At 43.5% G+C, this 115,343-nt stretch carries 95 protein-coding genes, 3 tRNA genes and 1 riboswitch (2 of these 99 only partly in view); of the genes, 30 read left to right on the top strand and 68 right to left on the bottom strand.

The window, feature by feature from the left end:
• From IDJ76_RS09350 to IDJ76_RS09280, 15 genes are all read right to left on the bottom strand, one after another.
• Window positions 1–805, bottom strand: the 5' portion of a protein-coding gene (locus tag IDJ76_RS09350; protein ID WP_191163034.1) for a glycosyltransferase. 320 nt of this gene lie to the left of the window's left edge; the window shows 805 of its 1,125 coding nt (coding positions 1–805); the start codon lies at window positions 803–805; its stop codon lies beyond the left edge, outside the window.
• A gap of 1 nt (window position 806) precedes the next feature.
• On the bottom strand, window positions 807–1,874 hold the full coding sequence (locus IDJ76_RS09345; protein ID WP_191163033.1) for an NAD-dependent epimerase/dehydratase family protein: 1,068 nt from the start codon (window positions 1,872–1,874) through the stop codon (window positions 807–809).
• Window positions 1,875–1,966: 92 nt separating this feature from the next.
• Window positions 1,967–3,079, bottom strand: coding sequence for a glycosyltransferase family protein (locus tag IDJ76_RS09340; protein ID WP_191163032.1), 1,113 nt, complete (start codon window positions 3,077–3,079; stop codon window positions 1,967–1,969).
• Window positions 3,080–3,090: 11 nt separating this feature from the next.
• Window positions 3,091–4,260, bottom strand: a complete 1,170-nt coding sequence (locus IDJ76_RS09335) for a glycosyltransferase family protein (protein WP_191163031.1) — start codon at window positions 4,258–4,260, stop codon at window positions 3,091–3,093.
• Window positions 4,261–4,269: 9 nt separating this feature from the next.
• Window positions 4,270–5,112 carry a DUF5672 family protein gene (locus IDJ76_RS09330; RefSeq protein WP_191163030.1) on the bottom strand — a complete coding sequence of 281 codons (843 nt, stop codon included), beginning with the start codon at window positions 5,110–5,112 and terminating at the stop codon, window positions 4,270–4,272.
• The gene (locus IDJ76_RS09325) at window positions 5,109–6,044 is read right to left on the bottom strand and encodes a glycosyltransferase family 2 protein (RefSeq protein WP_191163029.1); all 936 of its coding nucleotides are present in this window, start codon (window positions 6,042–6,044) and stop codon (window positions 5,109–5,111) included. The genes IDJ76_RS09330 and IDJ76_RS09325 overlap by 4 nt, the downstream gene beginning before the upstream one ends.
• Window positions 6,044–6,847 (bottom strand): glycosyltransferase family 2 protein, encoded by an 804-nt coding sequence (locus IDJ76_RS09320; RefSeq protein ID WP_191163028.1) that lies wholly within the window; start codon window positions 6,845–6,847, stop codon window positions 6,044–6,046. Before IDJ76_RS09320 ends, IDJ76_RS09325 begins: the two co-directional genes overlap by 1 nt.
• Before the next feature lie 6 nt (window positions 6,848–6,853).
• Window positions 6,854–7,744: an alpha-1,2-fucosyltransferase gene (locus IDJ76_RS09315; RefSeq protein WP_191163027.1), complete on the bottom strand. Its 891-nt coding sequence runs from the start codon at window positions 7,742–7,744 to the stop codon at window positions 6,854–6,856.
• Window positions 7,744–8,769 carry a glycosyltransferase family 2 protein gene (locus tag IDJ76_RS09310; RefSeq protein ID WP_191163026.1) on the bottom strand — a complete coding sequence of 342 codons (1,026 nt, stop codon included), beginning with the start codon at window positions 8,767–8,769 and terminating at the stop codon, window positions 7,744–7,746. The genes IDJ76_RS09315 and IDJ76_RS09310 overlap by 1 nt, the downstream gene beginning before the upstream one ends.
• Window positions 8,766–9,599 (bottom strand): class I SAM-dependent methyltransferase, encoded by an 834-nt coding sequence (locus IDJ76_RS09305; protein ID WP_191163025.1) that lies wholly within the window; start codon window positions 9,597–9,599, stop codon window positions 8,766–8,768. The genes IDJ76_RS09310 and IDJ76_RS09305 overlap by 4 nt, the downstream gene beginning before the upstream one ends.
• Before the next feature lies 1 nt (window position 9,600).
• Entirely contained in the window at window positions 9,601–10,851 is a 1,251-nt protein-coding gene (locus IDJ76_RS09300) for an ABC transporter ATP-binding protein (protein WP_191163024.1), read from the bottom strand.
• Between the two features lie 21 nt (window positions 10,852–10,872).
• Entirely contained in the window at window positions 10,873–11,748 is an 876-nt protein-coding gene (locus IDJ76_RS09295; RefSeq protein WP_191163023.1) for an ABC transporter permease, read from the bottom strand.
• Window positions 11,749–11,786: 38 nt separating this feature from the next.
• Complete coding sequence (locus IDJ76_RS09290) at window positions 11,787–14,216, bottom strand: GumC family protein (RefSeq protein WP_224746265.1); 2,430 nt, start codon at window positions 14,214–14,216, stop codon at window positions 11,787–11,789.
• Between the two features lie 14 nt (window positions 14,217–14,230).
• A complete protein-coding gene (locus tag IDJ76_RS09285) occupies window positions 14,231–15,013 on the bottom strand; it encodes a polysaccharide biosynthesis/export family protein (RefSeq protein ID WP_191163021.1) in 783 nt (260 codons plus the stop codon).
• A gap of 157 nt (window positions 15,014–15,170) precedes the next feature.
• Window positions 15,171–16,070: a hypothetical protein gene (locus IDJ76_RS09280; protein WP_191163020.1), complete on the bottom strand. Its 900-nt coding sequence runs from the start codon at window positions 16,068–16,070 to the stop codon at window positions 15,171–15,173.
• A gap of 307 nt (window positions 16,071–16,377) precedes the next feature.
• On the opposite strand from IDJ76_RS09280, the gene IDJ76_RS09275 reads away from it, so the two are divergent.
• Window positions 16,378–16,611: a hypothetical protein gene (locus IDJ76_RS09275; protein ID WP_191163019.1), complete on the top strand. Its 234-nt coding sequence runs from the start codon at window positions 16,378–16,380 to the stop codon at window positions 16,609–16,611.
• Between the two features lie 72 nt (window positions 16,612–16,683).
• On the opposite strand, the gene IDJ76_RS09270 is transcribed toward IDJ76_RS09275, so the two are convergent.
• A complete protein-coding gene (locus tag IDJ76_RS09270; protein ID WP_191163018.1) occupies window positions 16,684–18,171 on the bottom strand; it encodes a RagB/SusD family nutrient uptake outer membrane protein in 1,488 nt (495 codons plus the stop codon).
• A 19-nt stretch (window positions 18,172–18,190) separates the two neighbouring features.
• Window positions 18,191–21,340 (bottom strand): SusC/RagA family TonB-linked outer membrane protein, encoded by a 3,150-nt coding sequence (locus IDJ76_RS09265; RefSeq protein WP_191163017.1) that lies wholly within the window; start codon window positions 21,338–21,340, stop codon window positions 18,191–18,193.
• 440 nt (window positions 21,341–21,780) lie between these two features.
• Here IDJ76_RS09265 and IDJ76_RS09260 point away from each other — a divergent pair, with 440 nt between their 5' ends.
• Window positions 21,781–22,245: a GNAT family N-acetyltransferase gene (locus tag IDJ76_RS09260; protein WP_191163016.1), complete on the top strand. Its 465-nt coding sequence runs from the start codon at window positions 21,781–21,783 to the stop codon at window positions 22,243–22,245.
• 10 nt (window positions 22,246–22,255) lie between these two features.
• Here the strand turns inward: IDJ76_RS09260 and IDJ76_RS09255 are convergent, their stop codons facing one another.
• From IDJ76_RS09255 to IDJ76_RS09180, 16 genes are all read right to left on the bottom strand, one after another.
• Entirely contained in the window at window positions 22,256–22,435 is a 180-nt protein-coding gene (locus IDJ76_RS09255; RefSeq protein WP_191163015.1) for a hypothetical protein, read from the bottom strand.
• 66 nt (window positions 22,436–22,501) lie between these two features.
• Entirely contained in the window at window positions 22,502–23,254 is a 753-nt protein-coding gene (locus IDJ76_RS09250; protein ID WP_191163014.1) for a hypothetical protein, read from the bottom strand.
• Window positions 23,255–23,485: 231 nt separating this feature from the next.
• Window positions 23,486–24,688 (bottom strand): PQQ-dependent sugar dehydrogenase, encoded by a 1,203-nt coding sequence (locus tag IDJ76_RS09245; protein ID WP_191163013.1) that lies wholly within the window; start codon window positions 24,686–24,688, stop codon window positions 23,486–23,488.
• Window positions 24,689–24,840: 152 nt separating this feature from the next.
• The gene (locus IDJ76_RS09240; RefSeq protein ID WP_191163012.1) at window positions 24,841–26,463 is read right to left on the bottom strand and encodes a DUF5597 domain-containing protein; all 1,623 of its coding nucleotides are present in this window, start codon (window positions 26,461–26,463) and stop codon (window positions 24,841–24,843) included.
• Window positions 26,464–26,498: 35 nt separating this feature from the next.
• Window positions 26,499–26,660: a hypothetical protein gene (locus tag IDJ76_RS09235; protein WP_191163176.1), complete on the bottom strand. Its 162-nt coding sequence runs from the start codon at window positions 26,658–26,660 to the stop codon at window positions 26,499–26,501.
• 34 nt (window positions 26,661–26,694) lie between these two features.
• Window positions 26,695–27,462, bottom strand: coding sequence for a 3-keto-disaccharide hydrolase (locus IDJ76_RS09230; protein ID WP_191163011.1), 768 nt, complete (start codon window positions 27,460–27,462; stop codon window positions 26,695–26,697).
• A gap of 11 nt (window positions 27,463–27,473) precedes the next feature.
• Window positions 27,474–29,411 carry a c-type cytochrome gene (locus tag IDJ76_RS09225; protein ID WP_191163010.1) on the bottom strand — a complete coding sequence of 646 codons (1,938 nt, stop codon included), beginning with the start codon at window positions 29,409–29,411 and terminating at the stop codon, window positions 27,474–27,476.
• An 8-nt stretch (window positions 29,412–29,419) separates the two neighbouring features.
• Window positions 29,420–31,249 (bottom strand): family 16 glycoside hydrolase, encoded by a 1,830-nt coding sequence (locus IDJ76_RS09220; protein ID WP_191163009.1) that lies wholly within the window; start codon window positions 31,247–31,249, stop codon window positions 29,420–29,422.
• Window positions 31,250–31,290: 41 nt separating this feature from the next.
• A complete protein-coding gene (locus IDJ76_RS09215; protein WP_191163008.1) occupies window positions 31,291–34,878 on the bottom strand; it encodes a VCBS repeat-containing protein in 3,588 nt (1,195 codons plus the stop codon).
• A 126-nt stretch (window positions 34,879–35,004) separates the two neighbouring features.
• Complete coding sequence (locus IDJ76_RS09210; RefSeq protein WP_191163007.1) at window positions 35,005–36,732, bottom strand: RagB/SusD family nutrient uptake outer membrane protein; 1,728 nt, start codon at window positions 36,730–36,732, stop codon at window positions 35,005–35,007.
• Between the two features lie 18 nt (window positions 36,733–36,750).
• Window positions 36,751–39,927 (bottom strand): SusC/RagA family TonB-linked outer membrane protein, encoded by a 3,177-nt coding sequence (locus tag IDJ76_RS09205; RefSeq protein ID WP_191163006.1) that lies wholly within the window; start codon window positions 39,925–39,927, stop codon window positions 36,751–36,753.
• A gap of 311 nt (window positions 39,928–40,238) precedes the next feature.
• Entirely contained in the window at window positions 40,239–44,414 is a 4,176-nt protein-coding gene (locus IDJ76_RS09200) for a hybrid sensor histidine kinase/response regulator transcription factor (RefSeq protein WP_191163005.1), read from the bottom strand.
• Window positions 44,415–44,559: 145 nt separating this feature from the next.
• The gene (locus IDJ76_RS09195) at window positions 44,560–45,552 is read right to left on the bottom strand and encodes a glycosyl hydrolase (RefSeq protein ID WP_191163004.1); all 993 of its coding nucleotides are present in this window, start codon (window positions 45,550–45,552) and stop codon (window positions 44,560–44,562) included.
• A gap of 17 nt (window positions 45,553–45,569) precedes the next feature.
• Window positions 45,570–48,074 (bottom strand): glycoside hydrolase family 9 protein, encoded by a 2,505-nt coding sequence (locus tag IDJ76_RS09190; protein ID WP_224746264.1) that lies wholly within the window; start codon window positions 48,072–48,074, stop codon window positions 45,570–45,572.
• A 23-nt stretch (window positions 48,075–48,097) separates the two neighbouring features.
• Entirely contained in the window at window positions 48,098–49,699 is a 1,602-nt protein-coding gene (locus IDJ76_RS09185) for an AGE family epimerase/isomerase (protein WP_191163003.1), read from the bottom strand.
• 260 nt (window positions 49,700–49,959) lie between these two features.
• Window positions 49,960–52,419, bottom strand: coding sequence for a glycoside hydrolase family 95 protein (locus tag IDJ76_RS09180; RefSeq protein WP_191163002.1), 2,460 nt, complete (start codon window positions 52,417–52,419; stop codon window positions 49,960–49,962).
• 139 nt (window positions 52,420–52,558) lie between these two features.
• Here IDJ76_RS09180 and IDJ76_RS09175 point away from each other — a divergent pair, with 139 nt between their 5' ends.
• Window positions 52,559–53,317: an SGNH/GDSL hydrolase family protein gene (locus tag IDJ76_RS09175; protein ID WP_224746263.1), complete on the top strand. Its 759-nt coding sequence runs from the start codon at window positions 52,559–52,561 to the stop codon at window positions 53,315–53,317.
• A 43-nt stretch (window positions 53,318–53,360) separates the two neighbouring features.
• Here IDJ76_RS09175 and IDJ76_RS09170 read toward each other — a convergent pair whose 3' ends face one another.
• Entirely contained in the window at window positions 53,361–54,581 is a 1,221-nt protein-coding gene (locus IDJ76_RS09170) for a CehA/McbA family metallohydrolase (protein WP_224746262.1), read from the bottom strand.
• A 300-nt stretch (window positions 54,582–54,881) separates the two neighbouring features.
• Between IDJ76_RS09170 and IDJ76_RS09165 the strand changes: the two genes are divergently transcribed.
• Genes IDJ76_RS09165 through IDJ76_RS09150 form a run of 4 tightly spaced genes read left to right on the top strand, consistent with a single transcriptional unit; the run spans window position 54,882 to window position 61,680 of the window.
• Window positions 54,882–57,899, top strand: a complete 3,018-nt coding sequence (locus tag IDJ76_RS09165; protein ID WP_191163001.1) for a SusC/RagA family TonB-linked outer membrane protein — start codon at window positions 54,882–54,884, stop codon at window positions 57,897–57,899.
• 21 nt (window positions 57,900–57,920) lie between these two features.
• A complete protein-coding gene (locus IDJ76_RS09160) occupies window positions 57,921–59,513 on the top strand; it encodes a RagB/SusD family nutrient uptake outer membrane protein (protein WP_191163000.1) in 1,593 nt (530 codons plus the stop codon).
• 56 nt (window positions 59,514–59,569) lie between these two features.
• Window positions 59,570–60,646, top strand: a complete 1,077-nt coding sequence (locus IDJ76_RS09155; RefSeq protein ID WP_191162999.1) for a phosphatidylinositol-specific phospholipase C1-like protein — start codon at window positions 59,570–59,572, stop codon at window positions 60,644–60,646.
• Window positions 60,647–60,705: 59 nt separating this feature from the next.
• Window positions 60,706–61,680, top strand: coding sequence for a metallophosphoesterase (locus IDJ76_RS09150; RefSeq protein WP_191162998.1), 975 nt, complete (start codon window positions 60,706–60,708; stop codon window positions 61,678–61,680).
• 117 nt (window positions 61,681–61,797) lie between these two features.
• Here the strand turns inward: IDJ76_RS09150 and IDJ76_RS09145 are convergent, their stop codons facing one another.
• From IDJ76_RS09145 to IDJ76_RS09135, 3 genes are all read right to left on the bottom strand, one after another.
• Window positions 61,798–63,129, bottom strand: a complete 1,332-nt coding sequence (locus IDJ76_RS09145) for an OmpA family protein (RefSeq protein ID WP_191162997.1) — start codon at window positions 63,127–63,129, stop codon at window positions 61,798–61,800.
• Window positions 63,130–63,332: 203 nt separating this feature from the next.
• Window positions 63,333–64,577 carry an arsenic transporter gene (locus IDJ76_RS09140; protein ID WP_191162996.1) on the bottom strand — a complete coding sequence of 415 codons (1,245 nt, stop codon included), beginning with the start codon at window positions 64,575–64,577 and terminating at the stop codon, window positions 63,333–63,335.
• Between the two features lie 386 nt (window positions 64,578–64,963).
• Window positions 64,964–65,034: transfer RNA gene (locus IDJ76_RS09135), tRNA-Gln, on the bottom strand.
• Window positions 65,035–65,160: 126 nt separating this feature from the next.
• On the opposite strand from IDJ76_RS09135, the gene IDJ76_RS09130 reads away from it, so the two are divergent.
• On the top strand, window positions 65,161–66,129 hold the full coding sequence (locus IDJ76_RS09130; protein WP_191162995.1) for a hypothetical protein: 969 nt from the start codon (window positions 65,161–65,163) through the stop codon (window positions 66,127–66,129).
• A gap of 34 nt (window positions 66,130–66,163) precedes the next feature.
• Here IDJ76_RS09130 and IDJ76_RS09125 read toward each other — a convergent pair whose 3' ends face one another.
• Window positions 66,164–68,338, bottom strand: a complete 2,175-nt coding sequence (locus IDJ76_RS09125) for a carbohydrate binding family 9 domain-containing protein (RefSeq protein WP_191162994.1) — start codon at window positions 68,336–68,338, stop codon at window positions 66,164–66,166.
• 129 nt (window positions 68,339–68,467) lie between these two features.
• On the opposite strand from IDJ76_RS09125, the gene IDJ76_RS09120 reads away from it, so the two are divergent.
• Window positions 68,468–69,142, top strand: a complete 675-nt coding sequence (locus IDJ76_RS09120) for a class I SAM-dependent methyltransferase (protein ID WP_224746261.1) — start codon at window positions 68,468–68,470, stop codon at window positions 69,140–69,142.
• A gap of 109 nt (window positions 69,143–69,251) precedes the next feature.
• Here the strand turns inward: IDJ76_RS09120 and IDJ76_RS09115 are convergent, their stop codons facing one another.
• The 5 genes from IDJ76_RS09115 to IDJ76_RS09095 all read right to left on the bottom strand — a co-directional run bounded on the left by IDJ76_RS09115 (window position 69,252) and on the right by IDJ76_RS09095 (window position 73,199).
• Window positions 69,252–69,632 (bottom strand): hypothetical protein, encoded by a 381-nt coding sequence (locus IDJ76_RS09115; protein ID WP_191162993.1) that lies wholly within the window; start codon window positions 69,630–69,632, stop codon window positions 69,252–69,254.
• 83 nt (window positions 69,633–69,715) lie between these two features.
• Window positions 69,716–70,660 carry a DUF5996 family protein gene (locus IDJ76_RS09110; protein WP_191162992.1) on the bottom strand — a complete coding sequence of 315 codons (945 nt, stop codon included), beginning with the start codon at window positions 70,658–70,660 and terminating at the stop codon, window positions 69,716–69,718.
• Between the two features lie 275 nt (window positions 70,661–70,935).
• A tRNA-Cys gene (locus IDJ76_RS09105) sits at window positions 70,936–71,009 on the bottom strand.
• Window positions 71,010–71,021: 12 nt separating this feature from the next.
• Window positions 71,022–71,657, bottom strand: coding sequence for a peroxiredoxin (locus IDJ76_RS09100; RefSeq protein WP_191162991.1), 636 nt, complete (start codon window positions 71,655–71,657; stop codon window positions 71,022–71,024).
• A gap of 166 nt (window positions 71,658–71,823) precedes the next feature.
• Window positions 71,824–71,939: riboswitch (SAM riboswitch) on the bottom strand.
• A 186-nt stretch (window positions 71,940–72,125) separates the two neighbouring features.
• Window positions 72,126–73,199 carry a glycoside hydrolase family 2 TIM barrel-domain containing protein gene (locus IDJ76_RS09095; protein ID WP_191162990.1) on the bottom strand — a complete coding sequence of 358 codons (1,074 nt, stop codon included), beginning with the start codon at window positions 73,197–73,199 and terminating at the stop codon, window positions 72,126–72,128.
• A 365-nt stretch (window positions 73,200–73,564) separates the two neighbouring features.
• On the opposite strand from IDJ76_RS09095, the gene IDJ76_RS09090 reads away from it, so the two are divergent.
• Complete coding sequence (locus IDJ76_RS09090; protein ID WP_191162989.1) at window positions 73,565–75,046, top strand: sensor histidine kinase; 1,482 nt, start codon at window positions 73,565–73,567, stop codon at window positions 75,044–75,046.
• A gap of 38 nt (window positions 75,047–75,084) precedes the next feature.
• Here IDJ76_RS09090 and IDJ76_RS09085 read toward each other — a convergent pair whose 3' ends face one another.
• Both IDJ76_RS09085 and IDJ76_RS09080 read right to left on the bottom strand, forming a co-directional pair.
• The gene (locus tag IDJ76_RS09085) at window positions 75,085–76,065 is read right to left on the bottom strand and encodes a type I phosphomannose isomerase catalytic subunit (RefSeq protein ID WP_191162988.1); all 981 of its coding nucleotides are present in this window, start codon (window positions 76,063–76,065) and stop codon (window positions 75,085–75,087) included.
• 194 nt (window positions 76,066–76,259) lie between these two features.
• A complete protein-coding gene (locus IDJ76_RS09080; protein WP_191162987.1) occupies window positions 76,260–77,489 on the bottom strand; it encodes an NADP-dependent isocitrate dehydrogenase in 1,230 nt (409 codons plus the stop codon).
• A 307-nt stretch (window positions 77,490–77,796) separates the two neighbouring features.
• Between IDJ76_RS09080 and IDJ76_RS09075 the strand changes: the two genes are divergently transcribed.
• The gene (locus IDJ76_RS09075) at window positions 77,797–78,456 is read left to right on the top strand and encodes a hypothetical protein (RefSeq protein WP_191162986.1); all 660 of its coding nucleotides are present in this window, start codon (window positions 77,797–77,799) and stop codon (window positions 78,454–78,456) included.
• A gap of 78 nt (window positions 78,457–78,534) precedes the next feature.
• The gene (locus IDJ76_RS09070) at window positions 78,535–78,969 is read left to right on the top strand and encodes a hypothetical protein (protein ID WP_191162985.1); all 435 of its coding nucleotides are present in this window, start codon (window positions 78,535–78,537) and stop codon (window positions 78,967–78,969) included.
• Window positions 78,970–79,046: 77 nt separating this feature from the next.
• On the opposite strand, the gene IDJ76_RS09065 is transcribed toward IDJ76_RS09070, so the two are convergent.
• A complete protein-coding gene (locus IDJ76_RS09065; RefSeq protein WP_191162984.1) occupies window positions 79,047–80,873 on the bottom strand; it encodes a DNA polymerase III subunit gamma/tau in 1,827 nt (608 codons plus the stop codon).
• Between the two features lie 72 nt (window positions 80,874–80,945).
• A complete protein-coding gene (locus IDJ76_RS09060) occupies window positions 80,946–81,191 on the bottom strand; it encodes a hypothetical protein (protein ID WP_191162983.1) in 246 nt (81 codons plus the stop codon).
• A gap of 320 nt (window positions 81,192–81,511) precedes the next feature.
• Between IDJ76_RS09060 and rpsF the strand changes: the two genes are divergently transcribed.
• The 5 genes from rpsF (at window position 81,512) to IDJ76_RS09035 (ending at window position 84,125) form a co-directional block, all read left to right on the top strand.
• Window positions 81,512–81,877: a 30S ribosomal protein S6 gene (gene rpsF, locus IDJ76_RS09055; RefSeq protein WP_191162970.1), complete on the top strand. Its 366-nt coding sequence runs from the start codon at window positions 81,512–81,514 to the stop codon at window positions 81,875–81,877.
• Window positions 81,877–82,140 (top strand): 30S ribosomal protein S18, encoded by a 264-nt coding sequence (gene rpsR / locus IDJ76_RS09050; RefSeq protein ID WP_191162967.1) that lies wholly within the window; start codon window positions 81,877–81,879, stop codon window positions 82,138–82,140. Before rpsF ends, rpsR begins: the two co-directional genes overlap by 1 nt.
• 15 nt (window positions 82,141–82,155) lie before the next feature.
• Window positions 82,156–82,599 carry a 50S ribosomal protein L9 gene (gene rplI, locus IDJ76_RS09045; RefSeq protein ID WP_191162965.1) on the top strand — a complete coding sequence of 148 codons (444 nt, stop codon included), beginning with the start codon at window positions 82,156–82,158 and terminating at the stop codon, window positions 82,597–82,599.
• Window positions 82,600–82,674: 75 nt separating this feature from the next.
• Window positions 82,675–83,421, top strand: a complete 747-nt coding sequence (gene mtgA / locus IDJ76_RS09040; protein ID WP_394367923.1) for a monofunctional biosynthetic peptidoglycan transglycosylase — start codon at window positions 82,675–82,677, stop codon at window positions 83,419–83,421.
• 269 nt (window positions 83,422–83,690) lie between these two features.
• A complete protein-coding gene (locus tag IDJ76_RS09035; RefSeq protein WP_191162963.1) occupies window positions 83,691–84,125 on the top strand; it encodes a hypothetical protein in 435 nt (144 codons plus the stop codon).
• 12 nt (window positions 84,126–84,137) lie between these two features.
• Here IDJ76_RS09035 and IDJ76_RS09030 read toward each other — a convergent pair whose 3' ends face one another.
• The 4 genes from IDJ76_RS09030 to IDJ76_RS09015 are packed head-to-tail and all read right to left on the bottom strand — an operon-like array spanning window position 84,138 to window position 85,464.
• Window positions 84,138–84,428, bottom strand: coding sequence for a YciI family protein (locus tag IDJ76_RS09030; RefSeq protein WP_191162961.1), 291 nt, complete (start codon window positions 84,426–84,428; stop codon window positions 84,138–84,140).
• A 6-nt stretch (window positions 84,429–84,434) separates the two neighbouring features.
• Window positions 84,435–84,770: a type II toxin-antitoxin system RelE/ParE family toxin gene (locus IDJ76_RS09025; RefSeq protein WP_191162959.1), complete on the bottom strand. Its 336-nt coding sequence runs from the start codon at window positions 84,768–84,770 to the stop codon at window positions 84,435–84,437.
• The gene (locus IDJ76_RS09020) at window positions 84,770–84,961 is read right to left on the bottom strand and encodes a hypothetical protein (RefSeq protein WP_191162957.1); all 192 of its coding nucleotides are present in this window, start codon (window positions 84,959–84,961) and stop codon (window positions 84,770–84,772) included. The genes IDJ76_RS09025 and IDJ76_RS09020 overlap by 1 nt, the downstream gene beginning before the upstream one ends.
• 17 nt (window positions 84,962–84,978) lie before the next feature.
• Entirely contained in the window at window positions 84,979–85,464 is a 486-nt protein-coding gene (locus IDJ76_RS09015) for an ABC transporter ATPase (RefSeq protein WP_191162955.1), read from the bottom strand.
• 47 nt (window positions 85,465–85,511) lie between these two features.
• Between IDJ76_RS09015 and IDJ76_RS09010 the strand changes: the two genes are divergently transcribed.
• Window positions 85,512–85,997, top strand: coding sequence for a hypothetical protein (locus IDJ76_RS09010; protein WP_191162952.1), 486 nt, complete (start codon window positions 85,512–85,514; stop codon window positions 85,995–85,997).
• Between the two features lie 133 nt (window positions 85,998–86,130).
• Here the strand turns inward: IDJ76_RS09010 and IDJ76_RS09005 are convergent, their stop codons facing one another.
• From IDJ76_RS09005 to IDJ76_RS08995, 3 genes are read right to left on the bottom strand one after another with little or no spacing between them, the layout of a single operon-like run.
• Window positions 86,131–86,919, bottom strand: coding sequence for a (Fe-S)-binding protein (locus IDJ76_RS09005; protein ID WP_191162950.1), 789 nt, complete (start codon window positions 86,917–86,919; stop codon window positions 86,131–86,133).
• 1 nt (window position 86,920) lies between these two features.
• A complete protein-coding gene (locus IDJ76_RS09000) occupies window positions 86,921–87,349 on the bottom strand; it encodes a DUF2750 domain-containing protein (RefSeq protein WP_191162948.1) in 429 nt (142 codons plus the stop codon).
• Window positions 87,350–87,406: 57 nt separating this feature from the next.
• Entirely contained in the window at window positions 87,407–88,705 is a 1,299-nt protein-coding gene (locus tag IDJ76_RS08995; protein ID WP_191162946.1) for a (Fe-S)-binding protein, read from the bottom strand.
• 227 nt (window positions 88,706–88,932) lie between these two features.
• On the opposite strand from IDJ76_RS08995, the gene IDJ76_RS08990 reads away from it, so the two are divergent.
• The 6 genes from IDJ76_RS08990 (at window position 88,933) to IDJ76_RS08965 (ending at window position 93,048) form a co-directional block, all read left to right on the top strand.
• Window positions 88,933–89,005: transfer RNA gene (locus IDJ76_RS08990), tRNA-Phe, on the top strand.
• Between the two features lie 146 nt (window positions 89,006–89,151).
• A complete protein-coding gene (locus IDJ76_RS08985) occupies window positions 89,152–89,493 on the top strand; it encodes a HopJ type III effector protein (protein ID WP_191162944.1) in 342 nt (113 codons plus the stop codon).
• A gap of 165 nt (window positions 89,494–89,658) precedes the next feature.
• Window positions 89,659–91,386: an FAD/NAD(P)-binding protein gene (locus tag IDJ76_RS08980; protein WP_191162942.1), complete on the top strand. Its 1,728-nt coding sequence runs from the start codon at window positions 89,659–89,661 to the stop codon at window positions 91,384–91,386.
• A 6-nt stretch (window positions 91,387–91,392) separates the two neighbouring features.
• A complete protein-coding gene (locus IDJ76_RS08975) occupies window positions 91,393–91,989 on the top strand; it encodes a DUF1543 domain-containing protein (RefSeq protein WP_191162940.1) in 597 nt (198 codons plus the stop codon).
• Window positions 91,990–92,007: 18 nt separating this feature from the next.
• Window positions 92,008–92,562 carry a GNAT family N-acetyltransferase gene (locus tag IDJ76_RS08970; protein WP_191162938.1) on the top strand — a complete coding sequence of 185 codons (555 nt, stop codon included), beginning with the start codon at window positions 92,008–92,010 and terminating at the stop codon, window positions 92,560–92,562.
• A 3-nt stretch (window positions 92,563–92,565) separates the two neighbouring features.
• Window positions 92,566–93,048 carry a DUF4385 domain-containing protein gene (locus IDJ76_RS08965; protein WP_191162936.1) on the top strand — a complete coding sequence of 161 codons (483 nt, stop codon included), beginning with the start codon at window positions 92,566–92,568 and terminating at the stop codon, window positions 93,046–93,048.
• Window positions 93,049–93,064: 16 nt separating this feature from the next.
• Here IDJ76_RS08965 and IDJ76_RS08960 read toward each other — a convergent pair whose 3' ends face one another.
• Window positions 93,065–93,583: a DUF892 family protein gene (locus IDJ76_RS08960; protein WP_224746260.1), complete on the bottom strand. Its 519-nt coding sequence runs from the start codon at window positions 93,581–93,583 to the stop codon at window positions 93,065–93,067.
• 268 nt (window positions 93,584–93,851) lie between these two features.
• Here IDJ76_RS08960 and IDJ76_RS08955 point away from each other — a divergent pair, with 268 nt between their 5' ends.
• The 3 genes from IDJ76_RS08955 to IDJ76_RS08945 all read left to right on the top strand — a co-directional run bounded on the left by IDJ76_RS08955 (window position 93,852) and on the right by IDJ76_RS08945 (window position 97,653).
• Window positions 93,852–94,091, top strand: coding sequence for a hypothetical protein (locus IDJ76_RS08955; protein ID WP_191162932.1), 240 nt, complete (start codon window positions 93,852–93,854; stop codon window positions 94,089–94,091).
• Window positions 94,092–94,578: 487 nt separating this feature from the next.
• Entirely contained in the window at window positions 94,579–95,979 is a 1,401-nt protein-coding gene (locus IDJ76_RS08950) for an ATP-binding protein (RefSeq protein WP_191162930.1), read from the top strand.
• A gap of 15 nt (window positions 95,980–95,994) precedes the next feature.
• Window positions 95,995–97,653, top strand: coding sequence for an FAD-dependent oxidoreductase (locus IDJ76_RS08945; protein ID WP_191162928.1), 1,659 nt, complete (start codon window positions 95,995–95,997; stop codon window positions 97,651–97,653).
• An 11-nt stretch (window positions 97,654–97,664) separates the two neighbouring features.
• Here IDJ76_RS08945 and uxuA read toward each other — a convergent pair whose 3' ends face one another.
• From uxuA to IDJ76_RS08915, 6 genes are all read right to left on the bottom strand, one after another.
• Window positions 97,665–98,852: a mannonate dehydratase gene (uxuA, locus tag IDJ76_RS08940; protein ID WP_224746259.1), complete on the bottom strand. Its 1,188-nt coding sequence runs from the start codon at window positions 98,850–98,852 to the stop codon at window positions 97,665–97,667.
• A gap of 60 nt (window positions 98,853–98,912) precedes the next feature.
• On the bottom strand, window positions 98,913–99,701 hold the full coding sequence (locus IDJ76_RS08935) for a DUF4350 domain-containing protein (protein ID WP_191162925.1): 789 nt from the start codon (window positions 99,699–99,701) through the stop codon (window positions 98,913–98,915).
• A 230-nt stretch (window positions 99,702–99,931) separates the two neighbouring features.
• Window positions 99,932–100,963 carry a LacI family DNA-binding transcriptional regulator gene (locus tag IDJ76_RS08930; protein ID WP_191162923.1) on the bottom strand — a complete coding sequence of 344 codons (1,032 nt, stop codon included), beginning with the start codon at window positions 100,961–100,963 and terminating at the stop codon, window positions 99,932–99,934.
• 290 nt (window positions 100,964–101,253) lie between these two features.
• Window positions 101,254–102,069 carry an SDR family oxidoreductase gene (locus tag IDJ76_RS08925; RefSeq protein WP_191162920.1) on the bottom strand — a complete coding sequence of 272 codons (816 nt, stop codon included), beginning with the start codon at window positions 102,067–102,069 and terminating at the stop codon, window positions 101,254–101,256.
• A gap of 21 nt (window positions 102,070–102,090) precedes the next feature.
• Complete coding sequence (gene kduI, locus IDJ76_RS08920; protein ID WP_191162918.1) at window positions 102,091–102,921, bottom strand: 5-dehydro-4-deoxy-D-glucuronate isomerase; 831 nt, start codon at window positions 102,919–102,921, stop codon at window positions 102,091–102,093.
• Between the two features lie 136 nt (window positions 102,922–103,057).
• Window positions 103,058–103,762 (bottom strand): ATP-binding cassette domain-containing protein, encoded by a 705-nt coding sequence (locus IDJ76_RS08915; protein ID WP_191162916.1) that lies wholly within the window; start codon window positions 103,760–103,762, stop codon window positions 103,058–103,060.
• Between the two features lie 157 nt (window positions 103,763–103,919).
• Here IDJ76_RS08915 and IDJ76_RS08910 point away from each other — a divergent pair, with 157 nt between their 5' ends.
• On the top strand, window positions 103,920–105,401 hold the full coding sequence (locus IDJ76_RS08910) for a glycine--tRNA ligase (RefSeq protein ID WP_191162914.1): 1,482 nt from the start codon (window positions 103,920–103,922) through the stop codon (window positions 105,399–105,401).
• 138 nt (window positions 105,402–105,539) lie between these two features.
• Window positions 105,540–106,670: an AI-2E family transporter gene (locus IDJ76_RS08905; protein ID WP_191162911.1), complete on the top strand. Its 1,131-nt coding sequence runs from the start codon at window positions 105,540–105,542 to the stop codon at window positions 106,668–106,670.
• Between the two features lie 93 nt (window positions 106,671–106,763).
• Here the strand turns inward: IDJ76_RS08905 and IDJ76_RS08900 are convergent, their stop codons facing one another.
• From IDJ76_RS08900 to namA, 5 genes are all read right to left on the bottom strand, one after another.
• The gene (locus IDJ76_RS08900) at window positions 106,764–108,098 is read right to left on the bottom strand and encodes a M16 family metallopeptidase (RefSeq protein WP_191162909.1); all 1,335 of its coding nucleotides are present in this window, start codon (window positions 108,096–108,098) and stop codon (window positions 106,764–106,766) included.
• An 11-nt stretch (window positions 108,099–108,109) separates the two neighbouring features.
• On the bottom strand, window positions 108,110–109,492 hold the full coding sequence (locus IDJ76_RS08895) for a M16 family metallopeptidase (RefSeq protein WP_191162907.1): 1,383 nt from the start codon (window positions 109,490–109,492) through the stop codon (window positions 108,110–108,112).
• Between the two features lie 69 nt (window positions 109,493–109,561).
• On the bottom strand, window positions 109,562–110,152 hold the full coding sequence (locus IDJ76_RS08890) for a DUF4230 domain-containing protein (RefSeq protein ID WP_191162905.1): 591 nt from the start codon (window positions 110,150–110,152) through the stop codon (window positions 109,562–109,564).
• 80 nt (window positions 110,153–110,232) lie between these two features.
• Window positions 110,233–110,652 carry an OsmC family peroxiredoxin gene (locus IDJ76_RS08885; RefSeq protein WP_191162903.1) on the bottom strand — a complete coding sequence of 140 codons (420 nt, stop codon included), beginning with the start codon at window positions 110,650–110,652 and terminating at the stop codon, window positions 110,233–110,235.
• 164 nt (window positions 110,653–110,816) lie between these two features.
• The gene (namA, locus tag IDJ76_RS08880; RefSeq protein WP_191162901.1) at window positions 110,817–111,884 is read right to left on the bottom strand and encodes an NADPH dehydrogenase NamA; all 1,068 of its coding nucleotides are present in this window, start codon (window positions 111,882–111,884) and stop codon (window positions 110,817–110,819) included.
• Window positions 111,885–112,045: 161 nt separating this feature from the next.
• Between namA and IDJ76_RS08875 the strand changes: the two genes are divergently transcribed.
• Complete coding sequence (locus tag IDJ76_RS08875; RefSeq protein WP_191162899.1) at window positions 112,046–113,239, top strand: cation:proton antiporter; 1,194 nt, start codon at window positions 112,046–112,048, stop codon at window positions 113,237–113,239.
• A gap of 3 nt (window positions 113,240–113,242) precedes the next feature.
• Here the strand turns inward: IDJ76_RS08875 and IDJ76_RS08870 are convergent, their stop codons facing one another.
• Together IDJ76_RS08870 and IDJ76_RS08865 are read right to left on the bottom strand one after the other, a co-directional pair.
• Window positions 113,243–113,947, bottom strand: coding sequence for an SDR family NAD(P)-dependent oxidoreductase (locus tag IDJ76_RS08870; protein ID WP_191162897.1), 705 nt, complete (start codon window positions 113,945–113,947; stop codon window positions 113,243–113,245).
• 78 nt (window positions 113,948–114,025) lie between these two features.
• Window positions 114,026–115,343, bottom strand: partial view of an aromatic amino acid hydroxylase gene (locus IDJ76_RS08865; RefSeq protein WP_191162895.1) — the 3' portion only. 443 nt of this gene lie beyond the right edge of the window; only the last 1,318 of its 1,761 coding nucleotides appear in the window; the start codon falls outside the window, past its right edge; the stop codon is at window positions 114,026–114,028.

The raw sequence follows: 115,343 nt of genomic DNA, 5'->3' as shown, positions 1-115,343 counted from the left end.
TCTCCTGCTTAATCATTTCGTCGCTTACGAAACCGGTGAGGTAATGCGTGGTAAATTTTCGCTTTTTTAAAAACCCGAGCTTTTGCGTACCACGAAGTAGCAATTCGCACACTATACCTTTATTTGCCAGGACATCCAGCGCGTTAGCCAATATTTCAAAAAGCGGGTAATACTCGTTATGCAGCAAGCCAGAAAAATATATAGTTACCAGCTTTACATTATCCATCGCCCGCGGGGCGGATAGCTCATTGGCTAACACACCATCGGTGATCAGTTCATAATGTTGCGTGCCGAACAAACGGTTATATTCATCACCCATTTGCTGCGATATAACCAACCGCCGGTTTGCATTAGCCCAAAGTAATTGCGTATTGTTAAATGAAGTGCCTGCCGGTATAAAATGATCATGAAAAGATACCCATAGCTGCTTGCCTTTTAATATTGATGGGTGATAAGCGGCCATAGTGTACGGACCATGACTTATAGTATGAATAACCTGACAATCAGCTTTTGATGCTGCTTTCCGAATGCGGTGCATTGTATACTTGCAGATGACTTTTTCCCTTAACCAGATTACCAGATTACGCGCTTTCCACCGCATCCAGGTACGTTGTAAGGGCCGCGCCTTTATAATGGTTTCGGGCATATTGCCCTGTAAAAGTTCGCCTGTGTTATCTGAAACACCGATAGACTGTATCCTGCTCTCGTAACCGCTGTATAACCGTCGTAACAAACGCGATGCCCCTCCGTTACGGTAAAGTGACACCGGCTGAATAGATAAGATCTTTACAGGCGTTTGTGACATGTTATAACTTACGACTGGTTAATGCCGATACAATTTGCCCTATGGTTTCTTCTAAAGATATAGTGATATCCCACTTTGGATAGTGCGCCCTTAGTTTTGCCAGGTTGGAAATATAACAAATATGGTCACCTATGCGGTTCTCTTCTACATAACTATGCACCTGCGCCTTACCGGTAAACTGTTCGGCTATTTTAAAAGCTTCCCAAATGGAGCAGGAATTTTCGCGGCCGCCGCCAATATTATAAACTTCGGCAACTCTGGGGCTATCGATAAAAGCATCAATAAAATTAGCTACGTCAAAAGAGTGGATATTATCACGTACCTGCTTGCCTTTATAACCGAATACTTTGTACTCCCGGCCTTCAATATTGCATTTAACCAGATAGCTCAAAAAGCCATGTAATTCCACACCCGAGTGGTTAGGGCCGGTTAAGCAACCACCACGCAGGCAGCAGGTAGGAATGCCAAAATACCGGCCATACTCCTGCACCATAATATCAGCAGCTACTTTAGACGCGCCAAAAATTGAATGTTTGCTCTGGTCTATCGAAAAATCTTCGGTAATGCCATTGTAATAAAGAGGGTCGGCGTAATCCCAACGGGTTTCTTTTTCAACCAACTCTAAAAAATTCGGCTTGTCGCCGTAAACCTTATTGGTTGAAAGGTGTATAAATGGCGATTCGGGACAAAACTGCCTTACTGCTTCCAGCAGGTTTAAGGTACCTAAGGCATTGGTATCAAAGTCATCAAAAGGGATAGCGGCGGCACGGTCATGCGAGGGTTGTGCCGCGGCATGAACAACAGCTACCGGCCTTATCTCGTTTAACAAAGCCAATACACCAGGCCGGTCGCGGATATCCAATTCGTGGTGAATAAAACTTTTACCCAATTGCTTTTGAATCCTGTTCTGGTTCCAACGCGTGTCGCCCTGTTCGCCAAAAAATACGGCGCGTTGGTTGTTATCCAACCCGTGTATCTCCCAGCCCAGGGCAGCAAAATGTAAGCATACCTCTGAACCTATTAAGCCTGACGACCCGGTAACTAATATTTTTTTTGACTTATTAAACATGTACTGGTAGCATAGTAAGCGTTGCGCAACCGCAACCCACAAAGTTAATTATTTAGTGGCAACACAATAATGCTAATAAAGTACTAAAAAAATCACACTGCACCCATCCAAAAGCGCTCTCTTATTGCCTCCAAGTCAAACCTGTTAGCCACCAAAACCTTAGCTGCCGCAGATATTTCTTCTGCTGCAGTTAAGCATTGCCTGATATCATTGGCTAAATCATCAGCAGTTAACCCTGTACAACAAACCGCCGCATCATGTTGTTGGAGCAAGCTGCAAGCCGCACTATCGCCGGGCCCGTGATATAGTATTGCACCTGGCGATGCCAAATAACCCACCATTTTAGTAGACAGGCTGTATAAGTAAAAATCGGGACTTGTGAACTTGATGGGAAGATACAAAATATCTGCCTCATCTAATTCTGCTTTTAACTCCTTTTGATCAAGGGTCATTGGGCGATATATGGTTTCAAAAGCACGGTTCTGCAAAAATTTAAGCTGTTGTGTTCCGCGCAATATGAGTTTAAATGATAAACCTTGTTTATTCAACACATCTAAAGCCTTGGCTAAAGCATCAAACAAAGGCAAATAAGTAATGTGCAGCAATCCGGCAAAATAAATGGTTATCAACGGTGAGCGTTTGCGGATATCCCGGTTTATTTCAGTTTTGGTAACACCATCGGTAATAATTTCATATGGCCTTTGCCCAAATTCCAGCTGATATTTTTGGCCTAACTCATGTGATATGACTAAGCGCCGATGTGCGGCTGCCCAAAGTTTACGGGTATCTGCAACGGGGCTCTTAATTTCGTTATAATGATCATGGAACGATACCCATAGTTTTTTACCCCTGGTAAATTCTTCATCGCACAAAGCAGCCGAAAAAATATAGTGGTTAACCACATGCAAAACGTCATAATTAATTTTTGCCGCAGCCTTGCGAATTTTTTTAATGGTGTTAGGCTTGAAAGCACCCACACGCAGCCATATCAGCAGGTTACGTATTCTCCACCTGGCCCAGGGCCTAATTACCGGATTTGCATGAACTACTGTTTCTTTTACCTTCCCCCGAGCAGATTTGACTATCGATTCTGAAACGATAATTGTTTCTACATCATGCTCGTGCCCCTCATACAACCTTCGTAATATGCGGCTGCCGCCACCGTTGGCATTTAAAGAGAACGGATGATAGGAAAGTATCTTCAAAGTAATTTGAATTATGAATTTACAACGGATGACCACCTTTTGCGCATGGGCAAAGTGCCTACTTCTGTATTTACGAGGGTTTCGGCATTTTTTAATATCTCTTGTATCAACGCCTCGCTTCTGAGTTGCTCCATTCCGTTGATGATATCATCTTTGGCATTAGAAGATATTACTATCGCCGCGTTATGTTCCTGCAAATAATTAACCATTGCTGCATACGGGGGCCCAACAACAACAATCGGGATCCCGCATGCCAGATATTCGCTCATCTTAGTGGCTATATTAAACTGCGACATGTTACGCAGCCCATCTTCAAAACTAATGGGTAGCAACATGGCATCATAATCAAGCATCGTAGTTTGTACTTCGTGCGGTGCTACCCTCCCCTTGAAATTCACTTCGGCCGATTGCAATTCCGCAGGGAACTCTTCAACGCCTGAATAAATATCAAGCTTTGTTGAAGTATCTTCGATTGCATTTTTTACGGCAAGTAATGCATCGTGTTGCCACGATGCAACAGCGCCAAAATAACCGATTCTTAACGCGCTCTCTTTATTAACACAATATTCAGGAGCATCTTCCGGCCTATCCGAAGATCCGAATAATACTGTGGAGCTTACCCCAAATCTTTCTTCGTAAAACTGCTGCATGGCAGGGCTTATTACAAAAACATGTTGCGCTTTGCGCAAATGATCGGCAAAAATATTTTCAACAAATTCAGGATATTGCCACACTCCATTTACATATTGCAGTAAATGATCGTCCATCACCCAGGTAATATATTTTACCCGCTTTACCTTTTTTAACTGGTGGATAGCATTAATAGCGTCTGCACCCTGCGGGCATATCAGCGCGTGCAATTCGCGTTTTTTGCCAAACCTGGTTTTAATAACTTTGGCTGTATGTTTGGAATGTAATTTTATCATTACCGGCATGCGGCTCAACTTGGCCGATAGCGTGCGGCCTAATATCTTCCTGGCAATATCGCTATCCCAAAGCGAAGGGATATCAATGCTCCTGCTTTGAAATTTTGGTGAAATTGGGATATCACTACCAAAACGATTAACATGTATAAAGTAAGCAATGTCCTCGAGGTCGTCCCCCAATACACGTTGCAGGGTTAGCCCCCCGCCGTGCAGATCAGAAACAGACATTGCCGAAACATAAAAATCAAACCTCATTTAATTGCCTTATTCTAAATCGTTCGTAGGCTTCCTAGCGTCTATATACGGCCCCCAAAAGTCAATATGTTTTTGCCATGCATGGCAGCCCAAAGGTAACTTATCGCCGTTTAAACGCAATGAATCGGCAAGGTTATATTCAAAACTAAATTTCAAAGCGCTTATTGGGTCGGCTACTTTAAAGCACGGGAACATTTGTGGCACTACTTCCGTCCATACCACATCCTCGTTTAAATGAAAATCTGCAAAGTAAAAAGCAAATTTACCACTCAAATAAATTTCATACTTACCCCCTGTAATTTTATTGAGCCATTGCCGCAGTCTTGATGAATAAGCGAGCGAAACCCTATACAAGAACCAACCCGGTTTAAAACGGCCCATTGCGCTAAGTACCTGTATACAAGAATGATTATTACGAATAGAAAAACCCGAATTACACCCCTTTACCAGTTGAGCTCCGGGCGCCGCATCCCAATAACCTTCGAAAAAAGGAGCGCCTATAAAATCAAACTCCAGTGCGCCTACGGCCTCAAAATCGGCATCAAATATGTAGGCATCCAACTCGTACGTTAGCATGTATTGATAGGCCTCAAACAGCTTGTAAAAAGCAAGGTTTAGTTTCAATTTGTTATATTGCTCTACAGATGTCAAGCAAAGGGCATCAACAGGCTGCAATATCAAATTTGCAAAAACAGCAGTGTAGGCTGAAATATCCATACCCTGCGGGTGTACGAGATAACAATCATAAATATTTAATTTCGATGCGGCTGCTTTTAGCGAGATCAACTCATGTACCGAGGGCACTGGTTGATGCACCGGGATAACTACACAAATGTTTAAATCCCTGTTCATTTAAACAGCATATTTAGGCGCCGTTGCGCGCGAATCTGTAATAATTTTAGTGTGCCATTAACGCGCAGATAGTTTTTATATGATGCTGTACCATTACTATAAAAAGCTTCTTCGATACGCCCCTTCACTGCTGCTGTAAACTTGTATTTATGAACAGTGTACCGGACGAATTTTTCTAACAAATTGCTTTTATAATCGGCCGGAGAAATCTGTCCGTCGTTTGCTAATATCTTCAATATCTCAATTTCTTCCAGGTAGTTTTTGCCCGTGCTATACATTTTGCCGCTTACATCTTTATCGTGATTACGGAAATAATTAAGCACCTTACCTGATATAAAAACATCGCCCTGGCGGGCCATTTCGATATAAAACAGCCAGTCGCCGCTCATTTTAAAGGGTGTGAAACGGTCTGACACATTGCTAAAGTACCGCTTCCTAAAAACCAGCATACTGGCATTCCAAATAGAACAAGAGGCAGTTAAATAACTTTTGATATATTCTTTCCCGGGCACCAGTTCGGCAAGTTTGTTATGCGCCGATGTTTGTAATATAGTGTTGCCATCATTTATTGTATGGGTTTGCACGTAAGCTAAAACACAATTTTTATTAGCATCCAATGCATTTACGAGTGTTTCCAGCAAAGTTGGCTCGCACCAATCGTCACTTTCAGCTATCCAAACGTAATCGCCTTTAGCTAATACGATACCTTTTTTCCACTGATGAAAGGGGCCGCCGCTGTTTGCGCTATTAACTACGATATGGCTAACTTTTGGATTATTGCCATATCTCCGGATAATTTCAAAGCTGCCGTCTGTTGAACAGTCGTCGAGTATGATTAGTTCAAAATCCTGATAAGTTTGTGCCAATACAGAGTTGAGCCGATCGTTTAAGTAGGGTGCGTGGTTATAATTAGGGATGATGACTGATACCATTATTTACGAAAATATTTATGGTACGCAAATTTAATGAATGACCGTAAAGGACGGCGTTGATCATCCTTGTAAATATTAAGAAGGTTATATAGCCTTGTATATTGCCGGTTAACAAGTAATGCGTGCTTGCCGTACATGTAGGCCATGATGGTTTGATTCCCTCCTATCTGCATAGATGGCTTTACTAATGATGACGCTGAAATTCTATATTCAAATAATACCTCGTCCAAATACTTAAACTGGTAACCGGCTTCGGCCGCGCGGATCCAAAAGTCCCAATCTTCGTGGCCTATTATGCGGCGGTCTTCATCTTGGCCATTCAATGCCTGCCAAGTACTTTTACGCATAACTACGCAAGTATCTATATAATTTTGCTTCAGTATCTTATCCAGATCAAACGGGCCGGTATCGAACCGCGGTTCAGCAGTGTCGCCGAAAAAAACAGGCTTGCCGTGTATAATACTTATATCCAGCCGGGATGTTAAAACTGTCAACCCTTTTTCAATGTATTCTTTACGAATCTTGTTATCGCTATCTAAAAAAAGCAAAAATTCACTTTTGGCTATCTTAACACCGGCATTGCGGGCCGCGGCAGGGCCTTTATTTTCCTGACGTAAAACTGTGTATTCGGCTTTTAGCTTGTTCAATAAATCTATTGTCACTTGTTCAGATGATCCATCATCAATGATTATAACCTCAAGTATTGATTGATCCGGATAGGTTTTTACGCTATTTAAAGCATCGGTCAAATATTGGCCCGAGTTATAACAAGGTATAATTATAGATACTGTTGGTTGCTGCATTATTAACTACATTTTAACCCAGCCCGGCAATTGCAGGTATGTCCTGTTATTGATCTCGGGCTGCTTAATCCAATCACGGGGCGATATTACAATTTTATCCCGGTTTTGATTAAGAAACGCCCCCCACCAACTAAATGAACTGTTTGCTAATATGTTATGCCGGCAAGCGCTCATTACGGCAAGTTCAATATAGTCTTTTTTACCGTTATCAATATCAACAAAGTTTACAGGTGCATCAATTGTAAGGTTATCACGGGCCCAATCAAGGTCATCTGAAAAAATATAGAACTGCGGATCGGCCAACCGCTCACTGATATATCCGATGGCGTCCCTGTAATATTGCAGTGGAAGAATTCCCATTAATTTGTTTGCATCGGTATCTGTAAGGTAATCACCCCGGCGAATGTGCAACGATACTGACCGCTCATCCTGCTTTACCTGCCGGTATATGGCGTAATCATTAATACCCACGGCATTTGTCAAGTTCAACTCATCAAATATTTGCGGCTGTATATTTTGAAAATACTTATAATGTTGCCAGTAACCTTCTAAAAAAACATCTCCCTTTATTTTAAACACATTGGGTTCGTAACCCCACCATTGGGCTTCTTTGTAAAATCTTTTGTATTGTTTAGGTAGGTATCGTTCAGCCGTACAATGTAGCCTTGCGTACGGGCTGGTTTGTTCATATAAACCTATAACTTTTTCAACATCTGTGCGGGTGGCAATTGCGGCTTTAATGTTGTAATAATTAAGTGTATAATTACGCAAGTTTTGACTTTCATAAAAGGATATGTCCAGCTTAAGATCATCATTGTTTTTTATAGCGATTTGCCTTGCCAGCGCATATTGAAAAAGCTGATTACCCAAACCACTTATAACTTTTGAGATTATCATTATCGAGCTGAACTATTCTTAAAAATCCTGCTTTTCAAGCCACTGCTAAACCTGACATAAAGATCGGACACTTTTCGGATAAATGGCACTGTACCCTCTTTTATTAAATATACCTGCTTAATGCTTTCATAAAAAGATAGCCCCAATTCGCTTTTATAAAAATTGAGCAATATTCGGGCGTTATAAAAACTGAGCTTTTTAAAATGATGGATCATAACCTGCCGTATATTCACTATCACGGCTCCCACCATCATATGATAAGTAATGCCCGAAGGTGTATTTTTTAAGTAGCCGAAATGCCTTAGCATCCAGCTAATGAATTGCAGGTGCCCTTTGATCATGGCACCTTCATTTATCGCCGCAACCGACGATATATTCACCCCGCTTTTACGCCAATATACCTTAGCCTGAGGTATGATACATATCCCTTTTTGTTGGGCGAACAAAACAGATGTTGCCCAATCGGCACCTTGTGCAAAATCTGTTTCAACAAAACCACCGCAATAATCATAAATGGCTCTCGAGAATATATGATCGGGCATGGAGTTGCCTCTTTCGCCCCGTAATAAGTGATAGGCCATTTGCTCTCCGCTCTCCTCTTTAGGCCCGGTGGCATTTGGTTGCACTATGTTTCCAACACCATCGATGGTAACGGTATTAAAACGGTAAATATCAAAACGGTCGCCGTTTTGACCAAGTGCTGTGTAGAAACGCGCCACACAATCAGGATCGGCAATATCATCATCCGAGAAAAGCCATAACCATTCTTCGTGGTTATTTACCAAGTCTATACAGCGTTTCCATTGCTTAACTAAATTCCTTGGCCCGATATTTTCTGGAAAACGGGTATAGTTTATATTGAGCCTACCGCTAAATTTGTCGGCTATGCTGCGCAGGTTATCGGGGCTATAATCGTCACCTATATAAACGTTAAAGTTTTTGTTGGTTTGGGCGGCGAGCGAACTTAAGGTGTCTTCGAAATATTGCGCCTTGTAGGCCGGTATCACAACGGCAAGATCTATCATGCTGCCTTCTTTTTGACTAATACTATCTGGTAACCCTGGCGTGTTGTACCCAACTCGCTTAGTGGATACTGGCCGGTATACTTTTCTATTGTGCTGAATCCATTACCAGGGTTGACTGGGATAACAACAGGCCCCGGCCCGGGAAAAAAAGTGTTTTTTATCTTTGTGCCTATTCTTGCCAATATAGAACGTGACGGTGCCGGCAACACATCCGGTAATTTAGGGTAGAGCTGTACAAACACCTCTTCAATCTCGAAATATTCTGATAAAACTTGCTGAAATTTTTCGAAGCCCCACTCCTGCTCGTGATAAGGGTTAGCCGGGCTGGCATCAAGGGATAAGGGTGATATTGGAGTAGAGAGCAAAAACCTGCCATCGGGTTTCAGGCAATTAGCTATGCTTGCAAAAAAGTCGCGATAGTTTGGCAAGTGTTCTACAGTCTCAAAACTAACCGCCAGATCAAATTCATTAGTAATACACAGTTCTTCGGCGTTGTTAATGTCGAACTGCACATTCGGTGCACTATACCGCCATTTGGCATATCTGATAGCTTCTGGTTGGATATCAAAACCTTTAACACTTGTAGCCTTACCTTTAGTACCCATCGTAAAACTCCCTTTGCCTACACCACAGGCAATATCAATTACTTGTTTGTTGTTTGTATAATTACAAGCAAGATTGTACCGCCCGATATGCGAATGCTCTGTTTTTTCCTGCAAATATCCCGGCACCCAACGCTCAGATTCACTGCGCAATAAAACGTTGGCAAGTGTATCCAATTCGTATTTTAAACAAAAAATCTCTTCTTCGGGATTACTTACGCTGCCCATATTAAAACCAGTTTTGATTAACAAACATGCTACCCTGGCTTGAATCGGGCAACAGGTGATTTGTGTTTAAAGATGGGAAAATTTCGAATTGCAAACCACTACTGTAATAATCGAGGTTGAGGTGATCGCTACCTATAAAAATCTCCACCTTGTACAAGCCGGGCTTCAAATTCAATCTGTCCATTTTACAACTTAATTTATTACTCCCCTGATGCAATGTGAACGCTTTGTTGTAAAATTTGCTAAAAAGAGTGAGCAGCCTCACTTCATTGTAATCGTTGATACCTATCCCAATTTGTATATTATCAAACTGCGCGGTTGATTCTACCTCCACTTCGATAAGCACCGGGCTTTCCATTTCTAAATGCTCGCTGCCTGCATGGTCAGTTATCTTAAAATTTGACAGCCAGGCCTGTTTGCCTTCACTTATTATCTTAACGTCCCTTGAATATTCGGTATCGCGCTCCTTTGCATAGGCGCGTACTACCTCATCAATGTTGGCACTTAACTCCAATGCGCCATTTTTAAGGTAAATTCCTTTTGCGCACAATGTTAAAACCGAATTTAGGTTATGACTAACAAATAAAACTGTGCGCCCCTCTCCTTTGCTTACCTCACTCATTTTACCAAGACACTTCCGCTGAAACTCGGCATCGCCAACGGCAAGTACCTCGTCAACTATTAATATTTCCGACTCAAGGTAGGCTGCAATGGCAAAGGCGAGCCTTACATACATACCGCTGCTATATCGTTTTACGGGTGTATCTATATAACGCTCTACTCCCGAAAAGTCAACTATCTCATCAAATTTTCGGGCTATCTCGTACTTGCGCATACCCAATATTGCACCGTTAAGGAAAATATTTTCGCGACCGGTTAAATCAGGATGGAAACCCGTGCCAACTTCAAGCAAACTGGCAATGCGCCCCTTTGCTTTGATCATACCTGTTGTTGGCGCGGTAACGCGGCTAAGTAATTTAAGCAGCGTACTTTTACCAGCCCCGTTACGCCCGATTATACCTACCGCGTCGCCCTGTTTAATTTCGAAATTAAGATCTTTTAAACTCCAAACAACATCAGTGGTGCCTTTTATGGCCCTGTCATTGGCTTCGCCGATTTTAAGGAACGGGTCTTCTTTACCGCGTACTAACGACCACCACCGATTTATATCATTACTAAGCGTGCCTGTACCAAAATCACCTAACTGATATGCTTTAGATAAATTTTCGGCTTTAATGGCTATATCACTCATGGTAAAATATTAAGCGGAAGCTTAAATGGTATCAACAAAATTTTTCTCGACGCGGTTAAAAACAACCAAACCGACTAAAAAGAAAAGAATACTGGCAGCTAAACTGTAAAGGAAAGGCCCGGCAAAAAACGTTCCGCTACCCGTAAATGCATATCTGAAGGTTTCTATCAGCCCACTCATTGGATTATAAGCGATTATGCCATGGTATTTATTTAAAACTGAACTGAGTGGATAAATAACAGGCGTAGCATACATAAAAAGCTGCATACCGAAGGTTACAACAAATGCCAAATCACGATACTTAGTAGTTAAAGCTGTGATAATAAGACCAATACCTAAACCGAGCCATGCCATCGCCAACATGATAACCGGGAATAACAAAATATACCAGTTAGGAATAACCGGTTCTTTAGCACCAAAGAAATGATAGCGTATGAGGTAATAACCAAAAAGTATAAAAAATAGCAAAAACTGAACACCAAACTTAACCAGGTTAGATACTACTATGCTTAAGGGCATTATTAAACGAGGAAAATATACTTTGCCAAATATACCTGCGTTATCCCTAAAAACAGTGGATGTTTTGTTAAGGCAATCGGCAAAATAATTCCAGGCAATGGTTCCGGCCATGTAAAATAAGGGCTGCGGTGCACTCCCGGTTTGTATGTTAGCCAGCTTACCAAACACAAATGTAAATACAATAGTGGTGAATATGGGCTGTATAAAAAACCAGAGCGGCCCCAAAATAGTTTGCTTGTAAAATGAAACAAAATCACGCCTAACAAGTAACCATAGCAGGTCACGATAGTTCCAAACGTCTTTTAAATGCAAGTTGAAAACAGTATCATGAGGCTTAATTTCTAAATCCCATTCCTGATTTGTACTGTTTGTATCCATTGATATTTATTAGATATATACGCCTGCCTTAACAGGTATTAATTCCTGCTCCGAACGGATTTTTTCTTAAAAACGCGCGACACCCTTGACTTCAGTCCTTTTCTCTCTGCCTCTTCGGTGTAACCATAACCCGCACCATAACCGTAGCCCGAACCATATCCGTAGCCCGAACCATAGCTTGAACCCTGGCGATAACCGCCTAATACACCGCGCATTTTTAGTCCATTAAACACAATGTTTATATTTGTTAACTCTTTGTTAGTATACAGGCTATCAATTAACTTCAAATAATACTTTGGTGTATATTTATGCCTAACCATATACAGGCAAGCATCAACATATCTATTCAGTATTTTAGCATCTGTTACTAAGCCTATTGGAGGCGAATCAATTAATATAAAATCAAATTCAGCTTTCAATTCAGTCATTAATTCATCTAAGCGGCCGTTTAACATTAACTCGGTAGGGTTAGGCGGAATGGCTCCGGCAGGCAATATAATCAAACCCGGCAGCTTTCTATCAGCCATTGAAACCTTTATTTGACCATAAGTTGCCGTACCTGCCATATAATTACTAATACCGGGCTCCTGGTTAATTTCCATCATCTTGCTTATCTTAGGCTTACGCAAGTCAAATTCCAGTATCGCTACTTTTTTGCCTGTAATAGCTAAACTTGCTGCCAGGTTAACAGCTGTAAAGCTCTTACCTTCGCCAGATAGCGACGAGGTTACGAGGATTGTTTTCTTTTCACTGTTTATTCCGATAAAACTTAATGCGGTGCGCAGTGCCCTGAATTGCTCGGCAATAATAGTCCGGCTGCCGTCTTTTATTACAATATTTTTCCCGCTTTCATCATGCAGTATTTCGGCTAGTATTGGTGTGTCTGTGGCCTTTTCAATTTCAGACCGGAACAGCACCTCCTGGTTATATTGTTCCCTTATCAATACAAACACAACCCCTGCAATTACCCCTACTGATAAGCCCAATAAATAAATATTTAATGGAATAGGCTTTATGGGGCCTTTACTTTCAGCATAATTGACAACTCTGCTATCGGCAACAGATGCCGCACGGGTAAGTTGTACCTCCTCGCGCTTAGTGAGCAATAAGGTATAAATATTATTTTTTATAGTTTGGTTACGGCTGATTTCCAGAAATGTACGCTCCTTTTGCGGTAATGCCTTTAATGAAGATGTATTGATACCACCATCAGTTTCGAGCCGGTTGAGAGTTGCCTCCAAATTTTGACGTAACGAACCGATATTTTCTAAAACATCCGGCTTCATTTGAGCGATCCGCTGCTTTATGGCAACGATAACGGGCGAATTCTCACCAGCGGTTTGGCTGGTTGTTTTAAGTTCAAGCTCTGCAGCATAAAGCCTTTCTAATAATTGAGTGAGTATAGGATCATTAAGGCCAAGTGTTGACGGTACCAATGCGGCACCACCCGACCCTTGCTTGATCACAAATTTTTGTATTTGGTCAAGCACATCTAGCTGGATCTGAATCTGGGCAAGCTTTTCGGCATTAGCCTGGCGGTTGCTCATGTAAGACACACCCTCTGCCGACAAATTAACAATGCCCTGCGACGAACGGAATTCTTCCATCTTACCTTCAACGCTTGAAAGTTCTTTGGTAACAACCAACAACCTGTTGTTGATAAAATTAAGCGTGTTTAACGCAGTTGCATTTTTATACTCAATACCGGCATTATTATAAACATTTATAAGGTTGTTAATAATATCTTCGGCCCGCAACGGCACCTGATCTGCAAGAGTAATACTAATTAACGACGAGTTTCTGGCTCCTATTGCCACTTTTAGCGCACCGGCTATTTGCCTGGCAGTGGTTTTTGTGCTGCGAATGTTAGCATAATATTCGCCTTTGAACTGCATTTCTGAAGCTTCGCGTGTTACGTTAATAATAAAATCGCCATAGGGAGTATGCACAGGCGTTGAAAGCGGATACTTTTTATCACCTAAAATTATAGCGTTTTGCGATTTCAAAAAGGTGAACGAGATAGGTACGTTCCCCACATCAGGAACTTTATCGGAATTTACAGCCTGAAACGTAACCGGAGCAGGATAAATAAGTATATCCCGTAATGCGCCTTTATTATATATCTGGGTGTAGAGGCTCATGTTTTTTACTACGCTTTGTAATAAAATACGGGATTTTAAAACCTCCAACTCATTCTCGACAGTTTTTTGCGAGTTTGCAACACCCAAAGCCGCCAATACACTTGCATCGGTACTGCCACCGTTTTGATCTTTTAGCAAGATCATAGCGGTCGATTCGTAAATGGGGGTTTGATAATGAATATAAAAGTGACTAACTACTAATGATGTGATTATTGTAAGCACAAAAATCGGCCAAAATGGCAAGTATCTGAAGGCAATTGCCTCAAGTGCATTTTTTGTAGTTGACCCTTCGAAAGGATTATTTATATTCTGGCTATTATTTTTCATTAAAAACTAATGATTTACCTAAAGAAAATAGAATAGAGAAGTACTATAACCGATATACTGCTAAACAGTATTGGTACCAGTTGGGTAAAACGATCTGCATTGGCCGCCCGTGCACTATTAGGCTCAACATAAATAACATCCTGGTTTTGCAGATTATAGATAGACGGGTCAAACATTTGGTCTTTATTCAGGCTAAAGCGTTTAAAGATCCTTTTGCCGCCCACTTCACGTATCAGCAAAACGTTATCCCGCTTACCAAATGGGGTAAGGTCGCCCGCAAAGCCTATAGCCTCAGGTAAGGTTACACGTTCGTTAGGAATTTGTATCACACCAGGGCGGGTTACCTCGCCTATTACAGTTATCTTAAAGTTAACTACCCGGATATTTACAATTGGATCTTTAGCCAATTTTTTACTCACCAATTGCTCTGCAATGGTGTTAGCCAGCTGTATTTTTGTTAGCCCGGCGGCTTTCACAGTACCAATTAATGGTATTTTCAATTCGCCATTTTCATCAACTAAATAACCACTTACTCCACCTGCACCTGCGGCCTCATTAACGGCCTGTCGTGAATTAAGTAAAGCATTGGTTGCAGCATCCGGCGTTGATATATTTATGCTTAAAAGGTCATTACGGCTAATTACTGTTTGCAGTTTATTAGGTGGTATATCGGCAACACTATCGGTAAGAATGTTATTAAAATAAGTGATTTTCTTAGCTGTAACACATGAATTTAACGAAGACAGTGATATAAATGCTAAAAGAATAATGAATAGGGAGTAGTAGTTTTTTTTCATATAATCACGGCAATCCACGCTACTTTACCCGTATTAGTTAAGGTATAGGTGATTGCAAACTTAAAAATAATTAGCCTAATAAACTCTGGTTTTAACAAAAAGCAGTTTAACTATAAAATTAACAAATATTTCTAAATCCATATGATGCAAAAAAGGGTTATTTTAAGAATGATGCTTTTAAACGGTTTTTTAAGACGGTAGCTCTACGTTTCAAGAATTCGGTATTACCCAAGATGTAATTGCGCCAACCGCCAAAATAACCCCTTGCGTTACAATTAACCGGTATCAGGGCTTTGGCCAGGTAACCTTGAAAATGAAGCGTATAAAACCGCGGATGAACGATACTACCGCAATTTATCACTTTACCAAACAGGCCTTTAGATTGTCTTATTATTTTTTTAGTGTTCGTATAAATGCTCAACTCAAATACATAGTTGCATCCATTAAAAGCCGCGCCGATATTAAAATCGAAACAAATGTCCATGTCTTCAAGCGATAAAAGGTTCAGAGTGTTGGGTTGCGTGTGCGTGCGGAAAACATCAAGCAATATCATATCTGATACGTTTCGGTTATTGTAAAACTCACCGGCAAGGGTGCGTTCAAGCAGATCTTCAAAAGCTTTTTTATCAGCATAAGTGGCGGTGATAAAACTGCAAAAATCAGCAAGCAGTTTGGTATTCCAAAAAGACGTGTGTGCCGATGTTATACTGCTTTTACCATCAGCAAAAAACATCATAGTGCCGTCGTATATATCTTTAATAAAATTGTTATATACCGGCTTAAGATCCTCCAATATCAAAACATCGCAGTCGGCGTAAACAAAGTTGCCTATCCCGTGGTCGCGGATAACGTCATTAATTATAAACCACCTGTCGAAACATGTTTTCTCAAAAAAAAAGCTGTTGGTAGAATGATGCTTATATAACGCGTCAAAAGGACGGTTAACTTTTGCATAAGCAGATATGTCAACACAGTTATACCCAGCGTATAGCTCAAAATTGGTATCGGTTAGGATATAAATATTTTGCCTGCCATTGGTAAGAACCGCTTGTTTCAATATATGATCAAAAAACAAGCTCCTGCCAGGCCCCATCTGTACAAAAATTACAGGTAGAACAGGATTTGATGGCTTACTGACCGGGGAAAGCGTTACAGGTTGGTTCAAATAGTTGTGGGTGTATATATTCTTAACAAAAATACATTTTACAATAGGGTGTGCAACAGATTTATCTGCCGGAGTGCTTTTGTCTCGATTTTATCTCCACCCGTAACCTGCCATTAACTTGCTACAGTTGCCCCTGTTAATAAAAGCCTGCAACAATAAGTAACCTTAAAGGTTATAAAGATAAAACAAAACCCTACCTATGGAAAGATTTGACATTAGCATACAGCAAGGCAACCAGCAATTGGGGTTTGAAGTAAGGGAGTATATGCACCATGGCGGGGACCACTGCATGTTTGAGATTTTTACAGACGACAAAATGGTGGTGAGCTTTAATCCCGACCCATACGAAAGCCTTACTGTATGCAAAAACCCCGGCAGTTTAAATAACAAACTGGTACACCTGATTGCCGATAAACTCGAAAAATTCATTTAAACAAATCTGTTTTAAATAAAAAACCCGAAGCACAATGATGTGCCCCGGGCCTATTATTAACTATTTACTTTATTAGTTAGGCGTAGCTAATTTATTGTACAACAACTCATTATTTGGTATCGGCCAAATATAGTTAGCTGATGATGGGGCAACTGCTGGTGCACCACCTGCTTTTGCAGGGATAGTTAAACCTAAACGTACCAGATCAGTATTTTTGAAACCTTCACCTAATAACTCGATGTTACGTTCCTGTAAGATCGCATCTGCTAAAGAGCCAGCCGCTGTAAAGTTAGCTACGGTGAATACAGTAGTTGCATCAGACCGGCCACGAATAGCGTTTAGTAGGGCAATAGCCTGTGCATCTGTACCGTTTAATCTTGCGCGTGCTTCAGCTAAATTTAACAATACCTCGGCATAACGGATAACCGGTGCCCAATCTGTATAAGGCGACGGTTGTGCATATTTAGCCAGGAACCTGAAACCTAAACGTGCCGCGTTAGTTGACGCCTGGATAAAACCCGCACGTCTCTTATCGGTAGTTTTCCAGTTGGCATCAGCTACAACACCGGCAGGGTTTAAATAATACTCAGCATTTAAAGCAGAACCATTATTATAGAAGTAAAAACCTAACTGGTTTTGTGTGCCCGGTGTTTCTGTTGTAAGGAACGGCAACGAGAAAATTGATTCTGTGGTAGTGTAAGGTGCTTTAAACACATTGGTTACATCGGCCTGTAAAGCATTGTTAATTCCCGCTTTAGGTGCAGTACCGTTATCTGAGTTAAAAACAGTTGTACCTACAATCTTATTAGCCTCTGTGATTACGTTGGCGTATTGCTGCATGGTTAAGTAAACCCTTGTTTTTAAAGCAATAGCTGTGTTACGGTGTGCGCGGGTGGTGTATGTTGCAGCATCAGCGTAAGTAATAGGTAAAGCAGCCTCTGCATCGTTTAGATCTTTTAACACCTGCGCATAACATTCAGCAACAGTACTTCTCGCTAAATCATAAGTACCGGCAACAGAGTTACCAGTTAATCGCAAAGGAACACCTGGTTTGCTACCGCTACCATCATAGTAGGGGCGCGCGTAAAGCTGCAACAGATCATAGTAACTAAGTGCACGGATAAACTTAGCTTCGGCAACATAGTTAGCAGATACCGCCGGCGTTACAACACCCGTGCTTTTTGCTAAACCATCAATCAACAGGTTACAATTGTTTATGGTAAAATATGCCTGCGACCAAAGGTTTTGCACTTCGCTTGTTGTGCCTGTAACACTTTGGTTCCATGTAGCAGTGTTGGTAACACCGTTATTGCTCAGGTTGATCCAGTTGTCGGCTTTAATTTCCTGGTAAACCTGGAATCTGCCGCCCATAAATGCCCCGCTTCTTAAGTTTGCATATAAACCTAAAACTTGTGCCTGTATGCGCGGTGCGGTGCTAAATTGCAATAGGTTATCATCGTTGGGCACCGCTGTTTTTGAAACGGGCGACAACTTATCTTTTTGACAAGAATAATTTAACATTACTCCCATCGCCAACATCAATATAATTTTCTTTTTCATTTTATGTTAAAATTATTGTTTAAAACTTAACCGATAAACCTGCGGTAAGCGTTCTTTGGTTACCTGCAGTGTTGCGATCTACACCCTGGCTTGCGTTAGCTGTGCCGTTTGATGACACTTCCGGATCCGGACCCGGGTATTTAGTGAACAATAGCAGGTTATAACCGCTTACATAAAAACGGATATTACTGATACCAACTTTAGTGGTTAAACTTTTTGGTAAGGTGTAACCCAGATTGGCTGATTTAAGTTTGATGAAGTTTGAGCTGTATACATGGATATCCAACGGCATAGTCGAACCGTTAGAAATGTTATCATTATATTTAACAGCAGGGATGTTAGTGATCTGTCCAGGAGCCGTCCAGCGGTTCAATACATCAACCGTGTTGTTCCAGAAACGTTGATCTAATAAACCTGAACCCGTACCGTAATATAAATTGCCACCGAATTGGAAGGTTAACAAGAAATTCAAGTCAAAATCTTTGTAACGGAATGTATTGGTTAAACCACCAAAACCCTTAACCTGAGATTGTTTATAATTAACCGCATCAGACGCTTGTGAAATTGCAGGGGCTACTGAACCGTCGGCATAAGTCCAACGGTTGGCTCCGTAAAAATCAAAGTAAACATCACGCCCTGCGCCGTTTACAAATATACGGCGGCCTGTTGCTGGGTCAACACCATGGGTACGCACTATATACAGATTAGATAAAGATTGACCAACCTCTGTAATGTTTGTGGTTTCCAAATCTGATGTGGTACCCAACAACCTGGTTAAACCTGGTGCCAAACCGGTAACTTTATTTGTGTTAAAGCTGATATTGAACGATGGCGTCCAGGTAAAGTCTGGTGTGCGTACTGCATCGGCGTTTAAAGTTACCTCTAAGCCTTTGTTATACATCGAGCCTACGTTTAATAACGGGTTTGAAGGCAAACCTGCTGAAGGTGCTTGTGGTACGTTAAATATCAAACCGGTAATATCATTTTTGTAATAAGCAACCTCGGCTGTGATCTTATCATTAAATAAGCCAAAGTTAACGCCCAGATCCAATTTCTTGCTGGTTTCCCAGGCTAACTGTGAGTTGCCTGTTTGTGATGGTGCTAAGGTTGGGTTGGTGTTGTATACCCCAGATGAGTAGAAGCTGATTGGAGCAAAGTTGCCTAACCCTGCGTTGTTACCAACTTTACCATAGCTACCCCTTAACTGGAAGCTGCTGAAAATCTTATCAGCTTTGATCGCACTCCAGAAACCTTCGCGTGCAACATCCCATTTTAAACCACCACCCGGGAAGTAGCCGTATTTTTTAGAAGGGCCAAACGCAGAGTAACCGTCTTTACGGATTGTAGCAGAAAGAAAGTACTTTTTATCAAAGTCATAACTTAATTGGCCAAAGAATGACACCAGGTAGTTTTCGGTTATTTGTAAGTTCGAAGCGGCATTAGTTGTAAAGCCTGCCTGCAAAACATTAAATGCAGGATCAGACAATACCGAGCGCGCTAAACCAAAACCTTCGGTTGTGTTGCGTACTTGCTCATTACCTACTAATAATGATACGTTGTTCTTAATACCAAACGTGTGTGCAAATTGAGCTGTGTTGGTCCAGGTGTAGTTTTTATATTTAGTATAAATACCCGTAGCACTACCTGTTGGATTACCATTACCTTGTATAGGGTTATTAAAAATATCACCATCAGAAAAGATATAATCAATACCGTATAAAGTCTTTAAAGTGATCCACGATAATGGCTTAACCTGGAAATAAACGTTTGACGCGATATGTTGAACTTCGTTGTTTGAACGGTTAAGATCCAAAATAGGCAAAATGTTAGGGTAGGTAACGCCAATGTTGGTATTGCCTTGTGTACCGATGGCGCTACCGTTTAAGTTATAGCTGCCATCGTTATTGTACGGCGAAATATTTGGCGGCAATACCAATACGATACGGCCCAAGCCTTCAGTACCATATGCACCACCTGAAACTGAACCCGTACTTGCCGATGCATAGTTACGCTCATTAGAGTAGTTGATCTTACCACCTAAAGTTACATATTTGCTTGCCCGGTGATCAACATTTGCAAGTAAGCTTCTTCTGCCATATTCGTTACCCTGCAAAATACCTTTTTGCTTGCTATAGTTAGCCGACATGTAATAACTGGTATTATCGTTGGCCCCGCTCATGCTGACTGTGTTGTTAGTAGTTACACCGGTACGGTATACATAATCATTCCAATTAGTATTGATTGGGCTACCGTTAGCATCATTGAACAGGCTGTAAAAACGGGTTGGTGCTGTTGACGTAGCAGCACCGGTATTATATAAACCGGCGTTCCTTAACGCTTCGTTCTTAATATCTGTGTATTGGAATGCATCCAGTACTTTAGGTAATCTGATTGCCTTGGCCGATCCGATCCAGCTGTCAAAACTCACCAGTGTTTTACCTTTTTTACCCTTTTTAGTAGTTACCACAATTACACCGTTTGCCGCACGGCTACCATAAATGGCAGTTGCAGCGGCATCTTTTAAAATCTCGACGCTCTCTATATCTTCAGAGTTGATGTTACCCAATGCGTTACCGGTTGAGTTAGTTGGGCTAACATCACCGCTAATTGAGCTAACACCATCAACAATGATCAATGGCTGTGAGCTTAGGTTGATCGAGTTTGTACCACGGATACGAAATACCGGAGGAGCGTTAACAACACCACTTGGTATAGTTACCTGCACACCTGCAGCACGGCCACCTAACGATTGTTGAAAATTTTGTACCGGTTGTTGGGATAGATCTTTACCTTTTACTGATGATAAACTACCTACGTTATCCCGTTTAGTAGTCGGGCCGCCGTAACCAGTAACTATAACCTCATTCAAGGCACTTGCGGAGCCGGCAAGCGACACATTTAACCGGCCGTCACCCGGGGTTACTGAATAGGTAGTAAAACCTAAAAAGCTAAATACAACTACCTGACCGGGGGACACCTTAATAGAAAAAGTTCCATCGGGCCCGGTTTGGGTACCCACCCTGGTACCCTGAACAACTACGGAAACTCCGGGAAGCGGCTTTCCGTCATCCTTTCCGGTAACTGTACCGGTAACCGTTCTGGTTTGTGCAAAGGCTTGAGTGCCTAATAATAGCAAAACCAATAAAAAATTGAGTAATTTTTTTTTCATGCGTTAAAAGTTAAAATTAATGGGGTCAAATTAGAACTATATTTTTACAATACAAAAACATTTATCAAAAAAAAGTGGTAAAAATTAACAAATCGTCAATAATAACAGCAAAAACGGTGATTATTTTTAATAATAAAGACCAAATTATAAATAATTTTTAATTTTTTGTTAATATAGCAATCTCATTAACGCCAATGAGCGAGTCAAAAAAAGATATTTGCGAAATAGCACTAAAATAAAAGCGTAAAAAATCGTTTTAGCCGATTTTATTTAAAAACGCAGCAACATAACATCGTTTAGTTAAAAAAAAAGAAAATTTTGTTGTAAAATTCGAGAGGGCTTTCGAATTGGGCGTAATATCATAATCATTTTAAGTAAAACCAAAAAAAACAGAATATTTTTTCAATAAAGGCACCTATATTTAACGTTTATTATCTGTAATGCAATTAAACATCATTATAAAACCCTTTTCCGAATTATCCACTAACCAGCTTTATAACATTCTACGTTTAAGAAGTGAGGTTTTTGTGGTCGAGCAGAATTGCGTTTACCTGGATATTGATAACAAAGACTTAAAATGCCACCATTTAATGATATTAGATGGCGATGGTGAGCTAATGGCTTATGCCCGACTGGTACCGCCGGGTTTGTCATTTGAAGAAATGTCTATTGGGCGCGTGGTATCAAATTCCAAAAACCGGGGCACAGGTTCTGGCCGCTTGCTGATGAATAGGGCAATTGAAGAATGCACTAGAGTGTTTGGTAATGGAGATATCAAAATAGGCGCACAGGCCTATCTCGTAAACTTCTACTCCTCTTTCGGATTTGTGCCGGTTGGTGATGGTTATGACGAGGACGGCATCCCGCATATCGACATGATCAGGCAGCCGCTAACTAAATCTTAAATTTAGGATATTAACTTTTTACAACCGTCACCACTTTCGCCGGGAGTAAAACAACTGCCGCATTCGACTTTTGGTTACACTTGCCTAAAAGAACGTAGATAATTATAAATATAACAATGGTTGAAAAACAACCGCCACCCAATTTTTTTGCGCCCCAAGCCGCAATAATCCCTCTGAAAAAATTATTCATTTTAGTGTATTTATATCGCTAACATAAAATGTAGCATATAGTTTTATCGGCATTAGTTACTATACCCTAATTTTTTACAGCTTTTAATTTTAGGTTTTTAATGGGGCTGGTCTTCAATACTTTTGGCCTTTTCCTGGTCGGTTTGCCAGGCATTACATAATCTGGGGCTTTTTGCAATGCCAGGGTCATAGCTGCCTCATCTGTTTTTAACAGCCCAGTAAGTTTCAAGGCACGTTCTGTTGCAAGGTCGCCTTTATCTTCTTCGCCCATGCGGTTATACAAATAGGCATAATTTTGGTGAACCAAAACTTCAAACTGCGGCAATTTATTTTTGGTGGATAAAAGCAAAGCCTCATCCAGGTCGCTCCGGGCAAGTTTATATTCTTCGTTGCTCATTTTAACGGTTGCCAGCTTGATAAGGGAGGAGATCACGGCGGGAATATCATTTCGGTCACGAGATATTTTATTCGATTGGAGCAAAAACCACTTAGCCTGGCTGTACTTAGCTTGCGACAGATAAACCTTTGACAAGTAGTCAAAACAAGTGCGCACGCCGAGGGTATCAGCATAAAAAGTATAATTATGCAAAGCGAGCATGGTATAGTTTAGGGCTTCGTTTTGGTAAAAGCGCTTTACCCCTGCGCTTTTTATAGTATCATATTGCAGGTATTCGGCGGCAATTTGTTTGTATAGCCCCGCCTTTAAAGAATCGTTGGTGGTAAGCTGTAGCAATGTTTTAAGGCTATCAAGGTTATGCGAATCGGCAAAAACCTTTGTTGTACATGAAAAAAAAACGGCAATTATTAAGAACCTCTTCATTAACAGGGTGTCACTATCTATGGATGATAATTATCAGGCTATAAATATAATAAAAAAACAACCCGACTTTTGCACGGCTTTAGCTTGCAAAGGTCATTTATAATGGGAGTAAGTGCAATTGAACCTGACAGATAAAGGTTAACCTTGCTGAGCAACTTAATGAAAGCAGAATGGGCGGAATTTAAAACAAAGCGAGCCAGCTTAACAAGCCAGCTCGCAATTAATATAAAACTATTGCTTTGCGATCCGATATAATTTACCATTATCGGTCCCGGCATAAATTGCGCCGTCTGTTCCGGTAGTTATACAACGCCACCGCTCATTTTTATCAGCAAGCAGGCGTTCTTCACCAACAACTTTGTTATTTTTAATGATCAGGCGAATAATGTGTTGTCCACTTAACCCGCCTACAAACAGGTTATTCTTCCATTCGGCAATATTGCCTGTATAGAACATCATACATCCCGGCGAAATAACTGGATCCCAATAGTAAACCGGCTGTACAGTACCCGGCTTTTGTTGTATGCCGTCATATACCTTTTCACCGCTATATTCAATACCATAGGTAACAAATGGCCAGCCGTAGTTACCGCCAGCCTTTACCAAATTGATCTCATCACCGCCACGAGGGCCAAATTCAGCTTCCCACAGGCCTCCGGTTACCGGGTTAACAGCAAGTCCGTCGGGGTTGCGAAAACCGAAGGCATAAATCTCTGGCTTGGCATCATCTTTACCAATGAACGGATTGTTGTAAACCGGTTTACCATCTTTAGTGATATGGATCATTTTACCGGTAGTAGCACTCAGGTCCTGCGCTTTTACCCTTATATCATTTGCCTGGCGGTCGCCGGAGCTTACAAAAATGTTCCCTTGTTTATCAAACACCAAACGCGAGCCGAATTGCCCTGCGCCTTTGTAACGCGGATAAGCCTCCCATATAACTTTAACGTTCTCCAGCTTTGTTTCATCTGCTGATAGCTTCCCTTTAGCTACTGCAAGGGTTGCACCTGCAGCACCCGGCTGGGCATAAGTCCAATAAATCATGCGGTTCTTTGTAAAATCTGGATCAATGTTGACGTCGAGCAAACCACCCTGGCTTAGAAACTGCACCTCAGGGAAACCCGTAATAGTTTTAACAACTTTGCCGGCAGTAGTTAATATTTGCATCGTACCAGGCTTCCCGCTTATTAGTAAACGGCCATCAGGCAAAGCATGTATACCCCAAGGGCCCTTCAGTTCTGAATTGATAACCGTAACGGTATATAGCGTTTTTGTTTTAACGCTACCAATGCGGGTTTGCCCGGCAAAAGCAGGTTTGTAAGTAGTATTTGCTTTATTTTTTTCTACCGGCTCACCGGTTTGTGCCCTGCCGGCGGTAGTTAATGATATTAGCGCGATGCCTAATATTAAAGGTTTATAAACTTTTGAAAACATAATAGTGATTTTGAGTGATTTATCAAGTAATGTACAGCGTTGTGGGTCATATGTTTAAATACAACACCTTTTTTACAATAGATGTATACCTTAGCAGCCGCAATATAGCCAGAATACTTTTGAAACTTAAATTTCTGCTACCAACCTTTATGCTACCTGGCTACCAGATCAACCTTTAAAACCGTTGTACGTCTATCAAAACGCGGGCCTCCCCAATCCGTTTCGTCGCCGTTGAGTACCCGTAGCGATTTAAATGTCCCGTTTTGGTAAATACCTTCTTCAACTTTTAAATATTGCCAGGCTTTGCCTGAATTTTCTTTTAACGGCTTAAAGGTGATATTGGCTAATGAGCCTAATAAAATAAAACTATCTGGCGCCAGCTTTATAATAATTACCCTGCCTGTAGAGATTACATTGGGCTTTACTATATTACGATCGATAGAACCGAAAGCTACTTTAGCCTGCCACATGCCCAGGTCAAGGGTTTGTTCGGAATGGTCATCATGCTCAACAAGGGCACTTACCTTACCCTCATAAACCCAGCCAGCCATCAGATCAGCCATTCCCGAGAGTGCCGCGTAATCCTGACTAAAAGGACGTAGCGACGCAGACAGTTCTTCGTCTGTCACATCTGCATTATTGGCGTCAATTCCAAATGGTGAAAAGCCGATGCCGCCGTGTGCAAGTACCGAATAAAGATACTTGGCTTTTTCCGGTTCCAGGCCAGCTTCAGGCACAAAAAGTGCATTATCCGGCCGGTCGTACAATTCAATGACCTTTAAGATCTTCTCGCTGCCTGATAAATAAATATCTGGTGCTAAAAGGTCGATCGCAGGGGCGGCAGCTTTCCACAACGCCAATACATTATCAGTAGGGCCGCCGCTTTCATAAGAGGGTGGTTTTGGATCAGTAAGCGGATCGCGCAGGGCGGCATTTACGTACATAGGCAACGGATAAATTGCTTTACCGGCCGCAGCAACTTTACCTATAAAAGTAGCTATTGACCATGCCTGGAAATACTCGTCGGCATTATCTGCAAAAACCTGTTGCCAAGTGCCTTTTGCTGTATTAGTATGTTTCAACTCTTTAAGAACCGCAGGGGTTAATAATGCTGCGGGCACTTGTTGTTCGAACACTTTTTGGGCAACCGGCGAATAGTCTCTTATCGTATCCCATGATCCAGGTTCATTTTCTACCTGCATCATTATAACTGTGTGTTGTGAGTCGGCAGCTTTAAGGTGTCCCATCACTGCTTTAAAGGCAGCAATATCGGCATCGAGCGTTGCATTTACATTGGGCGACGGTGAATCAATCAGCTTCCCTTTTAACCCGGTGGTGTTAGGATATTTGGATGCATTTTTTTTCATCCAGGCGGGCATATAATGATTGCTACCGTTTTTCCAGGTTGCAAACCATAGTAAAACCAGCTTTTTATTGTGTTGCCTTGCTTGCGCTAACAGCGTATCGATAACAGCAAAATTGAACCTATTTTGTTCAGGTTCTATATTTTCCCAGTAAATGGGCACCTCCAATGTGTTGGCGTGCAACTTATCTATCGCTTTCCAAACCTGCGGCAGCATACCCGGCCAGGCACTTGAATTGTGCGCCTGCCCGCCCAGTATTAAAAAAGGCTTCCCATCAACCAGTAACGCGTGCCGCCCGTTGGTTGTTACAAGCCTGGGCATTTTAACATCAGGAGTTTGCGCTGTTGATGCAATACCAAACGCCAAAAAAATCAGTAACAAAAAATATTTAAACTGCCGTTTCATCATCATTATAGATATCTGTTAATCAAATTCTCAAGGTATAACTAATTGCCGCTGGTAGTGACCGGTTCGCGGTTGGCAGCGGCGTAGTTGAGTAGGTTTTCGTCGTACCAGCGAAATGCCAATGGATTTTCTGATCCCTGGCCCTCGTATTGAACTTGTCCTATGTTCTTGATAAATTCTTTCTCGCCTATGATTACGCTCATAATGGTAGTTTGTAAATTTATATCTTAGTTTAACTTAAAGATTTCGCACCCAAATATTGCGGTAACTTATTGGTTTACTATCATCGCCATGAGCTTGTAGTTTTATAGGCTCAGGACCATGTTTACGGTATTGCGGCTGTCCGATGTAAGGCGTGTCGCCCGATAAAACGGTATTATTTTGCACCAAAATACCGTTGTGTAATACTGTTACACGCGCGGGTGATTTTAAAGTACCGGCGTCGTTAAAACGTGGAGCGGTCCATACTACATCGTAGGCGTTCCACTCACCGGGCTTACGGCATGCATTTACTAATGGCGGCGATTGCTTATATATGCTACCCGCCTGCCCGTTCACATAGGTTTTGTTGTTGTAGTTATCCAGCACCTGCAATTCGTAACCGCCTGCACCCCAAGGTAGCGCGGCTAAAAATATACCACTATTGCCACGCGCCTGCCCGCTGCCTGTAATATCCGCAGGGATCCGATACTCGATATGCAGTTGAAAATCTGTAAATTTTCGCTTGGTTTGCAGGTCACCGGCCTTTTTATCTACTGTTATGATACCGCCCGCAACATTCCATTTGCGGGTTAAAGTGCTGTCATTCGTCAGCACCCACTCATCAAGAGTATTACCGTCAAATAGTATTAAAGCATCTGAGGGGGCAGCTCCGGTTTTTTCGGCAGCTGTAACCACTCTCGGAATGGGAGCCCAAACTTCGGTTGCTTCGGGTTTACCGGTTTGTGCAGTCGCCGATAAAGATGCCGCTGTAAACAAAATTATTATGATCAATTTATTCTTCATTTTGTATGTTTTTATTTAAGCGACCTTATCCATGTGGCTATCTTACGGGCATCCGCTGCAGCAACCTGCGGCATAGGCGGCATCGGGGTCGAGTAATCGGGCCAGTGTTCGGGCTTAGGGTTTTTGATCAACGCTATAATCTGTTCTACACTATACCTGCGTTTAGCGATATCTTTAAAAGCAGGGCCAACCTGTTTATTATCTGGATTGTGGCATGCAGAACATGTGTTTTTTACCAGCAACGGTTTAATTTCATCATATGACGGCACTTTATTTGCCGCCACTATTGCTCCCTTCATTACCGGAGCTGACTTTGCAGATTTTACGGCAGCCTTTGAATTCTTGACACTTACTTCCGTTAAACTTAGTTTTTTTCCTTCAGGGATATTATTTAACGTATAGTAAGCTGTTGGATGAACCAGGTTAAAGTATTTCTCTTTATCGCGTACACCATCAAGGGTAATGGTATGTATAAAGCGGCTGCGCAGGTTGCTCACCACAATTCGCGCACGCAAGCCATCGTCAGATACTTTAACGCCGGTCACCGCACATTTTTGGTTACCTACCGGCGGGCTACCGTATACGCCGTGGTATTTGTAAGTAAAGCTTTCTACAGAATATGAGGCGATATCTTCAGCAACCTTCCTTTCAACCGGCTTGGTAAATTCAATTTCAAAACCATCGGGCATTGCGCGGATGGCACGCATTTCAAAAGGGATATGGTTGTTCCATATTAATCGCTGCAAACCCATGGTGGCCTCACCTGCCGAACCCCAGCCCCTGTTAGTTTCGCCCGCGGCTAATGACCCATCCGGCAACCAGGCCAAGCGCACTATTCCGGACTGAAATCCGCTTCGGAAAGCCCAGGCTGCACCTTGGTATTCGCCATTCACTTTTTCCATAAAGATACGGTCGATCATACTCTGGCCCTGATCACAAACCAACAACTGCCCCGCAAAAGGCCCGAATGTCCCTTCCGGAATTTTAACGATCTCAGAATTAGATATCCCGAGGATGCCGTGTGGCAACCAAACCGCAGGTAGTTGTAATGCCGGTATATCTCGTTTGGCATCAACTTCTGTACGGTATTTTTCGTTAACGATGTTTTGCGGTTTAAATGGCTGGCCACTTTTATCAAACTCTATCCTCGGGTTGTTCTTCGCAAAGAATTCTTCCGGGGTTAGCTTTAAAGGAGAATTTGGCAAACTAGTCCATACCAAACTGGCCGGGTGGCCCATAAAGGCTCCTTTTTTAACGGGCATAATACTGCCCGAGCCTACCCAGTCGCCTTGATTATCACTATACCACAGTTCACCATCTATCATGCTAATACCACATGGCGAACGGAAACCTGCCGCCCAAGGGGTAACCACACCACTTTCGGTAATATTAAGCGCCCAACCACGGTAAGGAACAAAGCTTTTTGGGTGCCACCAGTCTGGCGGGAAACCCAGGTTAAGGGTTACAAAAAAAGACCCGTCCGGCGCGATCTTAGGCCCGAAACTGTACTCATGGTAATTACCGGATAAAGGCCAGGCATAAACCGTTTCAAACACATCGGCTTTACCGTCCATATTTGTATCTACCAGTTTAGTCAGCTCGCCACGCTGCACCACATATAAAGCCCCGTCTTTGTAAGCTGCACCTAAAACCTCGTGCAAACCCGACGCAAACTTGCGGAAAAATGGCCGCTGGCTGGTAGGATTCTCAACTATAAAGATATCACCCCTGCGGGTGGTGACAGCCAAACTGCCATTTGGCAAAGTGCAAAGGCCGCCTACTTCTAATATGGTGCCCTCCGGAGCGGGCACTTTCATGATCTTAAAAAAATCATCCTCTTTAGGTGATTCAGCTTGTGCCAGTGCACGCTGACTGATGCAAAAAAATGGTATAACAACAGTGGCAAAAAATAAAACCTTGTTCATCATTCGCTTTAATAAATTCCTCATGGCTATTTTTAAAAAATGATTGAATAAGTTACCTTTTTCAGTACCGGTATAATTAGCTCTTGCATTCCACCGACAATACGGGTTACAGGCTTCTCATTGCCCTCATCCACCCGGATGTAGTATCGGTCATCTATGGAGTATAAGCCCGGCTTAAGCATCTCTATTTTTGAACCTGATGCAAGGCGCATATATAAGTTGGCTATCGGCACAGATACGCTTACTTCACGATGAAGGCCCTGACCCGCTGGCATTACTATACTTGCATCACTAACGGTTGCTCCGTAAATAATATATTTAAAAGTGGGCCGGCTATCAGCATCCAACGTATAACCCTTGGGCTTGTAGCCAGTACTATTAGTATCTGCGGGCCATGCAGCATTCGCATCTGCAAGCTTTGTTATGCCCGGTGATGGTTTACCCAGGTACTGAACAGACCCTGCAGGCTTTGATGAACCGTCGCCACGCTCGTGCCACATTGGGGTGGCGTCCAAAAATCCGCCCCGCCATATCTGCACGATCATGCCTTTGTCCATATCATACGTGTAATGTAACTGCTCAACACTACCCACACCTACCCCGTGGGTAACCCTGATGCCGCCGGGCACATCCGTAAAACTGCGCAAAATGGTATTCTCTGTCGCGTTGATCAATATTGGGTCAACAGCATCATTAGAACTTACATTGGCATCGCTCAGCAGGTACTCACGCACACCCGGCCCCGATACCGTAAGACCCAAAGCGGCCTTTGCCCAATCAACATTCTTTATATAAACGATCTCAAATGGCAGATCACCGGCGGGTAAGGCCATTGTTCCTGTACCTCTAAAACCATTAGCGGTAACAACGGTTGCACTATTAATTTTCAAACCACCTTTGCCCCCTGGCACGCTTAGTTTAAACGTATATTCGCCTGCCTCGTTAACGTGCAAGATTCCTGTGTACTTTAATAAAAACTCGTTGGCCAGTTTAACTTCGTTAGATGTAAGCATTGGAGTAACACCCTGCGCTTCAGCCTTAATAGTTTTATAATTAGGCTCTACCGTAAAATCACCTTTGTAAACAGCGTATTTAAGATTAGCTACCGTAGGGTGCGGTTTATTAAAATTGGTATAACTGATGTTTTTAAACGCTATGGCACCATGATCGCCCTGTAAACGCAGCGGGCCCAAGGCGCTTTCTTTGTTATCAAACGCACCCCGGGTAGGGCCGGATAGCTCTACATTTTCCTGTATCATTACGCCATTTAGCCATAAGTAAAGCATTTTTGCATTAGCTATCTTCACGCCATTTCCATCAAACTTTGGTGCCTGGAATGAAATACGGACGTGCTGCCATAAGCCAGGCGCCCTGCTGGCATTTTGCCGTGGCGCATGGCCTTCGTAGCCCTTCATCCCTTCGGCCTTCGCATCGTCCCAACGCTCATAAATACCGCCGTTATCGCCTGCTTTAGGGTTAATGGCACCCCAACTATCCAGTAACTGGATTTCATAACGGCCTTGTAAATAAATACCGGAATTGGAACCACGGGCCATAGCGTAATCCATCTCCAGGTCGATATCTCCGTGCTGCAAGTTAAAATAAAGATCCCTGCCAATGTTTTTTTCATCAAAACGATTCACTAAAATACCACTGCCTTTGATTACCTGCATTTGGTTATCCTTATCCAGATCGGCGTGAACGCCACCCGCTATTTCCCAGTTTTTGGGAGGGGCGGCAAATGCGCTCAGATCATTTAGCGCGACCGGATTATTAAGCGATTGCGCATAGCTACTACCTGCGCCGGCAAAAGCTAAAAGCCAAAAAGCAAGATAAATCGCTTTATAATTTTTGTAGATCATTTTTTTAAGATTTTTAACTATAATTTAAGATTTTTAAGTGCTTACTTTTTAATGTTGGTAAGTCCCCGCTTATTGCCTTTATTGTCTACCACGATGATGTTTTCCATTTTATCTGTGATGTTGATAAACCTGGCCGACTGGGACAAAAATGATGCACCAAAGTAAAATTCCTGTTTCTCTGTTTGCCCGTTTTTGTATTTCACCAAAGCATAGGCATCATTAGGTTGCACGGGTATGGTATTAGCTTTTGCTTTCCACTTAAATAGCTTCATAAAGTCCTTATTCTGGCTGGCGGCCAACAGCACCTGCCCCTTACTATCACGTAACTTTACTAAAGCCTTGCCATCGCCCGGTATATAGATGCCGCTTTGTAAAATACTTAAAGGTTTAAAGCCCCCCTTTCCATCGCCTTTTAACATTAGGCCATTCAGGGCATCGTAGCGGCCGATGGACGCTTCGGTACCGAAATCGTTCCCGTTCATTATTAAATCCAGGTTGCCGTCGCCGTCAAAATCTCCGGTTTCCATCCCGTTAATGGCTGATACCTGGGCTGCAATTGGCATAGGGATAAGCGTGAACTTGCCGTTACCATCGTTACGCACGTAGCAGGATTTTAGCATATTTGCTTTTAATCTTAAAGCTCCCTTGCGCTGCTCGGGTGTAAGAATATCATTCATGGTAGCTGTAGCAAAAGAAGTGTAGTTGGTGTACTTTTTCTTCATGCTGATCATCTGCTTTACCATATCGTCGCGGCCCTGTACGGGATATTCCTTCCTATTACCGGCCTTATCAAGCAGGAATATTGATGGTACTGCACTGTAGGCGCCGCTGTTATCAAAATCCTTAGCGGTAATATAAACAGGATATTCGTCGGTAGCCTGCATCAGGCTGTTTTGCCCAACATTCCCCACAATGTAATCTATACGGCCGGTGTGCCTGAAATCGCCTGCGATTATCGAATTCCACCAACCAAACTTGCCGGCAATACCCGTGGTGGCAGTAACATTTTTAAACTTACCCTGTTCGTTTTTCAGGAAAGTTACCGGCATCCATTCGCCGGCCAAGACCAGGTCGGGCCAGCCATCGTTATCAAAATCGGTAAAAAGTGCATCGCAAACTAACCCGATATTTTTTAAAGCTGGGGCAACATCTGCCGTTACATCTGTAAATTTGGCAACACCGTTTTGGCTATCGTTACGTAAAATGATGCTGGATACCGGCTTGGGGTATTGCCACGGCTTTACCCTGCCCGAAATGAACAGATCCAGCTTGCCATCCTTATTATAATCAAACCCGCGTACGCAAAGCTTACTTGTAAAATTGGCAGGAACGGCATCCGCTGCGAGCTTAAAATTACCTTTACCGTCGTTAAGATACAGCCTGTCCTGGTATTCCTTATCGCCGGGTTTGGCTTCGTAACCGCCGCTGGCTACATACAGATCCAGCGTACCATCAGCATTGGCATCAAACAATAGCAAGCCAGCATCTTTAAACAGAATCGGCGGGAAAGTGGTGCCGGGCAGCAAGTTGCGCTGCGTGAATTTGCCATTCGCCTGCTGAAAAAATAGCTGTGCCTGGTTATAAGAATCGCCGCCAACTACCATATCATCCAAGCCGTCGTTATTAATATCGCCCACAGCCAGCGCGGGGCTGTAATCAGACAGCTTGTGCGGCAAAAGTTTTTGCACGTTAAAATCAAGAAAGGTTGCCGATTTGTGTGCAAAGTGAACGCCTACCGCATCTGTCACCTCTTTAAATAACGAACCGGTGGCCAAAATTGGCTGAACCGTAGCAGGCTTACTTACCGCATTGGCTATGTCCACCCTAATTTTTTGATCAGCCTTTACATTGGTAAGCCGTTGCTCTTTGCCGTTTGGCCATTTGATCAGGATAGAATCGACCCTGGTTATTTTACCCAAACCAAAGTGGGCAATGTTTTGTACCGATGACAGGTAACCGCGATAAGGGGTGTTTTCGTAAACCTGTTGCCGGCTTTTATCATAGTAAATATTTACCAGCGCGCCCAGCCCGTTTACATTTTGCTCATCACCTTTAAAGCTTATTCGCAGGTAATGGGTGGTATTAAAATTCTTTTGATCGTCCCTTGCGGTATTGCGATAAACAAGTGCTTCATCATTCACATTGTTGATCACCATATCAAGTGCGCCGTCATTATCCAGATCGGCATAAACTGCACCGTTAGAAAATGTTGGGATATCCAAACCCCAGTCTTTGCTTACATCTTTAAAGGTAATATCCCCGTTATTTTGGAACGCGTAATTTGGGATCTTGATCTCCGGGATCTGTTTCAACACTGTTTCTTTTGATGCCACTGCATAAGCCTGCTGCCGGTAGGTCATAAAGTCGCGGTCAGATACATCTTTGGGGAAGCCATTGGTGATCACCATATCGCGGTAACCGTCGTTATTAAAATCGGCAACTACGGGTGTCCAGCTCCAGTCGGTTTGGGCAATTCCGCTTAAAAAGCCCACCTCGCTAAACACCGGGTTTCCAATGGTATCCTGCTGGCCTAACTTAGGCCCTTGGTTTATTTGTAATGTGTTGCGTACGTATTGATATTGGTAGCCAAACTGGTCGAAATTCTGGAAGGTTTGGTACATGCTTGGCGAAAGCATCATTTTTTTGCGGTAATTATCGGCGGGATTCATATCCAGTTCAATAACATCGGCAAGGCCATCGTTATTAATGTCTACCACATCCTGCCCCATCGCGTTTAGCGAAGTATGCTTGAAATACTCTCTCGATCTATCGGTAAACGTACCGTTACGATTATTAATGTAGAGGATATTATTGGAGATAAAATCGTTTGAGATGTAGATGTCTTTCCAGCCATCGCCATTAAAATCTACCGTAGAAGCCGCGTGACCAAAGCCGGGTATGGTAACTCCGGCAGCTACGGTAACATCGGTAAACACCGGATGGCCTGATACAGCGTCCCAATCGTTACGGAATAACTGACCCGTAACGATATGCGGGCCGCGGCTTGCAGTCGGCCCAAATACATTTGGGTTGTAGCTGGCATTGGCGTTGTTAACGGTGAGGTACATATCCAGGTCGCCGTCGTTATCATAATCAAAAAAGCTGGCCATGGTTGACTGCGTTCCGGCTTCCAAATGGTAAGCACGGGCCATGTCTTTAAAATACGGTAGGTTATTTTTATCTACCCCCTGATTGATGTACAGGAAATTTTGCCGCTTTGTACTGTCAGGGTTAATGGTATTACAAACATAAATATCCATCAGTCCATCGTTATTGATATCTACAACGCTGACGCCACGGCTCCAGCGGCCCTGGCCGCCAACACCTGCTGTTTCGGTAATATTGTCAAACTTAAAATCACCTTTATTGAGGTACAATTGACTGGCAACCATATTGCCGGTAAAGTAAATATCTTGCAAACCGTCATTATTAAAATCGCCGATGCCTACGCCGCCGCCGTTGTAAACGTTTACGACATCCAGCGGGTTAATAGAATCATTTTCGGTAATGAGATTGTTAAAATCGATACCGGAATGTGACGAAGATATTTTTTGGAACTGCGTTTTATTTTTACAGGATCCCAATCCGGCTAAACAAAAAATGATAATACAATTGTAGAATATCTTCATGTAATCAAGATAGCATTATTGATGCATATTGTATTTACAATTTGCATTTTAGGGATTATTAGAAAATTGTTTAAACCCAAAAAGGCCTTCCTGATTGCTCAGGAAAGCCTCTTAGCGAGCGGCATATTATTTATATGCCGGGTTTTGGGTAAGGTTTGGATTAAGACCAATTGCTTGCTGCGGTATAGGCAACAAGTCGCGCCCTTCGGGCAGTGTAGTACGGTATACGCCATGCGGCTTTCCATCGGCGGTAGGGCCAAACGGATAAGGCTGCGGGGTTGTAGTTGCATCGGTACCGTAGGCTGCCTTGATAAATGCCGAAGCAACACCAGGCCCTGCCCTGCGCAAGTCATAAAACACCGAATACTCGGCAGTCAACTCATGCCTGTACTCGCTCAATACCATCTGTAATGGGTCGGTTATCGGCGAAGCGGCAGTCCCGTCATAACGGGCACCATCCTGCATTACTGCGGGAGCAGTGCCACCAAACGCACGGTCGCGCACAATTTTCAAATCGGCTAAAGCACCCGCAGCATTACCGGTGCGTACTTTACACTCGGCCCTGCTAATTAATACTTCTGCGTAACGCATCATGATCTGGTTTTGAGAACCGAAAATCACCTGGTTACCTGTACCGCCTGTAAGTTGCGGATCGCGCCATTTTTTAGCATTGTAGTACCCAGAACGTAGTTGATCTGATACACCATACCAAGGCTTCGCGGCGGTACCTACCGTATTTATAACTTTACCATCGGTACCTTTGTAACGTGCATCGCCGCTGGCAAAACCACTTACTACAGATGGATAACCTTTTATACCACCCCATTTTGCTATAATTCCGGGGCTTTTATTTTCATCGCCCGGGCCAACAACGGTAACCGCTTTGCGCAAATCGCCAGTTTGGTAAGAGTACCATAGGCCCGGGTTAGCATAATCATAACCGAAGTTAGAGATCTCTTCCGGCCAGCTAAAGTCATCTATCCAGGCAACTTCGCCTCCGTTTTGCCATCCGCCATCCCAGCTTTGTGATCCGGAAACTGCAAACTGGATCTCGAATATCGATTCATCGTTATTTTGATGATCAAATTCGTGCACATTAACAAAGTTGGGTAACAAATGATAATTATTAGTAAGCTCGGTATTATTAAAGGCTGTCAGGGCTGCGTTATAATCTTTCAACCACATTTGTGCCGCACCTTCGTAGGCGTAAGCTGCACCTTTAGTAGCACGACCCAGATCGGCCGCCGGCAGGGTTGTTTTAGACAATAATAAACCTTCGGCCATTTTCATATCAGATACCACTTGCTTAAACACCTCGTCCTGCGTGCTGCGCGGGGTTAAACCGTCAGTGATCGGTTTTAATTCCAAAGGCACACCACCAAAAGAACCGGCAAGGTAGTAATAGGTCATACCGCGTAAAAAGTAAGCTTCGCCGGTAAGGCGGTCGGCAAGGGCGCCGGTAAGTACACCATCTGCCTTTGCCTTTGTAATAATATCAAATGCGGCATTAGCACGGGCTACCGTAATGTAAGCATTGTTCCATAATACAGATAACGCACCAAAATCGGGATTGATCTGATAGTTGTTCCATGCTACATCCGCTCCATAATTGTAAAAATCATGCGTTTGGAAATTAGCGTAATACCATATTGCTTTTTTCAGTAAGTCGGCATTTTGGTAACCATCATAAATGCTGTTAACCAGGGCCACAACATCACCGGACTTTTGGAAAGTAGCTGATGCATTAGAGCTGAAACGGTTGGTTTGCGACAAAAAGTCCTTCTTACAAGCCAGAGGCATCATCAGCACTGCTGATAAGGCTAAAAGGCTAATATTCTTCTTATTTAATTTCATGTCTGTTATGTTTTTTTCTTATTTAAAAGTTACGTTTAAACCCAGCGTGTAAAACTTAGAACCCGGATAAGTACCGTTGTCGATACCGTTTTGGGTTGCATTGCTGCCCTGGATACCGATCTCGGGATCAAGACCTGTGTAACTTGTAATTGTGAAAAGGTTTTGGGTAGAAAAATATACTCTTATTTTAGCCAGGCTTGCCCTGTTAGCAATTGAGGTTGGTAAGGTGTAACCTACCGTAACATTCTTCAATTTCAGGAAACTGCCATTTTCTATCCAGGTGCTTGAAGGCACGCTGCTCAGGGTTTGTGCATCGTTAAAGGTAGCCCTTGCAAAAACGTTAGACGGATTGGTTGGCGTCCATCTGTTTTCATAATACTCGCGGCTAACATTTTGTACACCAACGAAACCCCTGTTTGAGAAACTCTGCAGATTACTTTGCTGGTAGTTTAAAATTTTATTGCCATATACACCGTAGAAGTAAGCATTCACATCAAACGCTTTGTAAGCAGCATCAAGATTTAACCCTCCATAAAATTTCGGCAGGGGACTACCCAAGCTAACCTGGTCGTCAATGGTAACCTGCCCATCGCCGTTTGTATCGGCAAAGATGCGGTCGCCAGGAGCAGTTGCTGCCTGGTAGTAATACGGGTTTGCAGGGTTTTTAGCTGCGGCTACTGTATTTAATGCAGTGATTTGCGCCTGTGTCTGGAAGATGCCTAAAGTTTTGTATCCATAAAACTCGCCTACCGGGCCACCCACATAGGTTTTAGTGTAAGTATTAGATGACCATCCCGGGCCAGTTAATGCTAAACCGCCAAAAGTAGTTACAAAGTTGGTTCCTGAAGTTAAGCTGGTCAGCTTGTTTTTAACAGCCGAGAAGGTCAAACCAACACCATAACGGAAATTTCCTGACGCGTGGTTATAGTTAACAGCAACCTCAATACCTTTATTTTCCATACTACCTACGTTACGGGTAATGAAATTGTAACCCGATTGCGCCGGTGCTGCAAGTGTTAGCAAGAAATCTTTCGAATCTCTTTTAAACACATCAACTGTTAAGCTTAAAGCACCGTTTAGGAATGACGCATCCATGCCAATATCTGTCTGGTAGTCTGTTTCCCATCTCAGGTTGTCATTTGCAGGTTGTAACTGGGCGATACCGCCCTGGTATAATTTGTTAAACGGATAACCTAAGTTACCACTACTTGCAGCAGGTAAACCTGTCGAATAAAGCGCTTCGTACTGGAAAGGACGAATAGAGCCCTGATTACCTGTTTTACCGTAGCTACCTCTTAATTTCAAGTCGGTTAACCAGTTAACATCCCTCAAAAAAGGCTCGTTTTTTATCTGCCAGGTTGCACCCGCTACCGGGAACACACCATATTGATTATCCTTACTAAACTTAGAAGAACCGTCTCTCCTGACTGTACCGTTAATAGAGTAACGATCCATAAACTTATAGGTTAACCTTGCAAACTGTGATGCCAGAGTTGTAATGGTTTTACCATTACCCTGCACATCAAAAATAAGGTTATCCAATTGGGCTAAGTCCCTTATCACGCTATTTTTGGGGATACCACTGGCACCGTTAGCTGTGAAAGAAGTACTTTGCTGAGATACACCACCCACAAAACTAATGGCGTGCTGGCCAATGGTTTTGTCATAAGCGATAGTATTTTCCCAAAGCCATTCAAAAGTATTGTTTTGGCGCTGGCTGTATAAAGCATTTGTAGGTACAGCAGCAGGGTATTGCTGTTGGATACGCCTATCTTCCGGCTGGAAGAATGAGCCCGAGTACGTGTTTAAGCGCACACCCGCATTTGTTTTGATCCGTAAGCCCGGCAATAAAGTAGCCTCTAATGATGAATTGGTGAGCAAGTTGTTACCAATATTCTCATACTCATTCGTTTTAATATTGTAAACCGGGTTGCTGTATTTAGCCACATACGCGTTATCCGGGTTGTAAAAGCCGTAATTGCCATTACCATCGCTTATCTGTTTAGTAGCACTGTTACCGCCATCAAGTGTTGGCACTAACTGCGTTAAGGTCCCTAATGAACCGGTACCGTAAGGGTTGTTAGATACCTGGTAGGTGTATTTGGCACTGGTGTTAGATTTTAACCAGCTTGTTGCCTGGTAATCCAAGTTAAGGCCCAGGGTTACCCTTTTAAAATAAGAACCTAGTACAATACCTTTTTGATCGTAATAACCAACAGATGTGGCTGATTGTAACTTCTCGTTACCGCCACGGATGGCTATGCTGTAATTTTGTGTACGGCCTGTTTGATACAAGGCGTTCTGCCAGTCGGCATTGGTTAAGCCGGCCGGATTACGCCAGATCGGCAATTCCACAAAATTAGGCTCAGCGTCGGCCACTTCATTTGCTAAGGTGGCCCATTGCTGTGCGTTGAGCAGATCGTATTTTTTAGGTTTCATCTGGAACGAGTTATAGGCATCAACCGTTAGCTGAACGCCATCTTTGCGCCCTTTTTTGGTTGTAACGATAACTACGCCATTTGCACCACGAATACCGTAAATGGCTGTTGCAGAAGCATCTTTCAATACATCTATCGACGCGATATCATTAGGGTTAAAGTTGTTGATACCACCATCTATAGGGTAACCGTCAACCACATATAAAGGGCTGTTACCACCGCTGGCTAAACTACCCACACCCCTTATCAGGATGTTGGTGTTACCGCCCGGGGCACCATCATTTGCAGTTACCTGCACACCTGCTGCACGGCCCTGTAAAGCCGCCTCTAAAGTTGGCACGGGTAATTTTGCAATCGTCTCGGCACTTACAGAACTTATAGATCCGTTAAGATCTTTACGCTTTGCTGTACCGTAACCTATCACCACCACCTCATTCAAAGCGCTTACGTTAGATTCAACGCGGATAGCATAAGTATTGCTTACGGTAAGCTCTACTTCGCGTGGTTTGTAGCCAACGCCGCTAATAACAAGTGTACCGGTAGTTGGTACGGATAGTTTAAATGCACCGTTAGCATCCGTCATGGTGCCGGTGGTCGTACCCTTCAGTGAAACAGTTGCGCCGGGTACAGTACCGTCCGCAGCGGTTACCGAACCTGTGATCTGCCGGGTTTGGGCATAACCGATCGTGCTTATCAACATTGATAAGCTTAAAACGATCATTACCACAAAATCTTTAATTTGTAGTTTTCTCATCATACTTAATGTTAGGTTTAATTGGTTTGTGATTTACAAGCTGTGGAGGGTAGCCTATTAATCGGAATAAAGATATAATGACGTTTGTTTAAGGGATGCCACAAATGTTAACGTTTATACCACAAATGTTAACACATCATATAAAACTGATTTACAACGTTTTATAGATAAAATAAAAATCATCATTAAAAAGTGGAGCTAATAGCAGCCCGATTATAATTGAATATTAATTAGCTTGAAAATGACCTTGCAAAGCATAAACGGCGGTGGATACCGCGCCTTTGATAGATTTATAGGTTGTAGAATAAACGGCGTTAGCTCACACCCTCTAATTGCTCCTTCAGGTTTTTCTGGTATTCCTGAATATATTCTGACGGCAGCAGGCCGTACTCTTCTTTAAATACTTTGGAGAAATAGGTAGGGTTATTAAAGCCCACTTCATAAGCTACGTTTGCAATACTTAGCTGGCTCTTTTCTAATAACTGCACGGCGCGTTTCAAACGTATGGTACGGATACAATCAACCGGGGTTTTGCCGGTTAGGGTCAATAGCTTTTTATACAACGACACCCGGCTCAGGTTAAGCTGCCTGCTCAACTCTTCTACCGAGAAATTAACATTTGTGATATTGACCTCGATGCATTCAAAGGCATTTTTCAGGAACTTATCATTCTCAGATACCACGTGGATATCTTGCGCCTTTACCTCCACCTGATTCTGATAGGTTGATTTTAAGGTTTGCTGCATTTGTAAGGAGTTGTGAATCTTAGACAGTAAGATCTCAAAGTTAAAAGGCTTAAGGATGTAATCGTTAGCACCGCTTTCCAACCCGGCTAACTGATCTTCATCGGTAGTTAACGCGGTAAGCAGTATAACCGGGATCTGCGCGGTACGGCTGTCGGCCTTTATTTTTTTACAAAGATCAATTCCGTTCATTTCGGGCATACTGATATCGCTTACGATGAGCTTTGGATGCATAGCAAGCGCCTTTTGCCAACCCTCCCTGCCGTTTGCCGCTTCTATAATGTGAAAGCTATTCTTCAGGTTGTCTTTCAAATAAAACCGCAGGTCATCATTATCCTCAACCAAAAGTATGGTGGCTTTTTTACCTGCCGACTTGTTACCTTCAACTACTTTAGCCACAACCGGCAATAGTTCTTCCGGTTCAATGTCTTCAATAAGATCAACGCCGGAAAGGTCGGTTTGTGGGCTTACCGGCAGCGCAACAATAAAGCAGCTCCCATAATTGGGTTCACTCTCTAACGTGATGGTGCCGCCCTGCATTTTCACAAACTCCCGGGTTATAGAAAGCCCGATGCCGCTACCCTGGTTCAACAGGTTTTCGGGCATATCATTCTGAAAAAACCGCTCAAACACTTTGGCCTGGTTTTCTAACGGGATGCCGATACCGGTATCTATCACCTTTATCTCGAGCAGGTTTTGAGCGGTGCTTTTGTCGGCAGATAAACTGACCAGAACGCTAATATGCCCGCCTGATGGGGTAAACTTAAATGCGTTAGACAGCAAATTGAACAAGATCCTTTCCAGTTTATCATGATCAAAGTGGGTAATATAAGAGAGTACCTCACTTTCAATTAAGAACTGTATTCGTTTTTGCTGCGCAACATCTGTAAATGATGATGATACTTCTTTAATGAATTTCACGATATCACCCTGCTTTAATGAAAGCTTGAGCTCGTTGTATTCCATTTTTCTGAAATCGAGCAGTTGGTTAACCAGGTTCAGTAAACGCTTACCGTTTCTTTTGATAGTAGATAACTGGTTTTGCTGATCGGCGTTCTCTGCTGTTTTAATCAACTTATCTATAGGCGATAATATCAATGAAAGGGGTGTTCGGAACTCATGGCTCACATTGGTGAAGAACTTGATCTTCATCAGGTCCAGCTGGTGCATCCGGCGGGCTTCTTCGCGTTCCTGCGCTATGTTACGTTCTGCTTCAATACTGTTTTGTGTTGCCTCAAATTCGCGTTTCAATTTATTTATACCACGATGGCGGAGATAAAACAGGCCGCCTAACAATAATATCAAGTAGCTGGCATACGCCAGGTTTGATTTGAAGAACGGCGGCAAAACCTTTATATCAAGTGATATGGTGCCGTCGGATATGTCGCTTGAGCCTTGCTGCCTTACTTTGAAAACATAATCCCCGCCATCAAGATTGGTATACGTGGCCTTACGGTTATCATCATTAACTGTTATCCAGTTTCTATCAAATCCCTCAAGCTTATACTCAAATTTAATTTTATCGGGGTTAAAATAGTCGCAAGCGGCAAATTCAATATCAAAAACATTTTGACTATGACTTAACGTGATCTCTTTTGTTTCTGATAGGGCTTTGGTTAACACCACCCTACCATTAACCGTATCGCCCGCAGCAACAGATCTGTTAAAAAGGCGCAGATCTGTAAAAATCAGGTTAGGCTTTGGTTTAAAGGTATTAGAGATTTTAGGGTCAAATAAGTTAAAACCATGGATACCGCCAAAAACAAGTTCGCCGCTTTTTAATTTCTTTGCTGCGTACAGATTAAACGCACGGCCCTGAAGGCCATCCAGCTCGTTATAGTTGTTTATCTGTACCTTATATTTACCGTCTACTTCGGTAAGCATGATGCTGGCAAGCCCGTTAGTTGTGCTTACCCACATCCGGCCCGAGTTATCTTCAATAATATTGGATACATTGTTGGCGGGCAGGTTAACACCTTCTTCAATATTCAGGAAGCCGTTGGTTTTCGTATTCAAGATACTTAAACCATCTTTGGTACCAATCCACATCAATCCTCGCCTGTCTTCAGTAATAGTATTTACATCATTGCCAACAAGCGTGTTATTATTTTTCGGTTCGGATAGATAATGTTTAACCGTATCCGATCCGTTCGTTATCAAATCAACGCCGCGGTCCCTCCCTATCCACTTATTGTTATGCCTGTCCAGAAAAATAATGGCAGTGTAATCTGAGTAAGAGGCATATTTAGGATGCCTGAACGACTTTGTCTTAGGGTCGAACACGTTTAATCCCCCCGCAAAAGTGCCCACCCAAAGTTCGCCGTTCTCGTCTTCTATCATTGTATACACCCGGTCGTCGGTTAAGCTTGCCGGATCTTTTTTATTATGCCGGTAGTGCGTAAACGTGGTGCCGTCGTAACAATCCAAACCGCCAAAGTAGGTGCCTATCCAAAGCTTTTTTTGCTTATCAATATAAAGCCTCACTATAATATCATTAGCCAGGCTATTAGGGTTTGACGGATCGTGTTTAAATTGCTTATAACTATTAGCCGCCCGGTCAAAGTAAACAAGCCCGTTACCATTTGTCCCGATCCATAAATTCTGCCTATCATCTTCCTCAAAACTATTGATATCTTCAAAAGGCAGGCTTTTGGGGTTAGTAGTAAAGTGCTTGTACAGAGGGAATTGCATAATGCCCTTGTGGTAGTAGTTTACACCCTGTTTAAAAGTACCTGCCCAAACGGTTCCCGTATTATCCTTATATAAATAAAGGCTGTTACCGCTTAAGGATTTTGGATCGTCGGCTTTACTCAGGATGTACGAAACTTTACGGGTGGCCGGGTCTATTACGTTTATACCGCCATGGTCAGATCCTACCCATATCTTGTTATCATCTGCCTGTATGATACTGGTTATCACATTAGAATTAAGCTTACCGTTCGGTGTATCTTTACTGTAATGCTGTAATTTCTCTGTTTTTGTATTGTAACTATAAACGCCAATTGTACCCGCGTCAGAACATACCCAAAGGTTGTTTTGATTGTCCATGATCATAGTAAGGCTGCGAGGCTTCATTTCCAAAGCTTTAGACAGTCCATCAAACCGTTTTAAAATTTTATTGGTTTTGGTATCTAACTGATCAATTACCCCGTCGCTGTATATCAGCCAGATTTGGCCGCGCCGGCCCGCTACGATGTTTAAAATATGATTGGAATGCAGTACCGCCGGCGATGACGATGCGGCACTATAAAACTGCGTATTTGCAATAGCCTGGTTATACCGGTAAAGGCCTCTTTTATTTGTCGAAAACCAAAAATCGCCCTGCTTATCCTTAACTATGCCGATTATGGGATTATCAGGAATCTTGAACCGGGCAAGTTCTGCAGCGATGTTGTTAGAAAAACGCTCTATGGCTGGGTCATAAATACTGATGCCGCTATGGGTAAAGGTCCAAAGTTTTTTACCGGGGCCTTCCTCAATTTGCATCACGTGGTTTTCGGCTAATGAATTTGGATTCTTAACATCACGCTTAAACACTTTAAACTTACGGCCGTCATACCGATTTAAGCCAGATGTGGTACCAAACCACATAAAACCCTTTTCGTCTTTGTAAATACAGTTAACCTGGTTATCAGAAAGGCCGTTGGTGATATCTAAATGAGAAAATTGGTAGCTGTTATTTTGCGCATATAAAACCGAAGGCACGGCAAGTAACCATATGTAAAAATATAGGATCTTAAAACGCATAGCTATAATTGGTAGCAGTTAGTCGCGGGGTCGTTTAACTGCTGATTAAAGGTATCAAATAAATGTAGATACAACAGTAATAATTAGAAAATAAAAAACAGCACTGTGCAACAGTACTGTTATTTATTTTCTAATCAATGATCGATTATTTTTTATCACCCAGATTAATTGTCTCCGGTCTTGAATAGATGTCTTTTACCAGGCTACGGTCGTTGTGGGTCCATAACCAATCGCCCCAAACCATAAACCAAACCCACTCGGGCTGGTATTTCAATATCACGGGTTTTGGCAGTTCGCCTACCTCGGTTAATGCTATCGGTTTACCTTTTGCCAACGCTAACAGTTCATTATAATCCTTTTGCTCGTAATCAGCGTTGTAAATATCAGTGCCTAAAATATCTACATATTTAGCACCGGGATAAAAATCTTTATAGGCAAAAGCTTCATCTTCGGGCAAGTCGCGTGGGCCGTTTGCACCCCATACCCATATCAGGTTGTTTAACTTGTGATAATTAGTGTAACGGTCATACATCATTTGCCATAATTTGGCCACACCGTTCTTTCCTGGTTTGTTGCCCCACCAAAACCAAACGCCGTTCATTTCGTGATACGGCCGCCACAAAACCGGCACTTTTGCATCCTGCAATTGCTTCAGCCATAAGGCTACCTGGTCTATCTGTTTCAGCCAGCGTTTATTCAATTCGGTGTTTGGGGTGACCAATTCATTCCATTGCGCATCGGTAAGTTTGGCCTGTACGCTTTCCTTCCACCCGTAAGGCGGGTTGTCTATTGGCCTGCCCTGGTGCCACATCAGGCAAATGATGTTGCCGGCCTTATATTTTTTGATAGCTTCATTTACAATATCCTGCCCTTTATCCTGTGTGCCGCTCCAGATAAAATCATTGCCCCAAAGGGCGGGTTCTTTACCGGTAATTGCCTTTACGCTATCGATATGCCGGTCAGGTTTGTAAGGGTAACTATGCTGACCGGAGATGATCTGCTTGCCTTTGATGCCGTAGATGTACGACAAAAGCTGCCTGGCTTCTGCACTGGTATTTGGATTAATCGGCGAAAATTGTTGTTGGGCGTAGCTGTTTAATGTAGCAAGTAACGCAACAGAAAATAAATATCTTTTCATAATGGAATATTTAAGGGTTATTTAGTTTTGTTAAGCACGTGGTCGGCAGCCATGATCAAGAAAAGGTAATCTGACGTACCGCCGCCCAATACATATTCGCCCTGCTGCCATAGGTAGGGCCAGTTCAATAGTTCCGGAAAATCCGGGCGGATCAAAGCCGTTCCCGACGTTATCCCACCTGGGATATAGGAGAGGTCGGCACGGTTAAAGCCGTAAGCAGTGGTCATTGATTTAGCACCCACACCCGATGCAAAGGATGCAGTGTTTGACCCCGGATGGCAGCCCAGCACAAAGTTAATGGCATGCAGCATATAATCATCCGTAAAAATATCCGGGAAGTTGGTGTATAAAAAGTACTGTTTGTAGCCAAAGTTTTGAATCCCCCACCCCGCTCCCCAAATGCTGGGCTCATAAGGCACGCCGTAAGGTGTTTTGTTGCCCTGCTGTTGTATCTTTAGGTAAAGCTTCTTTACAGCAGCAGTGATAGTAGCTTTGTAATTAGCATCATTAACAAGGCCCATAGTGCGGCTAACCAGCCAACCGTTGCCTTCTATACCGGCGGCTATGCCCGGTGCGTTGCTCACCAAAAAATCGGCATACTCTTTATCTCTTGTGTTAATTAGGAGTTCTGTAGCGAGGGCGACCCTGCGCATCGGGTTAAAACTCTTGTTATCCTGCCATACTTTTTTGGCAATTTGTAAACATTGCACTGCCAGCGTGTCGTTATAACCCTTCATTACGCGGCTGGCCGCGGCTAAGGCAGCTGCTGTTTGAAGACTGCGCGCCGGATTATCTTCTGTAAATACCCAACGGTCATCGGCCGGGGCGGGCAGGTTGGTTATCGGGTCGACGTTATTTGCTTTGGTGATGTAAGGCCTGTTATCGGTAATGTTAGCTGCATCGCCAAGCAACACGTATTGCCTGATGCTGGGCTCGATAACCCCGCGATAAAACCTGCCCATTGCCTGGTAACCGCCCGTGATAGAAAGTAGGCCATGCTCTATCTGCTGTAACAGATCAGGCTTGCCGTCGGGTTGCTGGATCTCTACCAGATGGTTCTGCTGGTCAATAGTGGTGTTATCGTATTTAATATCAAACTGCTCATACGCCAGTGTTAACCCATGTACCGTTTCGGCCTGCGACTCTACCCTCAGGTCAAAGTCGCCGGCATCATGCCAGGCGCCCCGGTTTAAAAAAGGCACATTATCGCCGGGTTTAAACTTGGTAAGCGTACTGTGCCCCTGCAGATAACCGTCAAAATGATTAGAGTCAATCGGAGCCATGCGGGCATCATCCATATGGCATAGGCCGTGCCACACCCGGTATTTATCATTAATGCGCATGTGGCACATTTGCGCGGGCATAAAATACTCCAACGTGGGTTGCCAAACATCATTTTTAAAAACATCTTTATTGATCTGGAACGGCGCGGTTTGGTAAGTGCCGTACTTAACAACATACATACCGGGCTTAGTTACCTTAGTAAAATCAAGCCGCAGATAATGATATCGCAAAAAATCGCCCCATTCGGTTGGTGCTGTTTTGATCGCTGTTTCCAGCCCGCCGTTTTCAGCAACGCGCATCAGAGACACAGGCAGACGCCTTGTATCGTTACGGTCGAGCTCTATAACCGCCACTTTTTGCTGTGCAGGATGATAGCCAACCTGCGACACCTGCACCACCGGCGATGATAGCCAACCCTCAATAGCATGCGGCGTTACCATCCACTCGATAGCGTTTTTGGTAGCACCCTTTGCGATAAGCGAGCGTACCACATACCACCCGTTGTTGTGTTTGGCCCTGCCATCTAGTAGCTGCAGGTTACCATCCTTTAAATTCTCTATAATCATGCGCTGGCCGTCTGCCTCTGGCGCTATGGTTAATTTCTTACCGGTAGCAAGCGGGGTTACTTCGTTTTCGCCATAGGCACTTTTAAACATCTGCCCATTAGCCTGGGGTGTAAAAATACCAAACTGCTTATCCATGTAATACGATTTGCCATAGAGGATGCCTGGGAACAACTCGATATTAAAACCAACACGGCTAATCCAATCATCGGGCAGGGGTTTATCCAGATCTATGATAATCTTAAACCCTTTACCAACAGGCAATACCCTAATGTTGTAAGCAAAGTTCAGGTCGGGGTAAATGATGGGGTTAAAGCCTTTCCGGTTGATCTCGGGATTAGGGTATTCCATCCGTACACTTACCTCACTTTTGGCTTTATCGACCACCCTTTTTCCTACTTTGGGGATAGGCGACCACTGGCCCGGCGTTGGCTCTAACCGCAGATCGCCATTGGTTGCCACGCGTTGCCCGTTTTGGATAATGCCTACGCCGCCCTGATGCCCTTCGGGATAAAAATCATGGGCAAGCATTACATTGACACCCTGGTATTGAAGATATTCCTGACTGTTAAGCACCATTTCATTTGGTGCTTTTTTATTTTGCGCCTTAGCTATATCAACTGCAATACTCAGAGCTAAAAAAGCAACTACAAATACCACTTTATTTTTATACATATCTTAAACGCTTTTTTTGATAATTATTTAGACCTTACCCGCGCCGACTCATTCCCTTGCAAGTCGACCGCGTTTATTGAAAGATTATTATTACCTTTTAATTCATCGGGTAACTCCATATTTGTTAATGGCGTAAATGCAATCCTTTTATCGCCTTTGTAAATATTGTAGCCCAGCAGTTGTTTGTTGTCAGTTGCTTTGCGCCAGTTTAGACTTGTTTTCCCGTTGTTAGTGATCATCCTTAAAAAGGCAGGTTGCGTTGGCGATGTTGTGTCAGGCGTTAACTGGTTAATGCAATTAATAAAAGCCCTTAGCGTATGATAAGTACCCTTCCAGATCTGACCTTTGAGCGCGGTTTTCATTTGTGGCTGTTTATCTATACCACCCTGGTACCAGTCGCCATGCTCCTGATCTATCAGATAGGTTTGTACATAATTCCATAACTGCGTAAACTTGGCGTAGTATTGATGCGGATCTTGAGGGTAATAATGATCCATAATAAGTAATGTGTTCAAACCCTCTGCTTGTGCCCACCAGTTTTTGGTATCGGCCAGTATGGTAATGCCCTGTTTGTTCTTGTAATAAAAGCCCTCGTCATAAAAGCCGCCAACGTTGTTATCCCAGCCGTTATCCAATGCATGATCTACCATCTTTTTACCCAATTTTAAAATGGCTGTATTGTCTTTAATACCGGCCACATGCGCTGCCTCTAACATCAGGTAAGCGGTCTCTACATCGTGCCCGAAAGACACATGATCGATACTTTTATACTTCATCACCGCTGTTTCCGACGAATCACTCAGTGACACCGGTGTCCAGTCGGGTTGGAAAAATAATTGCAGGTAACCTTTTGGTGTGATGATGGTATCGGTAAGCAGGGTAAGCATTTCACGTAACCGCGTCTTCAACAACTCGTCGGGCCAAACCTGGTATAATTCTGTAAAGGCTTCTAACAAATGGATAGAGGTATTCTGATCCTTATACCCCAGTTCGGCACGCGGGCTGATACCTGTAGGCCTTTTGATGGGTGTGCCGTCGCGTTCCATATGCTGGTAATAGCCCTTGTAGATAGGGTCGTGGCTATGCCGTTCCAGCCACAGAAACTCCCGCTTAGCAAGGTTCAACGCACTTGTATCACCCGATTGCTGATAATATGCAGCCAAAGCATATAGTGCAAACGAATTGCCATAGGTTTCTTTCGGCGAGAAGCTACTGGCCTTATCCTCTCCCTTAGCGTTGGTGTAGGTGTAAAAACCACCGTATTTTTTATCCCACAGTAAGTTCTTCATAAACAGGTAACCCTGCTTTGCTCCTGCCGCGTAATATTTCACAGATGGGAATAGTTGGGCAGCCTTGGCATTGCTCCAAACATGACGCGCCTGGGTAACAATCATTTTATCCTGGTTACCCACGGGCTTAAAATCGTAACTAAATGAGCTGATGAAGCCTCCATTTGCGCTATCTATCGACCGCGGGTACCATTGTTTTAGCAACTTACCCGTCATGGATAGCTTCATTTCTGAAGCTACCTTTTGACGGCTTTGCGCCCCCGCCGTAGCCGGACTTAATAAAAAGCCGATGTGCAACAGGATGAGAAAAAGTACAGGGTAAAAAGTTTTGGTCATAGGTGTATAGTCATTGCGGCTGATTGCTAACCGGTAAATTGTATATGTACTGAAAATTGGGCTGTATTGGTTTATAACAGTTTGGTAAAAATATTAAACGGCGGGTTGCAGGCTGTTACACGGATGTTAATATCTATAGCACAAATGTTAACAGTACTATAAACGGTAATGAGCAGCGGTGTAAAGTAACAGGATGAAACAAAAAGTGCCCCTGCAGGATAAGCCTGCAGAAGCACTTAAAAATTTTAATTAATTATTATTTATGGAGCAGCTACAAATTGGTAGGTTTTGCCGCCTTGAGTATCAAACGAAAGCAGGTAACTTTCTCCATCCTTTTTTGAGCTCGCAGTGCTGCCGGCAAGTTTGATCGGCGAATTACTGCGCACCCTACAAATCCCGCCCTTTATTGATTTTACTGTTGCCGATGATAGCTGGTGCGCCTTCCAGTTAACCGATATCTCGAAATTGCCCCTTGCCTTTAAACCCGTTACTTCACCGTCTTTCCAAACATCAGGTAAAGCGGGTAGCAAATAAAGATCCCCTGCCTGGCTTTGTAGCAACATTTCGGCAATACCAGCGGCCGCGCCAAAATTCCCATCTATCTGAAACGGCGGGTGGGCGTCAAACAAATTGGCATAAGTGCCGCCGCCGCCTGCATAGGCTGTACCTTCTTCGCCGGTTAAATGCAGCAGGTCGCGCACCAGTTTGTGTGCATGGTTACCATCTAAGAGCCGCGCCCAAAAGTTTATCTTCCATGCCTTGCTCCAGCCTGTGCCTTCATCGCCGCGCATCTCCAGTGTTTTTTTGGCAGCCGTGGCCAGTGCCGGCGTTGATATAGGCGAGATTTGTTCGCCCGGGTATAATCCATATAAATGCGAAACGTGGCGGTGGTGTACATCTGTCTCGTCCCAATCCTTATACCATTCTACAATACCACCTTTTTTTCCAATTTTAAACGGATATAACCTCGCCATCCTGCTAACCACTGTATCACGCAGGGCTTTATCCTCGCCTAATATTTCTGACGCCTTTATAAAATGGTCAAACAGGTCACGGATAATGGACATATCCATTGTACTGGCCGCGGCAATGGTGCCCTGTACACCCTTTTCGTCGATAAAGGCGTTCTCGGGAGATCCCGACGGCGAAGTGATCCAGTATCCGTCCTTATCTTTTATCATCCACCCCAGGGTAAACGCAACCGCGCCTTTCATTAATGGATAAGCCTTTTGTTTCAGGAATTGCTTATCGCCGGTAAATAAGTAATGGTCCCACTCATGGCGGGAAAGCCAGTCGCCTCCCATCGCCCAATTGGCCCACATCGGGTCGCCACTCCCTTCGCCTACCGGGTTGCTCATTGCCCATATATCGCTATTGTGATGCACCACCCAACCATCTAAATGGTAAAATTCTTTAGCTGTATTTTTACCGTTAACGGCCAGTTCGTCAATCAAATTCAAGAGCGGCTGGTGCAATTCAGACAGGTTAGTGGTCTCAGCGGGCCAATAGTTCATTTGCACGTTAATGTTAGTGGTGTAGTTAGAACTCCAGGGCGGGCTCACGCTATCGTTCCAGATACCTTGTAAATTTGCCGTTGTGCCCCCGGGCCGCGAGCTGGAAATAAGCAAGTACCGGCCAAACTGAAAAAACAGCGCCTCAAAAGCGGGGTCTTCCTTACCGGTGGTGTACGATAGTAAGCGCGCGTCCGTCGGCAATGTGGTTGTATCTTGTTTCTGGGCAGTTAGTTTAAGCCCCACCCGGTTAAAGTAATGGTGATAATCGGCCAGGTGATTATTGAGCAGCTGCTGATAGGTTTTGTTCGAAGCCGCCTTCAGGTACACACGGCTGATCTTTACTTCGTCCTTTCCATCTGTCGAGGGGCATTTGTCATATCCGTTAAAACTGGTAGCTGTCGAGAGAAGCACTAACACTTCAGTAGCGTTTTTTATAGTGGTGCCCGTAGTATCAACAGATACGCTACCACCTTTTTGAATGGCTTTGGTGAGCAGTATAAAGCGCATCCCCCGGCATGGTGCTGCCGCATCATTATATTCTAAAGCATTTTTTTTGTTAAGGTAAACGGGATAAGCCTTGGCCGGTGCTTCGCCCCTCATTGCCAGCACATTATTATCCATCACACTTGTGGTGTATTTAAGCTGCGAATTGGTTGACAATTTCAGGCTGATACTTTTGGGCTTGTCGGCGGTTATGCGCATTACCATTACCTGGTCTGCTGCCGATGTAAACAACTGCCGTGTGTACATTACCCCCTTCACTTTGAATTTAGTGGTGGCGATGGCGTTGCTGATGTCCAGGTCGCGGTAATAGGCAGATACTTTGCTGCTGCCAAAATCCTGTTTTATTTTAAGATCGCCCAGCGGCAGGTAACTTTGCGAGTAATTCCCCTGCATATTTTTACTCAATTCTGCAGCCTTTTTGTAATCTCCGCCGGCAACGGCTTCCCTGACCTTTGCCAGATATTGATATGCATTGGGGTTCATTGAAGGCGAAACAGGGTTGCCGGACCATAATGAACTTTCGTTAAGCTGGATCAATTCATTACTGGTGCCGCCAAATATCATGGCTCCTATCCGTCCGTTACCTATTGGCAAGGCTTGTGTCCACCGTTTTGCGGGTTGCTTGTACCACAACTTTAAGGGCTGCTGGCTCAAAGCCGCAAACGGGATCAATACAGTAAGGCAAAGAATTATCTTTTTCATATAGGTTAGGGTTTGGATGCCCGCTGTAAAATTGAATTGGTTAACGGTATTTTAGAACTGTTAAAACTACAATTATAAATCTACTATCTTAGTGGTGGCAATCCAAAAAAAATTCTTTTTAAAGTTTTAAAGCAACAAAATGTCAAATCCATCCCGCAGGCTATTTTTAAAAAAGGGGGCACTGTTAAGTATGGCTACCGCTTTGCCTAACCTTATATCCGCACAAGAAATTGACCAGCTGACCCAAATTGGCAACGATGCTGTGATCCTTTTCCAGGGAGATTCGATTACCGATGGCAACCGCACCCGCGATAACGACTGGAACCATGTGATGGGCCACGGATATGCCTATTTGATAGCCAGCCGCCTGTGGTTTGACCACCCTGAAAAGCATTTTCATTTTTTAAACAGGGGTATTAGCGGTAATAGGGTGACCGACCTTACCGAGAGGTGGCAAAAGGACACCATCGACCTGAAACCAAATATTTTGAGCATCCTGATAGGTTTAAACGATATTACGCAATTTTTGGCCGGCGATGCTTCCTATGATGCCGGCAATTATGAGGCCGGATATCATGCCTTGATTAAGCAAACAAAAGAACAACTCTCAAATGTACAATTCGTAATTTGTGCACCGTTTATCTTGCCAGGTGCGCACGTAAGCAAAAACTTTGATTTATGGCAGGCAGAAGTTACCAAAAGGCAGCTTATCGCCAAGAAGTTAGCAGAAGAATTTGGGGCGATATTTATAGATTTCCAGGAGCAATTTAACCAGGCACTTACAAAAGCCCCCGCCGATTATTGGATATGGGATGGTATACACCCCATGCCCGCCGGCCACGAATTAATGGCGCGCCATTGGATAAAGGAGGTTAACAAGCACATCAAATTGGGTTAGGCCAATTAAAAATCAAATAATGGCTAATCGCATAGCCTTCGACTTAAAAGTTGGGGTCGAAATTAAAGTAAATAGGGTTGGATAGGCCTACCATGTTACCGCTTATAGCCGCCCATCCCGATAATTGGGGATATGGCGTTTGGGGCCCTTCCACCGTCACCCGGTAATAAGTGCGCCCTGTTTCTGCCGGGGTATCTGTAAACTCTGCCACCGGTGTTTTTCCGGTAACTGTATATGAATTGAACTTGCTGCCGTTTTTAATAACGGTGATGGTGTATTCACCATCAGGGAATTGCTTTGCGGCCAGCTTTACCCGGAATTTTACCGGCTTGCCGGTTGCCTTCGCATTATCGCCCATCATCAAGTCCATTTTCCCGTCCGCATTTATATCGGCATAAAATTCTATCCGTGGTGCAAACGGGTTGGAACTGATAGCGACCCTGCCATTGGTTAGCGCATCAATAACGGCCTGCAAAGTGCGCGCTTTTGCAAACACCCAGGTAGTTGGCGTACCTACATAATTTACTTTGGCCTGGCTGCTGTTGGTGGTCGTTTTATCAGGGCTATCCGGAACGCCGTGGTGCGCATCGCTGCCGCCCCTGCCAGTCAGCTTCCTGCCAGACGACAGCATATCATCCCAGATCATGATCGCATTGGCATTTTTTGCCCACAATACAGAATTCCAAACTTCGATGGATTGTACCAGGTCATACGAATAACCAAAGTTATCTTTCCCGCTCGGATGATTAGCCGACAGGTGAATCCCCAGCTTATTCTTTACCCGCCCAATGGTTGTGTCGCGCTGGTCCCTTACATCAAATAATTGCTGATGATCATAAGGTTTTGCCGAGAAAACGTTACCATGCCCGCGGGTGGTTGTCCACTCGGCCCCGTAAAGCAATAAAACAGAATCTGATTTAAATTCCGGGTCGGTCCAGGTATTGTGAGCAACATCTCCGTCTACGTGGTTATCATGATCGGTTATACATAGGTAATCCATCCTAACAGATTTTGAAAAGGCAATGATCTTTGAGATAGGGTTATTAGACGACTCTTTGCTGTGGCGGGAGTGCACATGCAATTCACCTTTTAACCAAACACCATCTGTAAGGCTGGCAGCTGGCGGGATTACTGCCATTTTTTTGGCCGTCCATGGATTAACGTGTATGGCTTGGGCCGTGCCTTTTTCAGGTACGATAAATAAACCGCCGAATATTATAATAAAGTTGATAAACTTAAACGGGGTGATTGTAGAAAACATCATAATGAAAGCGATAAAAGGCTGTTGCAAATTGCCGACAATGGTAAGGATTACATATAAATAAAGCTTTAGCTAAATGTTAATTTAAGATGCAGCACCCTGCTTATTGCCCCAAAAAAATTTCTTTCAAAATTTCAATGTTAAGAAATAGTTAACAAAAAATAATACATTAAAACCCGCAAATAAACGGTATTAATAAAATCATAGATAAGCTAATATTCAGTTGACATTATCGTAACAAAGCTACCGTTACTTTGCAAAAAAAATTATAGCTCACAACCCCAAAACTTAATCAAATTATTTATGAAACAAATTTACCAGCGTTTTCTTAATGTTGGCACTTATCACTCCAGGCAATTTATTTTGCTGATCTGTGCGATCATTTTCAGCGTATCGCCGGCTGTATCACAAACCGGCAGAACTATCAAAGGAACCGTTACCGACGAGAAACGCGAAGCCCTTCCCGGTGTTTCGGTTGTTGTGGTAGGCAGCAATATCGGTGTGATGACCGATGCAAAGGGTAACTATACTTTAAATGTAAACCCTAACAGCACTGTTATCAGGTTTACATCGGTAGGCTATTTGCAAAAGGATGTTAACATTGGCACCAGCAATACCATTAATGCCAACCTTTTACCGGATGCCAAACAATTAAAGGATGTTGTGGTGATTGGTTATGGTACATCAAGCAAAAAGGATGTAACCGGTGCCATCACCACGTTAAAGGCCGAAGAGTTTAACGTAGGTGCTACCACTACTCCTGCAGAATTATTACAGGGTAAAGTAGCTGGCTTAAACATTACCAAAAGCGGCGATCCTAACCAGGCACCATCAGTGGTGTTAAGGGGCCCGTCAACAATTCGTACAACAGGCGGTGCACAAGAGCCTTTTTACGTAATAGACGGAGTGCCCGGGGCATCAATTGACGTGTTGGCACCTTCAGATATAGAAAGCATAGATGTGTTGAAAGATGCATCATCAACCGCAATTTACGGCTCGCGTGCAGCAAACGGTGTTATTATCATTACTACCAAAAAAGCCAAAGCTGGCCAAAACCATTTAACTTACAGCGCTTATGCAACCATGCAGGAGGTATCTAAAAAAATAGATATGCTAACCGGCGATGAACTGCGTAAATACCTTTCAGATAATGGCGTTGCGCCGTTAGCAAAACCACTTGATGATGACGGATCTAACACCAACTGGCAAAACATGGTTGAAAGAAAGGCTTACGCTCAAAATCATAACCTTAGCTATAACGGTGCAGGTAACAATGCAGAATATGGCGCAAGCGTCAACTACTTTAAAAACAACGGTGTACTCAACCGCACTTCATTAGAGCGTACTATTTACAGAGGTTATGTTAACCAGCGCTTTTTCGAGAACCGCTTAAGATTAAACCTTAACATCACCAACAGCAACTCTAACAGCAACGATATTTTCCAAAATAACGTGTTGCCTGCAATGCTATTCTATTTACCAACAGTAGGCCCTTTTAACGCTGATGGAACTTATAAGGAAAATTTCACCCGTACAGGCAGCGGGCCGCTTAACCCATTATCATTACTTAATAACAACACTATAAAAAGTAACGATAATAAAACCTTGATCAATGGTATTGTACAGGTTGACATATTAAGCGGTTTAAAGTTTACTATCAGCGGCTCGCAACAGCGCGATCAGTATAATTATAACAGCTATCTTAACAGCCAGTCTGGCTTAGCGGTAAACTTAAATGGTGTTGCACGCCGTACATCGGTTTTAAATACCAATAACATTTTAGAATCGTACTTTAATTACGATAAAGAATTTGGTCGCCACTCTTTAAAATTATTGGCAGGTTATTCTTACCAGCAAAATAAAACCAATGATGGTTTTGGTGTGCAAACACAAAATTTCAGTAATGATAACTTAACCTATAACAACCTGTTTTTATCTAACCCGGCTTCAATATCTCAAATTGCATTTGATAACGCGCCGATATCAACCCTTAGGTTAATATCATATTATGGCCGTGCCCAATACCAGTTTGACGACAAATACCTGGTTCAGGCATCGTTACGTGACGATGGTTCATCAGCATTCGGTGCTAACCACCGCTATGGCCTTTTCCCGGCAGCATCAGTTGGATGGAGAATTATCAATGAGGATTTCATGAAAAGCTTACCCGCATTCAGCGATTTGAAATTAAGGGCAGGCTATGGTAAATCTGGTAACAGCGTGGGTTTTGATGCCTTCTCTTCTATCCTGATCTACGGTACACAGACAGTTAACGGAACCAGCAGTAAATTCCTTTCTAATGGAAATATCACCAATGCCATTGGTGCCGTTCGTAATGAAAACCCTGACTTGAAATGGGAAACTACAGCAACAACCAATATTGGTTTAGATTTCGGATTATTCCAAAACCGTATCACCGGTTCGGTAGATTACTACATCAAGAAAACATCTGACCTAATCTATGATCAATACCCGGTTTCGTTAACTCAATACTTTACCAGCACCATTACAGCAAACGCCGGTAAGATAAGCAACAAGGGTATCGAGGTGGTAATAAGCGCTACTGCAGTTAAATCAAATTCGTTCACATGGAAAACATCTTTCAACGTATCACATAATAAAAACGTTGTTGAAAGCCTTTCTAACGGCCAATTTAACCTGCCATCATTTTATACAGCACAGTTAGGTGGTAAAGGCCAATCGGGCAATTTTAGCCAGATAGTACAGCCTGGCCAGGCATTAGGTACCTTTTACCTTTGGCATTATGTAGGCAAAAATGCCAATGGCGTAAGCACCTATCAAAACGCAGCAGGTAATACCATAGCAACGCAACCACTTACTACCGACCAAAAGGTTGCAGGCAGCGCACAGCCTAAATTTATATACGGCTGGACAAACACCTTTTACTACAAGAATTTTGATTTCAACTTTCTTATCCGCGGTGTAACCGGTAATAAGATCCTGAATGCTACCCTGGCTAACCTAAACAACCCTGCTGATGCAAGGCTGCAAAACATACCAAGATTTACGTTAGGCGAATCTTATAAGGACATCAACGCTTATCTGATCTCGGATCGCTTCCTGGAAAGCGGTGCGTATCTGCGTTTGGATAACGCTACTTTAGGTTACACCATTAAGCCAAACATTCCTGCTATCAAATCTATCCGTTTGTATACATCAGCTAATAACCTTTTCGTGATCACCAAATATAAGGGTATCGATCCGGAGATCAATATTGGCGGTTTAACACCAGGCATTGATAACAATAACTTTTATCCAAAGACACGTACATTCTTATTCGGTTTAAACGCGTCATTTTAATTAACAACAAAAGATATAAGCATGAAAACGATATATTCATTCATAGCGGGATGTGTAGCAATTGCTACTGTTAGTTCCTGCACCAAGTTAGATGTACCGGTAGAGTCGCAGTACGTAAAATCTAACTTTCCAAATACAGCAGCAGATTATAATGCCCTTACGGGTACCATGTACTCCAACCTATCTTCAAACTTTGCGGTTAACTACTGGAGAATGCAGGAGCTATCTACCGACGAAGCGATAATCCCGGCACGTGACGGTAACTTTGATGACGGTGGACAGTACCGCCAGCTACATTACCACACCTGGACTTTTGATCACCCTAATGTTACGGGTATTTGGCAATGGGGCTTTAGTGGTATCAACACGTGTAACCGTTTGTTAACCGTAATTGACGCTGCCAATTCACCGGCATCTGTTAAGACTGCTTACACGGCAGAAATACGGGCGATGCGCGCCTTGTACTATTTTTTCATGATGGATACTTACGGGAATGTGCCAATCATTACCACCTTCCCGGTAAATACCCCACCGGCCACAGAAAAAAGGGCAAAAGTTTTCGACTTTATCGAAAGCGAATTGAAAGCTGTGTTGCCCCTATTACCTGCAAAAACCAATACGTTAGCGACTAACATTTTGCAATACGGCCGCCCAACCAAAGGAATGGCTTTTGCGCTACTTGCTAAAATGTATTTGAATGCGCCAGTTTATAACGGTACAGCCCGCAATCAGGATGTGGTTACTATGGCAGACAGCGTACAAAAAAACACTAACTACACGTTAGATGCTAAGTACCGCGATATCTTTCTGCCTAATAACGGCCCTCAAATCAATGAAACTATCTTTGCTATCCCTTACGATCAGCAAATTCCGGGTAACCAATTTACACGCTTTGGTTTCTTTTACTACCTGGTTAACGCATACGGTTTTAACGTAGGTTTAAGTATTGCCATGAGCACTACTCCTGAATTTTACAACCGTTTTAACATCCCTAATGATTTCCGTACAAAAACATGGTTAGCCGGCCCGCAGTTTTATCCTGATGGTAATGGTGGTTTTACGAGCCAGCCGGTTTTCTATCCAAGTACCACTACACAGATTAATATTACCCCGCAATTGGTATTGGTACCCGGCAAGCCAATGGACTTAGGTAATACAATCGCTTCGCAGTCTGAAGGTGTCCGTTCACTAAAATATTACCCTGATCCGCAAATTATCCAGGCTACCCGCTTAAACGGTAATGACGTACCTGTATTAAGATTAGCCGACGTATATTTAATGAAAGCAGAAGCAATATTACGCGGCGCAACGCCTACTACTATCAACGGCGATGCACAAACACCGCTTAGTTTAGTGAATAAATTACGTGCCCGTTCAGGCGCGCAGTTGGCTGCGAGTGTTGACCTGCAGGGATTATTAGACGAACGTGCGCGCGAACTTTCATGGGAAGCATGGCGCCGTAATGACCTGATCCGCTTTGGGCAGTTTGAAACGGAATACCCGCTGCCGAACGACGTCCTGAAAATGAATACTGACCCAACCAGAAGGTTGTACCCTATCCCATCTACCGAGTTAAAAACAAACCCTAACCTGGTTCAAAACCCGGGTTATTAATAATCAACATAAAACAGCCGGCTCCAAAAAGCAGGCTGTTTTTATAACTTACTATCATGAAAGCTATCTTTGGTTTACTTTTAGTTGCGTTTTTACCTGCTTATAACGTGGCAGACCCTGGCGACAATGCGCCTATCAACCACGTTCAGGTGATAGGATCACACAACAGTTATAAAAAAGCTATAGATCCAAAACTGTTCAAGATATTGCAAAAGTCAGATTCTTTGGCGATGACTAAGATTGACTATGAGCACAGTTCTATTACCCAACAGCTTGACATGGGCCTTTTAGATCTGGAGATAGATGTTTACGCCGATACAGCGGGCGGTAAATACGCCCATCCAAAAGGATTAGACTGGGCACCCGGACAGCCAGCTTATGATACAGAAAAGTTAATGACCAAACCCGGGTTTAAGGTTTTCCATATCCAGGACATCGACTTTCGCAGCAATTGCCCTACTTTTGCGCTTTGTTTGCAGGAGTTAAAAAAATGGTCGGACGCGCACCCTGATCATAACCCCATATACATCACTATGAATGCTAAAGATGAGGCAATGAAAAGGCCGGGCTTTACTGTTCCTGATAAATTTACCCCTGCTATTTACGACAAGCTGGATAAAGAAATAGCCGATAATTTAGGCCTTGACCATGTGATAACTCCGGACAATGTACGTGGTAAATATAAAACCTTGGAACAAGCTGTTTTGCATCAAAACTGGCCTGCCTTAAAGCAGGCAAAGGGGAAATTTATTTTTTTATTAGATGAACAAGCGCCAAAGAACCTGGAATATGTGAAAGGCCACCCTTCACTAAAGGCCCGTGTACTTTTCATCAATGCAGAACCCGGCACGCCAGAGGCTGCTATTTATGTAATGAACGAAGCCACTAAGCAACTGTCGCAAATTGCTGCCCTGGTTAAAAAAGGCTACATCATCCGTACACGCGCCGATAGCGATACGCAGGAAGCAAGGACTAACGATAAAAGCAGCTTCGACGCTGCTATGCGGTCGGGTGCGCAAATCATTTCAACAGATTATTATAAGCCGAGCACCCATTTCAAGTCCGACTATAAAATCAGCTTTGCCGATGGGGGCTATTTTCGCATGAACCCATTATTTTCAACTGAGAAATAATTGTATTTATATCAATTAAAGCCGGGACAATATCCCGGCTTTTTTAATAACCAAAAGTTATGAAACGCAGAAATTTCATCAAAAATACGGCCCTCACCACTTTAGGTGCATCGTTGGTAACCCCGCTTATGTCACTGGCGGATAACAATGTTGTCACCCATTTAGAAAGCTCCGACCTGTCGGCCTCATCCTTAAAAGACGAATACAACGTGCATTTTATCGCCGTTGGTGATTGGGGGCGTAACGGGGAGTACGACCAGACAGAAGTTGCTAAACAAATGGGTATCTGGGCGGCAACCAACCCGCACGATTTTGTAGTATCGGTAGGTGATAACTTTTACCCGAGGGGTGTTGTAAGCGAAATGGATCCGCTTTGGCATTACTCATTCGAAAACATTTACACCGCGCATTCCTTGCAGTGCGACTGGTACCCGGTGTTAGGAAATCATGATTACGGATCTGAACCCGAAGTGCAGGTGCGTTACAGTAAGGTGAGCCGCAGGTGGTGTATGCCCGCGCTGTACTACGCCAAAGAATTTAAATTGGGCAGTAAGAATGAAAAGCTGTTGATGCTGATGATAGATACCGACCCTATGCTTCACCCTGATAAAAAACCACAGGTTGACCAGCAAATGCTATGGATTGACGAACAGTTAAGAAATGCATCGGCGGATGTAAAATGGAAAATAATTGTAGGCCACCACCCTTACTATACTGTTGGCCCAAGGATAAAAAACTACGATACCTTAACAATAAGGGAAAAACTGGGCCCGGTGTTAGAAGAATATAAGATAGACGTCTATCTATCGGGCCATGACCACTCCCTGCAACATTTAAAACCGGAAGGATACACCCACCAATTTATATCGGGTGCGGGATCTGAACTCACGCCGGTATCTGAGGGCATCCCTTACAGTCGTTTCCAGGCATCAGACCATGGCTTTATGTACTTTGCCATTAACAATAGTAAAATAAGCGTAAAAGCTATCAATGCTACCGGAAAGGTAATTTATCAAACGGAATTGAAGAAGTAACAATCCGGGTTTATCATAACCGCAGTTGCATCTTTAAAATTCTTATGAACCAAAAGCGCCCCTATAAAAGGGGCGCTTTATTATCCGGCTTAAATCGGATAACTCATATGGAGTATCTTAGAATAAAGAGAACTCAACACGTCTGTTTTGTTGACGGCCTGCAGCTGTTTTGTTAGTTGCAATTGGTTGGTTTGGTCCGTAACCTGTGGCTTCGATAGTTGAAGCGTTAGCACCCTGACCTACTAAGTAAGCTTTCACTGCTTCAGCACGGTCTTTAGATAATGCTAAGTTTAAAGCCATTGAACCTGTGTTATCAGTATGACCTGCTAATTTCAAGCTAAAGTTTTTCTCTTTCAATAAGCTGGCTACACGGTTAAGTGTTTCGTATGATCTTTCTTTGATGGTAGCTTTACCTAATTCAAATTCAAGATTTTTGATTGCTTCGCCAACAACCTTCCGGTCAGCTTCCGTAATAATCACCTTCTCGCGGATAACCGGGGCAGGAACCTTGATAGGGCAACCAGCACCATCTACCGTGGTACCTGTAGGCGTACCAGCACATTTGTCAAATTTGTTAGCAACGCCATCCATATCGTCGTCACCTAAATCTTTCATGTATTGCTCTTGGTCTCTCAAACGAGCTTGCTCAGCCATTAACAACATTTTTCTCAAGTCTGCACTTTCTGCAGCGCTTTCTTCGCGGATAGCTGCGATAGCGCTGAAATTTTGCAATTGAGATGAGTTTTTCTTACCTAAAGCAATTTCGATACCTGCGTGAGCGTATGAGAACTTATCGTTGCCACCACTGCGTACACCATCAAAGTTGTTGGTTTTCATGAAGTAAACCGCATAACCTAAGTCGATATTAACTACACGTGATAGGCCGATCTTGAAACCAGCCCCAACCGGGATAAACCAGTTCTCGTTATAATCTGTACTCGCACCTGCAGGTACGTTACGTACGTTTGCACTTGATGACATATAACCCGCACCAGCTGTTAAGTAAGGAGATAATGCACTGCGTTTGTGGTTTAAGCTTAAGTTAGCAACTGTAAAGTTGCCGCTTAATGAAGCCGACCAGTCGATACGTGATGTGAATGCACTGTTTTCCTGAGCTACGCTACCGGTAGGTAATGAGTTTGCGCGGATACCTTGCACTTTACCGGCAAGGAAATCTGCCTGGATACCAAAGCTTGGTAAAATTTGTTTTTTGATGTAACCACCGTAACCCCATTTTTCTTGTGGTTTGCGGAAATCACCGTTGTTTTCACCATTGAAGATAGTGTAAGGGGTAAGCAAACCACCGTTTAAACCGATTGACCATGTACGGAAACTTCTTTTCTCGAAACGTGCAACAGTATCTGTCGAAGTGCTTTGTGCAAATACAGCGGCTGAAGAGCCGATAAGCGTAGCGGCTAAAACCGCCTTTTTAATAAAATTTGTGTTCATATTGTTTTTAAAACTGTTTCACGCCAATAAACACTAACCATGCCCACGTTTGTAAAAATTTTGTTACTGCCTCAATAACAGCTAGTTAATATTATTTACTCTTTAGAAACAATTGCGTGCATATTTGAAAATGTGACCTAAATTAAATACACAGATGTATTTTACATATATCTTTCGCCAATTTGGGGCTTCAAGTAGCTCGGTTAAATCCATAACGATGCGATCACAAAAATTAATGTAACAGTCATCACCACCGCGCCCAGCTTCAAAAATGCCCATGCACTTACTTCCTGCCCTTCACGGCGTAAGGCTACAAGCCATAAAATAGTAGCAAGCGAACCTGTCATAGACAGGTTCGGCCCAAGGTCTATCCCTATCAGCGTTGCACTTTTAACAATTTCGGGCACGTGCCCGGCTTGTATTACATTACCTGCAATAAGCCCTGCGGGCAGGTTATTCATCAAGTTACAGGCAAATGCGGTAATTAACCCACTGCCCCATGTTGCAAACCCTACACTCGAAGCTGCACCTTGCTGTAATAACACGGTAAGTTGCTCGGTAAAGCCTGTTTTATTTAAGCCTTCCACTATCACAAACAAACCTGCAACGAGTGGCAACACCGCCCAGGATACGCCTTTGATCACCGCCCACGGGTTTTTGCGGGCGCGTAATATCACAATTGCCGATGTAAACACCCCTGTTACAGCAGTGGGTAATCCCAGTTGAATATCAAATGCGGACGATATAAGCAAAATAACCGCTGTTGTGCCGATACCGATCATGGCCGTTTTGCCCTCTGCAGACAGCTCCGGGATAATGATATCCGGTTCAATACTTTCCTTAAGATCTTTACGCTGAGTAAAAAATAAAATAAGGTAAGTAACCACTATGGATACAACGGAAGGTATCAGATAATGCGACATCCAGACCAGTAAGGTAGGCATGTGATTACCATAAATAACCAGGTTAGCCGGATTGGATATAGGCAGTACAAATGATGCAGCGTTGGCTATAAAGGCACAAATGAACAGGTAAGGTAAAGGTTTATCAACCTTTGCTGCCTTTACCGCCGCTGCAACCGCAGGGGTAAGCACCACCGCTGTTGCATCGTTTGACAGGAAGGTAGTTACAATAACACCAACCAGATACACCAGGAAGAATAACCGCTTTGGTGAGCCTTTAGCCATGCGGGTTGCGTGGGCTGCGAGCCAGTCAAAAAGCTTTTCTTCGCGGGCGGTTTCGGCCAGCAGCATCATGCCTGTTAAAAACAGATAAACGTCTGTACCCTTAGCAATGCCGCTGAGCCCATCGTTAAAGCTGATCAGCCCAAATAGTAAGAGTATGACCGCACCCGTACCAGCCCAGATCACTTCGGGTATTTTAAAGGGGCGGATAATAACCCCGGCAATGGCTACAAAAGAAATAAGCCATATGTAGATGTTCGTCATTATAATTGTAAAGGTTTAAAATGGTTCTGTTGGGCCTTAATTGTGTTCCAAATATTCCGTTCTATGCCAACATTTATTTGCGTATCGCATATCCAATAAATAAGTCGAAATAGATTTTTCATATTAGTGCTATCAGGCAATATTTAATTTTACATCTGCATCACCCGGGTTCCCATCGGCGCAAGAAACAGTTTCCGGCATCATCGTCCAAAAAACAATAAATGATATCAATGCCAACGCCGATAATACATAAAAACCAAAGTCAAAGCCGCACCAAATTGTAAGGAAGGATAAAGAGGATATAGGCATTAAGATAGGGCAGCTTTATTTTTTGTTGTGCTCCTTTTTAGGATAATAAGTCAGATCCGCGAGTTGCGGCATTTTTGTTTTCCTGAATGGATTCGAACCACTACTAACAGAGTCAGAGTCTGGGGTGCTACCGTTACACTACAGGAAAATACGGCATATCACATATGGATATGATCGCAAAAATATAAAAAAATAAACAATTGCCTACGCTAAATCATTATATGACCTGCAAGGTTTAAGGCCAATCACTTATATTCGCCGTTGCAACATTTTTATGAATAACATCCTTTCGCGCAATAACATCTATCTATTATTAGTGCTGGTTTTAACAATAACCACATTCAATTCCTGCAACAACGGGCCCGAGAAAGGCAAAGTTTACCGCACTATAGAGAGCGACGAGTCTGTTAAGCCAACTTTTAAACCCCAATGGGGCCAAAATTTCACCGAAGTTAAACGGACCTTTAAAAACGGCATTTCGTTTAGCGAATATGGTTATCAGTTAGAGCCCGAGTGGCGCTTTAAATTCTTGAATGATGATTCTGTAAACATCTACAACCCTGTAAACAAAACCTGGGGCAATGCCCCGATGCTTTTTGATCACGACTCTATTTTCAACATAGCCTGGGCTTACATGCGTTTACGGAAACAAACCAAGGATAGCATCATTTTTCAGGTGCTGAAAGTAGAAGGCCGCAAGCTTACACGCGATGAATCGGTGGTGTATATGACCCTTTATAATAATGATTATATTAAGAATGTATTGCATACCACTGCCGAAAAACTGATCCATCCGAGCCGTAAGGACACGGTTTTTATACAGCAAATGGTAGCCAAAGCCAATGCTGATACTGCGAAAGCATTTGCAGGGCGTGTACCCGCAGTACTCGTGCCTAAAAGCCCGCTCATCACCATTAGCCGAGAAAGTACCGCAGCCGAAAATAAAAAAGAATCGGGTTTATTGGCTGATTACCTGCTACCGGAATATAACGTAGTCATAAAAAATGCTTACGAAGATTTCAGCTATTCTTTCACCATGACCATTGACGACAAGGGCAAACTGCTTTTCAAAAAGAACCGCAATTTTAGTTTTACCGAGTTTGAGACCCAAACCAATAAGGTGCTTCGCGCAATTGTTGACGGATATCTATCAGCCTACCTTAAAGGTACCCCGGCAACTACCCTGGGTATGCCGCACAGCAGCGTGGTGGTCATGCATGTTAAGGGAATTAAGAAGAAGTAAGAAATATCAAATCAGTCTTAGTAAAACTTGGAAACTAAATGTTCCACCAATACGTCCATTTTACAGTTAACTGCCTGTTTTTTACCGTAAACGGCGATGGGATGGAATTATCCCCATACACGATGAAAAAATCTGACGCGGGTTTGTAGCGCCACTGTAGGCGGCTGTTGATGTTCATGTTTTTGGCTTGCTCGTTATATTGCACAAAAGTGGTAAAGTAAAGCGTATTGGTAAAGGTAACATCAGCCCGCGGGCCTACCAACCAGAATTTTGTGCGGCCGTAGGGCTGCGGCATATGCAGGTCGTTGTACGATAAATTCATTATCAAATTCACATAAGGCTGAAAGCGGTACCCCATTTGCCCGGTTAAGCTCAACCTGTTACCATTTTCATAATAACCGCCGCGGGCCGCCTCAAATAAATAGGTGAACACACTTTGCGGTTTAGATGCAAACTGCACATCGGCAGTGTTCCAATGGTTTGCCGTACCTGTAGGTAACGGCGCATTACCGTTATTGGTCGGGTCGAACGGGCGCAGTAACTTCACATAAGTATCCAATCCCGAAAAGGTAAGCGTGCTACGGTTACGAAAAGTGATCAGGTAACTAAAAATACTTTCGTTATCCGTCCGTTTAAAGTGCTCATCAAAAAAGTAGGTGCTTGATAATTGCAATCCGTGTGACAGCACCACTCCTGATTTAGGAAAAAAGTTATGCTGTATCAGCGGGTTGATCTTATTGTAACCTACTCTGGGCACATAGCCCACTTCGGCATTGTAGTTTCTGCCTACGTATTGTTGTTGCAGGTAAAAAGTCCAGTATTTACTTAAGTATTGCAAGTTGCCCGCAGCTACAAAATCATGGCCGCTAACATTGGGGCTGAATGATTTTAACGCCAGAAATTTACCCGTATACAAATTATTAGATGATGCCAGGTTATATTCTAACCCTACGTTGCGGTTATACCCCGGCGCGGTGCTCCCGGCAGATGGTGCACTACTGGTCGCATCTTTATTAATAAACATAAACGCGATGTTGGAGCGCGAAAACACCCGGTGTTGCAAGGTTACCACGCCAAAATTTTGCCCCGGTAAGTTAGCCGCGCCCGATTGGCCAGTCTGCACATCCATCACCCCTACCCGCCAGTTCTTATCGATCTTACCTGTCATCCTGGCACCAAAACGGATAGGGGCATTCAGCCCTATTCTTCGCGAAAAGAAAGGCCGGATATCGGCATAACCGAAATTGGAAAATAAGTCGCCGTTCTCCAGAAAAAACTGGCGCTTTTCGGGGAAGAACAGTTCATACCTGTTCAGATTGATCACCTGCTGATCTACATCCACCTGCGAAAAATCGGGGTTAACCGTCGCATCTAAATTTAATGATGAAGTGAGCGCTACCTTTACATCGCCGCCAATCTCTTTACGATAAGCGGCCTTGGTGCCTGCCTGGAAATCTTTACTTACACCACCCAGCACGTAAGGTATAACCGATACATTGCTGCTGGCCACGGGGGGTTCTTCATCCCAGATAATACTGCCGGTATAAGCTAATGATGCTGTAGGAAACTGCCGTGGCACCGGTGCCCAGCTCGATTTTTCGGTAGTGATCAGGTCGTTACGGCTAAAGTTAATGCCCCACTCGCGGATGCCTTTTTTGTAACGGATACTTTTAAAAGGGATAGCTGCCTCGAACACCCATTTATCCGGGTAATTTTTCACCGCCGAATACCATTTATTGTCCCAACTCAGATCAACCTTTCCGCCCTCGTACATGGTACCGTCCCATTGCGCCCCTGCTGCGTTGGCACCAAAGCTAAAGCCATCGGTACGCGCATCAAAGGGATCCATAAATAGCAGGAAGTTATCATTCTTGCCAAAATTGAAATCTCGTTTTAATGATTCAACCATATATGGCCCGGGCCTTACGGTGTAGCAAATGGCCAATAGGTAAAGGTTATTGTTATCATAACTCATTTTTACTGTGGTACGCACTTTGGCAAAGCTGGTATCCATAGGCAGCACCATAAAAAAGTTAGCTGCCGAGTCAGCCTTTTGCCAGTCGGCATCATCCGTTAAACCATCAATTTTTATCGCACTTGCAGCGCGTTTAATATGGATCTGGTAATTAGCGTTCTTTTTTTGCTGCGCGAAGGCGTAATTGCAAAATGTGCAGCAACCAAGTAACAGGAGTAAATTTAATTTATACAAGTGGGTATGGTACTTAGGTTTGTGAGATAATACCGCCGCTATGATGTAAGCGTTACACAATAATATAAATATTATTGCACAAAGCACCACCCCTTAACATCCTTTAAAAGCCATAGCAATATTGTTACCTTGCAGAAATTTATCCTGCACCTGTACCGTTTAAAGGGCCGGGCTGAGGTTAACCCTATCCTAATGCAAAACAACCTACAACAACTTTACGGCAACATCGATATTTACTTGTTCGACCAATTATTAAAAGGCCGGTTTGATGAGTGCCAAAAAATCCTTGACGTTGGCTGTGGTAACGGGCGCAACCTGGTTTATTTCCTGCAAAACGGATCGGAAGTATATGGAATAGACCCTAACCCCGAAGCGGTTACGCAGTTACAGGTGATGGCAAAGATCTTGCGGTCTGATAATGCTACCGGAAACTTTATTATTGGTACGGCGGAAGACATGCCTTTTGAGCATAATTCCTTCGACCTTGTGATCTGTAATGCGGTGCTGCATTTCGCCGAAGATAGCAACCATTTTGACGCAATGCTGCGCTCTATATGGAAGGTTTTAAAACCAGGTGGTTACTTTTTTGCACGGCTGGCATCAGATATCGGCATAGAGCATTTGGTTACACCGTTAGGTAACAGCCGCTATTTATTACCCGATGAATCAGAACGTTTCCTGGTAAATGAGCAGATACTATTGGAATATACTGACGTTTTAGGCGGCGTACTTTTTGAGCCCATTAAAACTACTAACGTGCAAAATTTGCGCTGCATGACTACCTGGTGTATACAGAAACTATAGGGCATACGTGTTCACGTGAACACCATGAACATCGTGAACAAACGTGAACACTTGATTATCAGTCGTGTAACTATTTAACAAATTATAATTTGTTAAATAAACGCCTTTTCTACGCTTTAATCTTCTCCAGCCTCGAATAATACATCCATATCGAAGTTGAACTCATCAACATTGTTAAACCTAAACTTACCAAAGCAATTGTGTTATATTCATAATGAAAGCCCAATACGCTTACGATAAGTAATATCGGGATCAGAAGCAAAAAGTAGCGGTATCGAATCTCCTGCTTGTCTAACTTCTTTTTACGTTGTTTAAAATGCGAGAATTTAAAAAAACTTCGTTTTGGTGGCGACAGGTACCTATCGTTCAAAGCTTTTAAACGGCGCATTTTAAGGCGCTCTTTGTACAATTTGCGCGTGTGCGCCTCCGAAATATTTGTATTATTTTCAATTATCGTTGATAAACGCTCCCCCTCTACCCATCTTTTCATAAGGACAGAAGCAAGAAATCAACATAAAGTTTTTTTATAGTTAATTTAATTTACTCTTTATCAACCAACTCACGCAAAACCAACTATTTACCCACGTTATTTTTCAACCCTTGCAAATCGCATTGAAGTTGCTTGTCCCAATTACCTGTTAATGCTGCTGCATCATAAGTTGATTGCAAAAACTGCATCAGCGTATCCGACGGGTTTGCTGATGCCTGCACTACTTCGTAAGTCAAAAAGAACTCGCCCATTTCATTACTGTAAAAAGCCCCGGGTGGGCTTACTTGTTGATTACCGTAATCGGCAGGCGTTGGGTAACAGTACGAATAGAATGCCGGCTGCGGGAACTGCTCGCTGCCCGGCCAAAACCCGGCCGAGCTTACTTCTTGCGAATAGGCTTCCTGCATTACGGCAACCGGGATATTGGGTGCACCGCCGGGATGTAACGGCGCTGTACGTCCCGAAAAGCGGGTAACAGCCAAATCAAACGCGCCCCAAAAGAAATGTACCGGGCTGCATTTTCCGGAAAACCCCGACCGGAATTCAACAAACACATTATTAATTTGAACCATTGCCTGCCATAGCGTATGCATCACAGCGCCTTCGTATTTACAGGGCGTATGATTTTCTGCAAATGGGATGGCTGGATCAACCTCGTTAGGTACAGCGTAAATCTCTGCATCAATACCTAAAGCTTGAAGGTCACCCATCAACGTGTTATAAAATTGTGCAACAGTGTCGGCACCCAAAGCAAATGAACGGTTGTTACCCGCGCTTGTAGTGATATGCAGCTGATGCGTAACAAAATCCAGATCGATCTGGAAAACACCTTTCTCATAAGCCATGCTGCCAGTGGTTAACCCCGTGGCGCTTACGTACAAGGTAACATGCCAGCTGTGGTTGATCCAGGGCGTTTTTATCAGTCGCACCTTTCCTATGATCTGCGTCCACATGTGTACAGATGCAATTGTATCTTTCAAATAGTGATAATCGAGTTTGGGCCAGGGATGGGTAGTTGCGTTGCTCATACGTAAAGATACGCTGAAACTTTTAGACAGGTTAAGTATTACGGGTTATGTTTCAAACTGGTGTCTTACAGAGAGCCTCCAGGTTCTTCAACCTATTGCAGCACCCGAACAGGATGCTATACTTAAACGGAATTATGACCCCAATACTTTGCATGCGGGCCACAAGTGAGAACACTTGCGGCAGCGGCGGTCTAAGCTCTCTTAATCGGCTTAAAACAAAAGCGACAGGCTCTTCAACCTGTCGCTTCCTGAAAAACTAAATCAACTTAAAAAATTGGACGTCGCGGGTAGATTCGAACTACCGTTAAAGGTTTTGCAGACCCATACCTATCCTCTCGGCCACGCGACTTTATCTTAGGGCCTATTTATTTGGCTGCGGCGTTGTGCGCAGGTAAGGCTTAACCTCTGTAAACCCTTTAGGGAATTTAGCGGGGATATCTTCTGTTTTAATGGATGGCAGTACAACAACATCTTCCCCATCTTTCCAATCGGCAGGAGTTGCTACGCTGTGGTAAGCCGTTAGTTGCAGGGAGTCTATCACCCTTAAAATTTCCTGGAAATTACGGCCGGTAGATGCAGGATAGCTGATGATCAGTTTGATCTTTTTATCGGGACCAATAATGAACAACGAACGTACTGTTGCGGTTAATGAAGCGTTCGGGTGTATCATGTCATAGGCCTGAGAGATCTCGCGGCTCTCGTCGCCGATGATCGGGAAGGTAACCTCCACATTCTGTGTCTCGTTAATGTCGCTGATCCAGCCTTTATGCGATTCGGCACTGTCTGTACTCAATGCAATCACTTTTACGTTACGTTTTTCGAACTCGTCTTTCAGCGATGCCGTCTTGCCGAGCTCAGTGGTACATACAGGGGTATAATCAGCAGGATGCGAGAATAGTACCCCCCAGCTATCGCCAAGGTATTCATAAAAATCAATTTCGCCTTGCGATGTTTGTGCCTTAAAATTTGGGGCGTCGTCGCCAATTCGTAAGCTCATAATTTTGCTTTTAAGTTTTAAAATATTGTTGTTGCAATAAAGCTATGCTTTTGCAAATATGTTTTCAATCAAAATTATCCGTGAAACAGCGATGAGCTTTTTAAGAGTGCCCGGGTAGTTGGGCTAAAGAGAATAGCTCAAGTGAGCATTCAATTTCTTTTAAATCAGCTTATCTGTCTCCGCACGCAGCGAAGCAGGAATTAGCACCTTTTACAAGCGGTTAAGCCGGTACAGGTTGCTAAGACATCATAGGGCCTTTCCCTCTGTCTTTCTGGATAAGTATATTTAAAGAACGATTAACATGACAAATGTAGATATTAATTCTATTAATCCTATAGACTTTATTATATTTTTAAAAACTTTAACTTAAGTAATTGATAAAGAGGAAGAAAAAATAAAAGAAACTGACTTCAGGTTTAAATTTAAGAAAGCACAGATCTCAAAATCGCTATATATAATTAAATTTTTCTATTTCCCGTTCAGTTTTTTGATCAGCTCCACCTCATCCGTTTTATAAGGCGTACCATCCTTGCGGAAAATATCGTGGAACCACTCTTTTGGTTCAGTACCATCAGGCATGGGGTTGTCCCAGGCGTAAATAGTATTGGTTTTACCCATTACAAAGCCCCAGTTAAGTGCACCTACGTGCTCCTGCTTTAGCATCGGCATGATATTACTAAAATGACTGCCGCGGGTACGGGCCATATATTCTGTACAGATCAATGGCTTACCATGCGTTTTTAAAAGCTGGATGGTTTTTAAGTGTGATTTTTCGTCCGTGTAATCGTGATACGTTATAATATCTGAATTTGATGCCTGGTAAGCGTTCAGCTTTTCGAAACCCCAATCCCACAAACCTGCGGATACCGGCTGATCCGGATTGACCGCGCGTGCCCAGTTGAACACATTCGCAAGTAAACCCATTGATGCATCCTTTTTACCTGAATTACCCGGTTCGTTATATAAGTCCCAAAGCAAAATGCGCTTATCGTGCTTAAAAGTGGTCAAAACATCTTTTACATAGGCCTCCAACAGGGCATTTTCGCCTGCGTTCCGCTCGCGGTTGCCCGGATCCTGCAACCAGCCCGAATTGTGGACACCTGTTTTTGGGGCGGGTTGTAAACCAACTTTAGCACCGGCGTTCCAGCAATCGTCAAAGAACACAAACATGGTTTGGATGTGGTGTTTAGCTGCGATAGCAAGGTATTGATCTACCCGTTTTTTAAACCCGGCCTTATCCTGCTGCCAGGCCAGGCTATATAAAAACACCCGCATGGTGTTAAAGCCGATGCCTTCGGCATAACCCAGTTCCCTGTCGATAGTAGTTGGGTCAAACGTATCGGCCTGCCACATCTCTAACTGGTTAATAGCCGTGCTGGGAATAAAATCGGCCCCGCTCATCCACTTGTGCTGCGCATACCAGGCATTGGCCTTTGCTGGCGTCCATACTTTAGCGGCGGAAGCTTTTTGCGCGGATGCTTCATTGAATAATGACGAAGCCAGTAAAATCAACGTTGCTGTTTTAAAGAGAATGCTTTTCATGAAGTTTATAATTGGTAGTAGTAAAGTAACAATAATTTGTATAGAAAAGCGAATGACACTGGGATATTTAAAAATCAATCATGTAGGTATAATAAAAAAATGAAACTACCGACGCAACTGAATCCTGGAATTAAGCCCGGCCTTTAATGAAATCAGGTTGCTTCAACTCTACTCTTATTATGCTTATATTCAATACACTAAATTCAAAATACTTTGATAATTTTGCGCGCCGAGTAATTTTTTGGCAAAAAAATCTACCCATCACGCATGTTATTTTACAAAGCTACAACAAGGGGTTGTATATGCAACGGCTAAATTTTTTTGGCATACTTATTAGCATGGGTGTTATAATTTAGTGAATTGAAATGAGTTTTTCTGAAGCGCACAAATTTTCTGGCGAAAGCATTGAGCATTTTGAGCACATCATTAATCATGTAAATGCCGGGTTGTGGGAGCATAATACCGCGACAAAAAAAACCAACTGGTCGGCAGGGTTTTACGCCATGCTGGGTTATGCGCCCGGCGAGATAGAGTGTTCATACCCCAATTTTTTTGAGAATATCCTCTACTTTGAAGATAAAAAAATCTTTTTGCGCTCTACAGACCAGGCTTTAAAAAGCACTATTACTCCAGCGCACATCAGGCTGCTCACTAAGCAAAATGGGTATCAATGGTTTGAAAGCACTTCTGAAAAAATCGAAACCCCAAATGGTACCGTTATATACGGTATGCTTACCAATATTCATCAATATAAAATTGCCCAGCTGCAGGCGGCACAAACAGAAAACCAAAGTGCCGATACCAGCCGGATTGCGAAAGTTGGCGGATGGGAAATAGATATATCTGGCATGCAGTTATCACTATCGCGTGATGTATATGATATTTTTGAATTGACCGGCGAAGTAAAATTAAAGGTTGAGGAAGCCATTAGCTTTTTTGAACCGGCTTATCGGCCGCTGGTTACCGAATGTGTTAAAAATGCACAGATTTATTGCAGGCCATATGACATCGAGGTACTTTTCCGTACGGCAAAAAATAATGTGATATGGGTACGGGCTAAAGGCGTGCCCGTTATTGATGCCTTCGGAAAATGTGTCACCATCCGCGGTATCTTTCAGGATATTGATAACGTTAAGAAACGTGGTATTACCATGCAGTCGTCAATTAACCTGCTTGACGACCAGAACAAGCGCTTGCAAAACTTCGCCTACATTGTATCGCACAACCTGCGCAGCCACGCCGGTAATTTACAGTTTATGGTTGATTTGCATAACGACGCTGTATTGCAGGACGAACGGGAAGAGATCTTTGCACACATCAAAACCATCAGCGACAGCCTAAATTCAACAATCGGCCACCTGGACGAGATCGTAAAGATCCAAACCGAGATTGGTAAGGAACGTAAAATGGTTGATTTTGAAACCATTTACAACAATATATTGGCGGGCCTAAGCGGAAGCATTGTGGCTACCGATGCACAAATACATGCCGATTTTAGCCAAGCCCCACAGCTAAACTACATACCGGCCTACCTGGAAAGTATTTTGCAAAACTTGTTAACTAATGCGTTAAAATATAAACACCCTGACCGTGCCCCTATGGTAACATGCCGCGTAGTGAAAGATGGCGAGCACATTTACCTGATAGTTGAGGATAACGGGATGGGTATAGACCTGGAACGCTATGGCAACGACGTATTTGGCATGTATAAAACCTTCCACTTAAACAAGGATGCCAAGGGTATAGGCCTTTTTATTACCCGCAACCAGGTTGAAGCATTAGGCGGAAGTATCAGTGTTGACAGTACCGTAAATGTGGGTACAAGGTTTACCGTTAAACTCGTATAAAACCATGCCGAACTATGTTCTTCATGGCTCTCTTCGTTTTATTGTATGTAACTCTCCAGAATCTTGAACCCTGATGTTGTCTTTAACTCTACCTTATCAATCGTTTTTGGCAACAGGATACACTCGCCCATTTTAACGGGGTAAGCCATATCGTTGTGCTTAATGGTGTACTCGCCCGCCACACAAACGTGGATCACGAACGAATCAAGGCCAGAATAATCCTTGCTGGTGCTTTGGGTATAATCCATAATATTAGTGGTAAAATAAGGGCAGGTTACCAAGTGCACATCCTCATTTTTAGCGGGCACGTACTGGGTTTTATAATCCGGGTAATGCTTGTAGTCAATAGCTGCTAAAGCCTCCTGGGTATGCAGCTCGCGCTTATTGCCTTTATCATCCACCCTATCAAAATCATAGATACGGTAGGTAATATCTGATGTTTGCTGGATCTCGGCTATCAGCAACCCCTTACCAATAGTGTGCACCCGGCCGGCCGGCAAAAAGTAAACATCACCTGCAGTAACATCTTCTTTGTTTAGTATATCCATAATATGGCCGCTGTTCAGGGCGTCCACATATTCCTGCTCGTTCATCTCACGGTTAAAGCCTGCAATGAGTGTGCTGCCGGGATCGGCCTCTATTACGTACCACATTTCGGTTTTACCGAATGAGTTGTGGCGTTTCTTAGCCAGTTCGTCATTAGGGTGTACCTGCACACTCAGGTCGTCGTTAGCATCTATAAATTTGATCAGCAGCGGGAAGATATTGCCAAAATGCTCATACACCTTTTTACCCACCAGCTCATCCTTATATTGCTCCAAAAGATCAGCTAATGACTGGCCCTTCAGCTCGCCGCTCTCCACCACAGAAACATCCGACTTTACGCCCGAGATCTCCCAGGTTTCGCCGCAATTAGGCAAGTTGCCAATGTTTTTATGCAGATAGGTCTCAATTTTGTGGCCGCCCCAAATTTTATCTTTAAATATGGTTTTGAATTTTAACGGATATAATGCTGACATGGTAGTATGTATAAGTGTAAGGATTTAACAATATAAAAGCAAAATGGTTGCCTGATAAACCAATTCGCTAACGCCCGCTAAGGTAAAGAAATAGCTTATTCCCAAACAACCTTTTTATGAAAACCAAGCGCTACTAAACAAAAAAAAGCCCGTCTGCCTTACGGCAAACGGGCCTGATAAAATATCAGTAACTATTACTTAGCTAATTTAGCTTGTAAGTTTTGATTGATCGCTTCTAAAAACTCTTCGGTGTACAGGTAATCTGTACCATGCTCAACCTTTGGTTTAATGGTGATGGCCAAATCCTTGGTCATTTTACCGCTTTCAACCGTTTCGATACAAACTTCTTCTAATGCTTTACAGAAGTCAACCAGTTCCTGGTTATTATCTAATATCCCGCGGAACTCTAAGCCACGTGTCCATGCAAAGATAGATGCGATAGGGTTAGTAGATGTTGGGCGGCCTGCCTGGTGCTCGCGGTAGTGGCGGGTAACAGTACCGTGTGCTGCCTCGGCCTCCATTACAGTACCATCAGGCGTAACCAGGGTTGAAGTCATTAAGCCTAATGAACCAAATCCTTGCGCTACGGTGTCGCTTTGCACGTCGCCATCATAGTTTTTACAAGCCCAAACAAAGTTACCGTTCCATTTCAAGGCCGATGCAACCATGTCGTCAATTAAGCGGTGTTCGTAGGTAATCCCTGCTTCGGTAAACTTAGTTTTATAATCAGCTTGATAGATCTCTTCAAAAATATCCTTAAAACGGCCATCGTATTTTTTCAGGATGGTGTTTTTGGTAGATAAATATAATGGCCAGCCTTTCATCAATGCCTGGTTAAAACAAGCATGCGCAAAGCCGCGGATAGACTCATCGGTATTGTACATAGCCAAAGCTACGCCGTCGCCCTTAAAGTTGTAAACTTCAAATGACTGCTCGGCGCCACCATCTTCAGGGGTGAATTTTATGGTTAGTTTACCTTTTCCTTTAGTAACAAAATCGGTAGCACGGTACTGATCGCCAAAAGCGTGGCGGCCAATGCAGATAGGGGCTGTCCAGTTTGGCACTAAACGTGGCACATTGCTCATCACAATCGGCTCGCGGAAAACGGTACCATCTAATATATTACGGATGGTGCCGTTTGGTGAACGCCACATTTGTTTCAGGCCAAATTCTTTTACACGCTCTTCATCAGGTGTAATGGTGGCACATTTAATACCCACACCATACTGTAAAATAGCATTCGCGGCATCTACAGTAACCTGGTCATCGGTCTCATCACGATACTCGATACCCAGGTCATAATATTTAATATCAAGGTCCAGATACGGAACTATCAGTTTATCTTTAATGAATTTCCAGATGATGCGTGTCATTTCATCACCATCCAGTTCAACTACCGGGTTTACTACTTTAATTTTTGACATACCTCTTTTTATTGGTTATTATCTGTTTTTAACGGTGTCAAACTTACATAAAATTTTATTTCAAAAAATTCAACACAGGCACTTAAAATAAAATATTTTAACGAATACGATTTCAAACCAATTAGTTAACCTACAATTAACGCCGACTATTTTGTGGCAAAAAACAATTAATTTAAACGTATTATTGCTTTTTAAAACTTTGTGCTATTTTTATAAAAATTTAGCTTTCTGCCTATTACACGTAGTGTTAAGTATTTATATGATAAAATTGCTTTTGAGAACGACTCTGTGTGCTATAATGCTATGTTTGGCAACCCTGTTATCAAAAGCACAAATTGGATATGACTATGCCCAGTATGACCTGGGCTTTGGCGGCAACATTAACCGAGTCTATGGCGATGCCGAAACCATACGGAGCACCCCATCTGCACATATCAGTTTCACTTACAATTACACACCTTACGTAAATTATGTAGTGGAAGCACAGGGTGGCATTTTAGAGGGTGGCGACGTAAATTCTATGTCGGGCAGGTATTTTCGCAATGTTTATAAAGCGATTGTTTTTAGGGGCCAGTTACAGGCGGGCGAACTGATCCGTTACTCGGATAGTAAATTCTTTAACGGCTTAAAAAACCTTTATGTATCTGCCGGTTTCGGTTACATCATGAATAGTATGCACGCCATTAACCGCCAGTCGTATGTAATTACTGATTATGTTACGCCAGGCGAAGATAAGAGCAACGAACTTTTTTTACCGATACGCCTGGGTTACGAATTTAAATTCTTTAACCAGTATGACGAACCCTCTTTTAAAGTAGACATCGGTGGCACATATAATCACGATTTTGGCGATGGCTTAGACGGTTTTAAAGCGGGTACAAGCAAGGATAACTTTATTCAGTATGGCATTACGCTTAAATTTGCTATTGGTGGTGTTACGTCTTATCGCAAAAAAGTATCCTACTAAGCCCAAGTTAATATTTCTATTCCTTTTTGTTTTTGGCAGGGTTTTTAACGTATACATGTATACTAAAATAAACTACCTATGACACCTGAAGATAAAAAACCAGAATTTAGTGTTGACCCGGAAGACCTTGTAACCCCATCAGACAGTGAACTAGATGAGACCGGCGAGCTTGAAAACCTCAATTACGACGAAAAAAACAACAGTTTTGAGTACGACGTAAAAGGTGATAACCCCGATTACGACCACCCCGACCCATATGACACTACCGTAAAAAATGGTGAGGATATGGATTCTACTTACGACGAAGCCAACCCGTATGATGTAAATGGCGAATATGATGCAAACCGCTCAATAGAAACTGACGCCGATGCCTTGGGCATGCACATTGACAGCGGCAAAATAGTAGAACTTAACCCCCGCGATGAAGCCCTGGCACACACACCGGAAGATGATCGCGATGATTTAGACGAAGAAGGTTATCCTAAAAACGATACACCGGGCAATTCCATATAATCTACAATAAACTAAAAAGGCTGCTATCAAATAGCAGCCTTTTTAGTTTATGATAACCTTGGCAGGTAAAACAAGTTTTAATCAAACTCCAGGTTAAACCTGTTCTTTAAATCAATCAATTGTGGGTTTTTGCCGACCATATATTGGAATTTTTCGGCAGCCGTGTAGGGTTTCCGCACCGTAGTTACCTCTTCAACCCTCGCGTTTACTTCGATACTAAAGTTCTTTAAACTGGTGCGTAAAAAGTTGAGCAGATAAGGGCGTTCATCTCTGAATGCAACCTCCTGAATTTTGTTTGACACCAATACCTCAAAATTCTCCGGGCCCAAAACTATAGGCGTTACATTGGTGAAAATGCCAAATAGGGTAACAGGCTTACCTTCAGCCTTTAATTTAGCGCCATGGGCGGTCCATAATTTCAGAAAATCATCTATCGTAAAAGCTTGTTTATCGTTTCCTTTTAAATAGGGGTCCTCTTCTACCAAAGCTTCTTCTTCAAGTTTTTTGGTTAGATCTTTCAGTGACGGAATTTTGACCGACGTAGCTGCCGCGTGAAGGTTCGGGATAAATACTTTTGGCTTCTCTGCCGGTACATTTTCTTTTATTTCTGCAACAGGGGCGGTCTTTACCTCCGCTTCAGGCAACTTAGCCGCCACGGTTGTATGGTACGTGATAGGCGCATCGCGCATTATCGAAACCTCGTCATTCGCCGGTTTTTGATCCGGATTTACTGAGGTATCAGGTTTTTTTTTTAGCTCCCCGTTTGGGGCAGCTACTGTTTGCGGCATTGGCGCGGATGCCATATTAAAAACCGATTGCAGATGGCTCATCTTCAGTAAAGCCAACTCAACCTGCAACCTTTGGTTTTTGCTTTGCTTGTAGCTGATATCGCATTGGTTAGCAATATTCATGGCCGAAAGCAGGAACGACACGCTGGCCGCCTGCGATTGTTGCAGGTAACGGGCTTTTATACTCTCACTTACTTCTAACAATTTTACGGTAGATGCGTCTTTACCAACCAGCACGTTCCGGAAATGCTCGCTCAGGCCGGAGATAAAGTGCGCGCCATCAAACCCTTTGGACAGGATCTCGTCAAAAAGCAACAGTGATTGTGCACTGTCCTCTTCCAGCAATTTATCGGTAACGTTAAAGTAGTAATCGTAATCGAGTATGTTCAAATTATCGATAACTGAGCGGTAGGTTACGTTGCCGCCGCTAAAGCTTACTATCTGATCGAACATAGAGAGCGCATCACGCAACCCGCCATCGGCTTTCTGGGCGATGATGTGCAAACCATCCGGCTCATAACTGATGTTTTCCTTTTGGGCGATGTTAGCCAGGTGGCCGGCCATATCCTCTACCCGGATGCGGTTAAAATCAAAGATCTGGCAACGCGATAATATGGTGGGTAGGATCTTGTGCTTCTCGGTTGTGGCCAATATAAATATGGCGTAATTAGGTGGCTCTTCCAGCGTTTTCAGGAATGCGTTGAACGCCGCCTGCGATAGCATGTGCACCTCATCAATAATATATACTTTATAGCGGGCCGCTTGCGGCGGTATGCGCACCTGCTCTATCAGGCTGCGGATATCATCAACCGAGTTGTTTGATGCCGCATCCAGTTCATGCACGTTAAACGAGTTTCCGTTTTGGAAGGCGCGGCAACTATCGCAATGACCACAGGCTTCGCCGTTGGGTTGCAGATCGGTACAATTGATAGTTTTAGCCAGGATACGGGCACAGGTAGTTTTACCTACTCCACGCGGCCCGCAGAATAAAAACGCCTGCGCCAGCTGATTATTCTTAATAGCGTTTTTTAACGTATTAGTGATATGCTGCTGGCCAACAACGGTTTCAAATGTTGCCGGGCGGTATTTACGTGCTGAAACTATGAAATTATCCACAGCTACTAAGTTAGCAACAATTGCATAAACTTAAAACCTCAAATCAGGATTGTGAATAAATCAGAGGTCGCCCTATTGCAGATCATCATCCGGCAGGTGGTCGTCATCTTCAGGGTCGGGCTCGCGCACATCATCCCCTACACGAATTTCCCGGGTGTCGTTTTCCGCTTCCAGCCGATCGTCAAAATCTTCGTCGTCTTCGTCATTCCAGTCGCCCTCTATAGGCTCTTCCTCTTCATCAGGTGCTTGTAAAAACAAGGTGTCGTACTTAAAAACTTCGTGTCCTGCTTCCTGGTACCTGCTTTCTGAAAACTGCATAACAATGGGGTTTAAATTAAAAACTGCGTACTATAAGATACTTGTAAAGCACACCAAAAGTTTTAACGTTTATATAACCTAATCATTACTAAATCATTACCAATTGCAAGGAAAAGCCTGCATAAAATCACAATCAAAAAAGCAAGGTTTATCAACGACGACGAAAAGCGGAAAACACCACATTTATCAGTTCATGGTATTGATTATCAGATTATTTAAATTACGCGCATTTTAGCTATACAGGTATTTGTTGTTTAAATAATTCTTACTACATTTGCAGCCCCGATATACAGGGATAAATAATTAAAAATCAAATAATAATGCAACAGTACGAAATCGTGATCGTTCTAACCCCGTTGTTATCAGATGAGACTGCTAAAGAGGCAATTGCCAAATACAGCAAAACTTTAACTGATGGCGGAGCCGAAATTGTCCAGGAGGATAATTGGGGTTTGAGAAAATTAGCGTACCCTATTCAGAAGAAAACTACAGGGTACTATCACTTAACTGAATTCAAGGCTCCGGGTGATTTAATTAACAAACTGGAAGTTGAATTAAGGCGCGATGAGCGTGTTTTGCGCTTCCTTACCATTGCTTTGGATAAACATGCCATTGCTTACAATGATAAAAAACGCAGCGGTGCTTTCAACAAAAAACCTGCAGCTAAAGTGGAGGAAAACAACTAATGGCAAACGACCAAATTAAATACGTTACCGCTCCTAAGGTGGAGGATAACCGTAAAAAATACTGCCGTTTTAAAAAGAATGGTATTAAGTATATCGATTACAAAGACGCTAACTTTTTATTAAAGTTCATTAACGATCAGGGTAAATTATTACCCCGCCGTTTAACAGGTACTTCTTTGAAGTTCCAGCGTAAAGTGGCACAAGCGGTTAAACGCTCACGCCATATCGGTTTATTACCTTATGTTACAGACTCATTAAAATAATCGGAGGTAAATAAAATGGAAGTTATTTTAAAACAAGACGTAAAAAACCTCGGCGATAAAGACGATGTAGTGAATGTAAAGCCAGGTTATGGCCGCAACTTTCTTATCCCTAAAGGTTACGCAACATTAGCAACTGTAAGTGCTCGTAAAGTTTTAGCAGAAAACTTAAAACAAGCCCAGTTCAAACAAGATAAAATACGTAAAGACGCTGACGCTATCGCAGCCCGTTTAGAAGGTGTTAAACTTACTATCGGTGCTAAAGCTGGCGAAACCGGCAAAATCTTCGGTGCTATCAATACCATCCAGGTAGCTGATGCCTTGAAGAAAGAAGGTTTTGAAGTTGACCGTCGCCGTATCACTTTTGATCAGGAGCCTAAATTTGTTGGGGATTACACCGCAATAGTTAACCTGCACAAAGAAGTGAAAGTACAGGTTCCTTTTTCAGTAGTTGCTGAGTAATTAGCTTTACCGAAATTAGAATTATAAAAGGGTGTTTGGTTTTACCAGGCGCCCTTTGTTATTTAAACAGATAGCATAAACGTGAAACGCACAACAAAAACAAACTCCCGGTCGGCAAAATCCGGATCAAAATTGGGCAGTTTTTTTAAACTTGTTTGGCGGGTTGTTAAACTGGCTGTGATCGTTTTTGTGGTGGCAAGTTTATCTGGCGTGCTATTATATCGCTTTGTAAACCCACCCTTTACCTGGTTAATGGTACAGCGCGGCTTTGAGCGCAAAGGCCGCGGGTTGGACTGGAAGGTTGATAAAAAATGGGTGAGTTTCAATAATATTGCCGACCCCATGAAGCGCGCTGCCATTGCCGCCGAAGACCAAACTTTTCTGGAAAACCATGGCTTTGATTTCCACGCTATCCAAAAAGCCATAATTAAGAACCAGAAAAGCAAAAAGCTGATTGGCGGCAGCACCATCAGCCAGCAAACGGCCAAGAACGTATTCTTATATCCCGGCCGCTCCTTTGTCCGCAAAGGGTTCGAGGCTTGGTTTACCGTGTTGATAGAAACCTTCTGGAGCAAGAAACGCATCATGGAAGTTTACCTTAACGTAATTGAAATGGGCGACGGCATTTACGGTATCGAAGCCGCATCGCAAGCGTACTTTCATAAGCCTGCGGCTAACCTTACCAACCGGCAGGCAGCTGCCATAGCGGTAATTTTCCCAAGTCCGCTTAAATGGTCGGCAACGCATCCAACCAAATATCTTAAACGCAGGCAATACCTTATACGGGCAAATATGCGCAGGATGGGCCCGTTAGATTTTTAAAGGATATATATAATCACGTCACGCCTAATTTCTTTCGGCATCCCACTCACAGGTACATAGTAGGAAGTTGTCAGCCTGCGAGATCCTGAAATTCAGGATGACCTGCCTCTTTTATTATCTAAAACTTCTTAAATTAGCCTTACCAATCTACTTAATTATGAGGCTGCTACCTGCCTTTTTTTTTCTCTGCATAATTGCTGTACTTGTGAGCGGCTGCAAAAAAGATCCGCCTATATACCCCTCTAAAGCTATAACTACGGGAACACCTATTGAAAGTTGACAACGGCATCGATCCGCCGGTGGACGCTACTTATACCATACCGATAGGCGCAGTCAACACCATCGTATTCCAGGTAGATGGCGGCGAAACCGTTACCTTAACTGCCCCTACTGCAATTGTTACCGCTCCGGACGCACAAGCAACTACAGGTTACACCCAGATCCTTGCAAGCCAAACCACACCAGAAGTAACCTTCCAGCTAAATTTCAGTGCGATAAGTAAGGGAGAAAGAGCTAATGACCTGTTAGGTTTGCTTTACAAAAATTTCAAGCTGGCAGATGATGGCGGCGGTAAAGTAAAGACCACAACTTTTGTCAAAATAGATAAGTCATACCACATTCGCGGTTACTTCAAAGTATTAGCTACCGACGATGGCGACGGCACCAAACATACCGTTATTGGATCATTTAATATTGCCCAATAGCAATGCTGCCGATTAATTCCGGATCAGACCTTTCAGGTCCGGGTGTGACTGGGACGGCAGGAATTCCGTAATGGTAAACTCGGCCAATTGATATTTGTGAAACGGATCTTCGGCGATAATCTTTTGCAGTATCTCTTTTGAATCTGCCTGGGCAATGATGATACCACCCGTACGCGGCACTTTACGGCCACTCATGATGAATACGTCGGCTTTATAATATTTCTTCAGATAATTCACATGGGCCTCCATGTGCTGATCAAGTTCCGCTAATGGAACAATGTAGTTTAAACTGATGATGAACATGATCTTTTAAAACAATTCCTTTATAAATTTCAGCAGCAGACTTTTGTTTATACTACCCTCTTCACTCTTATCGTAAAGGGCCAGCATGTTTATAGTTATACTTTGATCAGATTCAGTTATCAAATAAGTGATTACCCTATAGCCCCCACTCTTTCCTTTACCTTTACTTTTTATTGCAAGCCTTACTTTGTAAAGCCCACTTCCTAAATTATCGCCCTGTTTGGGATTGATGAGCAATTCTTTTTCAAGTTCTGCTAAGTCAGAAACCAACGATAAATGTTTCTTTTTTAAAGTTTTAGCTTTGTTGATAAATCGGAATGAGTAAATTATAGTGTGCGGCATCAAATATCATCCAGGCTTAATGATTTTAACTTACCATGCCGCATTTGCTTAACCTCATGCAATGCTTCCATTATCTCGAGAGTAAGTTCGCTTTCTTTCGGAACTTGAGTGATCTTAGCCTTAAACTTCTTTAAAACAGCTAAAACCACCTCCGCATCGCTATCATTAATTTGCACTGTGAAAGTTGTCATAAACAAATTTAATAATTTTAAGCAACTACCAGATCCCTAAACAACTGAATATGCCAGCTATCCTTAAATGGCACCTCCCACTTGGTTTCCAACTCGGCAACATTTTGGGCAAGGTTATTAAACACGATAGTTTCTGTATGAATGGTGCCTGCCTTAAGCAAATCTTCAAACTGATGGCGGGGAACCGATTTAATCTCTTCACCATCACGGTAAGCAAGATTAAAACGGTCGAATAAATTAATTCCAAACTGCTGTTCCAGCTGTTTCATAAAATTAACCGATTTATCTATGGAGCAGCCACTTGCACCCGCCTGGGTTTCGTCAACAATCAGCACCAAAAAACGGTTATAGCGGATCTCGGCTTTGGCCTTTAATTGGTTATTGTGCGCTGTCCAGCTACGGGTAAAATTGTCCAGGTGCGTTTGTATTTGCACACCTTCTTCAGGCGTTAATTTCCTGTCAGATTGATAGACCCAAACCCTTGATTGTGAAGAAAATTCCATACAGCAAATTTATTCAATTTATTAACTTGGAGATATTAATAGTTGTCATGCTAACATCACTTCTACCCAAAACGAAAAAAGCATTGCTTATCGTACTTTTATTGGCCACAACTGCGTTTCTGTACAGCTTTGCTACTTTTATGGGCGAACAGGAGTGGGTGAGCTGGGGCAATAAATTCCTGACGGAAAGCTATGATCCATCCGTTGAGCCTAAGCTGAAGAAGTACGAGATCATGCTCACACCCGATCATTTTATCCGTTTACGAAAAACTTATCAACAGGGTAAACAAGAGTATTATTCGTTTAATGTAAAGCGGTTTACCGGCCTTGACTACCTGCCCGGAACAGGCCAGACGGACACCTTGCAAGTACACACCCAAACCGACGATATCATCATCCAAACCTATGATGACCCCAAAGGCGATGTAGACTCTATGGCTACAACTTTGAGCATACCGGTTAAGAAGATTGCATCCTCGAGGTTGGATAGTTTGAAGCAGGCGTTCCTATTTTTAAAGGCGAAAGGGTTATGATTTATTTAAAAAAGAAGATGTGATGAGTGTAAACCCACCTTTTTTGTATATAATTGATTTTCATAATATTAAGGTGTTTTTCACTCAAAAAGTGTAAACTTTTGTAAACCTTTTTACCCTTTTAATCGAATAATTACAACCCGTTAGCCCTTACCGTTATCTCGGCAATGTCCAGCACTTTAATTTCCTGGTCTTTGTCCATGTGTTTCACGCCATCGCTCATCATGGTCATGCAAAACGGGCAGGCCGACGCTACTATCTGCGCTTTGGCTTCCAGCACATCGATCATACGCTCCATGTTGATGTCCTTTTTTCCCGGCTCGGGTTCCTTAAACATCTGAGCGCCGCCAGCACCGCAGCAAAGGCCGTTACTTTTACAGCGTTTCATCTCTACAAGTTCGGTATCCAGGATCTCTAAAGCGGCGCGTGGCGCTTCGTAAATATTGTTGCCCCGGCCTAAATAACAAGGGTCATGAAAGGTAATGCGGCGGCCCTTAAAGCTTTCACCACCTTCGGCCTTTAACTTGCCTTCATTTATTAGCCCCTGGATCAATTGTGTGTGATGGATCACTTCGTATTTACCCCCCAGGCCGGGATACTCGTTAGCGATAGTGTTAAAGCAATGCGGGCACCCGGTTACTATCTTTTTAATGTTGTAACCGTTCAGCACCTCGATATTAGTCATAGCCTGCATTTGGAACAGGAACTCGTTCCCAGCCCGTTTTGCCGGATCGCCGGTACAACTTTCTTCCGTGCCTAATACCGCATAGCTCATGCCTACATGCTGCAGAATTTTGCAGATATCGCGGGTTATCTTTTGCGCTCGCTCATCAAAACTCCCGGCGCAGCCTACCCAAAACAATATTTCGGGTTCTTTGCCTTCGGCAGCCATTGCGGCCATGGTTGGTATCTTTTGCTCCATGCTATTGCTCTTCGCTTATCTCTGTAATAAATTCATCTATGCTGATGTAATTGGTAAACTTGATAGCCGAATTGATTGCCTTTAATCTCGTCAAAATATCAAATACAACTAACTCCGGCTCGGCTTCGGTACCCAGCATCTTGGCATCGAAATTAATACCAATCAGGGTTTCATTTTCCGCCATGCCTACACACCAATCTTCTAAAAAAATAGCCAGTGGTACCTCAGTAGGCACATAGCTTTTCCACTCGTCGCGGGCGCTGATCTTTGCCAAAGCCCTGTCCGACCAGAATGGCACCACACCAACTTCTTCATCCTCTGCCGACTCCGTATTGGCCCAGCCTGTTTTGCTTTTAAGCCCCCAAACCAACTTGGTAGCGGCCACTTTTTCTATAAACTGTGTGTATTTAATATCTGTTGTATCTTCCATTTTTTAGTTTCAATTTTTATTGCACATCTACACATCCGCACATTTGCACATTTAATGCTATTCTTTCTCCGCCCAGTTAAACCTATCCGCCTGGCTATATTTCCATGGCGCACCGTTGTTCTCCACGTTGCCGAACATATTATTTAGGCTGGCAGGGGCTTGCGATTCTTCCATCACCACGTAACGGCGCATCTCGGTAATAATCTCCAATGGGTTGATATTTACCGGGCAAGCTTCTACACAGGCATTACAAGTAGTACAAGCCCACAATTCTTCGCGGGTAATATAATTATCCAATAAGGTTTTGTTGTCGGTGTAATCCTTGCCGTGCTTGTCCATATTATTCCCTACCTCGTTTAACCTGTCGCGGGTATCCATCATGATCTTACGCGGCGATAACAGCTTGCCCGTAATGTTGGCCGGGCAAACAGATGTACACCTGCCGCACTCGGTACAGGTATAAGCCTCCATCAGGTTTTTCCAGGTCAAGTCGGTCACATCCTTTGCACCAAAGCGGCTTACCTCGGTAGCTTCGGGTACGAACGATGGGTCAAGCATCGCCTTCACCTCGTTGGTAACGGAAGCCGTATTACTAAACTCACCCTTTGGCTCCAAGTTTGAGTAATAAACATTGGGGAAAGCCAGCAGGATATGGAAATGCTTGGAGTAAGGCAAATAATTTAAAAATGCCAGAATACCTATGATGTGAAACCACCAGCATCCTCTCTCGATAGTTGCTAACGTGGTTGCATTGGCCGGTAGTAATGGGCCTAATAGGTCACTTACCGGAAAGCTGCCTGCAGCCGCATAATGCCCAAAATGCAGCAATTGCAATTTATGATCAGCAGCGTTCATAGTCAGGAAGGCCGTCATCAGCAGTATCTCAATAAAAAGAATATAATTCGCGTCCGATTTTGGCCAGGCGGTCATTTCAGTACCGCTAAAACGCTTTAATTTAATAATGTTGCGCCTGGCCAGGAAAACCACGCAGGATACCAATACCAACAAGGCCAATATTTCAAACCCGCCTATCAGCAAGCCATAAAGGCTGCCCAGTGGTTTCGCAAAAATGCGGTGCGAACCAAAAATACCGTCGATTACAATCTCCAGCACTTCCAGGTTAATGATAACAAACCCAACGTATATGAAAAAATGCATTACGGCTGCTACGGGGCGCTTTACCATTTTGGTTTGGCCCAGGGCTACTTTAGCCATTATCTTCCAGCGGGCAGCGGAGTTGTCGCTGCGGTCCACATCGCGCCCCAACAAAATATTGCGCCTAATCTTATCCGCATTTTTGCCAAACAAATAAGCAGCTGCCAGTAAAATGATAATAAAGATAACCTGTCCAACCATTATGTTATGCGTGCATAGTAAATTAATGACTAAAGTATGCAATTGTTTTAACGTTGCAAGATTTGTAAAGTTGAAAAAATAATCAATAATTATTCTACGCCTAACCCCCTGAATTTCAAGAGCAGAATTATCTTGTAACATAGTCGCAGCTTCAATTTTGTGATATTTCTTAAAAAAAACTTTTCAGAAATAAAAAAAACGCTACATTTGCAAACCTTAAACGGAGCGGTATCATAGCTCAGTCGGTAGAGCAAAGGACTGAAAATCCTTGTGTCGCTGGTTCGATCCCAGCTGATACCACAAAAAGCCTTCAACGAAAGTTGAGGGCTTTCTTGCTTTTACGGCTTTCTGTTTTAATCCCTCATGCAGGAAATTTTATTAGTTCTACACCTCATCTCCTACAACTAAACCTTTTCTTTATTTTTGCGATCAACATCAAATTTTAAATGAAAAATCAAATAGTAGATCTTATTACCGGGGTTAAAAATGGTTCAATTGACTTTAAAGGAGTTATCGCGTTTATAGAACAACACTACACGCATACGCCAACAGCTTTTAAAAACGGCGAAGTATATAATGACGCCTCACAAAACCAGGGGAGCGCAAAAGTATTTTCTTTCGCCGGATTGAATAGTTTAAGTGAAGATGATACGCTCAGCCTCTTTGCCGAGCACTATGGCGCCGTATTAGATAACCCGACCGCTACGGATCATCAAAACATCAGGCAATTTATGGCACATGGATGGCAGGGAATAGTTTTTGAAGGCGAGGCCCTGGCAGCAAAATAAGCCAACGCTTCTTTACAAATCAGTTCCTAAATCACTTTCGGGCGTGCTATTTTGCCAAGGAATATTTAACTGATATATTCACTCAATAATTCCTTTTTTTGCATCAAACAATTTAGCTATTTTTCGATTGATTATACACACGTCATGTCGTAATCATTAATAAAATTGAAAAATAAGAAACACATTGCCATACTTGGCGGCGGCCCAAGTGCCCTTTTTATGTTTAAAAGGCTGGTGGAATCCAAAATTACCGGTCTTTCCATCAATATCTTTGAGAGAGGCGACAGGTTGGGATCGGGAATGCCTTACAGCAAATATGGCGCTAATGATGAACATATTACCAACGTATCGGGAAACGAAATTCCTGAGCTGGTTACATCGGTAGCCGACTGGATAAATACCGTACCTAAAGACACGCTGGACAAATTCCATCTCGACCCCTCAAAATTTAATGATTACAAGGTATTGCCCCGCTTACTTTTCGGGCAATACTTATCAGACCAGTTTGCTATGCTGCAGCAACAGGCAAAAAATGAGGGTATTGATTTTGAGGTTCATTATAATAGCACCGTAACCAATATTACCGACTTTGCCGAAAAGGAAATTGTACAAGTGGAAATAAATTACGAAAATAAGTTCGAATTTGATCAGGTGGTGGTTTGCACCGGCCACAATTGGCCCAAAAAATATGAGGGCAAGGTAAAGGGCTGGTTCGATTCTCCTTACCCGCCGGATAAGTTAGGGCTTAAGGCCAACCACGCGGTTGCCGTGAGGGGTTCATCGCTTACTGCAGTTGACGCGATCCGCACGCTGGGTAGACATAATGGTGCATTCTCAAAAAATGACAGTGGGAAAACCACCTACACCACCTATCCGGAAAGTAGCGAATTTAAGATCATCCTCCACTCGCGTAACGGCTTGTTACCCGCTGTGAGGTTTCACCTGGAAGATTCGCACTTGAGCAATAGCTCATTGTTGACCGAAGATGAGATAACCGAACATATCAAACAAAACGGCGGGTTCTTGTCGCTTGATTTTATTTTTGAGAAAGACTTTAAAGCAATCTTTGAAGATAAAGACCCTGAATTCTATGCACATATAAAAGATATGCGGATGGAAGATTTTGTCGATGAAGTGATGCAACAGCGCGAAAACGCCGACCCGTTTGAACTGATGAAGGAAGAATATGCCGAAGCCGAACGCTCTATTAAGCAACGTAAATCCGTTTATTGGAAAGAAATGTTGGGGGTACTTAGCTTTGCCATGAATTATCCGGCCAAGCACTTTTCGGCAGAGGATATGCTGCGGTTACAAAAAACATTGTTGCCGCTCATATCGGTAGTAATTGCCTACATCCCGCAAAGCTCATGCGATGAAATGCTGGCAATGCATGCTGCCGGTGCTTTAGAATTGATCAGTGTGGGAGAGGATGGCGAAGTTGAACCCGGAGAAATCGGCGGCGCTACCTACAAGTATACCGACGAAACCGGTAAACAACAGTCGGTAAAATTTGATACTTACGTCGATTCGGTTGGCCAGCCGCATCTTCCTTTTGAAGAGATACCCTACCCCGGCTTGATCGATAAAAGAACAATCACCCCTGCAAAATTAAAATTCAAGGATGCCCCCGAAGGGTTGAAAGCAATGGAAGCAGGGCAAAAGGTAACCACCGATACCAGTGGTGATTATTATCTGCAGGTATCAGGCGTGGCCATTAATGATAATTTCCAGGTAGTTGATACTTACGGCGCGCTTAACGACCGCATCTATATGATGGCTGTACCCTATATTGGTGGCTTTAACCCTGATTATTCCGGGCTTGATTTTTGCGAAGCAGCATCGGCCAGGATCATCACAAGTATGTTTGATGAAGATGTGGTGGTCAAAGAATAAAAAAATATGCACGAGATACAAACCGATACTCAACCTAAATTATACATGCTGCTATTGGGCTCTAAAGCACCAAAACGTAATGTGGAGCAGCATGACTACTTTTTTGGGATAGCCCGCAGTTTAAAAGAATTAGTACCGGATATTAAAGCCTTTTGGCCCGAAGCAGGGTCAAGTATCCATATAGATGGCTGGCGGTTAGTTACCCATATTGATGGTTATAACGTACAGGTAGTTTTAAAAGAAGATGTAACAGAACCCTCTGCCAAGAAACTATTTTTTGTAAACCTGGGCGGTTACCAGGCCAATAAACTCGAAGAGCAGCATTACACCGTCCTATCCGTACAGGACGACCGGGTTGGCGCAGTTCAAAACTCCAAAAAAACGGAATTTTTTAAATCGCAAACCATTGCCGCCGTTAAGGGTGCTAACTCGCATATCGACGAAAAATATGGCATCGATGTGGATGATATTTATAGGATCGATGATATCCTGTCGCCCGCTCAAAAAGATCGCTATCATATCCAGATAACCGCATCGCAAGGCCAGCCCGAAGATGTGATCCATTTAGGCTATTTTAAGCTGGATAAACTGCCTAACGGATAGATAAACGACCCACACTCCATGATCCGCCCAGCCAATACACTCGACGCACCTCGAATTGCTCCTTTGATACTATTAGCCATGGGCGATTTGGCCGCAAAATTTGCCAATAGCTCAGATACATCGGTGCAGTTGGCATTATTCGAACGCTTTATTGCTTTAAAGGGCAACCAGTACAGTCACCAAAACATTTTAGTTTGGGATGAGGGTACAGGTGTTAGCGGGATGATCATGGCGTATGACGGTGCCGAACTGGATAAGCTACGCCGGCCCTTTCTTCAATATACTCGCTCTAACCAGGGCTTTACAGGCCAGCCTGAGGATGAAACCCAACCCGGTGAGTTATACATCGATTGCCTTGCAGTTGACCCTACTCAACAAGGAAAAGGCATTGCCAAAAAGTTATTAAAGGACTTGATAGCAAAAGCAGCAGCATTGAAACAGCCTGCGGTTGGCCTTTTAGTGAGTAAGGGAAATGATAAAGCAAAACAGTTGTACGAGGGAATGGGCTTTAAAGTGCAGGGCGAAAAAACATTATTGGGTGGCACACACTACCACCTGCAATATAGTTTATGATGAATGGCCGATAAACCTTCCTACCTCAACTTCGACAAGGCAGCCTACCACTGGCGGCCCGACACCGACTACCGCGCCAATCCCGAAGAATACCGCGTAGGCAAGGGCGAGCAGGGCGTACTGATCTGCGAACCTTATAAAAGCGAGATAGGCCAATACTGGCGCTTTAAAACGGTAGAGATAGCTGAAAAAAGCAGCGAAAAGATTTACCGCTTATTTTTAGATTATATAGCGCAAAAAGATTTTGTAGGTGCCGATATGGCCCGTAAGTTTTTGCAGATGGGTTTTACCCGTGCCGGGCGGTACGCCAATTACAAGGGCGGTAAAAAGTATGATGCAGGTAATAATTATCAGCAACTGGACCGCGGAACAGGTGATGAAGAGAAAGCACGCGCCGCACAGGTTTTCTACAAGCTATACAAACAGGCCGAAGCACAGCCCGCATATCAAGCGATGAAAGTAGAATGGAAAAAGGCCAGGGGCTAACGGCTCCCTTCTTAACCTAATCCTTCATGTACTTGACAAGTATCAGCAACAGCAAGGCTCGATCAGCAGTGGCTTCGTCAAAGTTTTCTTTTAAGAGTTGTTTGATTTGCTTATTCTCGAACTTCCCCGCAATGAGTTGCAGTACTTTAAAAGATGCCAATTCCATACTTTCAATATTTATCATGTAAGACAAAATACTCATATCCCGGATTGCGGCATCTGAAACTTGTTTAAAAATGCAATCAAAAGACTCGTCGATAAAATTAATCAGCCCGTCACAATTTGCAAAAGATTTTTCGGCGTCCAGTAGAATATAGACCTCATCCATCCGACTTATTTGCGCCTCAACATCTGTTAATGTTTCTTCAATTGCATATTTAAGGTCAGAGAAATTTGCATCTTCGATTATCTCGGGCAGGCGATTAACTAAGTGTTCTTTAGCGCAATAGATTCTGTTTAAATGATCTATAAAGAAGATGCGGAGCTGGTCTGCCCCAAGGTTAAATTCGGGGCTTTTGTCTTTTACTAATTCCATGGTCATATATTTGAGTATCTGGCTTTTGCTGAAGTTACCCTTAATAATAGCTAACTCAGCACATTTATGGCTTTATCACCGATAATAAATTAATTAAGTCGTTATATGACATTTAGTTACTGTAAACAATTTATTCTTAAACGATAAACCCTTCATATTCAAATCACTTTAAAGAAAATTGAACTGCTGATAACTTTGTTATGCACTCCCTACACAATAACCAACATTTTTCAACGTCTTTATAGCAAATAGTTGTACCATATACCCTATGAAACACAAAATCAAATTACCCGACGGCACCGCGCAGCTTATTGAGATCACCAGCGCATACTTTAAATCGTGGCATGTTTGGAATGTTAAATTTGCCGACGGTAAAGCCGCTATGCTCTTTAAAATGGGCAGCGAATGGATGCAGCGAAACGAAGATTTTTTGGATGAACACGTTATAGCCGCTGTGGGCAACCGCATCGACAGGATCCTGTTCCGCAGACAAAACCTGTCTTTTTAATCCGCGTTACTGTTACGCCTTTACGCTGTAACTACAACTATTCCAATGATAGCTTAACGGCTGTTGTTGCATCTCATCTTGTACCTTACCGGGCAAGTTTGCCCGGTAAATACTCATCTTATAACGGTAAGCGATTAGCCGTACCCCCAAGTCATATTTTATGGAGCAATCACCAGTTATTGAATTATCAGCCAAACGATATCTCAAAAAAACCGAATGTCCATCTTGCAGCACTACCAATGTAGATAGGATCCATCGCCATGCTGTTTTAAAAACCCTGCTGTTTTGGGTGCCCTTTAAAAGGTATATGTGCTATAACTGTAATTGTAAATTTTATAAGTTTAGGTGGATGTAAAAAAAGCTATATCGAATTTATTTCTGTATGCTCACGCAGTTTTAACAAACTGCGGCTCCAATCTTCATACACCGGGAAACAAGTTCACGATTCTCCCTTGATGTTGATCTTTTTCCATAATTTTATGGAGCCATGAAAAACATTACACTTGCCGATCTTAAAGCCATCCCTACGTTGCAAACCGTGCCCGATGATCAGTTGCAATGGTTTATGGATAACGGCGAAACCATTGAGGTTGAAGAAGGTACCCGCCTCTTTGAAAAAGGCGACCCTTTAGATCGTACTTACGTGATACTGCAAGGCCGCATGCGCATCTGCGCCGAGCAAAACGGAAAATTGCGCGAGATAGTGGTGATAAAACCGCAGGCCATAACCGGTTACCTGCCCTTTAGCAGGGCGGTTAACACTTTTGGCTATGGCGAAGTGATCGAGAAGATGAGGATGTTCCGGGTTTACAAACCCCAGATACTGGAGGCCGTTAAACTACATTACGAACTCACCGAGGCCCTGGTACACACCATGACCAGCCGCATCCGCGATTTTACCTCGCAACAGCAACAGAACGAAAAAATGTTCGCGCTCGGTAAATTATCTGCAGGGCTGGCGCACGAGTTGAACAACCCGGCATCGGCCATTACCCGTGGGGCATCGTCCCTGCAGAACCAGGTAAAACGTTTGCCCCTGCTATTTAAAGATGTGGCAAGCTTGCAGATAGCCCCCGAAAAGATTGATACCATTAACGAGATCCTGATCAGCAAGACCCAGCAAACAGACCGCCCTGCCCTCACGATGATGCAGCGCGCCGATCAGGAAGACGCTCTGAACGACTGGCTGAACGACCACGGCATCAAAGACTTCGAAATTGCCGAAAACTTTATAGAGTTTGGCTTCACACCCGACGACCTGGAGCACATAAACCATTGTACGCCTATGCCGCAGCTCAATGTAGTTTTAGGGTGGATGAACAATTATCTGCTGGAAGAAAAGATGGTATCGGACATCAAGGAATCGTCCGGCCGTATATCGGAACTGGTGAGTTCTGTAAAAACCTTTACCCACATGGATAAGGATAGCAGCAAGCAACTGCTGGATATCCACTCCGGCATCCGCAACACGCTGACCATGCTCAACTATAAATTAAAAAAGGGCAACATTAAAATAGTAGAGAACTTTGACACTGGCCTGCCGCAAGTAAAGGCCCTGGCTGGCGAACTGAACCAGGTATGGACCAATATCATTGACAATGCTATCGATGCGCTGGAGGGCAGCACAGACGGTATATTGGAGATCCGCACGCAACAAGACGGCCCGTACGTTTGTGTGTACATTAAAGACAATGGCCCCGGCATCCCACAGGAATTACAGTCGCAAATTTTCGACCCGTTTTTTACCACCAAGGATATGGGCAAAGGCACCGGGCTTGGGTTGGATGTTGTTACCCGCATTATTCGCCAGCACAATGGCACGGTTAAAGTAAGCTCGATACCCGGCAGCACCGAGTTTACTGTTTGCTTCCCCCTGAATGACAACTAATTGCTAAAAAAGAACATGAGCCTACCTATCATATTTGTTATTGACGACGACCAGCAGGTACTGCGCGCCATAAGCCGCGACCTGAAAGATCATTACCGCGAAAACTACCGCATCCTGAGCACCGCATCGGCCAAAGAGGCTTTAGACAGCCTGCTCGATCTAAAAAATAAAGGCGAAGTAGTGGCTCTTTTTCTGAGTGATCAGCGCATGCCGGAGATGGAGGGCGTTGACTTTTTATGCCGCACTACAAATATCTTCCCTAACGCCAAGCGGGTTCTGCTAACGGCTTATGCCGATACGGATGCCGCCATAAAAGCCATTAATGAGGTAAAGCTGGATTATTATTTAACCAAGCCCTGGGACCCTCCCGAGGAAAAGCTGTACCCTATATTAACTGATCTCCTCGAAGACTGGCAGGGCCACTACCGCCCCGATTTTAGGGGAATAAAAGTGATAGGATATCAATACTCGCCCAAATCGCACGATATAAAAGAATTCCTTTCGGGCTACCTGGTGCCCTATTTGTGGCTGGATGCCAATACGGAAGAGGCGCAGAAACTGATTGGCTTAAATAAAATAGATAGCAAAGAATTACCTGCCATTATTTTTGCCGACGGCACACTGTTGAAAGCCCCGCCTGTAAAGGATATCGCCGAAAAGATCGGCCTGAACCATACTGTTAAAAACGAACTATACGATGTGGTGATCATTGGTGCCGGCCCGGCGGGGTTAGCGGCATCGGTTTACGGCTCATCGGAGGGTTTAAAAACTTTACTGATCGAGAAAAAAGCACCGGGTGGGCAGGCAGGCACCAGCTCGCGGATAGAGAACTACCTCGGCTTCCCGGCAGGCTTAAGCGGAGCAGACCTGACCCGCAGGGCTATCACCCAATCCAAACGCTTCGGTACAGATTTTTTATCGCCGCAGGCCGTAAAGGAAATTAAGCTGAAGGACAATTATAAAACGCTGACGATGGAAGATGGCACCGAAGTGATCGCCAGGTCTATCGTCATTACCACAGGTGTAGACTACCGCCAGTTAACTACCAAAGGGATAGATAAATTCACGGGCGCGGGCATTTACTATGGTGCCGCGATGACGGAGGCCGCTTCGTGCAAGGATAAGCACGTTTATGTAGTAGGTGGCGGTAACTCTGCAGGGCAGGCTTCCATGTACCTTTCTAAATTCGCTAAAGAGGTTTTTATCCTCATCCGTAAGGAAAGCCTGGCCGAAACTATGTCGTCCTATCTGATCGACCAGATAGACGGCGTAAATAACATCACGCTGATGCCTTGTAGCGAAATTACCGAGGCGCTGGGCGAAGCCAACCTGCATCAGCTATCTATTCAAAACCTGCAAACCAATGAGGTTAAAACAGTAAATGCCGATGCATTATATATTTTTATCGGGGCTAAACCCTATACGGATTGGTTGTGCAAAGATATCATTACCAACAACAAGGGTTTTATTGAAACCGGCCGGGATTTGAACCTGTGCCCGGATTTCGAAAAAGTTTGGAAAGCCGACCGCGACCCCTACTTACTGGAAACCAGCTGCCCCGGTATTTTTGCCGCGGGTGATGTGCGCGCCGGTGCCATGAACCGGGTAGCATCCGCCGTAGGCGAAGGCTCAATGGCCATTAGCTTTGTGCATAAGTATTTGAATGAGGTTTAATTATACAACACCTAAAGTATCGACTTACTTATCCCCATTTCCAAACCCCGCAACTCGGCCAATCCGCGTAAACGGCCGATTGCTGAGTATCCCGGATTGGTTTTCTTATGCAGATCATCCAGCATCTGATGCCCGTGATCGGGCCGCATGGGGATGTTAACGCCACGGCCCTGCATGGCCAGTACAATCTGTTTCACTACGCTGTACATATCCACGTCGCCTTCTAAGTGGTTATCCTCGTAAAAATCGCCTGATGAGTTGCGGCGGGTACTGCGCAGGTGGATAAAGTTTATCCGCTCTGCAAATTGGGCTACCATTGCTGGCAGATCGTTATCGGCCCTTACACCGAAAGAACCCGTACAGAAGCATAAACCATTATTTAATGATGGAACAGCATCTACTAACGCCTGTACATCGGCAGCGGTGCTTACTACACGGGGCAGGCCCAAAATATCATAAGGAGGGTCATCCGGGTGGATCACCATATTGATACCCAATTCATCGGCTACCGGGATTACTTCCCGTAAAAACGCGATGAGGTTGGCTCGTAGTTTAGCTGCGTCGATGCCCTTATAGGTATCTAAAGCCTGCTGGAATTGTTCAATGGTAAAGCTTTCTTCGCTGCCCGGCAAACCGGCAATGATGTTACGCTGCAGTAGTAACTTTTCCGCATCGCTCATCGCATCAAATCGGTCTTTCGCGGCGGCAACTTTGTCGGCAGTGTAATCAGCTTCGGCACCTTTGCGCTTCAGTATATAAAGGTCGAAGGCTATAAAGGCAGCCATCTCGAAAAGCAGGGCCTTTGACCCGTCTTCCATTTCGTAAGCCAGGTCGGTGCGCGTCCAGTCAAGCACGGGCATAAAATTGTACGTTACTATTTTTACACCGCATGCTGCCAGGTTGCGCAGGCTGATCTTATAATTCTCTAAATGCCGTTTAAAATCTCCGGTTTGGGTTTTGATGGATTCATTAACGGGCAGGCTTTCTACCACGTTCCACACCATACCGGCGGCGGCCACAACTTTCTGCCTTTTTTTGATCTCTTCAACTTCCCACACTTCGCCATTAGCGATATGATGTAAAGCGGATACCACACCTGTACAACCCGCCTGCCGGATATCAGCTAAACTAACCGGATCATTGGGGCCATACCAGCGCATGGTTTGGATCATACTGTAAATGGTGGGCGATGTGTTCATAAATGTTGGATAAGATCTTAAAAGTAAAACAAAAATTTAATTCAGCAGGCTTGGATCAGCTTACTTTTTAGCAGGGATTTGCCCAATCAACCATTTAGTCAGTTCAGCCGCGGCTTTATCGTTATCGAACCCGGCGGGCAGGCGGCCGTTCACATATTCGTTATATAACCAGGGGTCGCCAACGGCGAATACCGTACCCCTGCCATACCTGGTAATTACCGCTATCGCGACACCGTTCTTCGATTTCAATACGGGTTTAACATTCTTACCCGAATAGCTAATGCCGCAAACATCCTTCAGAAAAAGCTTTCGGGCAGTTTTAAAGATCGGGTTATCCCATGTGGCTATTGCTCCATCATCAAAGTGCTTATCGTCTATAACGTGGTTTTGCATATCATCCCCAAAATGGAACCCAAACTTTGCGGCCAGCTTATTAAAATGTAGCAGCTCCACATTGGCGCTATCATTAGCCATGAGCACTAATACCCCACCCTTTTTTACCCATGCGGCTATTTGTTTCACATCATTGTTTTGAATGTAATTTGGTGCCGGGCTTTCCTTTTTACTGTCGGGGTCTACAATAATGTAGATATCTGATCTGGCAAGGTTCTGAGCAGTCGACGCTTTATCTAACGTGTCGAGCCTGGCGCCTTGTTTTGTAAAAATATCTCCCCAAATAGAAAAGCCGGGGTTGGTCTTTTCATCCCACCTATAATGGAAGCGTTTTGTTTCGCCGCCTGCATTGTGTACTTCGTGGTTAAAATAGTAATCCAGCGTCACGGTTTGGGCAGATGATACTAACCCGCAAAGCAGCAACAGCAGACTATAAATAACAGGTTTATTTACCATTTAAGTTTACATTAAAATTGGCGCGAAAGGTTTACAACTGGCGTTTGATCCGCATCCGTAACAATTCAAAAATATTTAGTTTAAATGGCTTTTATGTTACCCATCTACGAAATCGTTTTCGCGGGAAATTCAACCCTGTCATGTTAAACGGAGTGAAGCATCTATTCGCATGTGCACAATCAGGAAACTCCTTCGCTATCGCTCAGGATGACAAAATAGAATTTTTGCCTTCAATCCCTTACCGATGATTTACGGATGAACAATTCTGTAGGCATTACCACTGTTTCAAACTCTGTAACCGGGTAGCGGCTTTTGATAATGCTCAACAGCATTTCGGTAGCTTTTTTACCTATTTCAAAAGCGGGTTGATGCACTGCGGTTAACGCCGGGTTAAGCAGTTCGGCTAAATTGGTATTGTTGAATCCTACAAGGCCCATCTCGGCGGGTATCTTAATTTTCGACTTGTGCAATAAGCTCAACACAGTTGTGGTAATCCTGTCCGACGCTGCAAAAATAGCATCAGGCCTAACGGGCAAAGCCAGCAATTCATCCATCGCCTCTTTTGTTTCGGCAATACTTTTGCCGCCATGGCTGCAATATTTAATGTAATTATCATCTACATTGAACCCCTTGTCGGTTAATGCCTTTTTATAACCGGCCAGCCTTTCGCGGGTAATTGAAGTATGGGCAGGGCTGGTAATATGGGCAATGTATTTAAAACCCGATTCGATGAGGTGCATGGTAGCCTCGTAGCCCCCTTTAAAATTGTCAGCAATTACTTTGTGGGTGTTGATGGTATCGCTAACGCGATCAAAAAACACAATGGGCAGGCCCTGGTTTTGCAGCTTTTGCAAATGGTCTACATTAAAGGTTTCGGTAGAGAGCGACAGCAGCATGCCATCTATTGAACGGTGAGTAAGCGCGTTGATATTGAGCAACTCCACATCGTACGACTCATGGGTTTGCGTGATGATAACGTTATAACCTTCCTCATATGCTACCGATTCGATGCCATTGATTACCTGCGAAAAAAATTGATTATCAATAGTGGGTACAACAATCCCTATCGACTTGCTTTTCCCTTTTTTTAAACTTTGTGCTATGGGGTTGGGGCGGTAATTATTTTCGCGGGCGTAATCAACAACCAGTTTTTTAGTCTTTGCACTGATCTCGTAACTATCGCTAAGTGCCTTGGATACCGTTGATGCTGAAAGATTTAGCGCCTTCGCTATGTCGCTAATGGTAATAGCATTAAAATTCATATATGCCCACCTATCTTATTTATAATTTTAAGCTATTTTTAACAGAATAAAAATACAAAAAATTAGCGGATAGTGCCTTACCTAAATCCTTTCCAAAGGAAAGCACTTCTAAAAATACAGAGTTTTCTTTAATCTTAACAATGGTCGCTCGCCCCTGGTGATGATTACTTAAGGTCTCCGATTGATAACATACGGCGGCGGGACACCGTTTAATAACGGTCACCCGGCCGGAGCCAAGCGACTGTATGGTTTCCTTTAATCTCCCTTCTTTGGAGAGAACTGGGGTGAGGCTATACCCCTCCAAAAATCGAGAACCCACCATCTACACAGATCATTGAGCCGGTTACAAATGCGGAGGCATCGCTCAGTAGCCAAACCAACGCGCCGATCAACTCGTCCGGGTGGCCAAACCGTTTAAAGGGGGTTTGTTTGATAACCAGTTCGCCGCGCTCTGTGTAGCCGCCATCAGGTTTGGTAAGCAGGTTACGGTTTTGCTCGGTAAGGAAAAAGCCGGGTGCAAGGGCATTCATGCGGATGGCATCGCCGTAGCGGTTGGCCATTTCTACGGCAAACCATTGGTTATAACAATCTACTGCGGCCTTTCCCATATTATAGCCCAAAACTTTGGTAATGGCCCGTTTAGAATTCATGGAAGATATGTTGACGATGCTACCCTTACCTGTTTTTGCAATAGCCTCGCCAAAAACCTGCGTAGGGATAATAGTACCCCAGGTGTTCAGATCCATGATCTGTTTCATACCATCGATATTCATCTTAAAAACATCCTCGTCGTTCTGCAAAACGCCTTGCGGCCCGTTGCCGCCTGCACCATTCACCAATCCGTCAATCCGACCAAAGGCGGACAGTAATTTTTCGCGCGCAGCGGTTAGTTGTTCAACATCCATTGCATCGGCAATCAGCACGATAGCTTTGCCGCCATTTTTGTTAATCGCATCTGCACGCTCTTCGGCCACCTGCCGGTTACGGCCTAATATACCTACCGCGCCGCCAGCGGCAACAATGCCGTTGATGAACGCGTTACCTAATATACCGGTGCCGCCGGTTACCACAATTACTTTTCCGGCTAATGAGAACTGATTTTCCACTTTTTATATTGTATTTTTTGTCTATTTAAGATCTTTTATCGCGATGGCGTCCATATCCGAGTAATCGAGGTTTTCGCCCGCCATTCCCCAGATAAAGCTATAGTTTGAGGTACCGCCACCCGAGTGGATGCTCCATGGTGGGGAAACGATGGCCTCATAATTATCAACGGCGATGTGTTTGGTATTGTCAGCCTCGCCCATGTAATGGAATACCTTTTGCCCCTCGGCCAGGTCGAAGTAAAAGTAGGCCTCCATACGCCTGTCATGTACATGCGGCGGCATAGTGTTCCATACGCTGCCGGGTGCCAATACGGTTAACCCAACTACCAACTGGCAGCTTTGAATCCCTTCAGCATGAATATATTTATTGATGACACGCTCATTTGCTGTCTCGCCAGACCCTGCTTTAACCTTCGCGGCTTCCGCGTTGGTCATTAATCTGGTTGAATATACGGCATGTGCCGGGCACGATAACAGGTAGAAAACAGCGGGGCTTGCGCTATCAATACTTCTAAAGCTCACCTCTTTTACACCTTTGCCTAAATACAAGCAATCCAGTTTGTTAACCGGGTAGGTTTTACCATCGGCGATAACCTCACCGTCACCGGCTACATTGATGATACCTAACTCACGGCGCTGTAAAAAGAAATCGGCACGCAGGTTAGTGTAATTCTCCAGCGGGATAGTTTTTTCCACCGGGTTCACCGCCCCCACGATCATGCGGTCGTAATGCGTATAAACGCAGTTTAACTCGTCGGTTTTAACCAATCCGTTTAACAGGAAACGCTCGCGCACCAGGTCGGTTTGGTAATTCTTAAAATCCTCGGGATGGACGCTGTGGAGTATTTTCAATGTTTTACTGTAAAAGTGGACAAATATTCAAGCAACAATTTTACAAACATCGCTTATAAATACAGACGCCGCAACCGCATAATTCCACGGCAATCTGTTATTTTAACGTCAGCTTTGCAGAAACCAGATATTGTTTTTAATTGGTCAACCCGATAAAAATATTCTCGAGCGTTTTATCTCCGTTTTTACTCCGCAGGCCCTGCAGCGTATCATTAGCCGCAATTTTTCCTTTGTTGATGATGATCACCCTATCGCAAACAGCCTCAACCTCCTGCATGATGTGGGTGCTCAGCACAATGGTTTTGGTTTTACCCAAATCAACAATTAACTGGCGGATGCCGATCAATTGGTTAGGATCCAAACCGGAGGTAGGCTCGTCCAGTATTAATACCTGCGGGTTGTGCAAAATGGCCTGCGCCAGCCCCACCCTTTGGCGGTAACCTTTAGATAACTGGCCGATGCGCTTATGCTGCTCGGGGCCGAGGCCGGTTTGTTCTATCACTTCAGCAATGCGTTGGGTAGGTTGTTGCATTTTATGGATGTCGGCAACAAAGGCAAGCGCTTCCTTTACATACATATCAGCATACAGCGGGTTATTCTCCGGCAGGTAGCCAATATTGCGCTTAACTTCTAACGGCTGTTTGCTGATATCAAACCCACATACTGAGGCTGTACCTTCTGTTTGGGGGATAAAGCAGGTAAGCATTTTCATGGTGGTACTTTTACCCGCGCCGTTTGGGCCTAAAAATCCAAGCACACCAGGCCCGGCCTCAAAACTGATGCTATCAACAGCTTTTTGCTCGCCATAAATTTTTGTTAATGCCTGTACCGAGATGCTCATGGCGGTAAAAGTAAAGAATTTCGGATTTCGAATGTTCAATTTCGGATTTTTTTGATTCAGTTAATCAAACCTCTCGAAATTTCATTTGCGTTGTAAGTTAAATTCGAAATTGAAAATCCGAAATCCGAAATCAAAAAAATATATCTTTGCCGTCATTATGAGCAAATCGACGGACGAACTTTTTAAGAATGTAATATCGCACTGTAAAGAATATGGTTTTGTTTTCCAGTCAAGCGAGATCTATGACGGCCTCAGCGCTGTTTATGATTACGGCCAAAACGGCTCGGAATTGAAGAACAACATTAAAACTTACTGGTGGAAGGCAATGGTGCAAATGCACGATAACATTGTGGGTATAGATTCTGCCATATTTATGCATCCTACCATCTGGAAGGCAAGCGGCCACGTTGACGGCTTTAGCGACCCGATGATAGATAACAAGGACAGTAACAAACGCTATCGTGCAGACCAGCTGCTGGAAGATAAAATTGCCAAATTAGACGAAGAAGGCAAAACCAGCGAAGCCGAAGAGTTGCAGATAGAGATGGATAACGCCCTTAAAGCGGAAGACCTGCCCCGCCTGCGCGAACTGATCATCGAACAAAATGTTAAATGCCCGATTAGCGGCACAGCCAACTGGACAGATGTGCGCCAGTTTAACCTGATGTTCAGTACTCAGGTTGGCGCCATTGCCGATGAGTCTGAAACAATCTATCTGCGCCCGGAAACCGCACAGGGTATTTTTGTAAACTACCTTAACGTTCAAAAATCGGGCAGGATGAAGATCCCGTTTGGGATAGCGCAAATTGGCAAGGCGTTCCGTAACGAGGTGATTGCCCGCCAGTTCATTATCCGGATGCGCGAATTTGAGCAGATGGAGATGCAATACTTTGTACGCCCCGGCACACAAAAGGAATGGTTTGAGCAATGGAAAGCCGCCCGTTTAAAATGGCACCTGGCCTTAGGAACCGATGCTGCTAAATACCGCTACCACGAGCATACTAAATTGGCTCACTATGCGGATGCCGCCTACGATATCGAATTCGATTTCCCTTTTGGGTTTAAAGAGGTAGAAGGTATTCACAGCCGTACAGATTTTGACTTGAGCCAGCACGAGAAATTCTCGCGTAAGAAAATGCAGTATTTCGAACCGGAAACTGACGAAACCACCGGCAAGCCTTTTGGTAACTATATCCCTTACGTGATCGAAACATCTATAGGGTTAGACAGAATGTTCCTGCTGACAATGATCAACGCTTACGAGGAAGAAGACCTGAGCACCGAAGAACGCCAGGACAGCCGTACGGTGTTACGCCTGCACCCTTGCCTGGCCCCGGTTAAGGCCGCTATTTTCCCGCTGACCAAAAAAGACGGCCTGCCCGAGAAAGCCCGCGAGATAATGGACAAACTTAAGCTTGACTTTAACATTCAATATGAAGAGAAGGATGCTATTGGTAAACGTTACCGCCGCCAGGATGCCATTGGTACGCCATTCTGTATCACAGTAGATCATCAAACACTGGAAGATAACACGGTAACCATCCGCCACCGTGATAGTATGCTGCAGGAGCGCGTTGCTGCCGACGATCTGGAAAAGATCATTGGCGGGTTAGTGAGCTGGAAGAATTTGTTAGGATAAAAAATAGTCCCGAAGTCGGTTATGACGGAATGTCTGAATGAAGAAAAGCGCCTCACCAGGCGCTTTTTTATTAAAGCTACTTTACAGTCAAAACAATTCTACCCGTAACTCCTTTTGTGTTTATGAAAACACATTTACATGCAAGTTAAGATCAAAAATCAACCCTTTTACCTGCAAAGTACCGTGGTGCTTTTCGGGTTGATATTGCTGGTATACGTATTATCCCAGCTTGCAGATATTTTAGTACCGCTGGCATTCGCGGCGTTTTTGTCTATTTTACTCAACCCGCTTTGTAACCGGCTGGAAAGATTAAAGATTTCCAAGATCTTTTCTATCATCATCGCTATGGTTATTGCCATAACTGTAGTGGCGGTGGTTTTCTACTTCCTGTCTACCCAGATAGTGCAATTTGGCGATTCGTTGCCGATGCTGAAGAAAAAATTCGGCGAAATCACCATCAACCTGAAAGATTGGATCCATGGAACTTTTGGTATCGCCATTGCCAAACAGGATCAAATGGTTAAAGAGGCTTTAAACAATAGCCAAAGCATGGTGGGCAAAACCCTTGGCGGGCTGTTAGGAACGTTGAGCATTGTTTTCCTGCTGCCGGTTTATATTTTCCTGATGCTGCTTTACAAAACACTAATACTAAACTTTTTATACGAGGTGTTTTCTGAAGAGAACTCCAAAAAAGTAAGTGATGTATTAAGCGAAACTAAAAGTGCTATCCAAAGCTATATTGTAGGCTTACTGATAGAAATGCTGATCGTGGCCGCCATGAATTCGGCAGCACTGGTTTTATTGGGTGTAAAATACGGCATCCTGATAGGTTGTATAGGCGCAATATTAAACTTGATCCCTTATCTGGGAGGTATTATCGCCATTGCATTGCCCGTTTTAATGGCTACGGTTACTAAAGATGGTTACTCTACCCAATTGGGTGTTATTATAGCCTATATCGTTATTCAATTTATTGATAACAACATCCTGGTGCCCCGCATTGTATCGTCAAAGGTGCAGATCAACGCGCTGATGTCTATCATTGTGGTACTGCTGGGTAACCAGCTTTGGGGTGTATCGGGCATGTTTTTATCCATCCCATTTGTGGCGGTACTTAAAATAATTTTCGATAGGATAGACGACCTGAAACCCTGGGGTAAATTATTAGGCGATAATATACCCACTCATCATAAAGGGGAAATGTGGCGCAGCCGCAGCAGGCGCAAAGCGGTTTTGTCGGATCACGATCAGGAAAAGATTAAAGACTAATAGAAAATAGAACAGATCACAAAAGCCACAGTTTCCTGTGGCTTTTGTGATTTAATTAAAAGTCTTTAGTCCAAATGTCGCTTTCGCTCTAAATTAATGGCTCACCGCGTTATCGCCTTTTTTGAGAGTGCCATTGGTAAACAACAGCGGGTTAACCTTTTTTGTATCGCCCTGGTAAACCCAAACAATGTTGCCAATATATTTACGGAAGGCATCGCTTACCTGGTCTGGCGTTAACTTTTTCACATCATTTACAAGGGTTAATGAGCGCCTCCAGTTATTATGCAACGCCTCGTTTGACGCTATTGACGATGCCTGGGCATTATTAGTTTCATTTTTGTAATAAAAGCTGGTAAGGTAAGTCACCTTCATATCGGCCACTTCATCCTTCCGGAAACCTTCATTCTTGATCCGGTCAACCAGTTTGTCAAATACCGCGATGTATTTATCGGGTTGGGTGGTTGATACCGAGAAACGGGCTACACTGGTGGCGCCGCTACTAAACCAAGCCGATGGTGCATAAGATAAGCCGTTGTTGGTACGGATATCCAAAAAATGTTTGTCGGCAAAAATGCGCATAGCCACATTAAAGGCGTCATAATCGGGCGTGCCGGGGGCCGGGCCGCTGGTTACACCCTCTACATAGTTGGTTGCCAGTTCGCGGCCTTCTGATGAGAAGGTATTTTTATACACCCTAAAGAAATCTTTCTTCAGCTCGAATGGCGCGCCTTGTTTGATCCCGGTGAGCATCGCTTTTACCTTAGCCTCAATGTCTGCACGCTCCATATCGGCAACCACCACTATGGTCATGCGCGATTTGGTTAATATCGACTGGTAGTACGCCTTAGTTCCCAATGCAGTAAGCGCTGTAAGGCTGGGCACCGTACCTGATGGATCTGTGGCGTAACTACGGCCTGCAAACGCCACCTTATCGGCAAATTTATCAATCGCTACATCGGGCTGCCCTTCCTCAGATTTTAGCTGGGTAATGGCGTCTTGTTTAATGCGGTCAAATTCTTTGGCATCAAACTTAGGCATGGTTATCGCCTCCACGTATAAAGGCCAAGCCGTATCAAAATCTGTTTTTATGCAGTTTAAAGTGACCGTTGCATAGTTTTTATTGGTGTAACCATACACCGAGGCGCTAATTTTTTCAAGCGCATTCTTAAAGCTGTTTTTATCGTGCTTTAAAGAGCCGCATTCCGTGAGGGCACTCATCGCCATCGATTCGATACCCGCTTTTGCAGCCGGGTAATTTTGTACACCGCCTTTTATAACGGTTTGTATCACCACAATATCGTTACCACTTGGCTGTACTATTACCTTTACGCCATCTACCATCATATCATAGGCCGGTTTTTGCGCAAAAGCCGGGCTGTAGCTGCCAACTGCGATAGCTACCAGTAAACCGTATATATATTTTTTCATTTGATTTTTAATTATTTAGATACAAAATAGGTCCCTGCCTTTGCTGTTTTGTTAGCCTCCGGGCTGATGATGATACCCGCTACCATTGGTTTACCGGTAATGTAGGTGTCCAGGTATTTTTTGATATCGGCACGGGTTACCTTTTGGTAATTTTTATCGATATCGGTACCAAAATCAAGTGATGTGCTGCACCAATAAAAGCTGAGTTGGCTGGCCAGGCTGGATGGCTTTTCTTTTTGGCGGATGCTGGCACGCAGCAGGATAGCCTTCGCATCGGTTAATTGTTCGTCGGTGTAGTAATCGGCATTGCCAAACATGCTTACCTGGTGCATGAACTCGTCATAGCACTCTTTTAATTTAGTAGGGTTTGGTGTAATGCTGATATCTATTGGCCCGGTGTATTTACTGGTTTGGTAACCTACATAAACCCCGCTGGCCAGGCCCTTATCAACCAGTGCCTGCTGTAATTTAGATGAGTTTAAGCCTACAATGGTCGAGAATACATCTGCAGCAACCGTGCTGGCCGAGTCGGTCAGATAAGATGGCCCCTGCCATGCGAACTCCATATTGGGCGTTTGCGCTATTGACATTTCTTTCACAAAATATTCGTTTTTGGTTAGCGGCTTAAACGGCGGGATAGGGTACTTTTTTATCGGGTCTTCGCCTGTACCTTGCCAGCTTCCAAATATATCTTCGGCTTTTTTAAAGGCATCCTCATGCTTTACATCACCCACAATAGTTAACAGGCTGTTGTTAGGGATATAATATTTGCCCTTAATTACCATCATCTTTTCGGGCGTGGCGGTATTTATCACTTCGTGGATACCTATCGGGTTTTTACGAGTGATCAAATCTCCCCATAATTTTTTTTGTACCTCAAAGTACAGTTGGAAACCAGGGTCGCTTTCGGCGCGCTGAAACTCGCCGTCAACAACGGGGCGTTCCTTTTGCATATCCTCTTCCTTATATATAGGGAACTGGATAGCTGCGTTCATGAATTTAAGCCCCTGTGCAAGGCTATCGCGGTCAAATGTAAAGTAGTAATTCACCCGCTCCACGTTAGTAGTACCATTCCAGATAGCACCTAATTCCTGCGTGCGTTTCAGAAATTTCTCCTGATTGGGGTAATCTTTATTGGCTTTAAAGAACATATGCTCAAAAAGGTGCGACAGGCCGCTGTACTCCGGCCCTTCGGTATAGGCACCATTCTTTACAGCGATTTCAATAGTTGCCAACGGCACTTTTGAGTTTTCGATCACTACAACTTCCAATCCGTTAGGGAGTTTTTTCCAAAAATACCCCTCGGGTAACCTGGGTTGTTGCGCAAGTGCCGCGAAAGAGCATAGGGCTCCTGCAGCAGTGAGTGCCAATTGTTTAATTAATTTCGGGATCATAGCTATGGGTTAATTGTGACACCATAAATATATCGCTTAATTAACTAAAACATTAAGAGCTAACAGGAATTATTTAAAAAATAATATGATCTTTTTGGCAGATACATTTTCGAGGAAGGGCTTAAATATCAGCGAAGCGTTTTCGCGCGCTTTATCCAGGATCTTCATTTCGGTGGCGCCTGCCAGAATCTTCTTTTCGGCCAGCTTGTATACATCTTCTACCATAGTTTTGCTCTTATCGGCGAACCACACGCCTGATACATCATACACGCGAGATTTCTGGTGATCCAGTTTTACATAGCAGATCTCGGGCTTGGGCAGGGTTACCAGTATGCTATCCTTAGTTTGGGTGATATCGCTCTTTTTAACCTTGGTCAGGTCTATACATGCGGTTACCTCTCCTACCGCTACAAATAACACCCGTGAGTCGGGTAAAACCAGGTGCAATTCCTTTTTCTCTACCACATCCTTCATGGCATACTTAACCAGCTCCAGCTTACCCATCGATACAATTTTAGATACCATTACATCTTCGGTAACCTCGGTGTGGGTTTTGGTGAACTCGTTTTTGATATAAAAGAATAGGAACACCAAAAAGCCGGTAATAACCAATGCAAAAACAAGCGTAAGCGAAATACGGGAGCGGGAAGTATTTAACATGGCGGTAATTTACTTATTGGTACAAAAAAAGATGGCGATAGTTTGCACTACCGCCATCTTTTAAAATGCTTAAAATATGCTTATGCGTAAGTTACGTTTAAGGTAATTGGTACGCTTAAGGCTTTTGATATGATACAGCCTGATTTTGCGCCTTCTGCAACTTCTTTAAATTTAGCTTCGTCAACACCCTCTATCACGCTGGCTTTCATTTCCAGGTGGATGCCTTTGATCTCCAGCGCCTGCATATCCAGGTCAAGGATAGCGTCGGTGGTTAAATCGCCCGGGGTGATGCCTTGCTGTGTTAAAGCCGCGCCAACTGCCATTGTAAAGCAGCCTGCATGTGCAGCAGCTATCAATTCTTCAGGGTTGGTACCGATGCCATCGGCAAAGCGTGTTTTGAATGAATATTGTGTTTTATTAAGAATAGTGCTTTGCGTAGTTATTTCGCCCTTACCATCTTGTAAAGTGCCATTCCAATGTGCATTTGCTGTACGTTTCATATTTGTTTGGTTTTTAGTTTTTGCTGATTTATAATATTAATCTGAAATATAAATAATTTAATGTACACTAAATTGTACTCGTCGGCTGTCACAACTCATCCGGCCGTTGCTTCGCTCATCTGTTAGCAGAGAGGGCCGGGCGGCTTAACGTCGTCGTGAAAGGGTTACCATTTAGCGCGCTCGTACTGGCTGGGCCATTTTACTTCTACTCCCAGTTCATGCGCTGCCCTTAACGGGAAATGCGGATCTTTCAACAACTCGCGCGCCAATAGCACTACATCTGCCTGGCCGTTTGTAATGATCTCGTTAGCCTGCTCAGCCTCGGTTATCAAACCTACCGCACCGGTTAAAATATCGGTCTCTTTTTTAATCGTTTCCGCAAATTCGACCTGGTAACCCGGTTTTAAGGGAATCTGCGCACCAGCCACATTGCCACCGGTAGAGCAATCGATAAGGTCCACCCCGTTTTCTTTCAGTATTTTTGATAAACCTACCGAGTCTTCTATCGTCCAGCCGCCTTCCGTCCATTCGGTTGCGGAGATACGCACAAATAGCGGATATTCTTCCGGCCAAACTTCTTTAACGGCAGCTAATATCTCTAACAATAAGCGGATGCGGTGTGCGAACAGGCCACCATACTCATCGGTACGCTGATTGCTGATGGGCGATAAGAACTGGTGGATCAGGTACCCGTGTGCGGCATGCAGCTCAATCACTTTAAAACCGGCAGCCAAAGCACGCCCGGCCGCAGCCTTAAAATCAGCAATCACCTTTACAATTCCGGCTTTATCTACTTCGACAGGCGCAATTGGTTCTCTGCCGAAAGGTATGGCACTGGGTGCCACGGTATCCCATCCGTTCTCATCGGTTGGCGGCAGTTGTTTACCACCATTCCAGGGTTCGGTATGGCTAGCTTTGCGGCCCGCGTGTGCTAACTGCACCCCGGCGAACGCGCCCTGCTCTTCAATAAAATTGGTGATCTCCTTTAACTTGGCAATATGTTCATTCTTCCAGATTCCCAGATCGGCAAAGGTTATTCTGCCCTCGGCAGAAACTGCCGCCGCTTCTGTAATTATCAGCCCGGCGCCTCCAATGGCACGTGCGCCTAAATGCACCAAATGCCAATTGTTAGCAAAGCCGTCTATGCTGGAATATTCGCACATCGGCGATACCACGATACGGTTCTTTAATTCGATGCTTTTTATTTTAAGAGGAGAAAACAGGTGAGCCATTTATTTTTTTATACAAATATGATAAGTAACAACTTTGTAGGCTTCACGGTTTTGTCATTTAGCCACAAAACGCTATTATTTATCTGCAAATGAACATTTGCTTATGTTAGCCGTTGAAACTACAGATTAATGAACTTTGTTCTCACCGATAAGTATATAATTTGACTACCTATACCACACTCATCATCCTTAGCGGATTGGTAATTTTTTCGTACCTGTTTGATTTGATTGCAGGCAAAACAAAGATCCCATCTGTTATCCTCCTGTTGTTTTTGGGCATAGGCATCAAACTCATCGTTGATTATTTCGGGCTGCTTAAATTTAACTTCATTTCTATACTGCCCACTTTAGGTACCCTGGGGTTGATTCTGATCGTATTTGAAGGTGCTTTAGAATTAAAGTACACAAAGGATAAAAACGCGGTTATCAAAAAATCGTTTCTATCTGCACTAAGTATTCTTCTGGGTACGGCGGTGCTGGTTACCGGTGCCTTTTACTACATCAGCAGCGAAAGTATTTACCGATGTTTTGTTAATGCTATACCGTTTTGCGTAGTAAGCTCGGCCATTGCCATCCCGTCAGCATCTGGTATGCGTAAGGATAAGAAGGAATTTATAATCTATGAGTCGTCCTTTTCTGATATCCTTACAGTTATACTGTTCAACTTCATGATCAATAATAAGCAGATCGGATTTTCGTCGTTCACCAAATTAGGCAACGATCTGATCCTGATCATATTTGTAGCAATATGTTCTTGTCTGTTGTTACTTTACCTTATAGGCCGGTTATCGCACCACGTAAAATCATTCCTAATTATTTCAATCCTGATATTGGTTTACAGCATAGGGCAATCATACCACCTGTCCTCGCTGATCATCGTACTGGCGCTGGGCCTGTTTCTGAATAACGCCGGGCAGATCCACTTTGCGTGGTTCCGCAGATACTTTATTTATCCGGCGCTTAATTATGATATCAAGCAGCTTTTCCAGCTATCGGCCGAAAGCGCCTTTATTATGCGCACTTTCTTTTTTATCATTTTTGGGTATACCATGAATATTTACCAATTGCAGGATGTTGCCGTGCTGGTAAACGGCGGTTTAATATTATTGCTGATTTACCTGGTACGGTTCCTGTATCTGAAGCTGGTACTTAGGTTAAGCCTGATGCCCGAGATGGTGCTTATCCCAAGAGGGTTGATTAGCGTATTGCTTTATTATAATATCCCTGCCGAACTGAAGATCCCGGCATTAGGGACAAGCCTATTATTTGTGGTGATATTAGGAACGAGCATTATTATGAGTTTGGGGCTATTGGGCACTAAAAGGTCAGCGACGCACGAATTTGGAGATGTATAACCATTACGGCGTACTTATTGCCACAGGTAGCACCTTTCCGTTAAAAAAACGATGCCCTGTAACGGCAAAATCGGCAATGTATTTACCCATTTCAAATGCCATAACCGGCGATTCGTAACCCGGGAACGCACGTTCCAACATTTCTGTTTGCGCCGAACCTAACGCCAGGCAATTTACCTTGATGCCTTGCTCCACCAACTCTTGCGCCAGGCACTCCGTAAGCGTGTGTAAGGCCGCTTTACTTGCCGAGTAAGCTAACAGGCCGTTAAACTTGGCGCTACCTTGGTAGCCGCCCATACTACCTATATTGAGAATGTGTGAACCCTCGCTCATAAACTGCAGCAGGCTTTGAATAATGCGCACATGGCCGATATAGTTACTTTGCAGCATCTCTACAAAATCGGTTTCTAAAAGTTCGGTAAAAGGCTTGTTAACCAACACCCCGGCGTTATTGACCAGCACATCAACCCGGCCGTCAAAATTAGCGGCGATGAATTGTTGCAGTCCTGCGTAATCATCATGTACGATATCGAATGCTATGGCAAAGATCTCGCAATCGGGGTTTAGGCCTTTGGCAATCTCCAGCAGGCGTTCAAGTTTATCCTGCGAGCGCGCCAGTGCAATTACCTTATGCTTGCCCGATAAGATCAATTCTAATACAGCTTCAAAACCAACGCCGCTGCTTGCGCCTGTAATAATAATGTTCATGTTGCCCCTTTACCCCCTAAAGAGAGAATTTTAATGTTATCGCAAATTTAGTATTTGTACTCAAACCACCAACTGTTCCTACACCGGGTGTTTGATGAGGTACAAGCCATCGTTAATCAGTTTCCTGTTCTCCGTCTCATTAGCAGCTTTTCGTTCCAAAAATCTCCGGATTTCTTCAACTAATTGCGGCTCAGCACTTTCATGCTCCAATAATTCCAATATCTCCAATGCGCACAGCCAATCATCATAATGGTAACGTTGCAGCATCATCCAAACATTACCTAAAAACCCCAGGTCGCCGCCGGTATGCCTGCGGTTGCGTACCTGCTGGTAAAGCTTATGCAGTTTCGTGGTTTTGTAATCGTATTCGGCGTGATAGGTACCTGTGTTTGATTTGTAGGCGATCTCCAGGAATGCGTCCTTATCTGCCGCACCGCAATATACCGAAGTGATCTTCTCACCCACAGCCATATCATAAACTCCCCATAAGGGATCGAACACGATGTTACCGGTTTTATCCTTTGCCGTACAATCGGTGAATGTAATAAGCTGGATCTTCTCGCCTTCAGCATGAATCGTTTTAACCTTACCCGATACGGTGATACCGCTTTCAAATACTAAATCAGCTTTTTTCCCTTGTTCTAATCCAATAGACTTTAGTTCTTCAATTGAGAAGTTTTCTAATGGTTTATCAGATCCTTTTAATCGGCCCACCGGCGAACTAAAACCTTCTTTATGGTAATCCTTCCCGTGACCTTTCAGCTGTTTATTATTAATAGCCAAAGCAGTTGGCCCTGTGGTTTTAATAAACACTGTTCCTTCTTCGTCATCCCTGGCAAACTCTGTAAAGGTACCCGACACCTGCAAGCCCGAGCTGTAAACCGCGGTGCAGGTATTTTTACTGTCGATTGCCTTTTGCAAGCCGTAAGCGCCGCCACAGCGGAACGACATAGTATCGGCAAAAGTTTCTAAAACATTAATCAGGTTTTGGAAGGTTGGGGTAACAAATAGCTGCGGCTGCGTTTTGGTAATATCGTAACTATAGTTAAGGGCATCAATGGTGTAAGGTAGTTTCTTTACCGCATCCATCATGCAGCTGGCACTTTCGCCGATAGACGACAACAAACCTGCTCCGTAAATCTTTGACTCTGCTAAAGTGCCGATCAGCCCGTACTCTACCGTCCACCAGTGCAGACGGCTTAGGAGGGCCATTTCTGAAGGTTCGCCCATGTGATCCTGGCGATGAGCTACCAACTCATCAGCTTTCTTAATTTCAGCTTCGTCGGCATCGGGCATTTCTTTTAATATCGATAAGGCCCTAATAGCTTCATACAACTCAAAATCCTGCGCGCTGAACATCGCCTTAGCTCCTATCGACCCAAAATAGCTCAGGTAT

This window comes from Mucilaginibacter glaciei, from assembly GCF_014773245.1.
Lineage (GTDB): Bacteria > Bacteroidota > Bacteroidia > Sphingobacteriales > Sphingobacteriaceae > Mucilaginibacter > Mucilaginibacter glaciei.
Note: the sequence above shows the minus strand (reverse complement) of the source record. Positions and strands in the feature narration are given on the sequence as shown.

Coding starts and splice junctions, on each gene's coding strand:
- IDJ76_RS09345 (WP_191163033.1), bottom strand. CDS start 1,874: ATGTTTAATAAGTCAAAAAAAATATTAGTTACCGGGTCGTCAGGCTTA.
- IDJ76_RS09335 (WP_191163031.1), bottom strand. CDS start 4,260: ATGAGGTTTGATTTTTATGTTTCGGCAATGTCTGTTTCTGATCTGCAC.
- IDJ76_RS09330 (WP_191163030.1), bottom strand. CDS start 5,112: ATGAACAGGGATTTAAACATTTGTGTAGTTATCCCGGTGCATCAACCA.
- IDJ76_RS09325 (WP_191163029.1), bottom strand. CDS start 6,044: ATGGTATCAGTCATCATCCCTAATTATAACCACGCACCCTACTTAAAC.
- IDJ76_RS09320 (WP_191163028.1), bottom strand. CDS start 6,847: ATGCAGCAACCAACAGTATCTATAATTATACCTTGTTATAACTCGGGC.
- IDJ76_RS09315 (WP_191163027.1), bottom strand. CDS start 7,744: ATGATAATCTCAAAAGTTATAAGTGGTTTGGGTAATCAGCTTTTTCAA.
- IDJ76_RS09310 (WP_191163026.1), bottom strand. CDS start 8,769: ATGATAGATCTTGCCGTTGTGATACCGGCCTACAAGGCGCAATATTTC.
- IDJ76_RS09305 (WP_191163025.1), bottom strand. CDS start 9,599: ATGGGCAGCGTAAGTAATCCCGAAGAAGAGATTTTTTGTTTAAAATAC.
- IDJ76_RS09300 (WP_191163024.1), bottom strand. CDS start 10,851: ATGAGTGATATAGCCATTAAAGCCGAAAATTTATCTAAAGCATATCAG.
- IDJ76_RS09295 (WP_191163023.1), bottom strand. CDS start 11,748: ATGGATACAAACAGTACAAATCAGGAATGGGATTTAGAAATTAAGCCT.
- IDJ76_RS09290 (WP_224746265.1), bottom strand. CDS start 14,216: ATGAAAAATAATAGCCAGAATATAAATAATCCTTTCGAAGGGTCAACT.
- IDJ76_RS09285 (WP_191163021.1), bottom strand. CDS start 15,013: ATGAAAAAAAACTACTACTCCCTATTCATTATTCTTTTAGCATTTATA.
- IDJ76_RS09275 (WP_191163019.1), top strand. CDS start 16,378: ATGGAAAGATTTGACATTAGCATACAGCAAGGCAACCAGCAATTGGGG.
- IDJ76_RS09270 (WP_191163018.1), bottom strand. CDS start 18,171: ATGAAAAAGAAAATTATATTGATGTTGGCGATGGGAGTAATGTTAAAT.
- IDJ76_RS09265 (WP_191163017.1), bottom strand. CDS start 21,340: ATGAAAAAAAAATTACTCAATTTTTTATTGGTTTTGCTATTATTAGGC.
- IDJ76_RS09260 (WP_191163016.1), top strand. CDS start 21,781: ATGCAATTAAACATCATTATAAAACCCTTTTCCGAATTATCCACTAAC.
- IDJ76_RS09255 (WP_191163015.1), bottom strand. CDS start 22,435: ATGAATAATTTTTTCAGAGGGATTATTGCGGCTTGGGGCGCAAAAAAA.
- IDJ76_RS09250 (WP_191163014.1), bottom strand. CDS start 23,254: ATGAAGAGGTTCTTAATAATTGCCGTTTTTTTTTCATGTACAACAAAG.
- IDJ76_RS09245 (WP_191163013.1), bottom strand. CDS start 24,688: ATGTTTTCAAAAGTTTATAAACCTTTAATATTAGGCATCGCGCTAATA.
- IDJ76_RS09240 (WP_191163012.1), bottom strand. CDS start 26,463: ATGATGATGAAACGGCAGTTTAAATATTTTTTGTTACTGATTTTTTTG.
- IDJ76_RS09235 (WP_191163176.1), bottom strand. CDS start 26,660: ATGAGCGTAATCATAGGCGAGAAAGAATTTATCAAGAACATAGGACAA.
- IDJ76_RS09230 (WP_191163011.1), bottom strand. CDS start 27,462: ATGAAGAATAAATTGATCATAATAATTTTGTTTACAGCGGCATCTTTA.
- IDJ76_RS09225 (WP_191163010.1), bottom strand. CDS start 29,411: ATGAGGAATTTATTAAAGCGAATGATGAACAAGGTTTTATTTTTTGCC.
- IDJ76_RS09220 (WP_191163009.1), bottom strand. CDS start 31,249: ATGATCTACAAAAATTATAAAGCGATTTATCTTGCTTTTTGGCTTTTA.
- IDJ76_RS09215 (WP_191163008.1), bottom strand. CDS start 34,878: ATGAAGATATTCTACAATTGTATTATCATTTTTTGTTTAGCCGGATTG.
- IDJ76_RS09210 (WP_191163007.1), bottom strand. CDS start 36,732: ATGAAATTAAATAAGAAGAATATTAGCCTTTTAGCCTTATCAGCAGTG.
- IDJ76_RS09205 (WP_191163006.1), bottom strand. CDS start 39,927: ATGATGAGAAAACTACAAATTAAAGATTTTGTGGTAATGATCGTTTTA.
- IDJ76_RS09200 (WP_191163005.1), bottom strand. CDS start 44,414: ATGCGTTTTAAGATCCTATATTTTTACATATGGTTACTTGCCGTGCCT.
- IDJ76_RS09195 (WP_191163004.1), bottom strand. CDS start 45,552: ATGAAAAGATATTTATTTTCTGTTGCGTTACTTGCTACATTAAACAGC.
- IDJ76_RS09190 (WP_224746264.1), bottom strand. CDS start 48,074: ATGTATAAAAATAAAGTGGTATTTGTAGTTGCTTTTTTAGCTCTGAGT.
- IDJ76_RS09185 (WP_191163003.1), bottom strand. CDS start 49,699: ATGACCAAAACTTTTTACCCTGTACTTTTTCTCATCCTGTTGCACATC.
- IDJ76_RS09180 (WP_191163002.1), bottom strand. CDS start 52,419: ATGAAAAAGATAATTCTTTGCCTTACTGTATTGATCCCGTTTGCGGCT.
- IDJ76_RS09175 (WP_224746263.1), top strand. CDS start 52,559: ATGTCAAATCCATCCCGCAGGCTATTTTTAAAAAAGGGGGCACTGTTA.
- IDJ76_RS09170 (WP_224746262.1), bottom strand. CDS start 54,581: ATGATGTTTTCTACAATCACCCCGTTTAAGTTTATCAACTTTATTATA.
- IDJ76_RS09165 (WP_191163001.1), top strand. CDS start 54,882: ATGAAACAAATTTACCAGCGTTTTCTTAATGTTGGCACTTATCACTCC.
- IDJ76_RS09160 (WP_191163000.1), top strand. CDS start 57,921: ATGAAAACGATATATTCATTCATAGCGGGATGTGTAGCAATTGCTACT.
- IDJ76_RS09155 (WP_191162999.1), top strand. CDS start 59,570: ATGAAAGCTATCTTTGGTTTACTTTTAGTTGCGTTTTTACCTGCTTAT.
- IDJ76_RS09150 (WP_191162998.1), top strand. CDS start 60,706: ATGAAACGCAGAAATTTCATCAAAAATACGGCCCTCACCACTTTAGGT.
- IDJ76_RS09145 (WP_191162997.1), bottom strand. CDS start 63,129: ATGAACACAAATTTTATTAAAAAGGCGGTTTTAGCCGCTACGCTTATC.
- IDJ76_RS09140 (WP_191162996.1), bottom strand. CDS start 64,577: ATGACGAACATCTACATATGGCTTATTTCTTTTGTAGCCATTGCCGGG.
- IDJ76_RS09130 (WP_191162995.1), top strand. CDS start 65,161: ATGAATAACATCCTTTCGCGCAATAACATCTATCTATTATTAGTGCTG.
- IDJ76_RS09115 (WP_191162993.1), bottom strand. CDS start 69,632: ATGAAAAGATGGGTAGAGGGGGAGCGTTTATCAACGATAATTGAAAAT.
- IDJ76_RS09110 (WP_191162992.1), bottom strand. CDS start 70,660: ATGAGCAACGCAACTACCCATCCCTGGCCCAAACTCGATTATCACTAT.
- IDJ76_RS09100 (WP_191162991.1), bottom strand. CDS start 71,657: ATGAGCTTACGAATTGGCGACGACGCCCCAAATTTTAAGGCACAAACA.
- IDJ76_RS09095 (WP_191162990.1), bottom strand. CDS start 73,199: ATGAAAAGCATTCTCTTTAAAACAGCAACGTTGATTTTACTGGCTTCG.
- IDJ76_RS09090 (WP_191162989.1), top strand. CDS start 73,565: ATGAGTTTTTCTGAAGCGCACAAATTTTCTGGCGAAAGCATTGAGCAT.
- IDJ76_RS09085 (WP_191162988.1), bottom strand. CDS start 76,065: ATGTCAGCATTATATCCGTTAAAATTCAAAACCATATTTAAAGATAAA.
- IDJ76_RS09080 (WP_191162987.1), bottom strand. CDS start 77,489: ATGTCAAAAATTAAAGTAGTAAACCCGGTAGTTGAACTGGATGGTGAT.
- IDJ76_RS09070 (WP_191162985.1), top strand. CDS start 78,535: ATGACACCTGAAGATAAAAAACCAGAATTTAGTGTTGACCCGGAAGAC.
- IDJ76_RS09060 (WP_191162983.1), bottom strand. CDS start 81,191: ATGCAGTTTTCAGAAAGCAGGTACCAGGAAGCAGGACACGAAGTTTTT.
- rpsF (WP_191162970.1), top strand. CDS start 81,512: ATGCAACAGTACGAAATCGTGATCGTTCTAACCCCGTTGTTATCAGAT.
- rpsR (WP_191162967.1), top strand. CDS start 81,877: ATGGCAAACGACCAAATTAAATACGTTACCGCTCCTAAGGTGGAGGAT.
- rplI (WP_191162965.1), top strand. CDS start 82,156: ATGGAAGTTATTTTAAAACAAGACGTAAAAAACCTCGGCGATAAAGAC.
- IDJ76_RS09030 (WP_191162961.1), bottom strand. CDS start 84,428: ATGTTCATCATCAGTTTAAACTACATTGTTCCATTAGCGGAACTTGAT.
- IDJ76_RS09025 (WP_191162959.1), bottom strand. CDS start 84,770: ATGCCGCACACTATAATTTACTCATTCCGATTTATCAACAAAGCTAAA.
- IDJ76_RS09020 (WP_191162957.1), bottom strand. CDS start 84,961: ATGACAACTTTCACAGTGCAAATTAATGATAGCGATGCGGAGGTGGTT.
- IDJ76_RS09015 (WP_191162955.1), bottom strand. CDS start 85,464: ATGGAATTTTCTTCACAATCAAGGGTTTGGGTCTATCAATCTGACAGG.
- IDJ76_RS09010 (WP_191162952.1), top strand. CDS start 85,512: ATGCTAACATCACTTCTACCCAAAACGAAAAAAGCATTGCTTATCGTA.
- IDJ76_RS09005 (WP_191162950.1), bottom strand. CDS start 86,919: ATGGAGCAAAAGATACCAACCATGGCCGCAATGGCTGCCGAAGGCAAA.
- IDJ76_RS09000 (WP_191162948.1), bottom strand. CDS start 87,349: ATGGAAGATACAACAGATATTAAATACACACAGTTTATAGAAAAAGTG.
- IDJ76_RS08995 (WP_191162946.1), bottom strand. CDS start 88,705: ATGGTTGGACAGGTTATCTTTATTATCATTTTACTGGCAGCTGCTTAT.
- IDJ76_RS08985 (WP_191162944.1), top strand. CDS start 89,152: ATGAAAAATCAAATAGTAGATCTTATTACCGGGGTTAAAAATGGTTCA.
- IDJ76_RS08975 (WP_191162940.1), top strand. CDS start 91,393: ATGCACGAGATACAAACCGATACTCAACCTAAATTATACATGCTGCTA.
- IDJ76_RS08970 (WP_191162938.1), top strand. CDS start 92,008: ATGATCCGCCCAGCCAATACACTCGACGCACCTCGAATTGCTCCTTTG.
- IDJ76_RS08965 (WP_191162936.1), top strand. CDS start 92,566: ATGGCCGATAAACCTTCCTACCTCAACTTCGACAAGGCAGCCTACCAC.
- IDJ76_RS08960 (WP_224746260.1), bottom strand. CDS start 93,583: ATGGAATTAGTAAAAGACAAAAGCCCCGAATTTAACCTTGGGGCAGAC.
- IDJ76_RS08955 (WP_191162932.1), top strand. CDS start 93,852: ATGAAACACAAAATCAAATTACCCGACGGCACCGCGCAGCTTATTGAG.
- IDJ76_RS08950 (WP_191162930.1), top strand. CDS start 94,579: ATGAAAAACATTACACTTGCCGATCTTAAAGCCATCCCTACGTTGCAA.
- IDJ76_RS08945 (WP_191162928.1), top strand. CDS start 95,995: ATGAGCCTACCTATCATATTTGTTATTGACGACGACCAGCAGGTACTG.
- uxuA (WP_224746259.1), bottom strand. CDS start 98,852: ATGAACACATCGCCCACCATTTACAGTATGATCCAAACCATGCGCTGG.
- IDJ76_RS08935 (WP_191162925.1), bottom strand. CDS start 99,701: ATGGTAAATAAACCTGTTATTTATAGTCTGCTGTTGCTGCTTTGCGGG.
- IDJ76_RS08930 (WP_191162923.1), bottom strand. CDS start 100,963: ATGAATTTTAATGCTATTACCATTAGCGACATAGCGAAGGCGCTAAAT.
- IDJ76_RS08915 (WP_191162916.1), bottom strand. CDS start 103,762: ATGAGCATCTCGGTACAGGCATTAACAAAAATTTATGGCGAGCAAAAA.
- IDJ76_RS08910 (WP_191162914.1), top strand. CDS start 103,920: ATGAGCAAATCGACGGACGAACTTTTTAAGAATGTAATATCGCACTGT.
- IDJ76_RS08905 (WP_191162911.1), top strand. CDS start 105,540: ATGCAAGTTAAGATCAAAAATCAACCCTTTTACCTGCAAAGTACCGTG.
- IDJ76_RS08900 (WP_191162909.1), bottom strand. CDS start 108,098: ATGAAAAAATATATATACGGTTTACTGGTAGCTATCGCAGTTGGCAGC.
- IDJ76_RS08895 (WP_191162907.1), bottom strand. CDS start 109,492: ATGATCCCGAAATTAATTAAACAATTGGCACTCACTGCTGCAGGAGCC.
- IDJ76_RS08890 (WP_191162905.1), bottom strand. CDS start 110,152: ATGTTAAATACTTCCCGCTCCCGTATTTCGCTTACGCTTGTTTTTGCA.
- IDJ76_RS08885 (WP_191162903.1), bottom strand. CDS start 110,652: ATGAAACGTACAGCAAATGCACATTGGAATGGCACTTTACAAGATGGT.
- namA (WP_191162901.1), bottom strand. CDS start 111,884: ATGGCTCACCTGTTTTCTCCTCTTAAAATAAAAAGCATCGAATTAAAG.
- IDJ76_RS08870 (WP_191162897.1), bottom strand. CDS start 113,947: ATGAACATTATTATTACAGGCGCAAGCAGCGGCGTTGGTTTTGAAGCT.